The sequence below is a fragment of the Flavonifractor sp. HCP28S3_F3 genome, assembly GCF_052065355.1.
Classification (GTDB): domain Bacteria; phylum Bacillota; class Clostridia; order Oscillospirales; family Oscillospiraceae; genus Flavonifractor.
The window spans coordinates 1-106,117 of the sequence record NZ_JBQHUF010000011.1; the positions used below are offsets into that span (position 1 = coordinate 1).

The following is a 106,117-nucleotide window of genomic DNA, read 5'->3' on the forward strand; positions in this document are numbered from 1 at the left end:
CCCCCCCACGCCCCGTCCCCTGCGCGTCCTGCGGGCCGCGCGCGCCGGGTGCGGGGCCTTGGTGGGGTGGGTCGGCCTTGGGCTGCTCCGTGCTCCCTGCGGTCGCCCTGCGCGGCTCTGCGGCCTCCCCGTCCCCCCTTTGGCCCCTCGCGGGTCCCCCCTGCGCTCCACCCCCTGCGGGGGCCGCCCTCCGGGCGTCCGGGCTCCTCCCGCCGGGCGGGGCTGGCCGGGCGCTGCGCGCCCGGCTTTCCGCCTCCGCCCCGCCCGGCGTTGGGAGAGTGCCACCGTCAGGCCAGCCCGGCAAGGGTCAAGCCCGGCGGCCAGAGGCCGCCCTTGCCTGGCCGTCCTGCCTGCGGCATGTGGGCGCTAAGCCCCCAAAAGGGGGCTTGACAAGCTCGAACACTTGTGCTACTATGATGGGGCAGGGGCGTCCCGCTCTCTACCGTCAGCCTTTTGGCTGTCCTTTGGCCGTGGTAGAGGGCGGGCGCTTTTTTCGCCTCCCCCTCCCGTCCCCCTCCGTCCGGAGGGGGAGCGCAGGGGCATGGGGATGCTGCGCATCCCCCGCCATCCGCCACGGGCGGGGACGAGGGGACGAAAAGAGGGGTGCGGCCCTAGTGTCCCCACCCCTCTGGCGTGTCCTGGTCTCCCGTTCGCACTCAACAAAACGGCAGGTTATTTTGTTGAGTTGGTTCTCCAAATTCATAGCCGCTCCCCTGCGGGGTCGGCTCATATGGTTTTGGAGCCGCGGGCTTTACTAAAATCCCAGTAAAGCCCGCGGTATCCATTTGTTCTTATTCTTATTATTGTACGCCAGTCAGTGCACGCATGACTGTGTAAGTCTGCTGATCCAAACCCTTATGCATTTGCAGAGCCTCAGTGATATCGTAATCCACGTAGGACTCACCATCCATAGCCACCACACGGCAGCTCTTGCCCTCAGCCAGCAGCCGGACAGCTTCATAGCCCATGTATGTAGCAGCAATCCGATCGCGCACCGTAGGTGCGCCGCCGCGCTGCACGTGCCCGAGGATCGTCACTCGAGTATCCAGCGCCGTGGCCTCCTTGATTTGCTTGGCCACCTCATAGGCACCACCCTCTACGCCTTCAGCCACAATGATCATGAAATGGGTGCGGCCTGCCAGGCGGGATCTGCGAATGGGCTCCATCAGGTCTTCTTCATAATTGACCTTCTGCTCCGGCACCAGCACAGCCGTAGCGCCGCAAGCCACGCCTACGTTCAACGCCACATGGCCGGCATGACGCCCCATTACCTCTACCACTGAGCAGCGTTCATGGGACTGCATGGTATCTCTCAGCTTATCGATAGAATCCAGTGCGGTGTTGCACGCAGTATCGTAACCGATGGTATAAGTAGAACACGCGATGTCATTGTCGATGGTGCCCGGAATGCCGATCACGCTCAGGCCCTGCTGGGCCAGAGTCAGCAGGCCCCGGAAGGTGCCGTCACCGCCGATACCAACCAGAGCATCCAGACCCAACAGCTTGCAGGTAGCGACAGCCCGCTCCCGTCCCAGCTGAGACTTAAAATCCTCGCTGCGGGCGGAATACAGCATGGTGCCGCCCTTTCTGGACAGACCGCTGACGCTTTCAAAGGTCAGGGGCACAAAATCACCGTTGATCAGGCCGTGGTAACCACGACGGATGCCGATGCACTCGATCCCCATATGCAGAGCTGTGCGGACAACGGACCGAATGGCCGCATTCATGCCGGGGGCATCTCCCCCGCTGGTAAACACACCGATACGGCGAACAGTTTTTTCCATTATGAGACACTCCTCTCTCAAACCTTCAACTCGACGTCCTGCTTTTGCAGAGCCTCAGAGCAGCGCGCCAAAACGGGATACACATCATGCTCCAAAAAGGCCTCCACCTGCTCCGGACAGCGCCCGATATAGCGAGACGGCGTCATATGAGCAGTGAGCTCCTCCCGGGTCATCCCAAACATGGGGTCTTCAGCAATCAGGTCAATGAGGTTGTTGGCCTCTCCCCTGTCCTTCACATTGGCGCCAGCCTGCTGAGAGAGAACCCGAATACGCTCGTGGAGCTGCTGCCGGTCTCCCCCCTTCTTGACGGCATCCATCATGATGTTCTCACTGGCCATAAAGGGCAGCTCCTCCATCACGTGCTTTTCAATGACCTTCTCATGGACCACCAGCCCATTGGCCACGTTTGCGTAAATATTCAGGATGGCATCCACCGCCAAAAACGCCTCGGGAACGGACAGGCGCTTATTGGCGGAATCATCCAGCGTCCGCTCAAACCACTGTGTGGCAGCAGTGACTGCGGGGTTGAGCGCGTCTGCCATCACATATCTCGCCAAAGAGCAGATCCGCTCACAGCGCATGGGATTGCGCTTATAGGGCATGGCAGAAGACCCGATCTGATGGGCCTCAAAGGGCTCCTCCACTTCCTTCAGATTGCACAGCAGACGCATATCAGTGGCAAACTTGCTGGCAGACTGAGCGATTCCAGACAGTGTGGAAAGCACCATATAGTCTGTCTTTCTGGAGTAGGTCTGTCCGGACACCGGAACGGTAGCATCAAAGCCCATCTCGGCAGCAATTTTCCGATCCAGCTCTACACACTTATCGTGGTCGCCGTCGAACAGTTCCAGGAAGCTGGCCTGGGTACCGGTGGTACCCTTGCAGCCCAATAGCTTCAGCGTGGAGATCCGATACTCCACCTCGTGAAGATCCAGCAGCAGATCATTCATCCAAAGGGTGGCACGCTTCCCCACCGTCACCAGCTGAGCAGGCTGAAAATGGGTAAAGCCCAAGGTGGGCAGTGCCTTATAGCGTTCGGCAAATTTCGCCAAATGGCCCAGGACCCGCACCAGCTCGTCCCGCACTAAGCACAGGGCTTCGCGCATCAAAATAACGTCCGTATTGTCGCCTACATAGCAGCTGGTAGCACCCAGGTGGATGATCGGCATGGCCTTGGGACACTGAAGTCCGTAGGCATGGATGTGAGCCATAACATCATGCCGCAATTCCCGCTCAAACTGAGCAGCTTTTTCATAGTCGATATCGTCAATATGGGCCTCCAGCTCCGACACCTGCTCCTGAGTCACCGGCAGGCCCAGCTCCATTTCTGCCCGAGCCAGAGCGATCCACAGCCGCCGCCAGGTAGAAAACTTCTTATCAGGAGAGAAAATATACTGCATCTCATTGCTGGCATAGCGGGAGCAAAGCGGAGATTCGTACTTATTTCTATTCATGAGCACCCTTCTTTTAAGCATAAAATGGCAGTTCATTACTGCGGGTAGTATATCACAAAAGCCCATCTGTCACAAGAGCAAACTTTTTCATAGCCATAACGCCGTATGGCCCGCGGCAGCTGCAGAAATACGGCTGCCGCGGGCCACACTGCACCGCGAAGCAAAATCAATCCGCCAGGAATTTCTCCAAACGGTTCAGTCCCTCCTTGATGTTGTCCAGAGAGGTTGCATAGGACCAGCGGACAAAGTTCGGCGCACCGAAACCGGAACCGGGCACCACGGCTACCAGGCCGTATTTCAGGAAAGCATCGGCAAAGACATCATCATTGGTGATCTCCACGCCGTGGATGGTCTTTCCGATGAGCTGCTCCAGGTTCATCATCACATAGAAAGCGCCTTCCGGCTTAATGCAGCTCACACAGGGAATGGAATTCATCCGCTCCACAATGTAATTGCGGCGCTCCTCAAAGGACTTGCGCATGGCCTCTACCTCGTCCTGGGGGGCATTGAGGGCTACTACAGACGCCTTCTGAGAAATGGCCACAGGCGAGCCGGTAGAGTGGCTGACATAATTGGCCATGATCTTGGCGATCTTGTCGTTGGCGCAGGCGTAGCCGATACGCCAGCCGGTCATGGCATAGGACTTGGACACGCCGTTGATGAGTACTGTCAGTTCCTTAACCTCGGGGCTCAGGGCAGCAAAGCTGGTAAACTCCAGGCCGTCATACACCAGGCCGTAATAAATCTCGTCGGAGATCACATAGATCTCGTTCTTGAGGCATACGTCAGCAATTGCCTGCAGCTCTTCCCTGCTGTACATCATGCCGGTGGGGTTAGAGGGGTTATTGAGAATGATCGCCTTCGTCTTGGGGGTAACGGCAGCCGCCAGCTTCTCAGCGGTAAGCTTAAAGTGCTCAGCCTCAGTGGCAGTGACCACCACCGGCACGCCGCCCACCATGCGGATCAGCTCGATATAGCTCACCCAGTAGGGCGCGGGCAGAATGATCTCGTCGCCCGGGTTCACCATGGCCCGAAGGGCAAGATACACCAGGTGCTTGGCACCGCTGCTGATGACCACCTGGCTGGGCTTGTAGTCCAGACCGCAGTCAGCCTTCATCCGGTCACACACAGCCTGACGCAGCTCCACCGTGCCGGCGGCGGGAGTATAGCGGGTAAAGTTGTTCTGAATGGCCTCAATACCGGCCTGCTTGATAGCGTCAGGGGTGTTGAAATCGGGTTCTCCGGCACCGAAACCAATAACGTCAATGCCGTCGGCCTTCATCTGCTTGAACATGGCGTCAATGGCCATAGTGGTGGATGCCTGAACAGCCTCCGCGATTCTGGACAGCTCTTTCAATGGAATCTCTCCCTTGTACTCAAAGTTCTTGACATATTATATGCGCCGACTTGCAAAAAAGCAAGTGTTTATTTCCAAAACTTCTCGTTTTTTGAATGACGGCGAAATAATTGATGCAAAAACAAGGCGTCCGCCATATTGACGGACGCCTTGAACGTCATTTATGCGTGTTTTCTTGCAGATACCACCCGAACGATTACAGTGCTGAGCACCAGATTAACGGCTAGCTCCACCAGGAAGTTGATGCCGGTAAGGACAAAGATGATGTAGTAAACCACTTCCGTGCCGCCCGCCCATGCGATCAGGATATCATGGAACAGTAGGGTCAGGCAGATGCAGAACAGACCGGTATTCACCACCGGGCTGACAATGCCGGCAACGATAGAACCCAGGAGCGGCTTTCGGGACAGAGCGCGATACACTGCGCCGGCACACAGGCCGGCCAAAATGCCCTTGCCCAAGCAGATGACAGCGGTAAGGAATGGGTTGGCATTCCACAGAACGCTTCCGCCCGGGTCCCAGCCCATGATACAGGCCAGCAGCACCACAAAGCCGAACACACCGCCCAGGTAGGCGCCCGCCTTCGGGCCGAACAGGGCGGCTCCGATAATAATAGGTGCCAATGCCAGCGTAATGGGGAACGGGCCGAACTTGATGAAGGTGGCGACTACCTGCAGGACCGCGACGATAGCCGTCAGCAGAGCCAGCCCCGTCAGGCGTCTGGTTTTCTCGCTTGCTCTCATATGAATGTTACCTCCTGCTGCCGCTCCTCTCCAAGAGGATGCAGCGCATTTTATTTACTCACGGCTTTCGCCATTGAGTACCTTGTTATGTCCGTCTGGGTTTCCGGGTGTTCTTCTGATACAGCAGATAGAGCCCCTTCATGACCAGATCGGCATCATACTGGATCTCGTGCCTGCAATAGCATAAGATCCTGGGTGCGTTTCCACCCGTTGCCACCACTGTCAGCTTCTGACCAATACGCTCCTCGATGCGGTCCAGCATACCGTCCACCATGCTAGCGTGTCCGAACAGAACACCGGAGCGCATGGCCTCCTCGGTGGTACGGCCCAACAGTTCCACCTGGGCGTGTCCCTCGATGGAGATGGGCGGCAGAGCGGCGGCCCGCTCGGACATGGCCTCCAGAGCCAGGGTCAGACCAGGCATGATGATGCAGCCCTCATAGACACTGCCCCGAATCAAGGAGAGCGAAGTGGCTGTTCCCATGTCAATAGCCGCGATGGGGCTCTCATAATCAGCCATCGCCGCCACGGAATAGGCCACGATATCGCTGCCCAGCTGGTCGTGGATCTCGGCCTTGATGTTCAGACCGGTCTTGATTCCAGGCCCCACCACAAGGGGCGGCCGACCTGTCAGACGGCCGATGGTATCCGCAAAAACAGCAGTCAGCGGCGGCACCACGCTGGACAGGATCGCACCTGTCACCTCCCGGACTTCTGCATCATACAGGCGGAATACACCCAGCAGGTCGATGGCGCATTGGTCCCGGGTCTTGCTTCTGGACGTCTCCAAGGTAGAGCGGAACATCAGTTTACCCGCTAAGTCAAACAGGCCTACTGTCGTATTGGAATTTCCAACATCCACCGCAAGGATCATGGCTCCGCTCCCTTTCATTGTCATTATCCTCCGGTATTGTATCAGCTATTCCTTGTACCGTCAAGCGCAGCGGGACAGCCCGGAGGCTGTCCCGCTGTCATTTGATTCAGATCTTGCTGCAGATCAATTCACCCATCTTTTTGGTGCCAATGGGAGTGACACCGGGCTCTGCGATATCAGCGGTACGCCAGCCTTCAGCCAGCACTGCATCCACCGCAGCCTCTACGGCGTCGGCCTCGGCGGCCAGGTGGAAGGAATAGCGGAACATCATGGCTACCGACAGAATCGTAGCGATGGGGTTTGCCTTATCCTGTCCCGCAATATCAGGTGCGGAGCCATGGATCGGCTCATACAGGCCAGGGGCGGTATCGCCGATGGAGGCGGAGGGCAACAGGCCGATAGAGCCAGTAACCATGGAGGCTTCGTCGGACAGGATATCACCGAACATATTTTCGGTAACTACCACGTCGAACTGGCTGGGGTCCCGGACCAGCTGCATGGCACAGTTGTCTACCAGTACATCCTCATACTGAACGTCGGGATACTCTTCCGCCAGACGATGCATGACCGTACGCCACAGGCGGGAGGTCTCCAGTACGTTGGCCTTATCCACGGAGGATACCTTCTTCCGGCGGAGTCTGGCCAGTTCAAAGGCACGGCGGCCGATGCGCTCGATCTCCTTCTCAGAATAGGCCATCCGGTCAGCACATTCCATGCCCCGGTCCTCCGTCTGATACTTCTCACGCTGGCCGAAATAGATGCCGCCGGTAAGCTCCCGTACCATCATCAGGTCAATGCCCTTCTCCGCTGTCTCCTTTTTCAGAGGGCAGGCATCTGCCATGGCCGGCCGAAGCGTGGCGGGGCGCAGGTTGGCATACAGGCCAAGATCCTTGCGAATAGCCAGCAGGGCTGTTTCGGGCCGCTGCTCGGCAGGCTTGTCGGAGCCCCACTTGGGTCCGCCCACGGCACCCAGCAGTACCGCGTCACAGGCCTTGCACTTCTCAGCGGTACCATCGGGGTAGCTCTTCCCCACCGCGTCGGTGGCACAGCCGCCCAGCAGAACATCCTCATAAATAAAGGTATGTCCGAACTTCTTTCCAACGGTATCCAGGACCTTCACGGCCTCCCCCACTACCTCAGGGCCAATGCCGTCGCCCCGGATGAGGGCGATCTTATAATTCATTTCGCCACACCTCGCGCCTTCAGAGAATTGAGCAGGCCGCCAGCCTCAATGATCCGGTCCACAAACTCCGGGAACGGAGCCGCCTGCCAGGACTTGCCCTGGGTCTCGTCCGTGATGACGCCGGAAGCAAAGTCCACGCTCACGGTATCCCCCGCCTGGATGGCGGCAGCGGCCTCAGCGCTTTCCATAATGGGCAGGCCGATGTTGATAGAGTTGCGGTAGAAAATACGGGCAAAGGACGGCGCGATCACACACTTCACACCGCAGGCCTTGATGGCAAGAGGCGCGTGCTCACGGGAGGAGCCGCAGCCGAAATTGCTGCCCGCCACAATGATGTCGCCCTGCTCCACAGTGGAGGCAAAGTCAGCGTCAATATCCTCCATGCAGTGGGAGGCCAGAGATTTCTCGTCGGGGGCATTGAGATACCGGGCGGGGATGATCACGTCGGTATCCACGTTGTCGCCGTATTTATAAACTTTCATGCCTAAAACCTCCCTTACAGCTTCCGGGGATCGGCCACGCAGCCTGCCACAGCGGAGGCAGCGGCAACGGCGGGATTGGCCAGGATGATCTCGGAGGACACGGGGCCCATGCGGCCCACGAAATTGCGGTTGGTGGTAGAAATGGCCCGCTCGTTATCGGAGAGCACGCCCATATGGCCGCCCAGGCAGGGGCCACAGGTGGGGGTGGACACGGCGCAGCCCGCCTCGATGAAGATCTGGATCAAGCCCTCTGCCATGGCGTCCAGCGTAATCTGCTGGGTGGCAGGAATGACGATGCACCGTACATTGTCGGCTACCTTCCGGCCCTTCAGGATAGCCGCGGCCTGCCGCAGGTCCTCCAGACGTCCGTTGGTGCAGGAGCCGATGACCACCTGGTCAATATGGGTACCCTCTACCTGGTCGATGGTACGGGTATTGGAAGGCAGATGGGGCAGGGCCACCGTGGGCTGGAGGGTGTTCAGGTCGATGACCACCTCGCTGTCATACTCTGCGTCGGGATCGGCCTCCACAGCCTCCCAGGGGCGGTTCACCCGGCCATCCAGATAGGCACGGGTCTTGTCATCCACCGGGAAGATGCCATTCTTAGCACCCGCCTCGATGGCCATGTTGGCGATGGTGAAGCGGTCATCCATGGACAGCTCCCCCACCCCTTCCCCGGCAAACTCCAGGGATTTGTACAGAGCACCGTCCACGCCGATTTGACCGATCAGATGGAGGATCACGTCCTTGCCGGACACGCAGGGCTGGAGCTTGCCGGTAAGGGTAACCTTGATGGCAGCAGGCACCTTGAACCAGGCAAGGCCGGTGGCCATACCGGCGGCCATATCGGTAGAACCCACGCCGGTGGAGAACATGCCCACTGCGCCGTAAGTACAGGTATGGGAGTCTGCGCCGATCATGCACTCGCCAGGAGCAGTCAGGCCCTTTTCCGGCAGCAGAGCGTGCTCCACGCCCATGCAGCCTACATCATAGAAGTGGGTGATGCTGAAGCGCTTGGCAAACTCTCTGGCCTGAGCGCACAGCTGAGCGGATTTGATATCCTTGCAGGGCGTGGAGTGATCCAGCACCAGGGCGATCTTATCCTTATCAAATACCTGGGTCAGCCCAGCCTTGTTAAATTCCGTAATTGCCACCGGAGCGGTAATATCGTTGCCCAACACCAGATCCAGCTTGGCCTCCACCAGTTGGCCGGGTACAACGTGGTCCAGGCCGGCGTGCTTGGCCAGGATCTTCTGCGTCATGGTCATTCCCATGGTTGGGTGCCTCCTTCTTTTTTAGTTGAGAGCATGATATCACAGGGGGTTGTCAAAAGAATGTAAACCATGCTACAATTATTGTGGGAGGCGAAGGCCATGCTGCGCAATATCTGGACCCCGCTGGCGGATGGCCAGCCGATCCAGCACAAGGAGCCCGGACAGCTGATCTACTTACAGGACACCCGGGCGGAATGCTTTTACTACATTGTATCAGGTACAGTAAAATGCTTTATCAGTTCGCCCGAAGGAGACGAGCGAATCCTCACCCTACCTCACGCAGGAGAACTGATTGGCGAGGCTGCATTTTTTGACCAGCAGCCCCGGGTCTCTTCCGCCATGGCAGTGACGAGGTGCGAACTGGTGGCGGTAGACCGTCAGCGGTTGGAGCAAGTATTCGCGGCTCACCCTGGTTTGGCTATCGCTATGCTGGAAGATCTGGCTCGCCGGGTACGCATGCTCTCGGAGCATGTGGACGGTGAATTTCTTCAGGCGGACAAGCGGATCGCCAGGCATCTGCTGTCCCTGATCCCGGAAGCCGACGGACGGCTGCGCTGTACCCACGAGGAGATCGGTGCCTCCGTGGGAGTAAGCCGTGTCACAGTTAGCCGGGTTCTGAGTGACTTTGATCGAAAAGGGTGGGTAAAAACCGGCTATAAGAGCCTGCACCTGTTGGATCGTCTTGCGCTGGAAGCGTTTCTGGATGAACGATTTTAATCTGTACTTTTTTCCAGAAAGCAGATATAATATTTCCGCTAAAAAAGAAGAATACCCGCGCATTGTGGGGGAGGTTCGAAAAATTTGTATACCATAAAGAGCTATGTGTTCCCAGAATCCCTGGAAGAAGCTAATGAGCTGCTCCAGCGGGATTGCCGCAACAGTGCCGTACTGGGCGGCTGCTGCTGGCTGAAAATGGGCCGCCGTCGTATCCGCTGGGCCATCGACCTGACCCGGCTTGGGCTGGATCAGATCGAGGTAAAGGATGGCTGGTTGGAGCTGGGGGCGTCGGTCACCCTCCATCAGCTGGAAACCCACCCCGCCGTCACGTCCCGCTTTGACGGCATTCTGGGAAAAAGCGTCTCCCACATCGTGGGCGTTCCCTTCCGTAACTGTGCCACTGTGGGCGGCTCGGTCTTTTCCCGGTTCGGCTTTTCCGACCTGACCTGCGCTCTGCTGGCTCTTGACGCCACCGTAGTACTCTACCGGGGCGGTGAGATGCCTCTGGCCCAGTTCATGGACGCACCCATCTCTTTTGATGACATTCTGCTGAAGGTACGCATCAAAGATGACGGCCGCCGTGCCGCCTACCAGAGCGTCCGCCGCTCCTCCACCGACTTCCCCACCCTGGCTGCTGCCGTAAGCTGCCTGGATGGTCAGTGGACTGTGTCGGTGGGAGCCCGCCCTGCCCGTGCCGTGCGCTCGGAGGAAGCCGCCCGTTGTCTGAACGATGGGCTGGGCGCTGCCGCCGCCGGACAGGCTGCCGCCGAGGAGTTGACCTACGGCACCGACCTGCGGGCGGGCGCCGACTACCGCAGGAAGCTGGCCGCCGTTCTGGTACGCCGGGCGGCTGAGCAGTGCATGGAGGAGAACAAGGGATGAAAGTCAAGATCACTGTCAACGGGATGCTGTACAACAAGCATATCCCCAACGATATGATGCTGCTGGAGTTTCTGCGCAAGTACGGCTATGTCAGCGTGAAGCGGGGCTGCGACACCAGCAACTGCGGCTTGTGTACCGTATGGGTGGAGGGCAAGCCGGTACTGTCCTGCTCCTACCCGGCAGCCCGGGCCGACGGCAAAAATGTTACCACCTTGGAGGGCGTAAAGGACGAGGCCGCTTCCTTTGGCCGCTATATGACCGCTCAGGGCGCTGAGCAGTGCGGCTACTGCAGCCCCGGTTTTATCATGGCTGTGCTGGCCATGCGGCGGGAGCTCACTGACCCCACCGAGGAGGAAATCTCCAACTATCTGGCAGGTAACCTGTGCCGCTGCTCCGGCTACGCCGGACAGACCCGCGCCCTGCGGGCCTGGCTCCATGATAAGCCCTGGGAAAAGGAGGGGCAGGTATGAATCTGAAATTTGTCAATCAGCCCATTCCCAAACTGGACGGTGCCGCTCTCACCGGCGGAAAGGGCGTATATACAGAGGACATGGTGCCCCGCGACTGCCTGGTGGTGCAGGTGCTGCGCAGTCCCCACGCCTTTGCCCGCATCAGGTCAATCCGCAAGGATGCTGCCAGCCGGGTACCCGGCATCGCCTGCATCCTGACCTGGGAGGATGTACCCCAGATCCGCTATACCCTGGCTGGCCAGTCCTACCCGGAGCCCTCTCCCTACGACCGCTATATCCTGGAGCGTACCGTCCGCTATGTGGGTGACCCTGTTGCCATCGTAGCCGGCCGTGACAAGGATTGCGTGGCCAAGGCCATGCGGATGATCCAGGTAAAGTACGACCTGCTGGAGCCGGTGCTGGACTTTGAGCAGGCTCTGGACAACCCAACGGTGATCCACCCGGAGGAGGACTACTTCCACCACTTCGACATCGGCGGCGATCCCAAACGCAATCTGGTGTCCAGCGGCTGTGACGCCTGCGGCGACGTGGAGGCCGCGATGGCTGCCTGCGATGTAGTGGTGGAGGGCATCTACTACACCAAGGCCAACGCCCAGGCTATGATGGAGACCTTCCGCACCTATACTTACCTGGACCATAACCGGAGGCTCAACGTGGTTTCCTCCACCCAGGTACCCTTCCATTGTCGCCGTACCATCGCCCACGCTCTGGGCCTGCCTAAGAGCATGGTGCGTGTTGTGAAGCCTCGGATCGGCGGCGGCTTTGGCGCCAAGCAGACCCTGGTCAGCGAACTCTTCCCCGCTCTGGTCACCCTGCGCACTGGCAAGCCCGCCAAAATTGTGTACACCCGGAAGGAATCCTTCCAGGCCTCCAACAGCCGCCACCAGATGCGGGTTCATGTCAAGGTGGGTGCTATGAAGGACGGTACCATCAAGGCGGTGGACATGCATGCCTTGTCCAACGCCGGCGCCTACGGTGAGCACGCCTCCACCACCATCGGTCTGGTGGGTCACAAGAGCATCCCGCTCTATGCCCGGCAGGCTGATTTCCGTTTCTCCTGGGAAGTGGTGTATACCAACACCATGGCCGCCGGCGCCTTCCGCGGCTACGGCGCCACTCAGGGCTGCTTTGCCATGGAATCCGCCATCAACGAGCTGTCGGAGAAGCTGAATATGGATCCGGCCCAACTGCGGCTTATGAACCTGCCCCACGTGGGAGAGAAAATGCCCGCCTATTATGATGAGCCCCTCACCAGCTGTTCCCTGCCCCAGTGCATCGCACGCGGCATGGAGATGATCGGCTGGAAGGAGAAATACCCCTGTGTCAAGGTGGATGACCACCGGGTACGGGGGCTGGGTATGGCGGTGACCATGCAGGGCTCCGGTATCTCTGCTGTCGACACCGCCTCAGTGACCATCAAGCTCAACGATGACGGCTACTACACCCTGATGATCGGCGCCACCGACATGGGTACCGGCTGCGATACCATTCTGGCCCAGATGGCCGCTGAGATCCTCAACTGCCCCATGGAACGCATCACCGTGGACGGGGTGGATACCGACCACTCCCCCTTTGATACCGGCTCCTACGCCTCCAGTACCACCTATGTTACAGGAACGGCAGTGGTAAAGGCCTGCACCGAGCTGAGCGAAAAAATTGCCGCCGAAGGAGCACGCCGCTTGAACATCCACCCCGAGCGGGCGGAGTTTGACGGCGACAAGGTGTATGACCGCACAAACCCCGAAACCTCTATCACCCTGAACCAGTTGGCCCAGGCTTTGGTGGTGGGCGAAGGCACGCAGTGGCTCACCGCCACCGCCAGCCACTGCAGCCCCACCTCTCCTCCCCCCTTCATGGTCGGCTTTGCCGAGGTAGAGGTGGATCTGGAGACCGGCGAAAGCAAGGTGGTGGACTACGTTGGCGTAGTGGACTGCGGAACCGTAGTCAACAAGAATCTGGCCCGGGTACAGGCCGAGGGCGGTATTGCTCAGGGCATCGGCATGGCTTTGCTGGAGGACGTCAACTACGATCCCAAAGGTCAGATGGTCAACTCCACCTTCATGACCTACAAGATCCCCTGCCGCACTGATCTGCCCGAGATCCGGGTGGACTTTGAGGAGAGCTATGAGCCCAACGGTCCCTTCGGCGCCAAGTCTATCGGTGAGGTAGTCATCAACACGCCCTCCCCTGCTATTGCCCACGCCATATACAATGCCACCGGCGTGCGGGTGCGTTCCCTTCCTATTACAGCGGAGAAAATCCTGATGGGGCGGGAAGTGTGACCCTTCCCACTATTTAAGTAAAAAATGGACGCTGCTCAAGCAGCGTCCATTTCTTTTTTTACAGGATAATACAGATCAGGCCGCCGGAACCCTCGTTGATGATGCGCTGTAAGGTCTCCTGCAATTTTGCACGCGCGTCGTCCGGCATCCGCTTGAGCTTGCCGTTCAGATCCTCACTGACCAGTTCGTGGAAGGACTTTCCGAAAATGTTGGACTGCCAGATAGCCTTGGTATCCCCCTCAAACTCCTGGAGCAGGAAATTGACCATCTCCTCGCTCTGCTTTTCATTGCCCACAATGGGAGATACCTCGGTCTCGATGTCCGCCCGGATCATGTGGATGGAGGGCGCCGAAGCCTTCAGACGCACGCCGTAGCGTCCTCCCTGCTTGACGATCTCCGGCTCTTCCAACACCAGTTCATCGGTGCTGGGCACCACAATGCCGTAACCGGTGGCCTTGACCTCCTCCAACGCGCCGGCCACCTTGTCATACTCCGACTTCACGTGGGAGAGCTGGCTCAGCAGCTCCAACAGGTCCCCATCGTCATGTACCGTAAACCCAGACTGTTGAGACAGGGTATCATAAAACAGTTCCCGGGGCAGATCCAGGCGGGCGGCGGACAATCCGGTCCCCAGACTGATGGAGGTGATAACGGCGCTGCTTACACAATCACAGCTGCCGATGGTCTCCACGGTCTTCTCCACGTCCCGGATCCGGCGCATGCCAGCCGCTCCCTCACGGATAGCGGTGTACAGACCGTTCTTAATGGGATGGTCATAGGGCAGGGCATCCACCCAAGGGGGCAGGAACAGGTCCAGCTCCTTCACCGGGAACTCATAAAGAACCCCCTTGATGATCTGGGTCACCGCTTCCTCGTCCAGCTGGAGACAGTCGGCGCACACCACTGTCACATCGTATCGGGAAGCCAGGTCGGCCCGGATGGCCTTGGCCCGGTCAGAGTCCGGATAGGCGGAGTTGAGCACCACCAGGAAGGGCTTTCCCAGCTCCTTCAGCTCCTGAATCACCCGCTCCTCCGCCTCCAGGTAGTCCTCCCGGGGGATGTCAGTGATGGTACCGTCAGTGGTGACCACGATGCCGATGGTGGAGTGCTCGGCGATCACCTTCCGGGTACCGATCTCAGCAGCCTCCGTCATGGGGATCTCGTAGTCGAACCAGGGGGTAGTGACCATGCGGGGCGCGTCGTCCTCCATAGCGCCTACGGCGCCCGGTACCAGGTAGCCTACACAGTCGATGAGCCGAACGGAAAAGGAGGCTCCGTTCTCCATGTCGATCCGGACTGCTTCCTCCGGGACGAACTTGGGCTCCGCAGTCATCACGGTACGGCCGGAGCCGCTTTGAGGCAGTTCGTCTCTGGCCCGCTCCTTCCGGTACACATTATCGATGCTGGGGATGACCATGGTCTCCATGAATCGTTTGATAAATGTGGATTTTCCCGTCCGCACCGGCCCCACCACGCCGATATAGATATCCCCCTCGGTACGCAGGGCGATATCCTCATAGAGCTTGCGTTGTTCCACTGGCAATTCCTCCTTCGGCCCCGTAAGCCGGTCGTTTTCTCTACATAGGTATGGGGATAAGCCATAAAATATGCGTCCGCATGGTCAAAAGTCAAAAGGGACCTCCGGGCAAATGCCCGGAGGTCCCTTTGTGATCTCAGCGCTTCCGCGGAATGAGCAGCAGTCTGCCCCCCACCGGCATATCCTCTTCCAAACCGTTGGCCTGAACGATATCCCCCGCTGTGGTGCCGTAGGACTTGGCGATATCCCACAGCCGTTCTCCCGGCCCCACCATGCGCAGCACAATGGATGGGCGCTGGCTGTGGTCCAGGGGCTCCGTCTCCTCCATGGTGATGCCGCAGATCCCCGGCACGGTGCGGGACGCCACAGCCATGTAGCGGAAGCTCACCGGGAAGCGCACCTCCAGCCCACCGGCGGCTGCCGCCGCAAATACCGGAGCTGTGCAGGAACAGTCACAGCTGCACCGGGCATATTCAGGCAGTTCCAAAGTACAGGACACCGGAAGAGTCCGGGTGACCGATCCCATATCTCCCTCATCCGTCTGGTAAAGGGCAGTGACATTGATCTGCGCGGTAACGGTCACCCGCTCTCCATCCCTGCTCTGGGTGAGGGCACCGACACTGGCATAAGCATCGGCAGCATCTTTCAGCAGCGCCCCCGTCTCCAACACCTCCCGAACGGTGATCTCTTTCTCTCCCTTGTCCATCAGGCGGTCCAGGGTGTAATCCCTGTGCTCGGCGGTCATGGGATACAGGGTGGAGTATGCATCGGTCAGCATATGCACAGTCCGGCCTTCCCGAATCACCGCCTGGGCCAACAATCCCAGAGAGACGCTGAACATCCGCCCATCTCCCCCGTCCATGGTGCAGTCCAGGTCGGTCAGGATCACCCGCACGTCACAGCTGGCATCCTCTCCTGCTCCGCTGACCTCCATGATCTGGGAGAACGGCAGTTCAAATTCTGCGGTGAACAAACCACCGTCCCCGCCCCGGCAGAGCAGCTGAAGCTGGGTGTCTCCCTTAAAAATCAACTTATTTCCGATTACCTTGGCCTCGCTGCAGTGGACATAAGCCCGGCTCTTCAGCAGTTCCTCCGCCTCCGGCTTCCCGCTGGAAAGAGTCAGATCATCTGAGAATGTAAAGCTTTTTTCCTGCACACAGACTGTGGCATAAGCATCATACTGTTCAGACAGTTGCTCCACACCGAAGCGCTCCCGGTCTGGCACACCGCTGCACACGGACATGCTGACAGGGCAGAACACCTGAATATCCGCCGCCAGGCTGACTCGCACCAGCACCTTTCTTGGGTTCAGCAGCCTGGCATCTGCGGACTGCACCCTGGGCAGGGCAGTCACCAGACAGGCAGGCGTGATGGATGGCGCGTCGGCGGTACAGGTAAACGGCAGAGATACCTCCATACGCCGCAGACCCTCCCCACCGTCAGGGCAGTAAAGCAAGACCGCCCGCACCGTGCCGGACAGCTCCACCCGCCCCTCCTGGGGCTCCTTCCCCGCCAGGCACACCGTTCCCTCTACGTCACAGATCCGCAGAATGTCCGGGCAGGCGTCCGGCACGATGGCCTCTAAAGTCTCTTCACGGCAAACCGTGGTCTCCAGTATGGTGTCACAGCCGTTCAGCTCGGTTCGTTCCAGTTCCAGTTCCAGTTCCAGCTCCATATTGTTCCACTCCTTGTATGGTCTGATACAGTCTTGCTACCAGACTATATGTCCAAGAAGGGTCCGGTATGCCTCACCCGCGGATGCCGAAAATGGTCTTCAGAATCCCTCGCAGGGCTTTTGGAGATTTTACCACCACGATCTTCATCCCATTGCCTCCCTATCACGCAAAATTCGTTCGAGCCAGTCCTTGCCCCGGTAGCCCGCCCAGGCGCCTGCGCCGAAGGCGGCCAGGCAGAGCGGATGGAACAGCAGGATCGCTCCCGCTGCGCAGACCGCCGTTGCGCTTAGTCTCTTTCTGCCTTTTGACGTCATAAAAGCCGCCCCCCTTTCACTGGTTCTGACCCAGTATACGCAGGGAGCGGCTTTTGTGTTCAATATCAGATTTTTTCTTCCCGCTGGCTCCGGATTAACAGCGCCCGGCCATGAGAAATGGTGATCTCCATCATCTGATGTCCGGGCTCATTGCTGACCGACAGGGTATCGCCCCGGACCAACTCCGCCTGCTGAAGCGGGTATTTCATTCCCTTCAGTGTAACGCCGGATACCCTTCGATCCAGCGGCACCAGAGAGAGATAGTGGTAATGGGGCTCATCCTCGATCTGGAACGTGCCAGGAGATAGCAGGCGCACCTCATTGTCCTCGTCCACGATCATGCCGTCCCCGCCGCGGTCCGCCAGCCACTCCAGCAAAAGCAGGTTGGAGGCTGTGTGATCCAGCCGCCCGCCGGTACAACCGCAAAGCAGCAGCCGGGAGATCCCCATGGACAAGGCCTGGTCCATAGCCGCCTGAAGGTCCGTCATATCCTTCTCCACCGGCAAAGTTACGCAGGGCACATCCAGCTCCGGGCGGTCGCCGGAATCCCAATCTCCGATCAGAAAATCCGGTTCCAGACCGGCAGCACATGCGTTGGCATAGCCACCATCGGCGCAGAACACAGTCCAGTGTCCTTTCTCCAGGTAAGGCTTCAGGAAGGCGCCGTTCTTCCACGGCGCCGCCCCTATAATCAGTCCCTGTTTCATTTCCGCTGCCATTCCGGCACTTCCTTTGCCTGTTCATACAGCCGCACATAGCTGGCGTGACGGCTCTTGGGAATCAGGCCGGCCTTAACCGCTTCAAGAACTGCACAGCCTTTTTCCTTTACATGGGCGCATCCGGTAAACCGACACTTACCCAGATAGGGCTCAAACTCACGAAAGGTGTGCTCCAGTTCTTCCGGCCGACGCAGCTCCATCTCCTCGGTATCGAAGGAGGAGAATCCGGGCGTATCCGCCACAATGGCACCATTGTCCAGCCGGAAAAGCTCCACATGTCGAGTGGTATGCCTGCCACGCCCCAGTTTATCCGATACCTCTCCCACCTGGATACGGAAATCCGGCTGGAGAGCATTCAGAATGCTGGATTTCCCAACGCCAGAATTCCCCGTAAAGGCTGACACCTTTCCAGCTATCAGGCGGCTCAGTTCCGCGATGCCTTCTCCCGTCTCCGCGCTCACCCGCAGAGTGGTAAAACCTGCCTGTACGTAGGTCTGATACAATTCCTCCGCCACGTCCAGGTCACACTTGTTCAGGACGATAATACTGTCGCAGTCCCGTCCTTCGGCGATGGAGACCACCCGGTCAATGAGAAACGGATCAGTCACTGGGATGGCCCCGGAGGCAACCACCACCAGTTGGTCGATGTTGGCTACCGCGGGGCGCTGAAATTGATTCTTTCTGGGGAGGATCGCATCCAGAATGCCGCTCTCTCCCTCCAGAGGCGTAAAGGACACCCGGTCTCCTACCAGCGGAGTCAGCTTCTGGTGGCGGAACTTGCCCCGGCCCCGGCAGGCGACCAAGTGTCCGTCTCCGCTGTCTACATAGTAGAAGCCGCTAAGGGCTTTTAAAATGACGCCTTCCATATCAGTTGAAATTTACGGCCCTGCTCCAGGCCTCGGCCCCGTCAAAATACACGGTGACATTCTGGGTCCCGCTGCCTTTCAGCTGAACCATCACCATCTGCATTTGAGTCTCTACTACGTCGTCGTACTGTACCTCTCCGTCTACAGCGACTACCACCTGTACAGACTCCCGACTATCCCGAGGGAGATCCACGCGGACAGAAATGGTGTTTTCTGTTGCTGTACCGCCGCCCGGAGTGGGTGCAGGAGTGCTGCTGGTCTCGGGAGTGGGTGTGGTTGTGGGCTCTGTGGTTGCGTTGGGATCAGGTCCCTTGCTCACCCGGAAACTGATGGAAGAACCCTTCTCCACTGAAACGCCGTTGTCGATACTTTGCCAGGTAATGATGCCGGGTTCCTTATCACTGTACTCCTCAGTGACGCTGGACACCACCAGCTCCAGATTTTCCTCGGCCTTCTGCCGCGCCTCTTCCTCGGTCATACCAACGAAGGTGATTACAGTGACCATTTCGGTCTTCTTTCCATCGCTGACCACCAGTTCCACACTCTCCACCTCGTCCAGAGGCGTCTTAGGCGCAGGATCCTGAGAGATCACATAGTCCTTGTTTACATCATCGTCATTTTCCCGCCGGATAGTCAGGTTCCCGGCAGCTTCGGAGAAGCCCAGCTTTGCCAGACGGCTTACCGCGATGCGGTAGTCCAGGTTCTCCACGTCCGGCATCTCTTCCCCTTCCTCATCAGCCAGGCTGCCGTCGCTGATATCTACCGTAATAGTGGCGCCGGCAGAGGCGTTGAGCCCGTTCTTCGGTGTCTGGTTGACGATATACCCCTCAGGCAGGTCGCTGGCCACCGTGTTGCCCTGTACGATCTGGAACTGGGCCTCTATCACTTCATTCATGGCCTGTGCCTCTTCAATGGTCTTATTATAGAGGTTGGGCACGCTGTAGGTCGTATCACCGGTAACACCGAGGCCGCTGAAGAAAGAGACAAACAGGAATACGCCGATACCTACCAAAAAGATGGCAACAGCCGCAATGGCCAGGATAATGGGCAGTTTGCTGCCATGGTCGGAGTAATCGTCGTAGTCATCGTCCCGCTCCGGCCTGCTCTGCCGCTTGCGCGGACGGGGCTCCGCCTCCTCGGAGACATATTTGGCGGTATGCGCCGGCTGAGGACGTACACTGTGGGGAGTATTGGCGCCCAGCACCTGAGTGGGCTCGTCCCCATCCGTCACCAGTAAGTCCGCTGAAGTATAGTCAAAATTGATGCTGGGGTTCTTACGGAATTCTTCCAGGTCAGCCAGCATGGCGTCGGCGGAGATATAACGCTGATTCACGTCGGAAGCCATGGCCTTCATAGTGATGGCCTCCAGAGCTTCCGGAATCTCCGGGTCGATCTCCCGGGGTGAGAGCGGGATGGAATTGATGTGCTGGATAGCTACAGCCACAGGGGAATCGCCCTCGTAAGGCAGCCGCCCGGTAATCATTTCGTAGAGCACTACACCGGCGGAATAGATGTCGCTGCGGGCATCAATATGGCTGCCTCGTGCCTGCTCGGGCGAAATATAGTGAACGGAGCCTAAAGCCTCCTGGGTCAAAGTAGCCTGGGCAGCAGAGGTAAGCCGGGCGATGCCGAAATCAGCCACCTTCAGACTGCCATCCCGCAGAACCATCACATTATGGGGCTTAATGTCCCGGTGAATGATTCCACGGCTGTGCGCATGGGACAGAGCCTTCATGATCTGGGTAATGAAATGGAGCGCCTCCCGCCAGGCCAGCTTGCCGCCCTTCTTCTGCATGTACTGCTTCAGGGTAATGCCGTCCAGCAGTTCCATTACAATATAATCCAGCTCCGGCGTGTGGGACACGTCGTACACGGCCATGATATTGGGATGGGAGAGCATAGCCACAGCCTGGGACTCATCGTGGAACCGGCGGCGGAACTCCGCATCCTGAGCTAGCTCCTCTTTCAGGATCTTGATAGCTACCAGGCGGTTGAGCCGGTGATCTCTGCCTTTGAATACCACCGCCATACCACCGATGCCGATGCGCTCCAGGATTTCATATCGGTTGTCGAGTAATTTCCCTATGTACTGATCCATAGTTCATTACCCCCTTTTAAACGATCTGGAAGAGGACGGCCGTAACATTGTCCGGCGCGCCTCTGGACAGCGTGATATCCAGCAGCCGCTGGCAGCATTCCGCCGCCTCTCCGCCGTGGATGACCTCATACAGGATCTCCTGATCGGTCACAATATTGCTCAGTCCGTCGGAACAGAGCAGGAGATAGTCGCCGGGTACCAGCTGCTTCTCATACAGATCCGCCCGGATCTGCTCCTCCGCACCCAGCGCACGGGTAATCAGATTCTTCCGTGGATGGGTCCGTGCCTCCTCCGGCGTGATATCACCCCGAGCCACCATATCCTCTACCACAGAGTGGTCGCGGGTCAAGCGAGTAATGCCGCCCTCATTGATATGGTACGCCCGGCTGTCGCCGATATTCAGCAGATATGCCACGTTCTCTACAATAAGCACCGCCACCATGGTGGTACCCATGCCCCGGCAATCGGGGTCTGTACAAGCCCGATGGAACACGGCGGAGTTTGCTGTTGCCGCCGCCTGACTCAGTACCGCCGGCGGACCAGCCTCGTCTTCCGGTCCCATATTCTGCAGGGTGTCCACAAAGGTCTCTACCGCGATCAGGCTGGCAATATTGCCAGCCTTTGCACCGCCCATACCATCGCACACCACACCTACGGCCAGATGCTCTGAAGGCACGTCTAAGTAATATCCGTCCTGATTTTGCGTGCGGATCGCACCTTTATCGGTCACGCCCCATGCATGTATCATTGTGAATCAGCCTCTTTCCCGTACGAAAATTGCATAGCCGCTTCCCCGTCCCGCACGGCCGGACAGGGAGCCCCGTCAGTCTGAATCAACATTCTGCTCCTGCATGCGTTTGCGGCGGAGCTGTCCGCAGGAGGCGTCGATATCTCCGCCCAGCTTTCTGCGCACAGTGGCGGTAATTCCCTGCTGCTCCAGCCGCTTCTGAAAAGCCGCTACCCGGCGGCTGGGCTTCAGCGGGCTTTCCGCCACATCGTTCAAAGGAATCAAATTGACATGCCCCGGTGTCCCCTTCAAATGGCGGGCCAACAGATCAGCCTGCCAGTCCGCATCATTGACACCGTCGATCATGGCATACTCATAGGAGATCCGCCGGCCTGTCTTTTCAAAATAGCGCCGACATGTCTCAAACAGGTTCTCCACACCCACAGAGCGATTCACCGGCATGATTTTGCTGCGGGTCTCATCGTCGGGGGCATGAAGCGACACGGATAATGTTAATTGTAACTGATGTTCCGCCAGTTTGTCAATTTTTTCAGTGAGGCCACAGGTGGACAGGGAGATATGGCGCATGCCGATGTTCAGTCCCTCCGGGCTGTTGACCAACTCCAGGAACCGCAGCACCGTATCAAAATTGTCCAGCGGTTCTCCAATGCCCATAAGCACAATATTGCTGATAGGCAGCCCGGAATCCAGCTGGGTAAAAAGGACCTGGTCCAGCATCTCTGCCGGAGTCAAATCCCGCACCTTACCGCTCAACGTGGAGGCGCAGAAGGCACAGCCCATACGGCAGCCCACCTGGGAGGATATGCATACAGTATTCCCATGATGATACTGCATCAAAACAGTTTCGATGCAGTTTCCGTCACCCAGCCGCCACAGATACTTTATTGTACCGTCCAGGGCAGAGACCTGCTTCCGCTCTACCTCCGGCGGGCAGAGAATACAGCTGTCCTTCAGCTTTTCCCGCAGGGCTTTGGACAGGTTGGTCATCTCATCAAAAGAGCGTGCCCCCCTGTGAAGCCACTGAAAGACCTGCTTAGCCCGAAACGCCGGCTCCCCCAGCTCTTTAAAAAAAGCGGTCATCTCCGCCAGGTTCATGGATTTCAGATCAGTCATGGGAGCCTCCTCAGCTTCGCAAAAAAGAACCCGTCAGTATTATGGCGATGGGGCCAACAGGTCACCATGCCCGTATCCGCACCCTCAAAGTCGCCGGGAACTTCCGCTCTCTCTAATGTAAAGTCTTTTCGCTTGCCTAAAAACGTTCTAACGACATCCTCGTTTTCCCGTTCCAACAAGGTACATGTGGCATACAGCAGCGCTCCGCCAGGTCTCACATAGCGGGCTACGTTATCCAGAATGGCACTCTGCACGCGCGGCAGCCCCTCCAACGGCTTGGGATCTTTATAGCGGATATCCGGCTTTTTACGGATGATACCCAGACCGGAGCAGGGAACATCCGCAATCACCAAGTCAAACCCGTCAAGGAGTTCACCCTTACAGTCCTTGCCGTCCAGCAGCTCTGCTGAAATACAGTCAAGACCCAAGCGTTTGGCACCGGCCCGGATCAACTCAATTTTATGTGGGTGGATGTCACAGGAGAGCACACTCCCCTGTCCGCCCATGGCAATAGCAGCAGCAAAGGATTTCCCACCTGGCGCAGCACAAGCATCCAGCACCTTTATGCCGGGACGGGGTGCGGCGGCCAGTACCGCCAGCCGGGCGGCGGCATCCTGGATGTAAAACAGCCCCTTTTGAAAAGCAGTTAATTCCTCCAGGCTGCCAGTGTGGGACAAAAGCAGGCAGTCCGGCAGCCAGGGGTGGAGTGTAACCTCCACGCCCTCCGCCTGCAGCGCAGCTGCCACATCTTCTGTGGTAGCTCTGATGGTATTCACCTGAGCGCAGGTGGGAGGTTCCCCATTGTCGGCGGCCATGAGCAGTTCCGCCTCCTCCCTGCCCAGCCTGGAGCGAAAGGCTTCCCCCAGCCACTGGGGATGGCTGTACCGAATCGCCGGGTCCTTGGGGGACTCCAAGCTGTCCTTCTGTCGCACCAAAGACCGGAGCACACCGTTGACCAATCCAGCGGATCGGGGATTCCTGGAGTTCTCCCGCGCCAGATCTACCGCCTCACTGACGGCAGCATGGTCAGGAACTCTGTCAAGGAAAAGCACTTGATAAGCACCAAGACGCAAGGAATTACGGACAGCTGGCTCCATTTTCTCCAACTTTACCGTAGACAATCTACCCAGGTGGTGGTCCAGCAGCAGCCGGTTCTGGAGCACACCAAAGCACAGCCGGGTCGCCAGGGCAGCGTCTCGGCCGTCCAGCCCGGCGGACCGAAGAGATTTCTTCAAAAATCCGTCCGACCAGGCGCCCTGTTTTTCACAGGCCGTCAGGACCCGCAGAGCTACTCCCCGGGCTGAGATCCGCTCACCCATATCAATCCCTCCGACGACCGCCGAAGGCCAGCAGGAAGCGAAGCAGCTGGGCCAGAGACACCAACAGGGCGGCCACATAGGTCATGGCTGCGGCACCCAACACCTTTTTCGCGCCTCGCAGCTCCTCTTCATCCAACAGATGGGTCTCCCGCAGGCTGACAATGGCCCGGCGGGAGGCATTGAACTCCACCGGCAGAGTCACGATCTGGCCTACTACTGCCAGGGAGAACAGGATAACACCCAGTCCAAAAAGAGGCTGGGAGTAAAGAAACAGGCCCAGGATGATCAGAATAATGGACAGCTGGGAACCGATGTTGCACACCGGAATGATAGCTGTCCGCAGCTTGATGGGGCCGTAGCCCTGAGCGTACTGGACCGCATGGCCAGCCTCATGGGCGGCCACGCCCACCGAAGCAATGCTGGTGGAGTTATAGACCGCATCGGACAGACGGATCACATTGCTGCGGGGGTCATAGTGATCACTGAGCCTGCCCGCCACACGCTCGATCCGCACGTCGTACACGCCGTGGGCGCGAAGCACCGCCTCTGCCGCTTGGGCCCCGGTAAATCCACGGGTGCTGCCCACCCGGGAATAGCGGTTAAAGGTGGAGGATACGTTGATCTGAGCCAGCAGAGCGATCAGCATAGCCGGAACCAGGATCATCCAATAGTAGGGGTCGTAATAGTAGAAAAAGGGCATAGCAGCCTCCATTCACATAATCTGTCCGCCTGTCAGGTACCCATACAGCGTAATGACAAAGCCGATGGACATCCCCACAGCGGCCAGGATGGTGAGCCAGCGGCGCTTCTCCGTCAGCGCCGCCATGAACAGGAAAAAGGGCAGTGCGCAGGACAGATAGCGCCCGGCGCTGAGCAGCCAGGAAAGGGAGTAGCTCAGCACCAGATAGACATAGCCGTACAGCACATACATGCTGCGCATCCGCTTTCTGGCGTATACAGCCAGAGCAAAAAAGACGGGGAACAACAGGATTGTGGGGATCCAGAGCTGATATCGCACCACCTCTGTCGGATAAGACAAGGCGTTTTGCAGTACATACCACAGGGTGTCGGAGATCCAGCAAAATCCCTGGCTCCAATGCTCCTGCATAACAGTGAAGGTAAAGGGATCGCCCCCCACCTGCCAGTTGAGCAGCAGATAAATCAGGGTACCCAGCACCGGCAGCAGCAGCGCGGGCAGACGCTGGAAGATCTCCTTCCAGTCAAAGTACCCCCTGTCCTCCACCAGTTCGGCGGCAGCAGCTCCAATGAGCAGGATCCCATGCATCCGGGTCATGGCGGCCAGTATGCCGATCACTCCTGCCAGCCACCAGCGGTGCCGCCGGATGTGCCACAGACCTGCGGCAGTGGTGAGAAAAAACAAGCTTTCCGTCATGATCCCGCCGAAGAAAAACGCATAGGGAAAGATCGACAGGAACAGCACCGCCCGCCGGGCGGCTCCCACGCCCAGCTCCCAGGCCGCCAGCTTATAGAGGTAGACGCAGCCTCCGGCATAGGAGAGGAATGAAATCAGCAATCCTGCCGCCATAGTATTTCCGGTCAGGAGCGAAACCAACCGCATCAACCAGGGGTAGAGCGGAAAAAAGGCCAGAAAGAGATGCTTCCCATCCTCAATATATCCGGAGTAGCCCAGCTCAGCCAGATTCACATAATGTAATGCGTCCCAGCGCTCCCAGGTCCACAGGGCTGCACCTGGTCCGGAGCCCGGATAGAGCACCAGACAGGTAAAAAGTCCCACTGCCGCAAAGATCACCAGCCGGAACAGCAGCGCCAAAAGGAAAACCTTCAGCGCCTCCTCCCTGCTCACCAGGCGGCAGACGGACCCCGGCGCCCGCGCATACAACGGAATCGGCAGACCTGCGGCACCCAGCCAACGCAAAACCAGGTATATTCCCAGGGCGATTACCGCACCGGATACCAGCACAGTCCACAGCAGCTCCATACGGTCTCCTCTTACACGGTGATGGGATGCCCCCGCAGATAATCGGCAGCCTTCATCCGCTTACCGCCGTCAGGCTGGAGCTCATCGATCCGCAGAACGGTTCCCTCTCCGCAGGCCACATTGATACCCGCTTTATCCGCCCGCAAAATGGTTCCGGGCTCGGCGTCAGTCCGCTCCGCCAGGATGGTAGTGGAAAACACTTTACACCGGTTGCCGCTCAAGGTGGTAACTGCGGCGGGCCACGGAATCAGGCCACGGACCTGGTCATGAAGCTGACCGGCAGTTCGTGTCCAGTCCATGGGAGACAGCTCCTTGGACAGCATGGGGGCCAGAGTGGCTTTTTCGTGTTCCTGAGGAACCCGAGCGGCGGTCCCGGCAGCCAGATCGTCCACCACATGCAGCAGCAGCTCTGCCCCAAGCTGAGCCAGCCGGCCATAAAGCTCAGGCGCTGTCTCGTCTGGACCGATAGGTGTGGCAGTCTGGGCAATGATATCGCCGGCGTCCAGGTCGTGGGCCATGTGCATAATAGTCACGCCGGTCTCCTGGTCACCGTTCAGGATGGCCCAGTTAATGGGCGCGGCTCCCCGGTAGGCCGGGAGAAGGGACGAGTGGACATTGATACAGCCCAGGGGCGGTGCCGCCAGGATATCATCCGGCAGGATACGGCCATAGGCCGCCACCACAATCAGCTCCGGCGCCAGTTGCCGGATCAGCTCCAGGGCGGTGCCGTCCCGCAGCTTGGTGGGCTGGTACACCGGGATATCATGGCTCTGGGCACATACCTTTACTGGCGGCGGCAGCAGCTTCATGCCCCGGTTCTTGGGCTTATCCGGCTGGGTAAACACGCCGCACACCGTGTGGCCCGCCTGGACCAGAGCCTCCAGAGAAGGCACGGCGAAATCAGGTGTACCCATGAACAGGATCCTCATTCCGCTTCCTCCTCCTGGGCCTGGAGCATCTCGTCCAGTTCCTCATTGGTGTAGAGCCGATCGGCATGCTCGGTAAACAGGTGACCGTCCAGATGCTCCAACTCATGGCAGAAGCAGCGGGCCACAATGTCCTCCCCCTCAACTTCAAAGAAGTTTCCGTTCCGGTCCTGTGCCCGCACTTTGGCCTTCTGAGGCCGCTTGACGATACCCCAGCGGCCGGGGACAGACAGACAGCCCTCAAAGCCCTCCTGCTCCCCTTCCTGAGCGATGAGTTCCGGATTCACCAGCTCCAGCATATTCTCCTCGTTGTCCACCACGATGACTACCCGGCGGAGAATGCCCACCTGAGGCGCGGCCAGGCCGGCACCGTTGGCCTCAGCCAAGGTCTCCTTCAGGTCGTCGATCAGGTCGTGAAGGCGACCGTCAAAATTGGTGACCGGCCGGCAGACCTTGTGCAGGGCGGGATCGTTATCAGTCAAAATGGTACGCAGTGCCATAATACTTCCTCCTAGTCCAGGGGATTGACATCCGCGAATACGGATACCCCTTTATTTTCTTTGTCAGCTTGGGCGCACCGAAGCAGTTCAGCCACCAGAGTGCGCACTTGCTTGCTATTGGTACAGGATAAAGTCAGCCGGTATCGATAGCGGTCGTTGACCTTGGCGATACTGGCCGGCGCGGGACCCAGGATATGCAGCTCCAGCCGGTCCAGGGGCGGTCTGCGCAGCCAGGCCTCCAAGGCCTGACGCAGCCGCATACAGGCACGCAGGGCAGCAGCCTCTGATTTGGCAGAGGCGGTGAGCACAAATAGATCCTGAAAGGGCGGACAGCCCCGTAGCCGCCGCAGTTCGATCTCATGGGCATAAAAGGCGTCATAGTCCTGCTGGGCAGCGGTGCGGATCACGTCGTTTTCCGGCGTAAAGGTCTGGATCAGTGCCTTGCCGCCCTTGGATCCCCGTCCGGCTCTGCCAACCACTTGTGTCAGCAGAGAAAAGGTCCGTTCCCCCGCCCGGTAGTCGTCTACATACAGAGAGAGGTCAGCAGAGATCACACCTACCAGAGTGACGTTCTCAAAGTCCAGGCCCTTGGCCACCATTTGGGTGCCCACCAGAATGGGAATCTTCTCTTTTTCAAACCGGCTAAGCAGCTTTTCGTGGGTCTGGGTGGCGGAGACGGTATCGGTGTCCATCCGCAGGACCTCTCGGTCCGGAAAAGCCTGTTTCAGCTCCTCCTCCACCTTTTGTGTACCGGTGCCGATGAAGTTCAACGTGCCGCCGCAGGACGGGCAAAAATCAGGCAGAGGCTCCGAGTGGCCGCAGTAGTGACACATGAGCCGGCCATTGGCGGAGTGATAGGTCAATCGGACTGAACAGCGGGGACAGGATGGCACCTCCCCGCACTCCCCACAGGACACCATACGGCTGGCGCCCCGGCGATTGAGAAACAGGATGCTCTGCTCTCCCCTGTCCATAGCTTCCGCCAGACTCGCTTTTAGCTGGCTGCTGAGATCGGTACCGTTACCAGCACGAAGCTCCTTCTTCATGTCCACGATCTCTACCGGAGGCAATGGTCGGGTATTATAGCGCTGCCGCAGGGTGAACAGGTGGTACGCGCCGATCTGCGCCCGGTACATGCTCTCCACCGAAGGAGTGGCGGAGCCCAGCAGCAGCAGGGCGTTGTGCTGGACACATCGGTATTTTGCCACGTCTCGTGCGTGATATTTCGGAACATTTTCCGATTGATAGGAAGGTTCCTGCTCTTCATCCAAAATGATGAGCCGCAGGTCCTTTAAAGGAGCAAACACAGCCGAGCGGGTCCCAATCACTACCTTTGCCTTTCCCGCACGAACACGCTTCCACTCATCATACCGCTCCCCTGCCCGGAGGGAGGAGTGGAGCACGGCGATCTGGTCTCCAAAGTGGGCGGAAAACAGCCGCAGCAGCTGAGGGGTCAGGGCAATTTCCGGCACCAGCACCAAAGCTGAACCACCTCGTTCCAACACCCGGTGAATCAATTTCAGATAAACCTGGGTCTTTCCGCTGCCGGTGACACCGTAGAGCAGGGCGGCAGCAGCCTGCCCGGAACGTGCCAAAGCATCCAGTCCCTCATAGGCCTGCTGCTGCTCCTGATTCAGTTGGGGCTCCTCCGTCGGCTCCACGCCCTCCGGAACTGCCACCCGGCGGAAGATCTCCCGCTCCTCCAGAGTAAGGATCCCCCGTTTAGCCAGGGAACGCAGTGTTGCATTGGAAGCTCCGGTAAAATAGCACAGCTCCTTGGCAGATGCACTGCCCAAGCCGCACAAGAGTTCCACTACAGCGTACTGGAGTGGGGCAGAACGCCGTTTCCCGGCGATCTGGGCCATGGCCTCTTCCGGCGGAATAGCCAGGGCAGCCACTTTTTCCGTTTTGTCGCCCACGCCCCGGGAAGCGCTGGTCTCCAGCGTCAGGATCCCCTTGTCCCGCAGCAGCCGGAGGGCGGGATTGGGATCCTTGAGGCCAAAAGCCTCTTTGATCTGTCCCACATCCGCCTGACCGCCCCAAGCAAAGAGCAGCTCCACCAGCCGTCTGGCATGCTCCGACCGGCCGGCAGCGGCCATGGCCGTCTCCTCGTCCATGTCGGGGACCAGGCTCCAGCGGTCCTGAAGAGAAAAATACAAGCCGGCGGGCAGCATGGCCCGGGCAGCGTCATACACCGTACAAAACCAGCGCTCCCGCATCCAGAGGGCCAGCCGGAGTGCTTTTCCGTCCAGCACCGGCTCCTCATCCAGGACAGTGAGGATGGACTTGCGTTTCGGATTGGGGCCGCAACCGGATTCCAGGGCCAAAACGATGCCCTCTGTCCGCCGGTTTCCTGCACCAAAAGGTACAATGACCCGCATGCCAGGATTAAGGCTGCCCCGCACCTCCTCCGGCACGGTATAGTCATAGGGCTTGTCGATGGCGTAGGTAGCGGCACTCAACGCGATCTTGGCCACTGTCATACCGTCCATCCACATCCCTCCCAGCGACGCTTTTTTCTTTAAGCACAGGCGGAGGCAAGCGGCAGAATAAAAAACCTCTGCCGCTTGCCTCCCACACACACATCTTAGGCTTCTTCGTTCCCCAGATCCAGCTTGCCGTCTGCAACTTCACGAATGGCGATGGTCACAGGCTTATCATCCAGAGACAGGCCGGCATCCTCCGCCTCGCTGGCTACCTGGCGAGCCCGCTGGGCCACCACATTGACCAGCATGTAGCGGCTGGGCACCTGCTCAAGCAGTTTGTTCATAGGGGGTTCGAGCATCATATCGGATCAGACTCCTTCTACAAAATTCATACGATTCTTGGTACGGCAGCCCTCGGCGGTCAGGATGGCGATAATCTCGCCCGCCGCCTCGGACACCTTGTCATTGACTACGAGATAATCATAGTGGCAAATCTGCTGGTATTCCTCCCTGGCCTTACGCAGACGGCCCTGGATGACCTCTTCCTGGTCAGTTGCCCGACCGTGAAGGCGGCGGGACAGCTCCTCAAAGGAGGGCGGAACAATGAAAATGAGTACTGCGTCCGGGCATTTGGACCGCACCTTGGCCGCACCCTGTACTTCAATATCCAGCAGTACATCTACACCGGCATCCAGCTTTTCCCGGATCACCTTCAGTGATGTGCCATAATAATTATGGACATATTCTGCATATTCCAACAGCTCTTCGTTGGCAATCATCTGCTCAAAGGTTTCCCGACTCACAAAATTGTAGTTTACCCCGTCCGCCTCGCCTACCCGTGGCTGCCGGGTCGTAAAGGAAACGGAAAAATAGATATCTTTCCGCTCACTCAAAAGCTCAGAGATCACGGTGCTCTTTCCCACACCAGAGGGGCCGGAAACTACGATCAACTGTCCGCGGGTTTTCTTCTTCACGCTTATGCCTCCTCACTTTCCTCCGCCGCCGGTTCGGTTTCCTTGCCGGTCAGGCGTCCGGCCACCGTCTCCGGCTGGAGGGCGGAGAGCACGATATGGTCACTGTCCATAATCAGCACCGCCCGGGTCCGCCGTCCATAAGTAGCGTCAATGAGCACGCCCCGGTCACGGGCCTCCTGGATCATGCGCTTGATAGGGGCAGACTCAGGACTGACGATAGCGATGAGCCGCCCGGCAGAGACCATATTGCCAAAGCCGATATTGATGAGTTTCATCTGTACGCACCGCCTTATTCCATGTTCTGGATCTGTTCCCGGATCTTTTCGATCTCGGCCTTAATGTCCACTACATAGCCGGCGGTCTCGATATCATTGCATTTGGAACCAATGGTATTGGCTTCCCGGTTGAACTCCTGAATCAGGAAGTCCAGCTTCCGGCCCACAGGCCCATCCTGAGCCAGCAGGTGGCGCAACTGGGACAGATGACTGCGCAGGCGAACCGTCTCCTCATCTACCGCCACCTTGTCGGCGTATATGGCAGCTTCGGTGAGGATGCGGCTCTCGTCCAGCTGGGTATTCTGCAGCACCTCCGCCATTTTGGCGGCCAGCCTGGCTCGGTAGTCGGCCACGATGCCCGGAGAACGGGTCTCCACCTTAGTCACCAGAACTTCGATGGTCTCCGCCCGGCCCAGAACATCCTGACTCAGCTTTTCACCCTCCCGCAGGCGCATGGCGTCAAAATCCTGCAATGCCAGCTCCAGCACAGAGCAAATATCCGCTGATACTGCCTCCAGATCCTCCTGGGTCTTCTCCACCAGGAACACATCCTGGAAGCGGGAGAGCATGGAAACGGAGATGTCATCCTTCAGCCCATAAGCATCCCGCAGTGCGCACAGAGCCGCATAATAGCCATCTGCCATAGGGCGGTTTACCGAAATGGTCACATCGCCGCTTTCAGAAGGCCCGATGGTGACAAACACATCCACCTTGCCCCGGGAAATATGGGATTGTACCGCCGCTTTGATCGCGTCTTCTGCAAAGACATAGATCCGAGGCAGCTTTACCGTACAGTCCAGATATCGGTTATTGACGGAACGAACCTCTACGGTAATGGGACGGCCGTGGAGCACAGCCTCTCCTCTTCCGTAGCCTGTCATACTTTTTATCAAAGCCAGTTCCCCCTGTTCCTGGTTATGTCTGTTGGATCAGTTCCGCAGCGGGTAAAAAAGTCTTCTGAAAAGTATATCAGATCAGGACCCCTTTCGCAAGACCCTGTCCACCCGCACCTCATAGAAGGCAATCAATTTGGAAAAGCCAACGTCGTAAATCACAAAGGCAATGCTGCCGGCGACAAATACCATCCACGCCTGCTCCAGCACCGGAGGCAAAAAGGGCAGCAGCAGTTCCCGCAATCCGAACCAGAAGATCATCAGGATTCCATTAAAAGCGGCTAGCTTACACACCCACTCCAATACACGGCTGGTCAGCCGCTCAAAGAGGCTTTTCAGCATAGGCCACAGGCCCAGAAAGAGCAGGTAAAGCACTACATTTCCCTTGTCCGGTACCAGCAATAAGCCCAGAAGCCCAGTGGCTCCATAGCAGAAAAATCCAGCGCCCAACCCTGAAGAGACGACCGCTCCCGCAGGAAAAAGTCCGGCAATTGCTGTCAGGCCCAAGCGTGCCGCAGGAGCTACAGCGGAAAGATAGAGTGTGACCACTGAAAGAGCTGTAAGCAAACCTACCAGCGCCACCAGATAGGCGCTTCTCTTGCCACGATTTCCGCGCATCGCTCAGTACCCGCCACAGCCGCCGCAAAGGCAGTTCATGCACAAGCAGGCGGAGCACAGGTCGCAGGTATCAATTCCGCCGCCGTAGCCATAGGGGCGGTACGCATGCCCCCCCTGCCGCATCATCATCAGCGCCTGACGGTACTCGCCATTAGACGGATCCATATTACAGGCCATTTGGAAATGCTGTGTGGCCTCGTCCAGCCAGCCCTTCCGATAAGCAATGGAGCCGGAAAGAAAATGCCACTCCGCATCCTGAGCAGGCGCACTGCGCAGCAGCTGTTCGGCCCTGCTGATGTCGCCCATATTGATGGCCTGCCGGACCTGGGAGTACAGGCTGCCGGAGGCACCTGAATACTGCTGTTGCTGCTGATAGCCGCCCCGATATGCGCCCTGGCTCTGATAGCCTCCAGCATTCCCGCTGCCGCTGCGCATACGGGTGATGGTGTCATAGGCCTCGTTGATCTCCTTCATCTTCTCTTCCGCCAGATCAGCCAGGGGATTGTTTTGATAGTTGTCGGGATGGTACTTCCGAGCCAGTTCACGATAGGCGCGCTTGATCTCCTCGTCGCTGGCATCCGGCTTGACACCCAATACGCTATACGGATCGCTCATGTACTCTGTCTCCTGTTTCTGTGATTGACGGCCTTCCAACGGCCGGTAAAGACCAATTCTTCCACTGCAGGAAGGCCTAGATACAATACATTCTCCACGGTTCCCTGCCAATACCCCAGTTCCAGAAGCGCTCCTGCGGAGCGGGCTAGATTCAGGGAATGCCGCAGAGTGGTGCGCAGATACTCCATTTTTTCTTTTTCCTGTCCCGGAAAACGGGCTGAAATGGGGTTATATCCGCCCCGCCGCCGGTCTTCCTCCAAATCGTCCCAGGCATCTACCAGGTAGATCCAGCGTCCCACATGATAGAGCAGCTGTTCCAGCGCCCGGTCTCTGCCGGGATTATCCGAACGGGGAGCAGCAGCAGACAGTATCTTTGCAAAGGTGTCTGCCGTCCGGTCCAGCGAGGTGCATCCCTCTTGCTCCAGCCTTTGAAGCTGTTCCAGGTTTTCCCGTACAGCCCGGTCAAAGTCTGGCCGCTTGGCCGCTGCCCGGCGATAACTTTTCCGGAACAGCCAGCAAAGAATCCTGGCTCCCATCCGCTTCCAAAACGTACCGTCCACCACAGTATCCCGCAGCTTCCAGTAGGCCAGGATCGTACCGGCATCTGCCGCTGCATCTACGCCGCTGCCGCAGGCACAGGCTTTTTTTCGGCACCAGAGGCGGGCGGGACAGGCATGACGTTCTGCCACAGGCTTGTCCCCGTCCAGCAGCATAGCCAGAAACGTAAAATCATAGTTCAGGAACATACGTGCCAGGAATCCGTGCCGCCGGCCCAGCGACAAGCACAGACCGCAATACAACGTTTCATAGTCACGCTGTTCCCGCACCTTCAGTTCATCCCGGTAAGGACGCACATACCCGAACATCAGTCCTGAGGATTGATGGCCGTGATACAGAAGGTAATGGAGCGGTCCCGGCGGACCTGTCGATCCAGTAAAACCGCCAGCAATACACCTACCGCAAATCCAATGCCGCCAACAGCGGCGCTGACGCCGCCGCCCAAATGAGCAGCTGCGCAGATGAAATATCCGAGGAAGAACAGGATAAAGGGCACCAGATAGACCACTACCGCCGCCTTCAGCACACCACCGGTAGAGGACTCCACCCGCACCATGTCGCCAGGCATGGCCCGCACCGGATTGGCCGCCACGACTGCCACCGTGGAGCTGACCATCAGCTCACTGCATCCGCCGCCGCACTTGGAACAGTCGTGGCCACAGGCAGACTGCCGCTTGACCGCTACCTCGGCGGTACCATTGTCCAGTACCCGTGTCACTTTTGCCGTTTGAATCATCATATCACCTTTTACTTATTCTCTTGTGATGGAGACCACAATATTATAGTCTCCCACCACGCCCACATCGCTGCTGCCGTCCAGGTAAACCTTTACGGGGATCGTTTGATTACCGGTAGACAGCTCTACCGCAGACAGATCCGCCACAATCCTCAGCTGAGAGGCTGTCACAGCCGCCACAGCCTCTTCCGTACCACGAATCTGTACGCTGCAAGACTGGGTCACTACGTCCGCCTGATAGCCGGCCGGCTTATTGATAAAGCTGATGTTGCTCACCTGGAGGACCTTGGTAGTCAGTCCCTTGACTGTTACGGTCACCTTAGCCTCCGTAATACCGCTGACATTGGTAAGCACGCTGTCCAGCTGGATGGGCATGGATTGGGTCAGACTTCCAAACACATCCGCCAGGTCGATTTCGCCCAGGCTGATGCTGTCCAGATTTTCCAGATCCTCATCGCTGCCGGACACCATGATGGTTTTGGGTTCAATGTCGATCTCCACATCATCCGCTGTGGCGCCGCCGCCGGGAATGATGTCTACCGTCAGCTCTACTTCCTTCAGCTTCTCCACCGGCAGAGTGACCAGCACCGTCTCCGGTTCGGTCTCCAGCTCGTCGGCAAAAATCGGGTTTCCATCATAATCTATAAGCGTATAGCCGGTATCCTGACTGTAAGTGGCATTCATATCGGTCTGAGTGACAGTCACTCTGGCATAATCGACCTGCTCCACCAGTTCCTGAGGACCGCTGACGGTGACCTTTTCCGGAGCCATGGAGAACTCGCCCCGCTGATAGCCATCCGCAATACTGCCCTCAAAGACGCCTCGCACATCCACATCCTTGCTGGCCCACTTGGAGACAGTAAATGTCACTGCCCCGGGGCTGGTATACTGCAGTTCAATAGAATCGGTGGCTGTGATCGAGCGCGGATAGCTGATGTTCCGGGAGGTAATCGTCACGTTCTGCTCTCCCGGCTCTGTAATACCCGACACATCAATGGTCACTGTGGTCTCGCCCTGATTCAAGCGAGCCCACACATCACTCCGGGCACGGATCCGAAGGGCAACGGTCTGATCTGCTCCTTCCGAAATCATCAGGCCCCGCTCCTCCAGTTTTTCCAGGCCACTATATACCACTTGTACATTGCTCAATGTACTGGTCTTGATGGGATTTGCTTCTTTTCCCACATAAATCCAAAGGATAAAGGCGAGCAGAAGAGAGATAACAATATAAAACCATCTGCTGTCAGTGATCTTTTTCCCCATTCTGCTTCTCCCCCTTTCCTGTCCGGAACAGGTTGGCCAACTTAAATTTAGGCGCGTTCTCCGCCTCTTCCTGCTCCGGCAACAGTTCATTCCGCAGCAGACGCTCCAGGGTTTCCGGAGCAAGATGGCGCTTGAGCATGCCGCCCACCGCCACTGAAATGGAACCGGTCTCCTCCGAAACGATGGCCACTACCGCGTCGGTGTGCTCACTGGCACCAATACCTGCACGATGACGCATACCCAGCTCCCGGGACAGATTCACATTGCCCGACATGGGAAGCATACAGCCAGCGCCTACGATCCGTCCGCCCCGGACAATGACCGCGCCGTCATGAAGGGGCGCTTTGTTCCAAAAAATATTTTTGAGCAATTCTGCACTCACCGAGCAGTCCAGCGCTGTGCCTGTCTTGATAGCATCCTCCAACATGTTCTTCCGCTCAAACACCATCAGAGCACCAGTCTTAGACTTAGACAGAGATGTGTAAGCCTCCACTGTCTGGGTAATCGCACTGTCCAGCTCATCTCGCTCTTCCGCCCGGGAAAAGACCTCACCCAGATTGGCACGGCCCATCTGCTCCAGAAACCGGCGGATTTCCGGCTGAAACAGGATGACCAGTGCAAGAGCGCCATACTCCACGATCTTGCCCATCAGGAAATTCACCGTATTGAGTTGAAGCGCGCTGGTAACCAAAACGGCCGCCAGCAGAAGCAGGATACCCTTGGCCACCGCGCCGCTGCTGGTGCGCCGGATGAACATGATGACCTTATAAATGATAAAAGCCATGATGAGGATGTCAATGAGATCAAAGACGCTGAACGGCGTCACCATCCCCTTGAGCTGCTGCAACAAATATAAAATCCCTTCCATTTCCTCATCTCCCGCGTCCGGCTCCGTATGGGCCGTCACTTCCCTTTAACTAAGTTATTATACTGTATTCCCAGTCGCTTTACAAGTATTACGGGAAAGGTGAAAATCAATTTTCTGTAAACAAACAAAGCAGCAGCGGCCGACAGCAGAACTAGGTTCTGCCGCTGGCCGCTGTATTTAGCTGCGGACTGCTCCGGATACCACCCGCACTAACTGAGCAATCTCCGCGGGGGTATTGAAGTCAGAAACGCTGACTCTGACCGTACCGCTCTCCAGCGTTCCGGCGGACTGGTGGGCGGCCGGTGCGCAGTGGAGCCCCGCTCGGACCGCAATTCCCCGGCGGCCCAGGTATTCCCCTACCTCCTCGCAGTCTTTTCCGTCTACCTGGAAAGAGAGAACGCCCGCCTGGTCCACCGGGTCGTCTGCCGCAAAGACCCGGACACCGGGAAGTCCGGACAGGCCGTGGGCAGCGCTGCGGATCAGGCTCCGTTCCCGGCGGAGAATTGTCTCCGTGCCTCTAGAGCGAACATAGCGCAGACCTGCTAGCAGGCCTGCAATACCCAGCATATTGTGAGTACCCGCCTCCAAACGGTCGGGCAGAAAATCCGGCATGCTCTGGAGCACAGATGCGCTTCCTGTTCCTCCCTCCAGCAGCGGCACCGGCTCGCTGCCGCAGATCAACAGGCCGATACCCTGAGGGCCATAGAGTCCTTTGTGGCCTGGCATAGCAATAAAAGCCGCTTCCAGTTGGTCCTGCCGTACCGGAAGGCAGCCTGCTGACTGGGAGGCATCCAAAATAAAGGGAATGCCCCGCTCCCGGCACAGAGCCGCAATCTCCTCTACCGGCAGGATAAAGCCAAAAACATTGGAAACATGATTGCAGATCACCGCCGCAGCGCCGCCTTCCAGCGCCTGCGCAAATGCAGCAACCTGGCCCGCCCGGTCAAACAGAGGCGCTCTGGCTGCCACGATCTCCGCACCGATTCCGTGGAGAGGCCGGGTAACGGCGTTATGCTCCCAGCCAGAGATCACCACGCGATCCCCAGCCTTGATCAGGGAGCGGATAGCAATATTCAGGCTGTGGGTGGCATTGCTGGTAAAAACCACCCGTTCCGGCTCTGCCACCCCAAACAGCTCTGCCGCCTCCTGACGGCAGGCAAAAGCAGTCTCCGCCGCTTTTCTGGCGGGCAGATGCCCGCCCCGGCCTGGAGACGCCATATGTCCCACAGCATAGGCAGCAGCTCTGGCCACCGCAGGCGGCTTCTGCATGGTGGTAGCCGCACTGTCCAAATAGATCAAAGCAGCACCTCCTTATAGCTGCCATCTCCCGCTATAAGATAAACCCGCTTAGGCTGCAGCCCCGCTCGGTTTAAGATGAGCAGTGCATTTGCCAGGTTCCGCTCCGATACCTTTACACTGTGGCTGCACCCTTCCCGGTCAATGGTTCTGGGTGAGCGGAGAATATGGGCCGTGATCCCCGCCCGCTCCAGCATGGCGGCCGTCCGCTGGGCATAGGTCAGGGAGCGGCAGACGATAAGATAATAGACCATAATGAAAACGCTCCTCTCGCAACAGTGTATGTGCATGAGGAGCGTTTTGCGCCTTATTCTTCTTCCAGTAAACAGACAGCATGGGCTGCCATGCCCTCTCCGCTGCCGGTAAAGCCCAGCTTTTCCTCCGTGGTGGCCTTCACGTTCACCCGGTCGGGGGTTACACCCATCCGCTGGGCCAGATTCTCCCGCATCTGGTCGATGTGGGGCGCCAGCTTAGGCCGCTGGGCCAAAATCGTGGCATCCACGTTGCCTACCCGGTATCCCGCCTGGGCCAGCATCTCCATTACGGAATCCAGCAGCTTCAGACTGTCCGCTCCTGCGTAAGCCGGGTCGGTATCAGGAAATGCCTTTCCGATGTCTCCCAGCCCCGCTGCGCCCAGCAGCGCGTCCATAACAGCGTGGGTCAGCACATCTGCATCAGAGTGGCCCAGCAGTCCCTTTTCAAAAGGAATATCCACCCCGCCCAGAATGAGCTTTCGCCCCTCTGTCAGCCGGTGTACATCATAGCCATGTCCGATTCTCATGTCTCGTCCTCCCATTCCAGCAGTGCCTCTGCCATCGCCATATCCTCCGGCGTCGTCACCTTCAAATTGCGGTAATCTCCCTGAGTCAGGGCCACCCCAATACCTAACCGCTCCACCGCGCCGCAGTCGTCGGTAAGCTCAGCCCCTTCTTCCATCGCCCGGGCCAGAGCAGTGCGGATCAGATCGGCCTGGAATACCTGAGGCGTTTGGACCGCGAAAAGCTCCGAACGGTCCAGCGTGGCTGATACCACCCCATCCTTGGCCCGCTTGATGGTATCCTTTACCGGCACGGCGGGAGCAGCGGCACCGCACTGGGATGCACGGGCAATGACCGCGTCCAACAGGCTCTGGGTAACCAGAGGACGGGCACCGTCATGGATCGCAATGAGTTCTGCGTCTTTGCTGACCTCAGATACGCCGTTAAGTACAGACTGGGTTCGGGTCTCCCCGCCGGGAATCACCTTGGTCACTTTCTGGAAGCCGCAGTCACGGCACAGCTGGCCAATGGGGACGATCAGATCCCGGCGGGTCACCACCACAATTTCCGTGATATGGGGGCACAGCTCCAGCGCTCTGAGTGTATGGACCAGTACCGGCTGGTCTCCCAGCGGAAGCAGGATCTTGTCCCGCCCCGCCATGCGGGTGGAACTGCCTGCCGCCGGTACCACCGCAGCACACCGGATAGAGGGCGCCCCTTTTTTCCCAAACAGGCGTGATAACAATCCAGCCATTGTTTTCCCCTTTCCTCAAAAAAGGAGCCCGGCGGCTCCTCTGCAAATGCTGAAGTAAGAATCAGGGCGGCCGCGGCGGGCCGCCCACACGATAAGCTTATTACGCCAGCGCAGTATTGATGCGGGCTTCCACATCCTCATAACTGGCATTTTGGGACAGGACAATCTCTGAGATCAGGATCTGCTTGGCGGAGTGGAGCATTTTCCGCTCCCCAGTGGACAGCCCCCGCTCCTCTTCCCGGAGCATCAGCCCCTTTACGACCCGGGCCACCTCCAGCAAGTCACCGCTTTTCAGCCGGAGCATGTTCTCCCGGTACCGCCGGTTCCAGTTTGGGGTCATATCCACCTCAATGCTCGGTATGGCGGCAATGACCCGGTCTGCCTCCTCCTGCTTGACCACAGGGCGCACGCCGATCTCCTCGCAGTGCTCTGTGGGGATCATGACCAGCATACCGCCCACAGGAAGCTTGAGGATATAGTACTCCCGAACCACACCATTTACCTTTTTCTGTACAATGCTGTCTATCACACCAGCACCATGCATCGGGTGAACGATTTTGTCCCCTACCTGAAACACGATCCCACCTCCTGGTCCTATCAACTCCAATTTGTATAACAGAATTTCGCTTGTGTGTTTATTATAGACACTTTTCAGCCTTATTGCAAGTAAATTTCTGTTTTGTTCCTGTAAAAGAGCAAAAAACCGCGCCGTTTCCTACAGGCAACCCCGCGGCAGGGATCGCAAAAGCGATTACTCCTCGTTTTCACCCTCGGCCTCGTCAGCCTCGTCGGCACCCTGGCCCTCCAGCAGAGCACGGATGGACAGGGAGACCTTCTCCTTGTCGTAGTCGATGTCGATGATCTTCACATCCACCATCTGACCCTCGCTGAGCACATCGCCGGGCTTGTCGATGCGGTGATCGGCAATCTGGGAGATGTGGATCAGGCCGTCCACACCGGGAACGATCTCGGCAAAGGCGCCGAAGGTCATCAGCTTTACCACGCGGACATTGGCCACGTCACCGGGCTGATACTTGCCGGTGAACACCTCCCAGGGGTTCTGGGAGCGGTCCTTCATGCCCAGGGAGATCTTCTTCTTCTCCTTGTCGAAGGAGATGACATACACCTCAACGGTGTCGCCCACGGAGACGACCTCGGAGGGGTGCTTGATGCGGGACCAGGACAGCTCGGAGATGTGGACCATGCCGTCCACGCCGCCGATGTCCACAAAGGCGCCGTAAGAGGTCAGGCTCTTTACGGTGCCGGTGTAGCGCTTGCCTTCCTCGATGTTCTCCCACACCTCGGCAGCCTTAGCGGCGCGCTCCTCGGCCTCAACGGCGCGGATGGAGCCCACCACGCGCTTGCGGGCGCGGTTGACCTCGGTGATGCGCAGGCGCACCTTCTGCTTAACCAGCTGGCTCATGGGAGTATCCCGGGGCAGACCGGTCTGAGAAGCGGGCACGAAAACGCGCACGCCCTTGATGGACACGACCACGCCGCCCTTGTTCTCCTCGGTGACCACGCCCTCGACAGTGGTGTGATCCTCCTTGGCCTGCTCCACGTCTTCCCAGCTCTTGACAGTGTCAAGGCGCTTCTTGGAAAGGGTGACAACACCCTCCTGGTCGTTCACGCGCATGACATAAGTCTCGATCTCATCGCCCACTTTTACCAGATCCTCGACCTTAACCGTAGGGTCGTCGGTCAGTTCGGACACCGGTATGTAACCGGCGTGCTTGGTGCCGAGATCCACATAGATCTCAGTAGGCGTAATTCCAGTGACAACGCCCGTAACCTTCTCCCCTGTATTTAAAGTCTTGATCGATTTCTCCAGCATTTCAGCGAAGGATTCCTCGATCTCAATGTTTTCGTCGCTCATTTTGTCATAGACCTCCTTTATAATCCACTCAGGCGTGGACGCGCCCGCAGTGATTCCAATAGAAGCCTTCCGACACAGGGTGGAAGGTTCCAGCTCTGCCGCCCGTTCGATCCAAACGACCTTGGGACAGAGTGCCGCGCACAATTCCGCCAGACGTTTGGTGTTGGAACTTTCCCGCCCTCCAATGACGACCATAACATCGGAACGGGAGGCAAGTGCCTGCGCCTCAGACTGCCGTTTATACGTAGCATTACATATTGTATCAAAAATTTTTAAGTTTGTACACTCTTTTTTTGCTTTTTCTACGCACTTATCCCAAATTGCCCGTGTGGAGGTGGTTTGGGACACCATAGTAACCGGCTGAGAGCGGTGTGTTTCGTCCTCGTCCAGCCATTCAGACAGAGCGTCCGCCCCTTCAAATACCAGGGGCTTGGCACACCAGCCGGCAATGGCCGCCACCTCCGGATGGGTCGGCATGCCGATGATGACCACCTGCCTGCCGTCCGCTTCCGCCTGGGAAACGATCTGATGGATCCTGGAAACATTAGGACAGGTCGTATCCACCAGCTGGCAGCCCCGCTTTTCCAGGGCATCGTAGGCCGCCTTTCCCTCTCCATGGGATCGTATGATAACAGTGGCACCGGGCTGCGCCTCTTCCGGGGTCTGGATCAGGCCGATTTCCCGTTCCCTCAGATAGTCAATCACACTGCTGTTATGGATGATAGGGCCCAGCATGACACAAGGGCCGCCCTCGCCCGCCGCCTGCTCCGCCATATGGACCGCCCGACGGACTCCATAACAGAAGCCGGCCGATTTGGCAAGTTCCAGCTTCATCGGCCTGCCTGAGGCTGCAAAGCCTCAATCCGTGTCATTACCTCGTCTGCGATAGCCCGGTATTCCTCGGGCGTAGCCCGCTTCCCTGCCACCACCGGGTGATAGGGTTCGCCTATGACTACCTGATTCCAGCGGAACCAGCGCTTTTCAGCCGGAAGATAAATGGGTACAATGGGCACACCGGTACGTACCGCCAGCATAGCTGCACCGGTCTTGGCATCTCCCATGTCCCCATCCTGATGGCGGGTACCTTCCGGGAAGATCAGGAGCAGTTCCCCATTCTTCAGATACTTCATGGCGGTCTTAATGGCACCGATATCCGCCTGGCCCCGCTTAACGCCAAAAATACCGCCGTATTTCAGGATCAAGCCGATAACGGGCCAGTGCATGACCTCCTCCTTGGCCATCACATGGATCTGATGCCGCAGGCCCAGCGCATAGGCTATAAAGAGGGGATCACTCATTCGGGTATGATTGGCGCACAGCAAAGCGCCGCCCTCGGGAAAGTTTTTCTTATTGATACATTTAGTAGGCTTGAAAATGCGAAATACCGGCCAAAGGACCAGGTACGCCAGGAAATAAATGATATTCATGCTTGCAGATGCTCCTTCACGATATGCATCAGGAGCTCCAGACTCTGCTCCAGATCCTTTTCCGTTGTATCGGCCAGCACCGCGTCCTCCGCTTGGCGCAGCGGAGCTGCCGCGCGGCTGGTATCCCGCTCATCCCGCTCCAGCACATCATGGAGCACGGTTTCAAACGCGGTCTCCTGGCCCCGTTCCTTCAGCTCCAGCCAGCGGCGGCGAGCCCGTGCTTCCGGTGCAGCGGTGAGAAAGATCTTCACATCCGCGTCAGGCAGAACCACAGTGCCGATATCCCGGCCATCCATAACCACATCGTGCTCCTCCGCCAGACCGCGCTGCTGCTCCAGCAGGAAGGCCCGAACCTCCGGGATAGCCGAAACACCAGAGGCGTATGCAGAAATCTCGTGGCGCCGAATCTCTGCCGTCACGTCCTCACCGTTGAGGTACATGTGCTGCAGGCCGTCCTCCCCATAGGCCAGACGAATCTGGATATCCTGCAGCAGCGGAATCACCGCCGCCGGGTCTGACGGATCCGCCCCGGTCCGGAAGGCTTGCAGACCTACCGTACGGTAAATGGCGCCCGTATCTACATATAAATAACCCAATGCCTCCGCCAGACGTTTGGCCAGGGTAGACTTGCCAGCCCCGGACGGCCCGTCGATGGCAACGCTTCTGTGCTGCTTCATGACAGCTCCACTCCTTCTTCTTCCAACACCAGTTCCGCCGCGCCATGTCCTGCCGCCCGGCCGGTGGACCAGGCAATCTGCAGGTTGAAGCCTCCGGTATAGGCATCCACGTCCAGCACCTCGCCGGCAAAGAAAACACCCCGGACCTTCTTGGATTCCATGGTGGTTGGATTGATCTCTGAGACCTTGACGCCGCCGGAGGTGACGATGGCCTCCTCCACCGGTCTGGGACCGGCGATATCGATCCGGATACATTTCAGCGTCTCCAGCAGCCTGCGCCGCTGAGGACGTGTAACGGAATTTGCCTTCACATCTCCCGGGATGCCGGTCAGGTCCAGCAAAACAGGTACCATCAGCCGGGGGACCAGGCCCTCCAGCACATGCTGAAAGTTCCGATTGGCGTTCTCCTCCAGATCCCGCAGAAGCCGTTTGTCCAGCTTTTCCTCGTCCAGTGCCGGTTTCAGGTCCAGCAGGATGGAATAGTGCTCCTTCTCATAGTCCCGCATATGGGCGGAGGCTGTGAGGATCAGAGGCCCGGACAAGCCGAAATGGGTGAACAGCAGTTCACCCTGTTCGGCAAAAATCGTCTTCTTTTTTTCCGTCCGTACCCGGATCGCTACATTTTTCAGGCTCAGGCCCTGCATCTGGGCGCAAAAAGGCTGCTCCGCCACCAACGGCACTAGAGAAGCCTTCGGAGGAAGCACCGTATGTCCCAGCGTCCGAGCCAGCGTATAGCCATCACCAGTGGAGCCGGTCAGCGGGTAGGACACGCCGCCGGTAGCCACCACCGCGGCACGGCAGGGATAAAAGCCGTGCTCGCCCTCCACCCCCTGCATCGTCTCTCCATCCAGACGCAGAGCACTGGCCCGGTCCTGCACAATGGACACCCGTGCCCGGCGAAGCGCCAGCAGCAGTGCATCGATGATATCCGCCGCATGATCGGACTGAGGAAACACCCGGTTTCCCCGCTCGGTCTTCAGCGGTACGCCCCGCTCCTCAAAAAAGCGCTTCACCTGCTCCGGCGGGAATCGGGTCACCGCGCTGGTGAGAAAGCGGCTGTTGTGGGGCACGTTCTGCAAAACTTCCGCCGCCGTACAGTCGTTGGTCACGTTGCAGCGCCCTTTACCCGTGATGTACAGCTTGCGCCCCAGCTTCGGGTTACGCTCCAGAAGGGTCACGGACGCACCCTTTTCCGCAGCAGCCAGCGCGGCCATACATCCAGCCGCACCGCCGCCGATCACGATCACATCACTCAACGGCTCGCTTCCACCTTTTCATAGACGTCATATTCATCCCAGATCCGCTCCAGGTCCGCAAAGGTCTTGGACAGATCCTCATTCTTCTTACGGCCGATGGAGACGATCAGCGCGTTGATCAGGCTGAGGGGCGCCACCAGGGAGTCCACGAAAGAAGCCATATCGCTTTTTGCCAGCAGCCGGTGGGTGGAGTACTGCACCAGCGGCGAAGTCTCGCTGTCGGTCAGTGCAATGGCGGTGGCCCCACGATCATGGGCAAACTGCATGGCAGACACCGTCCGCCGGGAATACCGGGGGAAGCTGATGCCGATGACCACGTCGCCCGGCCCGATACGCAGCAGCTGCTCAAACACCTCGCTGATGGAGGTAGTATGGACAATGGTGACATGGTCGAAGATCAGGTTAAAATAAAAGCCCAGAAAGCTGGCCAATGCGGCAGCCGAACGGACGCCCAGAATATAGATGCGCTTGGCGTTGACGATGGCATCCACCGCCTGGGCAAACTCCTCCCTGTCCGTCTCTTCCATAGTCATATGGATCTTTTCGATATCCGACTGCATTACCATGGACAGGATATCGTGGTCTCCGATTCGGTCGTTGGAGACCTCAATACGCTGAATGGAAGTGAGCTTACTGCGAATCATCTCCTGCAGAGCCTTCTGCATGGCGGGGTATCCGTCATACCCCAGTTCAGCGGCAAAGCGGACCACAGTGGATTCGCTGACCTTAACGGTCTTTCCCAATTTGCTGGCCGTCATAAAGGCAGCCTTATCATAGGACTCCAGAATAAAGTTTGCAATGAGCTTTTGTCCCTTGGAAAAGGTGCCCATATTACTCTGGATCACTGACAAAATATCCTTGGACATGACACAACCTCCCGGGCCCCGGTCTCTCTTCTCCGGCGGGCATTTTCCTATAAACGCATCCTGACAGATGCGAAACTTTCAGCTTGTATTATGATACCGGGAATCCGGCAGAAAAGCAATCCTTTTTTGCAAGTAAATATGATTTTCCTGCAAATCACAATTCCGTTTTTGACGGATCTTCCAGCAGCTGGGAGAGTTCCGCCTTAGTCAGATGCCGCCAGCATCCCACCTTCAGATCGCCCAGTGTCAGGCAGCCCTCTCTCACCCGCCGCAGCCGGCGCACCTTCAAGCCAGCCGCTGCGCACATCCGCCGCACCTGGCGGTTACGCCCCTCATGAATAGTCACCGAGAGCGTATCTGCTCCCAGCACCTCCACCTTGGCGGGGTGGAGTGGAACACCGTCCAGAGAAAGCGGTCCCCGAAGGATGGGCAGAGCATGCTCCACGTCGCCTTCCACCCAGACGTGATACTCCTTCTCCACCTCATGGCTGGGATGAAGCAGGTTTTGCGTCAGAGCGCCGTCATCCGTCAGAATGAGCAGCCCCTCTGAATCCAGGTCCAGCCGTCCTACCGGCCACACCCGGGCACCGCAGCCCGACACCAGCTGAGCTACCGTTCTGCGCCCCTTCTCATCGGAGAGGGTGGTCACATATCCCCTGGGTTTATTCAGCATCAGATAAGTACGCCGGTCCAGTCCGGGCAGCGGCTTGCCATCCACCCGGATGTCGTCTCGCTCCGGGTCGGCCCGGTCCCCCACTCTGGCAGGACGCCCATTGACCGTGATTCGCCCGGCTTCCAGATAGGTCTCCGCGGCCCGCCGGGAGGCTACGCCCCGGGCAGACAGGATCTTTTGCAGACGTTCTTCCATCTTTTCCCTCTCCCGCAGGAAAGGTCTGCCGCACCCCGCGGCAGACCTTTGCTACCTTAGATTTATTTCTTATGGGACCCGATCCCGAAGAGCCGGCTCAGCCAGCCCTCCGGCGCCCGGTCATCCGAGGCTCCGGTCTGATAGTACAGCGGCACCCGCAGCACGACTTCCGTACCCAGGCTGATTACCAGCTCGCCCGCCTCCCCGCCGGCGGCCACCGGGGCTTCCGTCCTCTCCGGCAGAGAGACCTCCACAGACAGGCTCTCACCCTCCGCCAGCGGATAAAACACGTCCGTTCCTGTTCCGACGGAAACGAACCGGCCCAGGCTGCCTTCACAGGGAATGAGCCAGCGCTGGTCCCCGCCTACCGCCAACGTTCTGGGATAGGCGGAAAAGCCATAGTCAAACAGGGCAGCGTGATCCGCCCAGTCGTTGGGATCGTTCAGCGTCACGGCGATCAGCTCCTGCCCGTCCCGCTGGGCACTGGACACCAAGGTGCGGCCTGCCTCGTCGGTATAGCCGGTCTTCAGGCCGGTACAGCCCTCGTACCGCCACAGCAGCTTATTGTGGTTGGCCAGATAGCGTTCAGCGATGGTGATGGTCCTGGTACCCGCGATTCGCCGTAGAGTCTCCTGCTCCAGTACGGCCCGGGCCAGCAGCGCCATATCCCGGGCGGTAGAGTAATGCTCGGGATCGTCCAGGCCGTTGGGGTTGGCGAAGTGGGTGTTGGTCATGCCCAGCTTGGCCGCCGTCTCGTTCATCCGGGCTACGAAGTCCTCTACCGTCTCACAGCAGCTGCCCGCAATGGCCAGCGCTGCGTCGTTTCCAGAGGAGAGCAGCAAGCCGTACAACAGCGCCTCCATGGTCAACTTCTCCCCCGGTTTCAGGTACATGGAGGAGCCCTCTGCGCCGGTCCACTCCTGCCGCACTGTCACTTCAGTTGACAGATCCGGGCACAGCTCCACCGCCACCAGCGCCGTCATCAGCTTGGTAATGCTGGCAATGGGACGCTGTTGGTCTGCGTTATGGGCATAGAGCACCCGTCCGCTCTCACTGTCCATCAGAATGGCGGCGGAAGCAGAGGTACTCACTGTCTCCACCGCCATAGCGGGGACAGTCAGAAGGATCATAGTCAGAAAAAGGGCGGTCACACGTCTCAAGCAGCATCACCTCATATCAATGCTGCCAGTATGCCCCTTAAAAAGCGGTGTTATCCCCCGCCTTTTTCTCCTGCTGCTTCTCTACGAAGCCTGTGACCTTATCAATGACTTCTGGCACCATCTCCACCACACGGTCCACCGTGTTGCAGGGAGGCGCCGCCACAGGCATCAGCTTGACCGTGTCACCCTTGATGATGAGGAACGCCACAGGGGACAGGTTCATGCCCGCGCCGCTGCCGCCGCCGAAAGAGTTGTCGCCCTCCGGCTTCTGGTTTTTGGATACGAAGTCACTGCCGCCGGAGGCAAAGCCAACCGTCAGCTTGGAGATGGGGATGATGGTGACCTCGCCAGCGTTGATAGGCTGACCAATGATGGTGTTCACGTCCGCGATCTCCCGGATTTTCTGCATGGTAGTAGTCATCAGATCTCCGATAGGATGCTGCTTTTCCATATTCAAACCGCCTCTTTCTGTACTGTATCTGTCTGCTTTTTCCGTTCCGTTCCCAGCGCCTGGGGCAACCTGGGAGCCAGCCATATGGCCAAAACCACCGTCTGTCCGATGGTAAGGGTGGCCGCCGCGTCCAGGCTGGCGGTGGGCCGAGTGGCTTCAAAATCCACCCGGGTGCGGATCCGTCTGTCCCGCACATTAAAATTCTGCTCCACCAGCGGCCAAATCATACCTACAGCCGCATTGACTCCGCCAAACGCCAGCGCTGCACTGGCAGGGTCAGAGGCTGCGGCGGTCACATTCAGATAGATCCGATCCAAACGTACCTTCCGCTTCAGTCTGCCCGCAGCCTCCGCGATCAGAGGCAGTCCACGGCGGATCTGCCCCAGCACATCACGTTTGCCCTCTTCCGCAGCGGCGGTCTTTGGTTCCTTCTTTTTTTTCGACTGCTTTTTCTCCTTACGGGGCAGCAGTGTCATCCGGACCGGCCCCAGCTTCAGCCGGAGCGTCAGACCGGACGGCACATAGATCACCTGGATGCCGATCCGGATCAGGCTGATCAGTACCAGCACCACTGCGATCAGCGCCAGGATAAGCAGCACCTTCATGGCTGAGAGCCTCCCTCCGTCCGGGCCATCTCCCGGGCGGCCTCTTCGATCTCTTCCTCCGTCACCTCTGCACCCTCCTGCTCCGCCTGGAGCCGGGCCACTGCCGCCTGCATTTCCAGGGTCAGCTGGCCGTCCTCCGGCGCGGCGTTGGGCAACTCCGGCAACTCGTCCAGGCTGGATAGCCCAAATGAGCGGAGAAAGTTCTGCGTGGTGCGGTACTGGATGGGCCGGCCAGGTACAGCCAGGCGGCCACATTCCTCAATCAGTTCACGCTCCAGCAGCAAGCTCACCGTATAGGAGCTGTCTACCCCACGGATCTGGTCCACGTAGGCCCGAGTGGCGGGCTGATAGTAGGCGATGATGGCCAGCACCTCCAGCGCCGGCTGGCTCAGCTTGGCCGGGCGGCGGCTCTCAAAGGCCCGCCGGATATTATGGGCAAACTCCGGGGCGGAACACAGCTGATAGCTGCTGTCCAGCCGCAGCAGGCGGATACCCCGGCGCTCATAACTGTAGTAGTCTGCCAGCCGCTGGCACACAGCATCTGCTGTGCTCCGGTCAATATCCAGAGCCAGACACAGACGCTCCACGCCCACCGGCTCGCCGGCCGCAAACAGGATGCCCTCAATGGCGGATTCAATTTCCTTCAATTCCATGATTATCCCCCATCTGCCGGTTCATATGCATCGGTAGAAAATTCCACCGTTTCCTGCCCGTCGGCCTCGGTACAGGTCACGGTGCAGTCCGTCTCTGTGCCAGCCAGACGCAGGCGGCGGGCTTTGCACAGTTCCAGCACCGCGATAAAAGTGGCCACGATTTCCGAGCGGCTACGGTTGCCTTTAAACAGCGCCCGGAAGCGGGTCACTCCAAACCGGGTCAGCCGGTCCAGAATCTCGTCGGCCTTGTCGGCCACCGGATAGGGCTCCCGGCCCACAATGCCCTCAAAGGCCGCCATAGGCGGCGGCAGCCGGTGGTCCACCCGGGCCAGCACGCTCTGCATAGCCCGCAGCAGGTCCCCCGGCTGATGAACGTACCGGTAGGTCTTACTTACCGGCAGCACCTCAGGCGTTTTGGTCAGGTAATCCCGGCCCACAGCGTAGCGGTCGGACAGCTGAGGAATCACCGCCTTGATACGGGCAAAATTCTCATGCCGCTGGTGCTCCTCCAGAGATGCCATCAGCTGTTCCAATTCAGACAGCGCCTCTTCATCGTGGATGGACAGCAGCATTCTTGTTTTGATAAAAACCAGCTGGGCGGCCATGGTTACAAACTCGCTGGCCACCTCCAGGTCCAGTTTCTTACGCTGGTCCATCCAGGCCAGATACTGCTCGAGGATCAGGGAGATCTGAATGTCCTTGATCTCCATTTTGTTTTTGGACAGCAGGTGGAGGATCAGGTCCAGCGGGCCATTGAAATCCTCCATATCCTCCCTGGTTTTCACCACTTTTTCCAGATGGTAAATGGGCGTTTCGATGGTACTCACCTCAAAACAGTTTCAGGATGGCGGACACGTCCTGACAGATCCAAAGCACATCCGCCGGCATACCGGTCACCGCGCACATTCCCTGGATGACATGTATGATCAGAAAACTCAGCGGTCCGCTGAACACGCCCAGCAGCACCAGCACAAAAAGCGCAATTCCGATGTACCGCTCATAGCGCAGAATCTTGTAATAGGCCTTGCTGGGCAGCAGGGCAAACAGGATCTTGGAGCCGTCCAGCGGCGAGATGGGAATCAGGTTGAACAGGCCCATACCCACCCCCAACAGTGCAATATTGGACAGAAAGCACAGGGCCAGCAACGTGATATGGCTCACATACCCGAAATGCCAGATCAGGGAGGCCACCGCCACAGCCGCTATAGCGGTGAGAAAGTTGGCTGCAGGACCTGCCAGCGCAGTCAGAGCCATTCCCTGCTTGGGATGTTTGAAATAACGCATGTCCACCGGCACCGGTTTGGCCCATCCCACTTTGGCAATGAGCATCATGAGCAGGCCAACGGGATCCAAATGCTTGACGGGGTTCAGCGTCAGGCGGCCCGCCTGCTTTGCCGTGGGATCACCCAGCCGCCAGGCCACAAAGCCGTGAGACAGCTCATGAAGCGTAATGCACAGCAGAGCGGAAACCGCGCTGATCAGCAGCGTGATTAGTCCCCACCAGTCCATATGCTGCGCAAAATCCGAAAAAGATGTCAATCTGTTCTTCCTCCGCTAGCCGCTTTCAGCGGTCTGTTTATGTTCGACATTATACCAAAATGGGCCGTAAAAGACAAGTGAGACTGCCATTCACAGTCTCACCCGTCCGACTATACATAATCTTGCGCGTGACTCAGGATAAGGTCAAGCAGTTCCTGCTTTCCGGTCCCCTTCTCAGCCGAAAAGGGAATTACCTTCACACCATCATCCAGTCCAAGGGTTTCCCGGATGCGGGCCAGATTAGGCTCGATATCACTTTTGCGCAGCTTATCCAGCTTATTGGCCACCACAGCAAAAGGCTTTCCGCTGTTCTTGAACCACTCCGCCATGGTGCAGTCGTCTGCCGTAGGTTTATGGCGGGCGTCCACGATCATCAGCCCCAGGCTCATAAGAGCCGGATCAGCAAACCACTCCTCCATCAACCGGCCCCAGCGCTGCTTTTCCGCCATGGATACCTTGGCATAGCCGTAGCCCGGCAAATCCACCAGGTAAAAGGCACCGTCAATGAGGAAATAATTAATATGGGTAGTCTTGCCGGGAGCGGCACCTACCCGGGCAAAATTCTTCCGGTTCAGCAGGCGGTTGATGACCGAGGACTTGCCTACGTTGGAGCGGCCGGCAAAAGCCACCTGGGGCAGACGGTCCCGGGGAAAATCCCCGGCTTTGGCCGCCGACCGGACAAATTCCGCTTTTTGCAGATTGACCTGCATAGCAACCTCCTGTACTTGAAATTTACTTTACAGCCATTATGTACCCTATTGTTTGAGGCAGGGCCGCTCACCCTGGTGGGCCGTATCCCGCAGCATCTGCACCTGTTCCCCGCTGCCGCAGGCCAGGTCCAGGGCCAGCGCTTCAGCCAGCACCTCATCCACCTGCTCCACGGGAACAAAGCGCAGGCCGGCCCGCACTGTCTGGTCGATCTCTTCCAGATCCTTTTCGTTGTCGGCGGGAACGATCACAGTGGTGATGCCGTTCCGGTACGCTGCCACGGTCTTTTCCTTCAGGCCGCCGATGGGCAGTACTCTTCCACGTAAAGTAACTTCGCCTGTCATAGCCAGTTCCCGCTTGACTGGCGTGCCAGTCAGGGCAGACACCATGGCTGTGGTGATGGCGATGCCTGCCGACGGGCCGTCTTTAGGTACTGCCCCCTCCGGGAAATGGATATGGATGTCTTTTGTTTTATAGAAATCAGCCTCAATACCCAGCTGCGGGGCTCGACTGCGGATATAGGTCAGGGCTGCATGGGCAGACTCTTTCATCACGTCTCCCAGGTTGCCTGTCAGCTCAATCTTACCGCTGCCGGGGACTACGCCCACCTCTACCTCCAGAATCTCGCCGCCCACACTGGTCCAGGCCAGGCCATTGACCACGCCCACCTGCTCCGTCTGGGGCAAACGATCCGGATGATAGCGAGGGATCCCCAGATAACTCTCCAGGTTCTTTTCTGTAACGCTTATAGACTTTACACCATCTGATACGACACGCATTGCAGCTTTCCGGCACAGAGCGCCCAGCTCCCGTTCCAGAACACGGACGCCGGATTCCCGGGTATAGCCCCGAATCAAGGCGCGGATAGCATCGTCTGTGAGCTTGAGCTGCGCCTTGGTCAGTCCGTGACGCTTCAACTCCTTGGGCAGAAGATGCCGCTTGGCGATCTGTACCTTCTCCTCGTCTGTATAGCTGTTCAGCTCAATGACCTCCATCCGGTCCAGCAGAGGCCGGGGGATGGTATCCAGCGTATTGGCAGTGGTGATAAAGAGCACATCGGACAGATCGAAGGGCACCTCCAGGAAATGATCCCGGAAGGTCCCGTTTTGCTCCCCGTCCAGTACCTCCAGCAGTGCGGAAGCGGGATCGCCCCGCTGGTCGTTGCCCAGCTTGTCGATCTCGTCCAGCAGCAGCAGCGGGTTACAGCTGCCGGCCTGCTGAATGGCGGCGATCACACGGCCGGGCATGGCGCCAACATAGGTCTTGCGGTGACCCCGGATTTCCGCTTCGTCGTGGACGCCACCCAGGGAGATGCGAGCCATGTTCCGGTGGATGGCCTTGGCCACACTGGAGGCAATGGAGGTCTTGCCTACCCCCGGAGGTCCTACCAGGCAGAGGATTTGCCCCTTCAGCTGGGGCGCCAGCTGTTTGACGGCCAGAAATTCCAGTATCCGTTCCTTAACCTTGTCCAGGCCGTAGTGATCGGCGTCTAGCACCTTCCGGGCCGCCTCCACATTGACCCGCTCCTTTGTCTTTTTGCCCCAGGGCAGCTCCAGCACCGTGTCCAAATAGTTGCGGATCACAGTAGCCTCCGCTGAACCGAAGGGCTGCTTCTCCAAGCGGCGCAGCTCCTTCTCCAGCTTCTCCCGCACCTCTTCCGGCAGCTTGGCCTTGGCGATCTGGCGGCGGTAATCGCTGAATTCCTGGTCTCCGCTCCCCTGCTGGTCTTCGCCCAGCTCCTGCTGGAGGACCTTCAGCTGCTCCCGCAGGACGTAGTCACGCTGGCTGCGGGTCAGCTGATCCCGAACCTTGGTCTGCATCTCCTGTTCCAACTCCAGGATCTCTACCTCCCGGCGGAGATTTTGACTCAGCTTCTCCAAGCGGCGGACCGGACGCAGCTCCTCCAGGATGATCTGCTTGTCCCCCGTCCGCATGGGAAGATTCTGAGCGATGTAGTCGGCGATATAGCCGGGGTCCTCGCTGGAAAGCACGGAGAGTAGGATGTCCGGCGTCATCTTGGGCGCAAGCTCAATATAGCTTTCAAACAGCTCATAGGTTTGCCGGATCAGAGCCTCTGTACGGGCCGAACGCTTTACAGGTTGCTCCGCCGGAATCTCCTCCACCTGGGCCGTCAGGTAGGGCGTGGACTCCACCACCTGGCACAAACGGCCTCGGCTGACGCCCTCCACCATGACCCGAACGTTGTCGCCCGGCAGCCGGAGGATCTGGCGCACATTGCTGATGGTACCGATGCTATAGAGATCCCCTTCCTGGGGGTTTTCAATGGCCAGGTCCCGCTGGGCCACCAGAAAGATGGTCTGTCCGCTGGTCATGGCCTCGTCCAGGGCTTTGATGGAGCTCTCCCGTCCCACATCGAAGTGGAGCAGCATATTAGGAAAAATCGTCAGGCCCCGCAGGGCCAGTGCAGGCATGATAACCGGGGTATTTGCTTGCATATGGATACCTCCCTCATACAAAGACAGAAGCCAGGAACTGGAGGCTGCGGCTTACTCAGCAAGACCCGTTGCTCCGAATTCCCGACTTCTGTACTCCGCGTTCAGGCTTTGATCTGTTAAGACACGTTCCCCTTGGGGGCGGAACCGCCCTTTTCTGCACGCAGGGACGCGCCGCCGAGGCGGGGCCGCTGGGTGCGTTCAGGGTCGTATTCAATGGCGGGAGGCTGGTGATCCCTGACGCTCTCCGCCGTAATGGTCACTTTTGCGATGGTGGGATCGGAAGGCACGTCATACATGATCTGGGTCATGACGTCTTCCAGCACCGCACGCAGGCCACGGGCACCGATGCCCCGCTCAATGGCCTTTTCAGCAGCTTCCTCCAGAGCCTGGGGCTCAAACTCCAGATCCACCATATCATATTCCAGCAGCTTCTGGTACTGCTTCACCAGAGCGTTCTTGGGCTCAGTGAGGATGCGCACCAGCTGCTCCTTATCCAGCGCATTCAAGGTGGTGATGACCGGCAGACGGCCCACCAGTTCAGGAATGATGCCGAACTTCAACAGGTCGTGAGGCTGGATCTCCTTGAAGATGGCGGTATTGCTCTTCTCCTTCTTCCCCTGGATATCCGCGCCAAAGCCGATAGTCTTCTTATCCAGACGCTGCTCGATGATCTTCTCCATCCCGTCAAAGGCGCCGCCGCAGATGAACAGGATGTTCTTGGTGTCGATCTGGATGAACTCCTGGTGGGGATGCTTCCGTCCGCCCTGGGGCGGCACATTGGCCACGGTACCCTCCAGGATCTTCAGCAGTGCCTGCTGCACACCTTCGCCGGACACATCCCGAGTAATGGAGGTGTTCTCGCTCTTGCGGGCGATCTTGTCGATCTCATCCACGTAGATGATGCCGCGCTCCGCCAACTCGATATCGTAGTCGGCAGCCTGCACCAGACGCAGCAGGATGTTCTCCACGTCGTCGCCCACATAGCCCGCCTCGGTCAGCGTGGTGGCGTCGGCAATGGCAAAGGGCACCTTCAGGATCCGGGCCAGGGTCTGGGCAAACAGGGTCTTGCCGCAGCCAGTGGGACCCATGAGCAGAATATTGCTCTTCTGGAGCTCCACATCGTCCCCGCCGCCGAAGTAGATCCGCTTGTAGTGGTTGTACACCGCCACAGACAGAGCCACCTTGGCGTCCTCCTGGCCGATGATATACTGATCCAGCACATCCCGGATCTCCCGGGGAGTGGGGATCACGTCCGGAATATCAGGGCTGATAGGCTCCTCCGGATCGTAGTTGTCGTCCAGAATGCTCATGCACAGGTGGACGCACTCGTTGCAGATATAGGCGCCGGGCCCGGCAATGATCCTGGCCACCTGCTCCTGGTGCTTACCGCAGAAGGAGCATCTTACGCTTTTGCGTTCGTCATTTTTCGGCATGTTCCATACCTCAATGCTAGAAAATTCAGTCGTCCCCGGGGGACTTCCGTATACGACACGGAGGGAGCAGGGCGTCTTCCCCGCTCCCCCCCTGTTGGATTTTACCGCGAATAGATCACCTTGTCAATCAGACCAAACTCCTTGGCCTCCTCGGCGGACATGAAGTTGTCCCGCTCACAGGCGGCGGTGACTTCCTCCACGTTCTTACCGGTGTTGTCTGCCAGGATCTGGTTCATCCGTTTTTTGATGATCTCCAACCGCTTCAGGTGGATCGCCATATCGGTGATCTGGCCCTGGGTACCGGCAGAAGGCTGATGAATCATAATCTCAGCATTAGGCAGCGCCAGACGCTTGCCCTTGGCGCCGGAGGAGAGCAGGAAAGCTCCCATGCTAGCGGCCATACCGATGCAGATGGTAGACACATCGCACTTGATGTACTGCATGGTATCATAGATGGCCATACCGTCGGTCACGGAGCCGCCAGGGCTGTTGATATAGAACTGAATGTCCTTGTCAGGATCCTGGGCCTCCAGATACAGAAGCTGGGCAACTACCAGACTGGCAGTGGTTGCGTTCACTTCCTCACCCAGGAAAATGATGCGGTCGTTGAGCAGCCGGGAGAAAATATCGTAGGAACGCTCGCCCCGGTTGGTCTGCTCTACAACATAAGGAACTAAGCTCATGGTTCAGGTTCTCCTTTATTTTGATGTCAGGGCGTTTTCGGCGCCCGGCCATCCCCCGATGGCGGGCAGTCACACACAAGAGTATGCCCGCTTATCGGCACCTTATTCCTCGGTCTTTTCCTCGCCCTCGGCGGCATCCTCAGCCTTCTTCTTGGTGGTGCGGCGCTTCTTGGGCTTCTCCTCACCCTCAGCGGCCTCACCCTCGGCATCCTCAGCCTTCTTCTTGGTGGTCTTCTTCTTGGCGGGAGCCTTGCCCACCTTGGCGGAATCATAGATCACCTGCTCGGCCTTCTTCATGGACAGCTCCTTGCGGATGTCGTCGGCGGCCACAGCCTCCTTCACCTTGTCCAGCTCCATGTGGTACTGCTCGGACAAGCGCTTGTACTCCTCCTCCAGCTCCTCGTCGGAGATCTGGATGTCCTCAGCAGCGATCACGGCGTTCAGAGCCAGGTCGCGGCGCACCCGCTCCAGGGCGGCGGCCTTAGCCTGCTCACGCATCATATCCATGTTCATGCCGGTCATGGCCAGGTACTGCTCAAAGGGAATGCCCTGAGCCTGGATCCGCTGAGCCATGTCGTTCACCAGGTTGTCGGCCTCGAACTCCACCATGGCGTCGGGGATCTCCACTTCCATGTTGCTCATGACCTGCTCCAGGACAGCAGCCTCAAAGGCCTGCTTGGCCTGGTTCTCGCGGCGCTCGGTCAGCTTGTCGGCCAGGTCCTTCTTGAAGTCAGCCAGAGTGTCGAACTCAGACACGTCCTTGGCAAACTCGTCGTCCACGGTGGGCAGCTGCTTCTCCTTCACCTCGTGGACCTTCACCTTGAACACGACAGCCTTGCCGGCCAGGTCGGCGTGATAGTCCTCGGGGAAGGTGATGTCCAGGTCCTTCTCGTCGCCGGCCTTGGTGCCAACCAGCTGCTCCTCGAAGCCGGGCACAAAAGAGCCGGAGCCCAGCTCCAGGCTGTGGCCCTCGCCCTTGCCGCCGTCAAAGGGCTTACCGTCCAGGAAGCCCTCAAAGTCGATGACCACGGTGTCACCGTTCTGAGCCTCACGCTCCACGGTCACCATACGGGTGGCGCGGTTGATGTAGGGCTTCAGCTCGTTGTCGATGTCCTCGTCAGTGATCTTGACCTCTTCCTTCTCAGCGGTCAGGCCCTTGTACTCGCCCAGCTTCACCTCGGGACGGACAGTGACCAGAGCCTTGAAGGTCAGGCCCTCCTTGCCCACGCTGACGATATCCACCTTGGGCCAAGCCACGGCGTCCAGCTTCTCCTGCTCCACCGCGTCGGCGTAGGCCTGGGGATAAATCTCGTTGATGGCGTCTTCATAGAACACACCGGAACCGTACATGCCCTCGATGACCTTCCGGGGAGCCTTGCCCTTACGGAAGCCGGGGACCATGATCTTGCCGCGCTGCTTCAGATAAGCCTTCTGAACGGCAGCCTCAAACTCCTCCGCCCCGATCTCGATGACCAGCTCGACGGTGCTCTTCTCCTGTTTCTCGACGCTCTTGACATTCATGTTGTTTACTTCCTCCTGTCAGCCTCAGCTGCCGCCAAATCGGTCAGCGGAGGCCATCTTTCGCGTTATCCGCTATATAGTATCAGATACTGCGGAAAATTTCCATACTTTTTTTTGAATTATTCGCAGATTTTTTGCGGACGGAACCCAGTGTAGTCCGCTGACACCAGGTGATATTCCACTTTTCCCTGAAGTCCTTCCACCGCCAAACGGTGGCTGCCGCCGTGGAGGTGGCCGTAATAACACCGTTCCACGCCGTACTGCTCCAGCAGGGCAATAATCTCAGGACACCGGTACCCCTGATAGAGGGGCGGATAGTGAAGAAAACACAGTTTTTTCTTCTCCCCCGCCGCTTTCAGGGAGGCTTCCAGCCGGATCAGCTCCCGCTTGAACACCTTCTGGTCTCCTTTTTCCTCATAAAACCACCCCCGGGTGCCGCACAAAGCGTAGTCCCCGTATTCATAGCAGTTGTTATGCAGGATGTGCAGGGTATCCAGACCATGCTCAGCAAAAAAGCGGTTCATCTTGGACGCCGTGTTCCACCAGTAGTCGTGGTTGCCCTTGAGCATCAGCTTCCGTCTGCCGGGCAGGGCATTCAGAAAGGCAAAGTCGGCCTCTGCCTCCTCCAAACCCATACCCCAGGACAGGTCGCCGCAGAGCACCACAGTATCCTCCGGACCAACCTGCTCAAAACCGGCACGCAGCTTATCCACGTACCCCTCCCAGCCGCCGCCGAACACATCCATCGGCTTGTTGGAGCCCAGGGAGAGGTGTGTATCTCCGATCGCGTACAGTGCCATTCAGCGCAGCATCTCCAGCACCTGGTCCACCATGTGGTCCTTGGTGACGTTCTGAGTAAAGCGCACAGTCTTGTCCTTCAGCGCAGCCAGGGGGGCCGGCGCAGGAATACCGGTGAGCTCAGAAAGCTGATCCAGCACGTCGGTACCCTCTGCCAGCTGGGTCACGCCCAGGGCACCCAGTACGTTGTCGCAGAACTTGAAGGGGCTGGCAGTAGACACCACGATGGCGGGAGTCTCGTCCCCACTCTCCTTCCGGTACTGATCCAGCACGTCGAAGGCCACAGCAGTGTGGGGATCGATAAGATAGTGGTGCTCCTTCCACATGGCACCGATCACCTTCTGGGTCTGTGTATCGTCACAGTAACCGGCAGAAAACAGCTTGTCCATCTTATCCTTGATGGTCTTGCTCACCTCATACCGGCCGCTCTGACCCAGCTCGGCCATATACTCCCGCACCTGATCGTCATCATGTCCCGACAGCGCGAAGAGCAGACGCTCCAGATTGGAGGAGATCAGGATGTCCATAGAGGGGGACATCGTATTATAGAAGGTACGATTGCGGTCATAGATGCCGGTTTTCAGGAAGTCGGTCAGCACGTTGTTGGAGTTGGACGCGCAAATCAGCCGCTTAATGGGTACACCCATCTCACGGGCATAATAGGCTGCCAGGATATTGCCGAAGTTTCCGGTAGGCACGCAGACATTGACGGGATCGCCCTTCTGCAGCTTTCCATCCCGAAGCAGGTCGCAGTAAGCGGAGATATAGTAGACGATCTGAGGCAGAACCCGGCCCCAATTGATGGAGTTTGCGGAGGACAGGAAGAAGCCCCTGTTTGCCAGCTGTTCCCGCAGGTTTTCGTCGGAAAACAGCTTCTTTACGCCAGTCTGGGCGTCGTCAAAATTGCCCACCACGGAACAGACGCCCACGTTCTCCCCTTCCTGGGTGTTCATCTGCAGCTCCTGGATCGCGGAAACACCGTCCTTGGGGTAGAACACCAGGATCCGGGTCTTGTCCACGTCCCGGAAGCCCTCCAGGGCGGCCTTGCCGGTATCGCCGGAGGTGGCAACCAGGATGCATACCGTCTTGTTCTCCTGGTTCTTTTTCAGCGAGGCAGTGAGCAGGTGGGGCAGCATCTGCAGAGCCATATCCTTAAACGCACAAGTAGGACCATGCCACAGCTCCAGGCAATAGGTATTGCCGTCTACCTGACGGACAGGCGCCACTTCCTTCACATCAAACTTATTCCCGCCGTATGCCTTGGCTGCGAAACCCGCCAGCTCAGAGGAAGTAAAGTCGTCCAGGTAGGCGTTCATCACATAGACAGCACGCTGCTGGTAGGACATCTCCTTCATGGTATCCAGCGCATTGTGGGACAGCTTGGGCAGCACCTCGGGAGTCATCAGGCCGCCGTCCAGGGCCAGTCCTTTTTCAATGGCCTCAGCCGCAGTCCGCCGGTCTGCCTTGTTTCTTGTACTCACATAATACATACTTCGCTCACAACCCTCATCAGATTATTGAAAAACAGATCTTGTATCAGCGTATCCGGGTAATTGCGCTGCAATAATCGTTCATACAGGCAAGCCCAACTCTCCACACCAGTGAAGCCCGCCGGCAGGCAGCTGCATCCATCCAGGTCACCGCCCAGGGACACATTGCGGGCACCCCCCAGCTCCAGCCAGTGCTCCAGGTGCGCAATCACCGTATCCACATCCGGCTTTTCTCCCAGGAACAGTGCGTAGAGATTCAGGCCTGCCACACCATTATGGTCTATTATGGCAGTAAATTCCTCGTCGGTCAAGTTCCGGGGATGAGAAAATACCCCTCTGGCGTTGGAATGACTGGCCCAAAAGGGACCGGAAAGGGTCTCTGCCACATCCCAAAACCCTGGGTCAGACAGATGCGATACATCCACCAGCACGCCCAGCTTCTCCGCCTTCCGCACAAAGGCCCGCCCCTGATCCGTCAGCCCCCGGTCAGTCTCTTCCAGATTGGTACCAGAGAGGGCGTTCACATGGTTCCAGGTCAGATTCACCGAACGGACACCCAAAGTATGGGCCTCCTCCAGCCGCTCTACGGAACAATCCAGCAGCTCCGCTCCCTCTACGGACAGGAACGCTGCCATCTTCCCAGCGGCAAAGGCGCGCTCGGCCTCCTTCGCCGTGCGGCAGTGGGTAATGACCTCGGTATTGGACTCCATCTCCCGGCAAAACAGGTCGTACTCCGCCTGAAAGATTTCCTGAAAAGTCATACCTCGCAGGTCCTTCCCCGGGAAATCCTCAGGCTGACCAAAGAGGGCAAAGAACTGAGCATACTGGCGGTACTTCCCAGCCCGCTCCAGATCCACGTGGTAGCCATTGCGGCCAAAGCTGCCGCCAAACTGATGGCACATGAGCACCGTATCACAGTGCCCGTCAAACACATTGATATCCGTTCTCCGTCCCCCCTAAAAAGCGTTTTCCCAATAGTGAAACTCCGGCGATCTGGTGGCCATACCCTGAGGTGCGTAGATCTCCGCCACATCGAATCGGGGCTGCAGGGTCTGCTCCGGATGCTCCGCCAGATACCACTGAGCCGTAGTCCGCAGCTTTTCCTGTTTCTTCCGGTCCACCGCCGCCCGTCCCGGGGCGAAAGAATCGTCCTTCCGCAGTTTCACTTCTATAAAGCATAAGTACTTGTCAGTTATTGCAATCAGGTCGATCTCGCCAAAACGGCAGTGGTATCCGGCGGCGATCACCTTGTAACCCATATCCCGCAGCTTCTCTGCCGCCAGAGCCTCGCCCCAGCGACCCAGCAGCCGCCGCTCTCCCCCGCTCACAGCTTTTTTAAAAAGCTCCGACGGTGGATGGGACAGGGCCCATACTGCCGCAACAGCTCATAGTGCAGCTTCGTGGGATAGCCCTTGTGCTTCTCAAAGGCATATTGGGGGTACTCCACTGCCATCTCCTCCATATACCGATCCCGGCTTACCTTCGCCAGAATGGAGGCCGCTGCGATAGATGCCGACAGGGAATCTCCCTTTATAAGCATGACATGGGGTGTTGTAACGGCACCAGCTTTACCATGATCCCGGTTTCCATCCAGCAATGCCAGATCGGGCGGAAACTGCAGCTTATCAATGGCCCGCTGCATGGCGTTCATCCTGGCACTGAGGATGTCGGTAGCGTCAATTTCTTCCGGCCCAACCCAGGCTACCGCCCAGGCCTCTGCCTGAGCGATGATCTGATCATACAGCTGATCCCGCTTTTTGGGGGTCAGCTTTTTGGAATCGTTCAGGCCGGGAATGACCAGATTCCGGGACAAAATAACAGCGGCGGCGTATACCGGCCCGGCCAGAGGTCCGGCCCCTGCTTCGTCACAGCCGCAGATCGTCTCGTAGCCCTTCGCCCAATATTCCCGCTCATAGGTCCACAGATCCGGTGCGCTCATGGCTGGAGGTCCTCCGGCGCCTCAAGTGTAAAGTTTCCAAGCTTTCCGCTTCGATACTCTTCCAGCAAAACCCGAGCCATACGTTCGGTGTCCACCTCGCCGCCGGAAATCAGAAAACCGCGTTTCCGGCCGCACAACTCCAGCAGCTCCCATCCAGCCAATCCCGGCTCCGGCTCCACTTTGTAGCGGGCGGTCAAAGCCTGAGGATACCGCTGCCCCAGGATCTCCATCAGGTGGCAGGCCAGTGTCTCCAAATCCATGATCTCGTCCTTGACCGCACCTGTAAAGGCCAAATGCATGCCAGTTGTTTCATCCTCAAATTTGGGCCACAAGATACCCGGGGTATCCAGCAGATCCAGACCGGGATCCACGTTCACCCACTGCTTGCCCCGGGTTACGCCAGGCTTGTTCCCTGCCTTGGCCGACTTCTTTTTGGCTACCTGGTTGATAAAGGTGGACTTGCCCACATTGGGTACCCCCACCACCATGGCACGTACAGGGCGGCCTACCAGGCCCTTCGCCTTCCACTGCTCGATTTTGTCCTTCAGGGCGGACTTGATGGCACCAGAAAACTGGTTGACACCCTTTCCGTCCCGAGCGTTGGTCTCCAGCACCCAGCTGCCGCGGCTGCGGAACCAGTCGCCCCACACCTTGTTCATGGCGGGATCCGCCTGATCGGCCCGGTTGAGGATAATCAGCCGAGGCTTATCGCCCACAATCTCGTCAATATCCGGATTACGGCTGGAGATAGGGATGCGGGCGTCGATGATCTCTACCACCAGATCCACCAGCTTCATGTCCGCCTGGATCTGACGGCGGGTCTTTGTCATATGGCCGGGATACCACTGAATATCCATATCCCCGCCTCCTTTCCATGGTTACGTTTTAATAGCATCCATTATACTCAATATCTTGTGGATTGAAAAGAGAATACCACAAATTTTTAAACAAAAAAGGAGAGGCATCGCCTCTCCTTTTTGTCGCTGGCAGAATCAGATGCGCTCCTTGACCTTGGCGCTCTTGCCCACGCGGTCGCGCAGGTAATAGAGCTTAGCCCGGCGGACCTTACCCTTGCGGACGATCTCGATCTTATCCACAGCGGGAGCATGGATGGGGAACACCTTCTCCACGCCTACACCGTAGGACACGCGGCGCACAGTGATGGTCTCCTCGATGCCGCCGTGCTTCTTGGCGATAACGGTGCCCTCAAAGACCTGGATACGCTCGCGGTTGCCTTCCTTGATGTGCACGTGCACACGGACGGTGTCGCCCACCTCAGCCTTGGGGGGCTCGGACTTCTGGTACTTGGCGCTGAAAGCCTGCATGAGATCCATTTTACTTCCTCCTGTTTATAGGCGTTCGTGCCGGCTGTAAGCGCCGCCCTCTTCTCTGGAGCGGCAGCCGCAGAGGACCACCCTTTTATTGAGTCCATGGTATTTTATCACAGCCTATCATTGAATGCAAGCCTTTTTTCCTTGAAAATTTCCCGTCAGCAGCCAGCCGCTCAGCAGCGGCAGAGTCAGGTTGAGGCTGCCCTGCCAGGCCAGGATCGCGGTACCAGCCAGCAGCCCTGCCGCCAACGCCCAGGCCAGGACCTTTAGGAACCGCAGCGCCCCCTCCTCTCCCAGCAGCGGAGTCAGCAGGAAACCCAAGGCCCGCCCGCCGTCCAGGCAGCCGGCAGGCAGCAGGTTAAAGGCCCCCAAAGCAAAATTGATTCCCGCAAAGCACCAGCCCGTCTCCCCCCAGATCCGCAGGGCCGCAAAGCCCAGCCCCAGATTCACCAGGGGACCTGACAGGGCTGCCAGCACCTGGCCGAACCAGTTCAGAGGCCTGCGGCTGGAGAGCCGCATCTCCGCACCCACACAGGTGATACGCAGCCCTGTCACCTCTCCGCCCAGAGCAAGGATCGCCAGATAATGGCCCAGCTCATGGGCGATGCAGGCCAGCATGGAAAGAAGGAACAGGCCCTGATCATCCAGATAAAAGAGCACAGCTCCCAGCAGCAGCGCGCCGCCGCTTATCTCCACCCGTTTCCAACGCAGCACAGTCACTGGGTCTCGATATAATACAGCGGGTTGAGGCGGACCCCGTTGAGCTTCATCTCAAAGTGCAGGTGCGGCCCGGTAACGTTGCCGGTGGCTCCCGACTCCGCCACCTTCTCCCCTACCGCCACGCTCTGTCCCTGTTGGACACAGAGCTTGCTGCAGTGGCAGTAAAAAGTTGTGAGTCCTCCTGTATGGCTGATCTGAAGATATAGCCCGTACTCCGGGCTGTCGCCGATATAGTCCACCGTCCCCTCCGCAAAAGCCAGCACATCCGTGCCGCTATTGACTGCAAGATCTACTCCGTTATGGAATTTCTCCTCTCCATCCACCGGATGCTCCCGCCAGCCAAAGGGCGAAGAAACCCAGCCTAAAGCCGGAGTCACGGTCTCTTCCACTCCGATGGCGCTTAAACTGTATTTGTCCATGGTGGTATTGTCCGGCAGGGTCGGACCATTGTACTCCACATGCTCTACGGCAGGCTCCGGCTCAGGCGTCGGCGTAGGGGCGGGAGTCGTCTCCGGCTCAGGTGTAGAAGAAGGCTGTACCGGCTGAGGCGTTCCGGCCACCAGCGCCATAGCGTCTGTCCAAAGTCCCTCCGGGCCTTCCTCCACCTTCCGAAAGCCTGTCAGGAGCGCGGCCTGGGTCTGATAAAGGGACCCACCGGCCGCCTCCTCATCGTCAGTCTGAGCTCCCCATAACACACCCAGCGCCTCTGTGACCGGTTCTCCTTCTGACACCGCCTGCCCCAGGGCGGAAAATGCCGCTTTGAAGTCTGTATCCTGTTGGATCACCGACAAGATCTGCTCCCGTACTTGAGCCATGCCGGCAGGAAAAATCCCCTTACCGATAAAAACAACCAAAAACAGCACCAGGCAGGTCACCAGTTGGAGCAGCCTGCGCCGCTCCGCGGGCCCAAGGGCTGTTTTTGCCCCATGGTACCGGCTGCTTGCTCCAGTCCGACGTCCCGTGCCTCCACTCCGCCGTGTCCGCTCCTGTCCCTGTGTTCGTCTGACCGTCCCCATAGCGGCGTCCTTCCCTTCTGTAAGGCGTTTCGGACTATCTATATGCGGACGGGCTCCCGGCTATTCCACGGCCGGACATAAATCAGAGCCGGCCTTTTAGCGGCCGGCCCTGACACACGATCAGTTCTGCTTTCCTTTGATCTCCTCCCAGTAGCGCTTGGCTGCCTGTTCGGTCTTGTTTTCTCCGTATTGATAATAGTGGGTACCAGCCAGAATATCCGGCAAGTATTGTTGCTTTACCCAATGATTGGGGAAGTCATGGGGATAGAGATACCCCTGCTCCCGCTCCATACCTGCCGAATCGGCGTGGACGTTCTGCAGGTGCCGGGGGTAGTCTCCAGTTTTGCCCGCCCGGACGTCCGCCTGGGCGGCGGCAATACCCTTGTAAACCGAATTGGACTTAGGCGCAGTAGCCAGGAGGACGGCCGCCTGGGCCAGCGGCAGGCGGGCCTCCGGCAATCCCAGTTGGAGGGCGTTGTCCACGCACGCCTTGACGATGAGGGCGGCCTGGGGATACGCCATGCCCACATCTTCGCTGGCGGAGCACAGCAGACGCCGGATAGCGGTAATCAGGTCCCCCGCCTCCAGCAGCCGGGCCAGATAGTGGAGGGCGGCGTCAGGGTCTGAGCCCCGGAGGGACTTCATCAGCGCGGAAGCAATGTCAAAGTGGTCGTCACCCTCCCGGTCGTACCGCATGGCAGAGCGCTGGGCCACCGTCTGGGCGTCATCCAGAGTGACAAGCAGTTTCCCTTGCTCCCTCTTGGCAGAGTTGAGCAGCAGCTCAACGGCGTTCATGGCCTTGCGCACATCCCCGCCGCAGGCGGAGGCGATATGCTCCTTCACGCCGTCCTCGCACACCACCTCGCCCTCCAAACGCTCTCCCATCAGCCGGATACCCCGCTCCACGGCGGGCAGCACGTCGGCGGCAGACAGAGGTTTGAACTCAAATACCGTGGACCGGCTGAGCACCGCGTTATAGACATAAAAGTAGGGGTTCTCCGTGGTGGAGGCAATGAGGGTGATCTTTCCGTTCTCCATGAATTCCAGCAGAGACTGCTGCTGCTTCTTATTAAAATACTGGATCTCGTCCAGGTATAGCAGCACCCCATCGGGAGCAAGCATAGTGCCAATCTCCCCGATAATATCCTTGATATCGGAGATGGACGCAGTAGTGGCATTGAGTCGATGGAGGGGGCGATTGGTACGCTTGGCGATCAGATTGGCCACAGTGGTCTTGCCGGTGCCCGAAGGGCCGTAAAACACCAGATTGGGGATGTTGCCCCCCTCGATGATGCGGCGGAGCAGGCCGCCCTCCCCCAGGATATGTTTCTGCCCCACCACCTCGTCCAGAGTCTGGGGCCGGATCTCATCAGCCAGCGGCCGGTATGTCATGGGAAAGACCTCCCTTATCAAACAGAATGGAGCGGAATTTCTTCCGCTCCATTCTAACACATGTTCGATTATCCGTAAAGAGATTCCGCCTTTAGTTGGCGTGCTTTTCCACTACTTGCCGGACAATCTGATCCACTTCCTCCTGGGAGAATTCATTCAGCCAGGCACCGGCGCCGATCTCAATGGCCTCAGTCTCAACCTCCAGCCAGTTGATCTTAGATGCGCCCCAACCGTAATCTGCGTTGTCCTCCGCATAATGGATCAGATCATAGTAGGTTTTTCCTGTGGTCAGGTCAAACAGGAATACATAGGTATCCGTGGTCATACCACCCAGGGAGTTCATGGCTTTCAGCATGATGCTCACTGCATAATACTCGTCCCTGTTGCTGAGGATCGCGTCAGACTTGCCAGTGCGGTCATAGTAGCCGTGGCGGATATACAGCACCTCCATACTGGAGGGCACTTTCAGGCGGCTATAGACATAGTCCAGGCCAATCTCGGCCAGGCCCATGGGATCCACATGGGTGGGCTCCGGCTCTATGAAGCTGGGCTTACCCACTGTGGGGACTAACATTTGGTACATTCGCAGCATAGTGATGATGCTCTGCTCCCGGCTATAGGGATCCTTGGGCTTGAACTGGTTGTTGCCCACGCCGGTCATGATGCCGCTGGTCTCCATCTTGGCTACGGCGTCGGCGGCCCAGGAGGAGACGCTGGAGGCGTCGGAAAAACCACTGGTGCCGCCCCCCTGAAGGTAGCCCATGGAGGCCCGGTAAGCCCGCTCCAGCATGGTGGCAGCCTGCTCCCGGGTCAGGGGACCATCGGGGTTGAACATGCCGTTGCCCACGCCCTGGACAATGCCCAGGGTAGCCGCTTTCCGCACATTGATGTCGTCGGTATCGCTGAAGGTCTCCTCAGCGGGAAGCGTGATCTCCAGATATTTCTCCAGCAGAGTCACGACCAGGGCACAGAAGTCTGCCCGGGTGGCGGTGTTGGTGTAGCGGGACTGGAGGGACTGGGGCACGATGCCCGCGTCAATGGCCAGGCCAACCTGATTCTGGGCCCAGGAGGAAGGCTTCTCCCCGCTGAAGGTATGGGTAGTGGTGGGCTCCGGCAGTTCACTCTTAAAGTGGACCACGTAAACAACACCGCTCTCGTTTCTCACCTTCTGGGCCTTCTGCTGAGAAAGAATGACAAAATGGTCGTTCCCCTTGGAGTACATGGCCTCCTCCTGGCCGTACTCGTCGGTGTACACCCGCTTTGCATAGCCGGAAGTGGCGAGATAGTACCGGAAAGGCATGGTCAGATAATCAAATACCAGCTGCAGATCATCAGAGTCACCCACCAGATTGGCCCTGGCATCCAAATACTGCTCCAGCATCCAGTAGTAATCCGCATACACCTCCGTGGCCCCTCTCGGGATATCTACCCCGGTGTCATAGGGGTCCTTCAGGGTGCCGTGCAGGAAAACGCTGTCATAGAAACTGCAATAGAGCATGTAGTCCCATCCGCCGTCCTGGAAGTATTTCCGACCCTCATCACTGACCAGGAGATTCCAGTTCTCCATGTCCTGGTAGATAGGCCATGTGACAGCCTCTCCAGTGTCCTCGGCAAACTTTTCGGTCATGCCGGACAAGTCAACATCTTCCGCCAGAGCAGCTCCGGGCAGCAGCGTCAGGCACAGGCTGAAAGCCAGCACCAGGGACAGCAGCCGTTTTTTGCATCTTCGCATACTCGCATTCCTCCCAATCTTTTAAGGTTCCTTAAATGTACCTTATTCGGGAGATAAATACAATGAGCTGGCTGCATAGTGTCAAAAAGAACGGCGCCCGGTATTCCGGGCGCCGAAAAAATTTACTCGTACAGGGGATATTTCGCAGTAAGCTGAGCCACCTGAGCCCGCAGGTCATCCTGCTTGCCCTCGAAGTCCACAGCGGTCTTCCACATGATCTTGGCAATGGCCTCCATGTCCTCTTCCTTGAAGCCACGGGTGGTGGCAGCGGGGGTACCCACCCGGATGCCGGAGGTGACGAAGGGCTTCTCCGGATCATTGGGAATGGCATTCTTGTTGACGGTGATATTCACCTCATCCAGGCGCTTCTCCATCTCCTTGCCGGTGAGCTTGGCGGGGCGCAGATCCACCAGCATCAGGTGGTTGTCCGTGCCGCCGCTGACCAGATCGAAGCCTTCCGCCATCAGAGCCTTGGCCAGAGCGGCGGCGTTGTTGACGATCTGCTGCTGATAAGCCTTGAACTCCGGCTTCATGGCCTCGCCCAAAGCCACTGCCTTAGCGGCGATGATATGCTCCAGAGGACCGCCCTGGCTGCCGGGGAAGATGGCGGAGTCGATCTTCTTGGCCAGCTCTTCCTTACACAGGATCATGCCGCCGCGAGGACCCCGGAGGGTCTTGTGGGTGGTGGTGGACACCACGTCGGCATAAGGTACCGGGGAGGGATGGAGCCCCGCTGCCACCAGACCGGCGATGTGAGCCATATCCACGAACAGATAGGCTCCTACCTCATGGGCGATCTCCGCAAAGGTCTTGAAGTCGATGACACGGGGATAGGCGGAAGCGCCGGCCAGAATCATCTTGGGCTTGTGCTTCTTGGCCAGGTCCCTCACCTGATCATAGTCAATATACCCCTGGTCGTTGACACCATAAGCCACGATATTATAATTCTTACCGGAGAAGTTCACCGGAGAACCGTGGGTCAGGTGGCCGCCGTTGGCCAAGTCCATGCCCAGCACAGTATCTCCCACATTGCACAGGGCCTGATACACCGCATAGTTGGCGTTGGCGCCGCAGTGAGGCTGCACATTGGCATGGTCGGCGCCGAAGAGCTGGCAGGCACGCTGGCGGGCGATATCCTCCACCACATCCACGCACTGGCAGCCGCCATAATAGCGCTTGCCGGGATAGCCCTCGGCGTATTTATTGGTGAGCACCGTGGCCGCCGCCGCCAGCACCGCTTCACTGACAAAGTTCTCTGAGGCAATCAGCTCAATATTCCGGCGCTGCCGGTCATACTCCGCCTGGACTGCGGCCCCTACCTCCGGATCCTGCTCCGCCAGAAATGCCATGATATCCTTGACCAAATTCTGTCGCCACCTTTCCCGTTTTTCCGCGTCCGGCTCCGCCGTCCGCGGGCCGTTTTAGCGATTTAGTTTATTATACCTGTTCCTCCATGAAAAAACAATTGTCACCTGTAGAAAAACGCCCTCGTATTTTATCAGATTCTGTGTTATATTGTCTAACGAGGTGATTGTATGAAAACCCAAGAGGAAGTCTGGTCCATTGTGGAGGAACTAAAACGGCTCTATCCCGAGGGGCTTTGCTCCCTCCCCTATCCCAAGCCCTATGAATTGCTGTTTGCCGTCCGTCTGGCTGCCCAGTGCACCGACGAGCGGGTCAATATGGTCACACCCGCCCTGTTCGCCCGGTTCCCCACTCTGGAATCTCTGGCGGAGGCCGATGTCAGCGAGGTGGAGACCTACATCCATTCCACCGGCTTTTTCCGGGCCAAGGCGCGGGACATCGTGGCCGCCTCCCGCATGATGCTGGAGCAGTACGGCGGCCAGGTGCCCGACACCATGGAGAATCTGCTGAAGCTGCCCGGCGTGGGCCGGAAGACTGCCAACCTGATCCTGGGAGACGTATACCACAAGCCCGGCGTGGTGGTGGCCGACACCCACTGCATCCGTATCACCGGGCGGCTGGGCCTCACCGACGGCACCAAGGACCCGGTAAAGGTAGAGCAGCAGCTGCGTCAGGTGCTGCCGCCGGAGGAGTCCAACGACTTCTGCCACCGGATGGTACTCCACGGCCGGGCAGTATGCATGGCCCGCAAGCCGGACTGCGCCAACTGTACCCTGCGGCCCTGGTGCTCCTTTTTCACCAACAACCAGGAAAGCTGATCACGAAAAAGCGCCCTGAGCAGGCACTCCGCCTGCTCAGGGCGTTTTTTATGCTGTCCGAGCCTGTGCGGCCAGCTGCTTCCGAAAAAGCGTCCGGAAGATCAGCCGGGCCAGCGGACCGCAGAACAGCAGCTGCCAGATCAGCGCCATGGGCATATTGCAGCCGAAGGTCTGGACCCAGGTGCCCAAGCTGGGCTCCTTGAACAGCAGCGTGGCAATCAGGCTCATGGTGGGACACATGATGCACACGATCATGGTAGAGATGGCATAGGTGATGATCTGGGGCCGGTCAGTAGGCCGGACCACGGTAAAGGCCAGACGGGTGGCCAGCTTCTCCACCACAAAGAACTCCAGGATAAACGCGATGGGCACCATGATGGGCATCTCATGCAGCGCCATTCCGAAGGTGGCGTTGGTGACGCCGCCGGTGTTCAGCGCCACGTTATAGACGATCATTCCGTAGACCATGATCGCAGCCATGATAATGGTAAAAACGACATTCTGGAATTTTGTTTTGGGCATTTCTTTCCTCTCCTTTATGCTTGAATCGGCGCACAAAAAAATAGCAGCGAAACTTTCGTCTCGCTACTATCCTTCACTGCGACTACCATTCATTGCTACGAGTATAGCACGGCTTCCAGCCTTCATGTAAGTCTTTTTTTCTCTGCAGAACTGCCAAAAATTCACTCCGCCTGCTGGTATTCTTTAGGCAGAGCACTGTCATGACCCATCCTCAGCTGACGGCAGCTCCAATAGGAAGCGGCTCCCGCCTCCATCGTTGTCCTCCACACGAACTGTTCCGCCGTGAGACTCCGCAATAGCACGTACCAGGGCAAGTCCCAGACCGGTGCCACCCTGCCGCCGGGAGCGGGAGTCATCTGCCCGAAAGAAGGGCTCAAAAATCCGCCGGCGGTATGCCTCTGGAATGCCGGGCCCCTGATCAGCGATCTCAAAACGGACCACTCCATCTCTACATTGAGCGCTGACCTTCACCTCTCCGCCCGCAGGACTGTATTTGACGGCGTTCTCTACCAGATTGACCAGCGCACGGCGCAGCATCTGCCGCTCCCCCATCACTGCACCGGAAGAGGGCATCGTTATGATCGACACCTGCCGCACTTCAGCCTGAGACGAGATCTCTTCCGCAATCTCCTGAAGCAGGGTCTCCGCAGAAATCTGCTCACGCCGGGAGGACTGTTCCAAATTGGTCAGCTCCAGCAGACTGTTCACCATGTCGGACAGCCGATCCACCTCTCCCTCTATAATCCGAAGCAACTCAGCTCCATCCGGCGGCAGTTCTCCCGCCTTCTTTCGGAAAAGGCCGATCCTGGTTTTCATAATGGTCAGAGGCGTGCGGAATTCATGGGCCGCGTTGTGAGAGAAGTTTTTCTGCATCACAAACACCTGGTTTAGCCTCTGTGACATCTGGTTGAAGGAGCAGGCAAGCTCAGACACCTCGTCCCCGCTGTCCGGGACAGCCACCGGCCGCTCCAGATCCTCTGCGGTCCGGGTTCGGATCTGCCGGGTCAGCTCATGCAGCGGCGCCAAAGCCTTTCCAACAAAATAGTAGATCAAGAGAATGCCTGCCGTCAGGATCCCCGCCATCGCCAAGATGCTCTGGACATGGAAGCTCCGCCTTGCCTGGACCATTGGTTCGCTGATCTCTAGGTCCGTCATGGGCAGCGCAGCGGCACCGTCCTCTCCTGTACTCTGGGCCGGAAGGACCTGGACCGCCTGGATGGAATCAGCCATCTGCATGGCAGACAGGTTGTTGGTAAAAGTGAGCAGCAGACAGCACAGCGCCATCAGAAGCGCACACACCAGCGTGACCCGCAGGCGCAGGGACATCGCTTTTTTCATGGTCTCTCCTCCCCTGTCAGGCGATAGCCGCGGCCCACTTTGGTCTGGATGGGATCATCATCCAGACATGCCCGCAGCTTTCTGCGCAGGGACGAGACATGGGTACGTATGGAATTGCTGAAGGGATTAGCATCTGTATCCCACACATGCTCTACCAGCTCCTCCTGACTGATCCATCGCCCCTGGTTAAGCATCAGATGCTCCAGAATAGCAAATTCCTTGGGCGTCAGGGGCAGCGCCGACCCGCAGGCGGTGATCTCCCGGGCTGTAGTATCCAGAGTGAGGGCTCCCACCTGTACCTGTGGCTCCCGTTGGATGAACGTTCTGCGCAACAGGGTGCGCACTCGCGCCTCCAGCTCCTCCAGGGCAAAGGGTTTGGCCAGATAGTCATCTGCTCCCAAATCTAAACCGATCACTTTGTCTGAAAGCTGAGCACGGGCGGAGAGGATCAGCACCCGCAGCTCCGGCCGCTCCTTCCGAATCCGCTTCAGCAGCTCCAGCCCATCCATGCCCGGCAGGTTCAGGTCCAGGATGACCAGGTCGTAGGGCTCAACAAACAGCCTTTCATAAGCCTCTTCCCCATCGTAACACCGATCCACAGCATATTTTTCCAGTTCCAGGTCTTCCGCAATACCATCACACAGCAGCCGCTCATCCTCCACTACCAGGATCCGCACCGGTCCCACCGCCTTTCCGTTTCCGACATTATACCACAGCAAAATAAATTTTCCATCAAGACGCCCTTAACATAGATTTGACATTGCATGTGCTATGATGCCTCCTGTCCAAAATCTGCCGCGTCTGCGGCAAGGAGGTTTTTCTATGAAATACAAGAACAAACGCCGGCTGGTCATCCTGGGTCTGGCCGCCGCGGCGATGCTTACTCTGGCCGCCTGCGGGGAAAAGCAGCCCAGCCAGGAAGAAGTGGAGCGAGCCCTGGAGGAAGGCACCCTCACTCTGGAGGACGCACTGAACAACGGCTGGGTAGACCAGGCATGGGCGGACGCCTATGTAGAAGAAAACAGTGTCCCGGCCGTCAGTAAAGCAGAGGCCGGTGCGGTGAGTGATTTTACCGTCAATACGCTGTCCGGCGAAGAATTTACCAAGGAGCAAATGAGTCCCGTCACTTTCTTTGCCTTCGTAGATCCGAAGGACGAAGACGCCGATACCTTTGTCCAAGCCCTGAAAGACGCCTATGAAGGAGTGAAGGAAGCCGGCGCCGACATCCTGCTGTGCGCCAAAAGCGAGGGTGGGACTGAATTGTTTGATGACATGCCGTTCCCGGTGGTGATTTACAACGACTCTCTCAAGGAGGCGGTAGGAAACGGCAGCAGCATGATCGAGGAGATTCCCAACACCGCCTGCTGGTATGTCAACGGCTCCTTCCTTTCCGCCTGGCTCAGCACCGTGGACGCAGAGGAGCTGATCGAGGACGCCGGCAGTTTTGTGCAGATGGGTGCGGATATGGGGGATACCTCTTCCGACAGCAGCGCCGCAGTGGTACCTATGGGCTGATATGAGAAAGGCAACGATATTCTGTCTGGCTGCCGCTCTGCTGATGACCCTATTCGGTGTCTGGAGAGGCGAGGCGGCCGTGGTCATGAGCAAGGGGATCAATCTGTGTTTGGAGTGTGTGGGCATTGGCTGAACATAAACATCGCTGGAAGATCCAGCTGGGGGCCACTCTTGCCTCCAATCCCTTTCTCCTGAACTTTTTTCAGGGAAAGATTTTTCGTGGAAAGCTGAAAACCGCCTGTGTCCCTGGGCTAAATTGCTATTCCTGTCCCGCTGCGGCGGCCTCCTGCCCTATCGGAGCACTCCAGGCGGTAATTGGTTCCTCTAAATTTCACCTGGCCTATTACGTTGTAGGCGTACTGCTTTTGTTCGGCGTCCTGCTGGGACGGGTAGTCTGCGGCTTTCTCTGCCCCTTCGGCTGGTTTCAGGAGCTGCTCCACAAGATCCCCAGCAGAAAATTCAGCACCAAACCCCTACATATGCTGACCTACCTCAAATACGGCATCCTGCTCCTCTTCGTTATTATCCTGCCCATGACGGCAGTGAATGAGGTGGGAATGGGAGATCCGTTCTTCTGCAAGTACATCTGTCCGGCCGGTATTCTAGAGGGCGGCATCCCGCTGGCGATAGCCAATCCGGGCATACGTGCCAGCCTGGGGTGGCTGTTTACCTGGAAAAGCTGTATCCTGCTGGGGATCGTGCTGCTCTCAGTGTTCTTCTACCGGCCTTTCTGCAAGTGGCTGTGTCCGCTCGGCGCGCTTTACGGCCTCTGCAATCAGATATCTGTTTATCAGCTTCGGGTAGACCGGGAGCTTTGTACCGCCTGCGGCGCGTGCGGCAGAGCCTGCAAAATGGATGTGGAGTTATATCGCACACCCAGTCACCCGGAGTGCATACGCTGCGGGGACTGTATCTCCTCCTGTCCCCATCACGCCATCACCAGAAGCTTTTCCCTGAACACCGCCAAACGAAAGAAGGAAACCTCTGTATGAACAAGAAACTCTCCCTCCTGCTGGCTGCGGCACTGGCCGTCTCTCTGGCTGGCTGTGGCTCCGGCTCGGAAGATCAGTTGATCTCCAAAACACCCTTTCCCACCTTTACAGAAGTTGATATCATGGATGGAAATACTGTTTCCAACGATATTTTCGCGGAGTATGACGCCACCATCGTCAATTTCTGGAACAATGGCTGTGGAACCTGTATTGAAGAAATGCCCGAGCTGGAAGAACTCTACCAAGATCTTCAGGAACGGAACATCAATCTCATCGGTGTAGGCACGGACTCCGGCGAGGGCGAAGAACAGCTTGCCACAGCCCGGGAGATTTTGAAGGAAAAAGGTGTGACCTACATTAATCTCTCCCCCAACCCGGATGAATCCTTTTATCAGGAGTTCACCTCAGATCTCTCTACCTTCCCCACCACCTATGTCGTGGACAGCGAAGGAAATATGATCGGCGCCCCAATCGTCGGAAACGTCAAAAAGCAGCTGGACACCTTGGAGGCGCGTCTGGACCTCATTCTGGAGTCCAACAACTGAACTGCATGGTGAAAAAGGGCGGCGGAATGATTCCGCCGCCCTTTTTCGCTTGATTTATCCATTCCATAGGATCCGATTGTCTGATATACTGGAGCTGTGAGAAGAAGCCACCATAATGGTATTGGGAGGTCGTTATGAAAAAAGCTGTGTTTCACCTGTTGCCTCTGCTGGTCTGCCTGGGGCTGTTTACCGGCTGCACCCTCCAGCCTCAGGCCAGCAAGCAGGACGCCATTCCCTTCGCAGACGGGCAATATTACGCCGCAGCCTATCTGGGCTATCAGCAGATCGACGATCTGGACTATTACACGGAACAGTATCTGGACAGTGACCAGCTTCCTATCCACTATCTGTCCAGCGGTGACTACTATCTGGTGATTCCCAGATACTCCGGTATGGAGCTGACTCTTTGCCGCCGGGATATTGAGACGTCTGAAGCGTTTGTTATCTATGAAGATCCCGACTGCCGTCCTTTTATCATCCAATGCAATGCCAGCGATATTTTTGCAGACGCCGTCATTCGCCTAAGCTGTGAAGGAGAAACAGTGGAATTCTCCCCCTTCATCTCCCTAAAAGACGGTTCGGTGGAAATCGGAGACCAGGGCCTGGATCTTACCAAATCCGCGTAAAGTTCCGACTTCTTACAGGCTGGCCCGGATATTATCCTGGATCTTTCCGCTAAGCTCCTCATATCGGGCCAATTCTTCCTGGGAGAAGCCCTGGAAAACAGTTTGACGGTAATCCAGCACCGACGCGGCCAAATCGGCCAGCACCGGGGCCGCCTCCGGCTGGAACACCACCTGAAGCCTTCTGGCACCTCGCTTGGTGCTGCTCTCTGCCTCCTCCAGCCGCACCAGGCCCCGGCTCACCAGCTTTTGTATCTGCATATTAAAGGCACTAAGCGTCAGGTTGGCAAAGTCGGCCAGCTCCCGTCGGGTAGCAGGCACGTCCACATGCCGCAGATGGAGCAGCAGCCTGGCCTGCGGCAGAGTAACTCCATGCTTGATCGCCGCAGTCTCCAGAAACCGGTCCAGCATTTTACGCTGGCGAAAAGCATCGTACAGCAATCCCTCTCCTGCCAGGATATCGGCGCTGACCTGAAAGCGCTCCGTCCCCAGCCGGGCCGAGCCGGGCAGAATGGCAGGCAGTACTACGCCGTCTCCCGCCACGTCCACCAGGAACCGGTACACCTTCAGGCGGCAGCGCTCATACTCCTTTTCATCCAGGACCGCTTTGAAAAAGCGGTTGTAGTACTCAAAGACCAGACGTTTCATCCGCACCGTCTTGGTCAGACTCATACCCTGGGAGGCAAGGGAGCCTTTGGTCTTCACGTAGTAGTAAATAGGTACCTGCAAAGCAATGATCCGCTGGGCAAAACGAAGATATTCCAGATTAAACATGAAATCCTCGCACCAGTTCAGCTGCGGGTCCATCCGCAGCTTCTGCTCCCGCACCAGGTCGGCCCGATACAGTTTGTTCCACAACACTCCGTAATAAAAATCAGCGGGATCCTCCATCATATAGGCGGCAAACTCCTCGCGGTCCATTACGCCGGTCTCATCGATGTCCCCTTTGTGGGATACCCGCTCTCCCACCACGCGGTAGAAATCGGAAATAACCAGGTCACAGTCATGCTCCTTCGCCGCTTGTACCAACGACCGGGTAGCATCCGAGGTGATCCAGTCATCGCAATCTACAAATTGCAGATAGGTCCCCCGAGCCTGGTCAAGGGCCAAGTTCCGGGAAGCAGATACTCCGGCATTCTCCTGGTGAAAGACCCGCACCCGCGAATCAGCAGCCCCATACCGGTCACACAGCGCCGCCGTCCCATCCCGGCTGCCGTCATCGATCAGCAGCAGTTCAAAATCCCGGTAGGTCTGGTTCAGGATGCTCTCTACACACCGTTCCAGGGTCTTTTCCCCGTTGTACACGGGTACGATAATGCTTACCGTGGGTTCCATGGCTCTCGCTCCCTCTTTTTCCGATACACCCATCTATTTTGAACGGGCTCAGCGAAGAATATGGTAGCATGTTTCCCCATTTCGTGCAAGCACCATCCCAAATCCGGCAAAAAATCGGGTAAGAGAGAAGTCTTTCTCCCTTACCCGATCTCACATATATGGCTCTCTGTTGGAACACCCTATTTCTTTGCAAAGCGATTCAGGAAGAAATCAGTAAACTCTGCCAATTCCTTCTCTTGGGATACATAGACATACAGAGACTCATCCTCCAGCCAGTCGTAGGCGTTGATGGCGATGTATCCTTTTTTGTCCGGATAGATCACAAAGGCATCAGTGGGATACTTATTGCGATAGGCTTTCAGAATTTCGGAACGACGGTACCAAACGGGGTCCCCGCAAGCAGACAGATCAGGCACGGTGGGCACTACCACAATGGTCTGGCTGTCTTCATTCCAGCCCACGATCAGGTTGCCGATCTTGGTCTTACTGCCGTGGACAAAGCCATAGTTGAAGCGGCTCACGTCTTCGGTGTATCCGAAGATCAGGCGGTAGTCCTTTCCGCCTTCCACCATCTGATCAAAGATCTGGCGCATTTTTTGAGCATTGGCATCGCTTTTAGCCTGGTCGATCTCCGGCCCCTTAAAAAGTTTGCTGAAAAGTCCCATAGTTGTGTTCCTCCTAATATTGATGGATTTTTATAGTCGCGTCTGTTTGTTTTCCCGTTTCAAATAAAGACCTTTTCTTAACTTTGTATTTATTTTCTTTAAAAATGGATCCGTCTGAATACCGTGCGGCACAGGCTTCAGACGGATCTCGTCTCATGCTCGGGCTCCAGCATATTCTCCAGGCAGTCCACGGTTGCCTTGATCTGTACGTCCACCGCAGCATCGGCAGCCTCTGGGACAAGCATAGGCAGCGTATCGGGAATGGCCCTGCGGATGACCATCACAGCCAAACTCAGGTTCGTAAACAGCGCCACCCGTTCCCGATCCGCGCGGATTCCAAAGCGCTCCAAAATGCCGCCAAACAGACATGCCTGTTTCTCCCGAAATGTTCGGTAGCTCTCCGGTGACAACCGTCGGAACAACATCTGTTGTTCTTCGACTGTCATAACGGCAATACCACGCTGTTCACCATAGCAGCAGTCGTGAAGAAAGCGGGTCACTCCCTGCCTCCAGGTCAGGTTTGAATCCTCCATCAAGCTGCTGGCATACGCCAGGATCCTGGGCTGCTGAAAATAGAAAGTCTCAACGATCAGATCCTCTTTCGTGGGAAAAAAAGAGTAAAAAAACGTGCGGGAGATACCAACCGCCTGGTAGATCTGCTCCACGGTGGTGTGCTGGATTCCCTGCCGGGCCATCATGGTCAGCGCCGTAGTAATCAGCCGCTCCCGGATCTGCTCCCGCTCTTCATCTGAATAAGCTACTCTGGGCATTTCATCCCCCAATAAAAACTCTTTCTGTTCTTTGTTTTTATTTTACCATAATCTGAATCGACACACAAGTAAAAATTATCTTAAGAGATCGTGCAGAATGTTCCTCTCGTTTGGATAGAAAAAGACTCCAAAAGCATCTGCCTTTGGAGTCTTTGGCGCAGCGGGAGGGATTCGAACCCTCGTGCGATTGCTCGCAAACTGATTTCGAGTCGTTGGAAGGCAGTGTCCTCCCGTGTATTTTAAGATCCTCTGTGAGCATTTCAGAACGCCGCAAGCTCTTGCAATTCCTGGGCTTTCGGCGTTTTTCTCTGCCAAATCAGGGACTTTGGGATTTGGCCCTTCATAGCAGGTTTTCGGGAAAACTGTGAGCATGGTGTGAGCGCCGGGCCGTATCTTTCTCCCCCCTACGAGAACTACGATGTTATCATCGGGTATCGCGCCGACGATTCCTACTTCTCCTTTGCCTCTGCATTTCTGAACAACACCACCTCCCTGGCACAACTTGAGCGGGCCATGTTTCTGGGAAAGCTGGGAGAGCAGGTAGTTCTCAAATCAGAGCAGGCTTTTTCCAGCATGCGCTTTGAAGAGAGCATCCCTGCGGAGCGAACCATTTACTATCCAAAGAAAGCAACCAGGGACAGTGAGGCACGGGCTGCCTTTCGTGAGGAGCGCAAAGCAGCTCCAGTACGGGAAACCGTATACATGATCGACATTCTCAGAGAGGAGTGGAAGAACGATGACGCCCGCTTACGAGGAAATGTACCTGAATGACGCCATGTGTGCCATGGGAGAGATGCTGGACTACGCAGTCCACGGCTGCAGGTGCGATGGAGATTTGTTTTTCACACAGTTTTTCTCATCCGGTGTAGCGGAACAGTTTGAGTGGGGCAACCCGAAGTTTGTGGGCGGCATGTCTGGTGTGGAACTTGCCCTTGAGGTGTTTCATCGTACCACCGGACAAATCCCCGATGTGGATGCAAGCGCATCTGAGGAGAAGTCGCCGGAGTACTGGGCCGGTTGGAGTCTCGCCTACTACCAGCGGAAGACCGGAATGCCCTTTCGAGAAATCGACTCCCACGTACTGACCGTGAGCAGAGTCTGCTCCATGTATCTGCTGCACGAAGCGGACATCAGTAAGTTCACAGAGGCCGCGGACAAGGTGATTCAGGAAAATCTCGGTGAGTGCGAGACGAACCTAAAGCGCATCCGCAGAGCAAATGGCTTTTACCAAAAGCAGCTTGCAGAAGTCTCCGGTGTTGCACTGCGGATGATCCAGCTGCATGAGCAGAGACAAAACGACATCAACAAGGCACAGGCATCCACTTTAAGCACACTGGCCAAGTCTTTGAATTGTCGGTTGGGAGATTTGATGGAGCCGCAGATTGCAATCAGCAACTGAGCAGTACCTCATGGAGGTGATTCTACTCATGGGTAAGCGGATAAAAGCGAACCTCTATACAGAAACCAAAATTATCTGGAATGGCTATGAGCACCTTGCTGTGCGGAATGATGATGGTACCTTGTTTTCACAGGGACACTATAAAACGCATATCCTTCCTGCAGACCTACCGGAGTGGTATGTGTATGGACGATACTACAGAAACTTTGGCTACCTCTCTGCCAAAGGTGTAAGGCACTTACATTACCACCCGAATTTTTTCACGAATCATTTTCTGAAAGATGACTTCCTCTTTATCTCATATAGTGAGAAAATTATTCTGAACGAGGATGTGCTAAAAATAGCGGGATATGATGAGCGCATATGTGGCTCTGAAATTATTGCGTTCGTAATCGCTGCCGAGAAATATTCTGAGTACGATGTCTCAGAAATCAAGGAGGCAATCAAAAATAAGAGTCAGTGGCTGAAGGAACATTTCCCGGACGACTACGAACGGGAAGTCGGATGTCAGCCTCTGTTTCAGGAGTCTGTATAAGTGTATTTTAACAGCGTCTGCGAGAAATCGCAGGCGCTGTTTTCGTCTCTGCAATAATCCCCGTCCTTCGTCCCCCGTCCGCCCGCAGGCGCGTTTTTGCCGCCCAGGAGGGGTACACCCCTACCCCTAGTAAAGGGCGGCAAAAGTGGCGGCAAAGGGGCGCAGGCTGCGGGCCAGTCAAGGCCCGTTACCGGCGCAGCCGAAGCCGCAAAACGGGGTCCCGGGGTGTCCCCGGGCGCACGCCTTGCTGCCCCCACGGGGCGGCAAGGTATAGTGCGTTATACCGCCCTGACAACCGCACGCGAAAATGCCCGGCCCTCCTTATAGGGGCCGGGCATTTCTCGTGGGCGGGGAAACCGCCGCCGCCCAGGCTGCCGGATGACAGCAACGCCTCCCCTGCGGCGGGTTCCGCATGGCAGGGCGGTATGTGAAAAAGCCATCGTTCACCGCACGCCCACCATTTTAACGAAAGGAGTTTTGTGTAATGCCTTACGCGATTATGCGCTTCGAGAAACGAAAAGGCGGACCGGCCTCCGCCATCGAGAAACACCACGAACGGAAAAAGGAGCAATACACCAGCAACCCAGACGTGGACACTGACCGCTCCCCTCTCAACTATCATCTCATCCAGCCCCAGCACAAGTACTATGCAGAGATCCAGTTCCGCATTGAGCGCGCGCAGCAAGAGAACCCCAAGTGTAAGGCGCGGAAGGACAGCGTGAAGTTCATCGATACCATCGTTACCGCCACGCCAGAGTATCTGGAGCATCTGTCACCGGAGCAGGTGCGCCGCTACTTTGAGCGGGCGCTGGACTTTTTCAAGGCAGAGGTTGGAGAAGCAAACATCTTCTCCGCCGTGGTTCATATGGACGAGCGCAACCCACACATGCATCTGTGCTTTGTACCATTGACTCAGGACAACCGGCTCTCTGCCAAGGAGGTAATCGGAGGACGGGACAAGTTGGTGGAGTGGCAGGACAAATTCCACGACCACATGGCTGCGGAGTTTCCAGAGTTGGAGCGCGGTCAGTCTGCCGCTGTCACCCGCAGGAAGCACATTCCCACCTGGCTCTACAAGCAGTCCCACCGGCTCACCAACGAAATGATGCAGATCCGCACTGAGCTGGAGCAGACCAACCCGCTGAACGCCAAACGGCAGAGAGAAAAAATACTCAAGCTGCTGGAGCAATGGTATCCCCAGGTCAACGCCTTTGAAGCAAAACTGAAACCCTATGACGACCAGATTAAAATTCTGCGTCAGAATGAGCAGATCTACCGTCTGGAGACCGAGGAGGCCAAACGGGCAAAGGCCTGGGAGCAGCAGGAGAAGCTATCTCTCATTTATGAGCTGCGGGAGTGCCAGAAGTTCATTGACTCCATTCCATCTGATCTTCTGGATCAGCTGCAAGAGAACTACGAAAATCAGTTGGAGCATGGTCAGAACTTCAGATCTTGAGGAGCCGGAGTATGAACCCTCCCCTGCTGAGTGGCTGGCTGTTGAAGGCCTTACGCAAGAGTGTCCGGGCCGGAATCATTTTCCGGCACCGGACGCTCTTTCATGTAGTGATTCAGTTCGTTTGCCATCCCCCACGCCAGGCGGAAACCACAGATGAAACTATCTACGGAGCGTTCCGCAGCAATGTGGTCTTTGGCATCGATGATCCGCAGCACAAGTCTCCGCTCCTGCTTGTCCAGCCGCTCGATGAGCTGCCGGTGGCACTCCTCCACTTCCTGCTTATCCTCCGTCATGGGCAGCGGCGTGTATACCCGGTCGTACAGCCATTTCAGTGTGCCACTCATGTGCCTCGCCTCCTTGTAGCAAGACACAATAGCATAAACTTTAGACAATAGCCACTACAATATTTTACTCCATGACTTCCAATCTACACTCCCTATACAGAGATCAATACTTTTGAGTAACACCATTATTGTCTTTAATATATTTCGATATATACTTTCTATGTAGGGAGTGATTGTCCAGCATATCCATATAGACCTAAACTGCCAACTTCAACCCATTCTTCTCGTGTGGGAAGCGACGTCATAATCGTAGACCCACGTTTCACTCCAAAACGTATTTCAATCCACGCTCCCCGTGTGGGGAGCGACATCTACAACTTGGTCCGTTACGGTTCTGCTACTGATTTCAATCCATGCTCCCCGTATGGGGAGCGACTGAGCCGCCGGTCGGCGTGAGACTCGGCGAAAGCATTTCAATCCACGCTCCCCATGTGGAGAGCGACTCTGGACCTCGGGCAGCTTTTCGGCGTCGGCTCTATTTCAATCCACGCTCCCCATGTGGGGAGCGACGGGCGGGAGTGCCGCGCTGACACTTAACCTGGATGATTTCAATCCACGCTCCCCATGTGGGGAGCGACTCTACGCCGTTAGACAGGTTAATATTGGATTCAGATTTCAATCCACGCTCCCCATGTGGGGAGCGACTCAGCAGGCTGCTGATCTTAGAGATTGGCAGGTCATTTCAATCCACGCTCCCCATGTGGGGAGCGACGGGGTGATATATGAGGTGACTTTGTGATTTCTTCCTATTTCAATCCACGCTCCCCATGTGGGGAGCGACTTCCATCGTTGGTTGGCTACGGCTGGTACCCCGATTTCAATCCACGCTCCCCATGTGGGGAGCGACCAGCAGCCCCCAGGCATTTGAGACGGTTTTGGGAGATTTCAATCCACGCTCCCCATGTGGGGAGCGACCTTAACTCCGTCCCATGTCCAGACTTGATAAACGGATTTCAATCCACGCTCCCCATGTGGGGAGCGACGTCCCCAGTCTCGCCCCCGCGCTCTTCGGTATCATTTCAATCCACGCTCCCCATGTGGGGAGCGACGTTTTGAACAAGGAGATTTATGCTCAAGGCAATGAATTTCAATCCACGCTCCCCATGTGGGGAGCGACTATGATTTTATAAATTTGTCTACTCCTGATGGTGGAAAATTTCAATCCACGCTCCCCATGTGGGGAGCGACCTTACTCTTTCTAAGCGTGATTGGCAGCTCTTCATATTTCAATCCACGCTCCCCATGTGGGGAGCGACAGGTGTCAAGATAATTGCCGTGTTTTCATCCGTTATTTCAATCCACGCTCCCCATGTGGGGAGCGACTTGCTAATATTGGTGAGCAGGCTGTACTTAACAAGATTTCAATCCACGCTCCCCATGTGGGGAGCGACAGCAAGTATGCACAAAAAGGCACTTGCAAATTTGTAAAATCAAATAAAGTTTAGCCTATTTCGCAGGTATTTCTAAATTACACCTTTTTAATCCTGCAAAAAAGGGATCTTGTTCCGGTGCGAACGTCCCGGGCAATGTGTGGCTGCTGCACCTTCGCACAACTATAGGATCAACGGCTCTTCCGGAAGATAGGAGGACTTACAGCCGAAGTGCTCGATCTTGTTTTCATATCGTTTCCCCAGATAGTAAAAGCGTAGACTATCCTGCTCCTGATTCATAATGGACAGTAGCTTAGCCTGGAGCAGCTTACACTGAGCTGTGTCCAGTAAACACTCAAACACCGAGCACTGCACTCGCTGACCGTAATTGACACATTGCTTGGCTATCTGCCGTAGCCGCCTGCGTCCGGCGGCATCCTCCGTGTTGACATCATATGTAATCAGTACCAGCACAGTATCCTCACTTCCACAAAAAGGGCGGATATGCCTCCAAATCGCCCCGTAGATACCTGGTCAGAAGCAGTGCCTGTAAATAGGGTACCAAGCCCCAGGGCATTTTCTCTCCTAAAAACGGATGGGTCAGGCTATCCTTCTTGCGTTCCTGCCACCGCTGTAGAAAGGTACGCCTTCCACTTTCGCTGAGCAGCACACCTCCATTTTCCCGATAGACAAAATCAGATTTTTGGAAGATCCGGTTATTGATACAGGTCAGCACAAACCGGTCTGCCACGCAGGGGCGGAATTCCTCCATCAGATCCAATGCCAGAGAGCTGCGTCCAGGCCGATCCCGGTGGAGAAAGCCCACATAGGAGTCCAGGCCTACGCTCTCTAAAGCCCAGGCGCAGTCATGGGACAGCAGGCTGTAAGCAAAAGAGAGCAGAGCATTCACCGGATCCATGGGCGGTCGGCGGTTGCGCGTCTCAAAATGGAACAGGAGCCGGTCTCCCAGGATCAGCTGATCGAACACGCCGAAATAGGCGGTGGCCCCGGCCCCCTCCAACCCCCGGAGGCTGTCCATATTCGTCTCCTGCAAAAGCAGGGGCAGCAGGGCCTTCAGCTGGCCGGACACCTCCCCCAGCCGCTGGTCATCCACCCGAAGGCCGTGATCCCGGCGGGTGCGCTCGATGCTCCAGCGGGCGTTATGGACTTTCCCGAACACCATGGCCCGGGCAATGGCACAGCTTTGGGCCGGGTCATCCGCCGCCCGGTACTGGGTGCGGCGGAGCAGCACATTCCCGTTGGCCTCCCCGATGACCCGGGCCAGAAATTTCCCCCGGGGCGTGCAGAAGGACAGGGCGATGCCCCGCTGGGCACAGGCCCCCATTAGGGCGGGAGAGGCGCCGGAATAGGCGAAGGTGATGATAGCGGACAGGGTGTGGAGGGGATAGCGGGCCACGGCCGCTTTTTCCCGGCTGGCCACCACATTTTCTCCATCCAGGGAGAGATAGATGTCCTCCGAGGTCACGAACAGAGTGTTGAGCAGATGTCTCACGATTCCACCTCCATGGCCTGACGCAGATAGGCGTCCACGTCCCGCTCCTTCATCAGGGCGGGCAGGCAGAGCTCCTGGAGGGAGCAGGCGCTGCAGGATTTGGAGCGCCGGACTTTTGGCGTATACCCCCGGCGGTAAAGCTGGTGCATCTCTTCCAGCATCCCCCGCACCGTCTCCCGCAGCTCTTTCGAGAAAGGCACCAGTGTCCGCCGACGGGTCTCGCCATAGAAGAGGGCCCCCTCCGGGATACGGCAGCAGAGCATCTCTTCCAGACACATAGCCTGAGCACACAGCTGCAATTCGTCGGCCTGGTGGGCCTTGGGTGCGCCCCGCTTGTATTCGATGGGAAAGGGCAACCACAGCCCCTCCTCTCCCCGGATGGGCACCCCGCCGGGATCAGCACGGAACTCCACCACATCACATTTCCCGGAGATTCCCAGGGTGAGCGAGACCACGGATAACCCCCGGAGAATCAGGACGTCCCCCCGGCGCTCCCGGGCTTGCTCGTCGTGGGCCCGACGGTGGAAAAGGTCCCCCTCCACCGTCCGCAGGTTTTCCCGCCACTGCTGCTCAATGTGGATGAGGGCCCACTGGCGGCGGCAGAATGCAAAGTGCTGCAGGCCGGACAGCTGGAGGAAGTCCTCCTCGGCATAGGTCACCCCATGCGCTGGCAGGTGACCCCGGCGGGCAGGGCGGCCTCGTCCACGGAGACGATATAGTCCTGATAAGAGCGGGCAGGTGCCGCATTATCCGGATCTTTCCGGCTGACTGTCACGGAGTCAAAGAGCTTCCAGGCGGGAGCACAACCCAGCTCGCTGTCGTGTTTAAAAATGATCAACTCCCGCACCGCCATTTTGCCCCGGGCGGCGGAGTGGTCATGCTCAAACATATTGAGGATGGCCTCCCACAGCAAGGACAGATCCTCCTCGGAGAAACCAGTAGTCTTGCGGGCCAGATTGGCAGAGATATAACCCTCGCAGCGGTAAAGGCCGTAAGGGACGATGTACTTCCGCCCCATTTCGATACCCTTCTTTTCGGCGTCGGCCTCTGTGGTAATGGCTACCCGGGTAATGGTGACCTCCTGGGGTACTACCGGTTCGACACTGCGGGCAAAGCCCAGCTGCACAGGGCCACGCACTTGGCCGCAGTTGAGGGCTGCTTTAACGAAGGTGGTCATCACCGCGCCGAAGGTGCGGATGTCATAGAAATTCCTGCACATCCAGTCCCGGATTTTCCGATCCAGATCGGGGTCGGATTTCTTCTTCTCCTTCACGTTCTTTTCGGTAACTTCCAACTCCGCATAGGCCTCGGCATCGCTGCGGTTCAGCGGCACTCCGTCCTTCACATAGATACGGTAGCCCGTAGCGTCCTCCTTCGCTGTCTCCACATAGTTGCGGATCTTCCGCTTGAGGCACACGTCAGTCACGATGCCCAAACCGGTCTCCGGATCCACTCGGGGCATATTACCGGCGTCGGGGTCGCCGTTGGGGTTGCCGTTTTCCACGTCGAAGAGAATCACAAATTCATAGCGGTTCTTAATGGGCTCAGACATCTTATTTTTCCTCCTTTTTCTCAAAACGGCTCTGGGTCTGGTGGTAGTAGCCCAACTGGAAACAGCCTTGTTGGGACAGGTTCATGCGCGGGGGATAGCTCTCACCCAGTTTGGAAAGCAAGGCGGTGATCTGCTTATCATAGTGGGTGCGCAGACCGCCATCCAGCTTTTTCAGGTGCTTTTGGGCCAGATTTACCAGCACCGGAAACACGATGGCGGGAGTGGCGGAGGCTGAGTTGAAATACTTGTCCTTAATGGTAGCGTTGATCCCGGGGTTGGCGGCAGACTGGATGGCCTCCAACAGGGAGAAGAGCCGCCCCAAGTTGTAGGGAACGTTGGTGCTGTCTGGGTTGAGAGACACGGTCAAAACCTCCTTTGGTACGTCGGGATGTAAGTTTTTCAGATAATAGGCCTTGAGAACGGCTGCCTGGCCACGGGTCATACTGTGTTCCGCCCGGATGCGCAGAGCCACGCCGTTCAGCAGTGTAGCCGGGTAGCGGGTATCAGTGAGGACAGCCCGCACCACCTCACCGGCCATATTAGGTGTTGGGGTCTTGTCCCGGCTGTTCTGATTGACAGTCTCATCCAGCAGTTTCCACATGGGGATGGCATCAAACTTATCATAGGCGGGCTTGATAATCTCCAGCCGCTGCTGGTGGGCCAGGGCATTGCGTAGGAAGGCCCCAAAACTGTTGTGCAGGAAAAAGCGCACCGAGAGCCGGGCGGCATTGGGGGAGAGCCCCAGGATGTAGAAGTCCATGTTGGGATCCAGCCGTTCCTCATCCAAGTCCACCGCCATGCCATTGCAGAGATTGTTCAGCGTTCCCTGCAGATCATTCAGCGTATAGGCCGCGGCTTGTCCCAAAAACGCCGCCCCGAATATATTCTGATAGGCATCTCCGCCGCTTCTGGCCCAGCAGACCACAGTGGCATCCCCCATCCGGTAGACGTGTTCCCGGTCGGCCAGTAGGTGGTTGAGGGCGGTGGTGTAAGCGAAGGCGGCATATTTGCTGGTGGGGGCATTGTAATTCTGCTCCTTGCCGTAAGAACAGAAAGCAGGGGCATTAAAGGATACCAGTGCTGCACCGCTGGACTGAGCCCCCTGTACATTTTTAATAGAGGGATGAACACTCTCCACAGTCCCGTGTTCCCCCGTGACTAGGCAAACCATCTGCGGACCGTCCTCTACTTTTTGATAGTGGTTGTCCCAGGTCTGCCGAACCGGCGCATCCTGATGAACAAAGGCACCATCATACCGGAATACAAGGTTGCCGCCAGCCATGAGTTCCTCCCAGCAAGCAATCAGCACCGGGTGGCTGGCGGCCTGTTCCGGTTGCCATGTCCGAAAAAAGGCCAGCACAGCTTGGGCTGCGGGGCTGTCCACTCCTTCCAATAGCTCCTCGTGAAGGGACTTGCACGCCTGGAAGCACTCCAATGTCCGTTGGGGTTTCCCCTTGTTGTCTACTCCGAGCAGGTAGCCCGCGTTGTCACAGAGAAAATTGGCGGCTACCCCACTGGAACGTTTTACCGGTGCCGGCAACCGCATCAGCTGGGGTGCTAGCACCGTCTTCTTCCCCTTGGTTTGTTCCGTCTGAACGGAGACCACCCGCTCCAGCGTCCCGTCCGCTCCGATGCACAAGGCATAGGAAACCTTGACATCTCCCCAGCCGGGCGGGGAGATTTTCCCACTGTCTGCCAGCGTCTCATAGTATTCGGTCAGTGCCTGTAAGATCATCGCCGCACCTCCTCACTGTCCCAGGGCGGGACCTCCAGCACTCCATCTCGCAGCACCCCTCGGAAAAAGAGGGGGGTGCTGTTTTCCAGGTCGGTATAGTCCATGTCGTAGAGCATCCAGCCCAGGTCCCGCTCGCCTCTCAGCTCCTCCGGACAGGGTGGAACACCCTCACACAGACGGAACTGGGCGGGAAACTCCCGGCAACCGAAGCAGGGCTGGTGATAAAACTGCCCTCTCTGAATCCGCCGTTTTACAATGTCCTGGAACTTTCCTGGGTTGTCCCCCGGCGCGGCCTGTTTCGTCATCTCAAAATGGGCCTCAATCACATAGCGCACATCCCGCAGCAGCAGAGCTGCCCGCTGCTGAATGTCCTCCGAAGTGCTGAGGTACAGCTCCCCCTTCCCTCGCTCCATCACTGTGTTGACGGTGCGTGCAATAATTTTAGACTTGATCTCGTTGCGTCGCAGATTGGTAAAGTGGATGGGGGTGCAGACGTGGATGCGATCAATATGCCACCGCATCCCAGGATGCCAATAGATGGCCTCAATCAGTCCCCGGGCCGCCGATGGGGTCATCACGTCATAGCTCACCCGCTCCACCTTCATCTCCGGACGGGTAAAGAGGGCATAGTCTCCCCAGACCTCCAGTTTGATGGACATAGGCGTCACTCCTTTCCACTTGCACATTCAAATAAATAGACATTTTCCGCTGTCGGCCTCCAGTGAGAGACCAGTCCCCTCGGCGTACAGGGCTGGATTGCACAGGATAGCCGCACCGTTTTCCAAAACTTCCAGCTCTCCCGCTGCCTCTAGTGCGGTAAAATGCTTTTCGTAAACAGACACACCGTATTGCCCCAGCTGCCGGAACAGTGTTCGTCCTCCCTCGCCGGCACGCAGCCGAGCTACCAGCTCCGCACCATCCTCCCACGGGATGTAGACCGTCCGGGTGGGGCTGTCGATGAGATGGAACCGCTCCGCTACCGTGCGGAAGGGAAAAAACTCGGATTGAATCAGCGTCAAGATCCGCTCTTTGTCCTGAGCATCGCTTCCCTTCAGATCCAGAAGTTCAGAAAAATAGGTGTGGATAGCTTCCGGGGAGGCGATGTCGGCATAGCGGGCCATGGCCGCCTTTCCTGCGCCGATAGCGGTAGCGAAGAGGGGCGGGGCTTTTTCCTCCCCTTCAAAAATGTGGACTACACTCTCCTCAGCAGACCGCCTGCCCTCCCGGTTGCACCGTCCGGCGGCCTGCAAAATAGAGTCCAGCCCAGACTGTTCCCGGAACACGATCGGGAAATCCACGTCCACCCCCGCCTCGATAAGGGAGGTGGACACCACCCGGCAGGGCAGCCCCTCCCTCAATCGGCGGCGGATCTCCCTCAGCTGTACCTTTCGGTGGCTGGGACACATGAGGGTGGACAGATGGAAGCTACCTGCCCCGTCCAGCCGCCCATATACCGCCTGGGCCGCCTTTCTGGTGTTAACGATGCACAGAACCTGGCTATGGGTGTTGAGCTGTGCGGCCAGCTCGTCCCAGGTCAGGCCGCCTGTCTGCCGGAAAGTCACTCGGCGGAATAGATCCCACTGGCAGGTATCGGGCGGACACAGCTCCTGCACCGGAACCTGAGAGAGAAATTCTCGAAAGATCGGCTCCAGTGCAGGCTGCGTCGCTGTGCAGAGAACTGCGGAGACACCGTAATGCTCCACCAGCTGGGAAATGGCCCAGACGCAGGGCCGCAGATAAGGGACGGGCAGCATCTGGGCCTCGTCAAAAATCACCACACTACCGGCAATGTTGTGAAGCTTGCGGCACTGTGAGGAACGGCAGGCGTACAGGGACTCAAAAAACTGTACCGCCGTGGTCACCACCACCGGCATGTCCCAGTTTTCCGTGGCCTTGGCCAGATGGATGGTGCGGGGTATAGCCTCCCCTTCCAGATCATAGAGCACGTTGGAGTGGTGCTCCAGTACGTTTTCCTCGCCCAGAATCTCTCGAAATACCTCTGCCGTCTGCTCAATGATGGAGGTGTAGGGGATCACATAGATTACCCGCTCCAGGCCGTGCTTTTTGGCGTGGGCCAAGGCAAAGGCCAGGGAGGCCACGGTTTTCCCTCCGCCAGTTGGCACGGTGAGGGAAAACAGCCCCGGCGCTCGCTTTTCTCCCTCCTGCATGCACCGCTCCAGAATCCGACAGCGTTGGCGGTTCAGCCCCCCTTTGGGCGGGAACCAGCCGGATATGTAGCTCTGCAGCCTGTCCCACAGCTGTTCCATGGAAGTCTCATTGCGCACCCGGTCTCGGCCATCCATAAAAGCCTCGGTGTCCAGAAAGTCGGCATCCACCAAACAGGAGTAGAGCATTCGGGTAAAAAACACCATTTCCAACCCAGATCGTGTCCTGAGAAAGCCGGGGATGCCCGCCTGAGGCAGTGTCACATCCTGCTCCCAACATCCATAGGGCTCCAGAATCCCTCCACGTTTGATGCGACCCCACAGAGTAGCCTGGTTCGGCCCGTCCGTCTGACTGCCGCCGTCCGGCAAACCGCCGTGGTGTCCGGCTACCGCAAAGGCGGCGAAGGGCTGCCCGGCCCGCCAGCACTCCAAGGCTCCCGCTGTAGAATGATCCACCTGAATGGAGTCACCTTTCAACCGCTTCTGGAATGCCTCAGAGTACTTTCCAATATCATGAGCCAGCCCAGCCAGTTCCGCTTGAGTTTCCCCCCCAAAAGCGCGTGCAAATGCTTTGGCTAGATAAGCCGTACCTCGCAAATGACTAAGAACTGACTGCGTTTTTCCTGTGGCTGAAATGTGCGCCAAAAAAGGAGAACTCTCCATGGCAAAAGCTCCTTTCATCTTTATAAAGAGCTTATCACAAGATAAGTCCCATAGAACGGACTATTTTATCCAGTCAAAAAATACACCTACTAATTTATTTGCTTTTCGTTCTGAATACTTTCACATTATAATAATTCCTGCACTTAGTTCCGCAGAATTCGCTCTTGGCGTGGGTGTTGTAATACACCTTCCCGCAGTTTTTGCAGACCTTCAGGGAGGGCTTTTCCTGGGTCATCAGCATGGCATAGGATAGCCTGAGCACCTCATACATGCTGTGGGCCTCCCAGATCAGCTGGGGTACCAACCCGCCGGTCAGCCGATAATGCAGAGCACCGTCCAAATCCAGCAGCACAGCCGGTGCCTCAGGCGGTAGAACATCTTCCCTTGTATAGAGGAAATGATAATACAGCTTCTGGAATTCTCTGTTCAGCTCATCCACGGGCTCTCCGTATTGGCGGCTGTCCAGCGATGCCGACAGAGGCCCTCCACCGGCCAGCCCCTGCCAGATGGACGCATTTACCCCCGCCAGGCCCAAGAGCCCGTGACGGGCCGCAAAAGCGGCACACAGGCGGTTTTTATCTGGCGTTCCCATACGCAGCTGCCGCCCCAGTTCCAGAGCGTCCGCCACCAGCTGTTCAGCCTGCTCCGCGCAGTCATACGCCAGAGGGGTAGCCTTTTCTGCCGGAACCAGATACTCTACATGGTCAAACGTCGTGACCTCATAGTCCGACCACCGTGTCCACATGACATTCAGGTTTGGAAACATGGCTTTCAGTTCCATGGTAATTCCTCCGTTGTAATACTTGTAATCAATATATCATCTTTCGTTTTTGGGTGCAAGCAAGCACCCATTTTCTTTTATTAGGGTTTAAGTACAGTCAGAGATCTTCTGTTTTCCGCTGCCCAGTCACCAGGAACCGGATCTTCTCCAGCGCCTTCTGCCGCTGCTTGGTGATGTTCCGGGTGGTACATCCCATTTGTTTGGCAATATGCCTGGTGGGGATACCAAAGACGATATTCAGCCTCAAGATCTCCAACTGCCGGGGCGTCAACTCCCGCATGGCCGAGCTGATAGGGTACTCCCCCATCAGCTCAGGCAGTTCCTCCCCACGCTGGGAAAAAATAAGCTCCAGCCAGTCATTTTCCTCGTACACCTTTAGATTTTCCGGGATCTGATAATGCCCGCCCTCGCTGATCCCGCCGTTCAAAAGGCAAAAATCAAAATCATCCCTGTGCTCCCCGTGTCTGCGGTCGTTGTTGTCATCGTAATTGTCCAGCGCCTGTAGTACCCCGTCCCAGTCTCCCTGCCGGGCCAGTTCCCGCAACCGCTGCTCCAGTCGCTCCTCTTTCACGTCCCATATGGTCTTTTTCACGACTCTCACCTCCCCGGTTCCGTTTTTGTCCCCCTCACCGTCTATATAATATGCGGTGTAATCTATGTAATTATTATAATCAATTACAATTATATTTGTCAAGGGGGTGAGACCATGAACAGAGAGGAAAAAAGAGCGACCCGCTACCGGGCCATGTTCCGGCACTACCCGGACGCCCTGACACCGGTCCAGGTGCAGGAGATGCTGGGTGTCGGCAGGCGGATGACCTACGGACTGCTCCGCAGAGGAGAAATCCAGAGTGTCCGCATGGGGCGACTCTACCGGGTTCCCAAAGTCGCAGTTATTGACTATCTCTGCGGGGCGGACAACACAAAAAAGACTTGAAAAAAGCGTCCATCCAAGGTAACATCACAAGACCTCGGATGGACGCTTTTTTGAAAGGGGGAATTGAGTTGTATGGGACATCGTGAAATTACCGGAAGTCTGGCCGAGCGCAATGGCCGATACACCGCCATTTTAAATCTGTATGACGAGGACGGAAAGCGCCGTCAGAAGTCTATTGCCCTGGGAATTCCGGTGAAGGGCAATAAACGCAAGGCCCAGGCCCGCCTGGAGGAACTGAAGCGTGAGTACAGCACCAGCTCCTGCAGTCCAGCGAAGTCCAGGCAGGAATCCCCGCTGTTTGCGGATTTCCTGCACGACTGGCTGAAAACTACCGCACCCACCATCGAGCGCACTACTTATCAGAGCTATCAGGGCCTCATCGACGCCCGGCTGGATTCCTTCTTCCGAGAGCGCCGTCTGCGGCTGCAGGATTTGGAAGCCAAGCACATCCGAGAACTGCACCAGTCCATCTTTAAGGACGGCTGCAATGCCAATACCGTCATCCACTACCACGCTGTGGTACGCAAGGCTCTCCAGTATGCTGTAAAAAATGGGCTGGTAACTGAGAATGTGGCCGATAGAGTGGATCGACCTAAGAAGGGCAAATATCTGGCAGAATTCAACTCCAAGGAGGAGCTGGCCGCGCTCTTTGAGGCCACCAAAGATGACTCTATCTCGGTGGTGATCCAGCTGGCGGCCTACTATGGTCTGCGGCGCAGCGAGGTGTTGGGCATCCGCTGGAGCGCCATCGACTTTGAGCAGGGCACTCTGCCCATTAACCACAAGGTCACTGAGGGCAAGGCGGACGGCAAGCATCAGCTCTACACCGAGGACAAGCTGAAAACCAAATCCATCTTCCGCACCCTGCCCCTGATTCCAGCCGTGCGGGTGCTGCTGGAGGAACAGCGGGCCCGGCAGGAGGAATACCGAAAGCTGTTCAAGAAATCCTACTGTGCCGACTACTTGGACTATGTATGCACCGACGAGATGGGCAAGCTGTTCCGGCCCAACTACATCACCGACCATTTTAAGCTCCTGCTGGAGCAACACGGCCTACGGCATATCCGATTCCACGACCTGCGCCACAGCTGCGCCAGCCTGCTGCTTAGTCAGGGCATCCCCATGAAGCAGATTCAGGAGTGGCTGGGGCACTCCACCTTTGCCACCACCGCCGACATCTACTCCCATCTGGACTTCAATTCCAAGTTGGAATCGGCGGACGCCATCTCAGCCGCCTTTGCTAAGGAGCAGAGAGATGCCGGAATGAATCTTTCCTTGTGAGGTGCCAAAATGGACTATTGTCATCTTCGCAAAGAATTCCCGGAGACCATTTCCATGGATCAGCTCTATCGCATCTGCCACATCAGCAAGCGGAAAGCCCACTGGCTGCTGGAAAACGGGATCATTCCCTGCAGGGATTCCGGCAAGCACACCCGGCGCTTTTCCATCTCTCTGGAGGAGGTGATCCGCTTTCTGGAGCTGCGGGATGCGGGGGTGCTGGAGGAGGTCATCCCTCATGGCGCTTTCTCCGGCGGCAGCTCCCGCCCGGTCTGTCCGGCCCGGCGGGAACTGGATGAAGAGCGGCTATGTGCCTACCTGCTGGAGTGCTGGCAGGACTGGCCCGACATGCTCACCACCCGTCAGACGGCAGAACTGTGTGGGTACAGCCTAACTACCCTCAACCGCTGGTGGAGCCGTGGCCAGGTCAAAGGTGTGAAATATCGGAATGAACTGCTCTACTCCAAGGAGTCACTGGCCTGCTGGCTGGCCTCAGTCAAAGGGCAGAACATCGCCGTGCTTTCCAAGCAGCACCGGGAATGGATGAAAGGATTTCAGGCAGAGGAGCAGAATAGCGGCATGGAGCCAAACTCCATGCCGCTATTTTAGTCCCGCATACAATTTTCTATTGACATTCTCTTTTTTCATATTAGAATTCTTAATAGAATTCTAATTAAATTGGAGGCGTTATATGATGAACTATGATACCATTATATTAGAACTCCTCGGGAGAATACAGAAACTAGAAAATGATGTGAAATTATTACAGCAAACCATTAGCATCGAATCTGATTTGGACACAGCAGAAATCCCTTCAAAGGCCAAGACTACTACAAAAGATATACGAATTTATATTGAAAATCAGAAATCAATGGCCAAAGCTAATGGCCAAACTGAACTGGTTCTCAAAGCAAACGATATTCATAAAAATCTGCAATTGCGGAGTCGAATACCCATGGTGTGCAATGCAATGAGACAATGCATGGCAGATGGTGATGTTGTGCTGCATGATACAGCGAGCGGATATTCCTCTACTTTAGAAATTAAGTATTATCTTTCTAACGAATTATTATGAGCAAATTCTTTTTACAAATATGGAAATTTTGTTTATATATTCTGCAGAAAGTTGAGGGAAATATCGATATGTACGATCGAGTAGTACAGAATTTTCAAGAAAAACCGCGCGATGTCCATACCGTCCCTTTAAATACACACAAAGCTCCGCTTTGGTTTCATGTCTTTGTTAAAAACAGAACCCTATATGTCACATCTGCAAAAAGTCATTTACCCAGCAGCAATATTTCAGGCAATAGATCTCTTCCTCCCGAGCAATTTGAAACAATGTTGGATATCTATCACCGTAGGCAAAAAGGAGAAAGGGTATCACAAGAGGCAACAGAGGCGACCAGGTGCCAGGTATATTGGTATGGAGTTTTTGCAGATATGGGGTTTTGAACATATAAAGTAACAAAAGGCTCCGGAAGCAGATGCTTCCGAAGCCTTGGCGGAGATGGAGAGATTCGAACTCTCGCACCGGTTTGAGCCGGCCTACCGCATTTCGAGTGCGGACCCTTCAACCACTTGGGTACATCTCCATATTCAGTTATGCCTTGTATAACTGTGAGCATTTTGTTAGCGTTTTTCCGAAGCGCCGCTCACACCCACGTCCGGAAACCCTTGGGAGACATAGCTTTTTAGCTGTTAGCACGTCCCGCCAACGTAGCGATTTCGAGTCAGCCCCGTTATGACCACTTCGATACCGCTGCATAATAGTTCCTTCAGGTTTCTAAAACATACAGGCCACCGGAACCACTTGGATTAGAATACCCTATTTTTGTGCGGTTGTCAATATTGCACAGTGCTTTGAAATAAGATATAATTTATAAGAAAGTCTGTTTCTTACAGCAGTCGGAAAGGAGAACTATGGACGAACTAAAACGGCGCATCCTCAGCGACGCTGTCGTTGGCGAAGGCGATATCATTCATGTGGATATGTTCCTCAATCACTGTATGGACATGGATTTGATGGAACGGATGGGAAATGCACTGGCAAAGCGTTTTCGGGGCACTCACATCACCAAAGTTTTGACCGCCGAAAGCTCTGGCATTGCGCTGGCCTGCTTTACTGCAAAGGCACTTGGCGTCCCTGTTTTGTATGCTAAAAAATTCCAGACCGGCTACATCGATCCAGACGTCTATTCTGTTGATGCGCATTCCTTTTCTCTGGACAAGTCCTATACACTTCGTGTTTCCAAGCGTTATCTGGACGACTCCGATCGCGTGCTTCTGGTAGATGATATCCTGTCCAATGGCCAAACTATGCTCAGCTTGTTGGAACTGGTCTCTAAGGCCGGCGGCGAAGTCACTGGCGTAGGAGTTGCAATTGAAAAGGCCATGCGGGAAGGCGGCAAGGTCCTGCGGCGAATGGGGATCCGCGTCGAGGCACTGGCCACAGTGGAGCGCATTGAGGATGGTCATATCTTTTTAGCATAATGGGGGAAGCAACTCATGCTGGACAAGGAGTCATTTGAAGCTACTGTGCGGGCCAACGCCTTTGCTAATTACAACGGGATTAGTGTACGTCAATTGGAATTGGGAAAGGCTGAGGCCCAACTGACCGTCGGCGCTAATAACTATAACCCTCATGGCAAGCTCCATGGCGGCGCATATTATACGCTGGCTGACTGTGCCGGAGGCACTGCCTGCCGTACAGATGGGAGGAAGTATGTTACGCTGGATGGAACAATCCATTTTATCCGCGCCGCTGATAAGGGCATTGTAACAGCCTCCGCAGAGGTGATCCATCGCGGCAGAACCACTTCTCTGGTGCAAATTGAGATTACAGGTGAGGACGGCACTCTGTACGCTACAGGAGACTTTACCTTCTTCTGTATTTCAGGTTCTTAAAGCAAAACTTCAATATGTAAAAACGCCGGACGCAATCGCGTCCGGCGTTTTGTTTTTCTGCTGAAATTTGTGGTCATCCCTTCCAACCTGGTCGTTTATCCAACCATTTTGACCACAAGCTGCTCGCCCAATCTCTTTCTCAAAAAATTCTAAATTAGTTCTAAATCAATCCAAAACCCGGGCTAAAAACAGAAAATAAATAAAAAAAGAGCCCGGGGAAACGAATTTCCTCGGACTCTTTTGTGAGTCATTATTTCGGGACAATGTGCTTGTTTGCGGGGGGACAAGTACAAAATTACTTGCCCAGCTGCTTGGCAATCTCCTCGGCGAAGTTTTCCTGCTTCTTCTCGATGCCCTCGCCCTTCTCAAAGCGAACAGCGTTCTTGAAGGTGACAGTGCCGCCCAGAGCCTTGGCGGCGGAAGCGATATACTGCTCCACGCTCATGGAGTTGTCCTTCACGAACTCCTGCTGCAGCAGGCAGTTCTCCTTGTAGAACTTGCCCATCTTGCCGGCCACAATGCCCTCCTTCACCTTGTCGGGCTTGGAAGCCATCTTGGGATCGTTGGCCATCTGCACCAGCAGGATCTTCTTCTCTTCCTCCAGAGTGGCCTCGTCCACCTGGCTCTTGTCCCAGAAACGGGGATTCAGAGCGGCAATCTGCATGGCCACGTCCTTACCAACGGTCTCAACCTGCTCGGCGCTCAGGCTGGTCTCCAGGTTCACCAGCACGCCGATCTTGCCGCCAGCGTGCACGTAGGGCACGGAAATGCCATCGGTGAAGAAGGCAAAACGGCGGACCTTGATGTTCTCGCCGATAACCAGCACCATCTCCTGCTGCTCCTCCAGCACGGTACGGCCGTTGCCATAGGGCAGAGCCATCAGAGCATCCAGGTCGGCGGGCTTGTTGGCGGCCACAACAGCGGCCACACCCTTAACGAAGTCCACAAACTTCTCGTTCTTGCCCACGAAGTCGGTCTCGGCATTGACCTCGACCACAACGCCCACGCCGTCCACCACGGCAGCGTAAGCCATACCCTCGGCGGCGATACGGCCAGCCTTCTTCTGGGAAGCGGCCAGGCCCTTCTCGCGCAGGATCTCAACAGCCTTGTCCATGTTGCCCTCGGCCTCGGTGAGGGCCTTCTTGCAGTCCATCATGCCCACGCCGGTCATCTCGCGCAGGGCCTGTACGTCTTTCGCAGTGATTGCCATGATCACATTACCTCCATTTTAAAAATCAAAAAGGAGCGCCCGCCCGCGCGGGCGGGCGCTCCTAACATTCAATCCGAATTACTCGGCGTCGGCCTCGGCTTCCTTCTCAGCAGAAGCCTCAGCGGCGTCCTGACCCTGCTTGCCCTCCTGGATGGCGTTGGCCATCACACCGGAGATCAGCTTGATGGCGCGGATGGCGTCATCGTTGCCGGGGATCACATAGTCGATCTCGTCGGGGTCGCAGTTGGTGTCCACGATAGCCACGATGGGGATGTGCAGCTTGCGGGCCTCGTTGATGGCGTTACGCTCCTTGCGGGGATCGACCACGAACAGAGCACCGGGGAGCTTCTTCATCTCCACAACGCCGCCCAGGTACTTCTCCAGCTTGGCGATCTCGCCCAGGTGCTTCATGACTTCCTTCTTGGGCAGCATGTCGAAGGTGCCGTCCTCCTGCATCTTCTTCAGCTGGTTCAGGCGCTCCACGCGGCCGCGCATGGTCTTGAAGTTGGTGAGCATGCCGCCCAGCCAACGAGCGTTCACATAGTACATGCCAACGCGCTCAGCCTCTTCCTTGATGGCCTCCTGAGCCTGCTTCTTGGTGCCCACGAACAGCAGGGTCTGGCCGGACTCACCCAGAGAGCGGACGAAGTTGTAGGCCTCCTCCAGCTTCTTCACGGTCTTCTGCAGGTCGATGATATAGATGCCATTGCGCTCGGTGTAGATATAGGTGGCCATCTTGGGGTTCCAACGACGGGTCTGGTGACCGAAGTGGACGCCCGCCTCGAGAAGCTGCTTCATAGATACGACTGCCATAGTAAAATTTCCTCCTTTATTTGTTGATTCCTCCATCCGGTTCATCCGAAGCAGGCCAACTGCCGTTTCCAGCAGCACCTGGCCCTCCGTCCGCGGATGTGCGTAATCACATGCCCTGGTATAATACCACAGTCTTTCCCATATTGCAAGGTTTTTTTCGCTTCCCGCGCAAAAAAGAGCCCGGATGGATCCGGGCTCTTTTGCAACAGGTCTCAGGACTCTTTCCAAACGGTGTTGACCTGGCTCCAATAGGTGTCGTTGACAAAGGATTCCGGTTCAAAGAAGAAACCGCTGCAGTCCTCGTCCAGGACAATTTCTTTGATTTGGGACACATCAATAGGATAGGCCAGGGAGAGGCGGATATGGTCGGCGCGGCACTCGCTCCCATTAATTCCCTGTACGCTGATTGCCACCCGCTGGAACTCGGCCTCCACTTTAGTGCCGTCGGCCAATTCCACCCACGCCTCCAAGGGACTGTATGGCTCTTCCGCCGCACCATAAACCTCGCTGTCCAGGATAAGCAGATCAAAGGTCACCGAAATGGGCGACAGAGTCAAATCGTCTACCACTACAAAGGTGTTGCCGTCCAGCATCGCCGCCCCTCTGCCCCGGAAGTCGTAGTGAGTGGTAGAGATCACGGGGATCACCAGTTCAAAGTCCATTCCCTCCAGCACGGACACGCTCTCCACGCCCTGCGCCGCCAACAGGCGGCAGAATCCATCCACCCGGCAGTAAGCTCCATTCTCCGGCAGGTTGTTCAAATCGCTGATGCGAAGCACAAACTCCAGGCCTTCCGTCCAATAGGCAACGCACGGAGCACGGAATAGACGCTCCGCCGTCGGGGCCGCCGGGTCGGTACACGCCCGGTCAGTATAGAACTGCCCGAACACCCCTTCCTTTAGCCAATCCCCCGTCAGAATGGGTTTTCTCCCCTCCAGCAAAGACAGGTCGGTCCCTTCCGGTGGGATAAATTCCGCCAGAGCATAAATCTGCTCCTGATCGGCAACCACTTCCTTGATAACAATAGCAGCCCCGGAACCATTCAGATCCTCAAACCTCAGATTGACCTGCTCTGCCCCCAGTTGGTCCCGCTGGGCCCCGCTGGTAATGCCGAACCACTCCCGGAAGGCCGGAGATACCCCCGCCAGGGAAACCGCGCCTACCGCCCCGATCAGCAGGCAGGCCGCCGCCACCGCCGCAATCAGCGCCCGGTAGGGCAAGCGCATTTTTCCCTTCTTCTGCTCCCCGGGGCCCGCCGCCAGCCGGTGGACCAGGGCTTCTTTTTCCTCGGTGGTAAACCGCAGCCCTTCCAACTCCTCACGATAGCCCGCCATAGCCCTGTCCCTCCAATTCTGTCTTTAATTTCCGCCGTGCCCGGCTCATCCTGGCCCGTACCGCCTCCGCCTGGAGGCCCAGCAGATCCGCGATCTCGTTGGTATCGTAGCCCATGTAATAGTAGAGCACCAGCACTTCCCGGTACTTGGCGGGCAGCTTCTGGACTTCCTCCAGCACACCGCCCTCCTCCGGCTGAAAAGCGGCCTGCTCCGCCACCGTGTCCAGACCCACCGTCCGGGTGCGCCAGGGGCTCCGGCGGAGATTTTTGCAGGCATTCACCGTCACCCGCACCAGCCAAGCCCGCTCATGCTCCGGGCTCTCAAATTCCCCGGCATGGTCCACCCCCTTGAGCAGCACCTCCTGGCACACGTCCTGAGCGTCGTGTACAGAGTTCAAAATGGAATAGGCCACCCGCAGCAGCTGGTCGGAGTATCGCTCTACCAAATACCGGGCCAGCTCCTCTCTGCCCTGCTGTTCCATGGTCCTCCCTCCCTTGTTTTGTCTCTTCATCTAGTACACACCTCAGAATGGCCAAACGTGACAAAAAAGCCGCAGCAGGTCCCGGGATTTTCCCTGCGGATCCGCCGCGGCAGATTTGATCGCGCTGTTTTAGTTGTTCATCTGAGCGCTCATAGCCTGGTCAAAGTGCTCGTTGATCTGCTTGGTAAACTCCAGAGCAGCGTTATAGCCCATCTTCTTGTGGCGGTTGTTCATAGCGGCCACCTCGATGATGACAGCCAGATTACGGCCCGGTTTGACAGGCACAGTAAGGGAAGGAACCTTTACATCCAGAATGGTGGTGTAGAGATTCTCCAGGCCCAGCCGGTCGTACATGGCCCCGTCCTTCCACTGCTCCAGATTGATGACCATGTCGATCTCCGCCTCTTCCTTGACGGCGCTCATACCGAACAGGCGGCGCACGTCGATGACGCCGATACCCCGCAGCTCGATATAGTGCCGGATCAGCTCGGGAGCGGTACCTACCAGACCACCGGTAACGGTCTGCTTGATCTCCACCGCATCGTCGGCAATCAGGCGGTGACCACGCTTGACCAGCTCAATGGCGGTCTCACTCTTGCCTACACCGGACTCGCCCAGCAGCAGTACGCCCTCGCCGTATACCTCCACCAGCACTCCATGCCGGGTAATGCGGGGAGCCAGATAAGATTTCAGAGAGGCGATGATGGTGCTCATGAGCACACTGGTGGTGTCCTGGCTGCGGAGCACCGTCCGGTCATACTTCTCCGCCATCTCCATGCACTCCGGGTAGGGGTCGATCCCCCGAGAGATGATGAGGGCCGGGATATCCTGACTGAGCAGCTGCTCAAAGCTGGCCCGCCGCTGGTCCGCTGTCAGGCCGGAGAGATAGGTGTCCTCCACCTTGCCGATGACCTGGAGCCGGTGGGGGTCAAAATAGTCGAAAAAGCCGGTGAGCTGCAAACCAGGCCGGTTCACATCCTCGGTGCGGATGGGCTGGTCCTCGTAGCCCGCTGCACCCCGGATCACCTCCAGCTTGAACTGCTTGATCAGCTCTCCCAATTTTACGCTGTACAGACTTTCCATAGCCCATTCCTCCCTGGTAGGTTCTTTGTCGGTATTATACCATTTCTTTCCCGGAAAATGCAACCAACCATTTATTCTACAAATGTAGTTGACTCAAGCCTTCTACTATTGTAGAATAAAGACAAAGGAGGTGTTTCTATGAAAAAGGTAATCCGTCGTCTGCCGGACGCAGAGCTGGAGGTCATGCAGGCCCTGTGGGGGTGTGAGCCTCCCGCCGCCCGGAGCGACGTGGAGGCTCGTCTTCAGCGCCCCCTGGCACCCACTACCCTGCTGACACTGCTGGCTCGGCTGGGTGAGAAGGGCTTCCTTCAGACCGACAAGGATGGCCGCCGGAGCCTGTATACACCTCTTATCTCACAGGCTGACTATCTGGCGGCCCAGAGCCGCACCTTTGTACAGAAGGTGTGCGGCGGCAGTCTGCACGCCTTTGCTGCCGCTCTGTGCGACAGCGGTCTGACCCGGGAGGAGCTGGAACAGCTGCGGGATCTGCTGGAGAGGGGTGCGCTATGAGTTCGGAGATGACGTACCGTCTGATGCTGGCCCTGGTGGTTGGATTCCTCCTGACCGGGATCCTCTACTGGAAACGCACCGATCCCGTTTCCTTCTTTTCAGGGAAAGAGAAACCACGATATACACCTTATTTCGCCTACTGGCTTCTGCCTGGCTTTCTTCTCCTGGTCTTCTGCTTGCTGCCCCTGATGCTGCCCCGGGGTGGAGGAAACAGTTTGCTGGGGCTCCTGTTTCAGGCCTTTCTCCACCTGGCCCTGTACAACAGCCTGCTGCTCCTATTCCACCCTCTGCTCCGGCGATTCCTTCAGCCCCAGACCTGTGTGGTACTGTGGCTGCTGCCCAACTGGCTCTATCTCTGCATAAGCACGGGAAATTATCGGCTTGACCGTCCCCTGCTGATCCTCCACCTGCCTGTCCAGGCCATCCGTGTCGGCTGCTGGGTGTGGGCGGCCGGTTTTGCGGCGGTACTGGGATGGAAGATCTTCTCCCACCTGCGGTTTCGCCGCCGCATCCTGCGAGAAGCCCAGGTAGCTACCGACCCCTCCACTTCCAGGCTGTGGCAGGAGCTGAGACAGTGGGCGGGATACACCGACAAGCGCCTGCCCCTGCTGGTCTCCCCTGCTGTGGCCACCCCCCTGTCCATCGGTCTGTTTCCCTCCACGCTCCGGGTGGTACTCCCCCAGCGGGACTATACACAAAAGGAGCTGGACCTGATCCTCCGCCATGAGCTGATCCACATCGGCCGCGGTGACAGTACGGCCAAGTTTTTTCTCACCTTCTGCACCGCCCTGTGCTGGTTCAACCCACTGATGTGGGCCGCCATGCGGCAGGGTGCGGAGGACCTGGAGCTGAGCTGTGACCAGGAGGTATTGGCTAAAAGTGACGAGGAGGAGCGGCAGGAGTACGCCCGACTGCTGCTGCGCACCGCCGGAGAGCAGGCCGGCTTTACCACCTGTCTATCCGCCTCCGCCTCCTCCCTGCGCCGCCGACTCCAACGCACCCTCCACCCTACCCGCCGTTTTATCTGCGGTATCGCGGCAGGGCTGGCCGCCTTCGCACTGGTCATGACCTTCGGCTGGGCCGCCCTGTCCTATGACGTCACCGGGCAGGAGGTCTTTTTCCCCGGAGGCACCAGGGAAGACTGGAGCTTCTCCAACATCTACCTGTCAGAAATGGGAGCCTGTCAGGCCTCCGACCCGGAGGCCCTGGCGGACTATCTGTCTGGACTGGAACTGGAGTGTCTGGCCGGACAATACAGCTTCCAACCGCAGGGACGGAAACTGTCGATGTACCTCTACGGCCCCGAAGGCTCACGTTTCTTGTCTCTCCGGGACAACGTTGCCCAGTCTTTCCCTTTAGCCACCTCCTCTTACGAGAGCAATAACAGCTATCTGATAACCAATGGGGTGGATTGGGAGTACCTGGAGAGCCTGCTGACACCCGAGAAAGACGCCGCCTGACCATCCGCGAAAATTCTCTCCGTTTTTTGAAAAAAATACTTGCATTTTTCGGCGAGCTCTGCTATCATATCTTTCGATGCTTTATGAAAAGCGTATCCTGACGAGCGAGGAGGTATAAGCGAATGGCCAAATGTGAATTTTGCGACAAGGGCGTTGTGTTCGGCATCCAGGTTTCCCACTCTCACCGCCGCTCCAATCGTCCTTGGAAGCCCAATGTGAAGCGCGTCAAGGCGATTGTCAACGGCACGCCCAAGCACGTCTATGTGTGCACCAGATGCCTCCGTTCGGGTAAGGTCACCCGCGCTGTGTAATAGCATAGATCAAAAAAAGGTCAGCCTTTCGGCTGACCTTTTTTATATGCTCATTCAGGAAAAGCTGACTTGGCTGTTGGTGGGCACAACGCACACATAAGTGCGCCCTACCCCAAAAGTGATCGGGTTGCCGTCCAGATCCTTATAATGCAGCTGGCCATCCGGATAGCTCTTGCTCCAGGTCAGGTCAATGACCTTGCCCCCACAGGCAAAGTAGCCGGTACCGCCGCTGGACAGATCCACCGTAATGTGGCCCAGGCTGTCACCGGTGTTCCGGCAGGCGGTCTTGATGACCACCACATTGGTAACTCCCACCTGTTCCCCGGTGTTGCCGTCTATGTAGGCCTTGCCATACTCCTCCGCCAGATAAAGACCGCTGTCAGCATCATAGGTGAAGAGGCCTGTCTTATAATTGGAGAAGGGCACCTCAATCTGTGCCGCAGGAGAGCCGTTGACCGGAGTACCGTCCTCTGTAAAGGCCATATCGTAGACATAGCCTTCCTTATGCTCCTGACGCAGGTTGGTATACCCGGCAAAGCGCTCTATAATGGCATCACCTGTGGTGACTACCGTATGCTCCAGGCTGTAGCTCTTCCGCCGCTCCGGATCCCGCCACATCAGGTTTCCGTTTTCTGTGTTGCTCATATAGGGGCCCCGCACCCCGTCCAGAGCAGCTACTCCCCACTGGGCAATTTTGGAATAGGCGTCCTCACTGCCGCCAGCGTGGATGAATATGGCGTCATGACCCAGGGCAAGCTCCAGATAATAAGGTCGTGCGGACCGGATGGAGCCGATCTTGCCCACACCGTCCAGGGATTGATACACACCCAGCATCCGGGTGATGCCTCCCTCGGCAGGCACCTCATAGATGATATCCGCCTGGGACTGGCCCATCTGAGGCAGAGCTTCCTTCAAATTATTCAGCATGATGGCCACCGGGCGACGGTTCACCCACTTCTCCCCGATAGGCAGGCCGCTGAGGGGGCTCACCGGACCGTCATAGGGCGTGGGACTGGGCTCTGCCGTCACCTCTGCCACAGGGGTGGGTGAAACAGCGGGCAGCGTCTCCTCCGCAGGTGGGTCCTCCTTCCCGCTGCAGGCGGACAGGAGCAGAAGCAGGGCAAGGAACAGGGTCAGCAGCTTTGCACGCATGGCGGATCCTCCCATCATTCTGTTTTTTCTATGATACCCCACGGCCGCTCCCCCCGTCAAGGCCGGGAAAAATCCCTTGTGATTTCACTCCATTTTCGGTATAATATTTTCAGACCGAGGGAACCGCCGCCTGGCTCTCCACATCTCACCCCCTCGGAAAGGAGATCCTCTATGCCCCGTTATGGTTTCATCCACGACAAACTGGAGATCAAATTTCTGATCCTCTACCTCATGGCCAGGGTAGCCGCCCCCATCGACTTTCCCACCCTCACTGACCTGACCATGTGCGACGACGGGATCGACTACTTTGAATTTGCCGAAGCGGCGGCGGAGCTTGTGGAGTCCGGCCATCTGACCCTGGAGGACGGCCTCTACTCCATCACCGACAAAGGCCGGGAAAACGGTGCCGCCTGCGAGAGCAGCCTGCCCTATACGGTAAAGCGCAAATGCTCCGCCAACCTCTCCAAGGTCAACGGCGTCCTTCGCCGCAACGCTCAGGTGCGGGCCGAGGTCCTGCCCCGGCCGGAGGGAGGACTTACCCTGAAGCTGGTGCTGGATGACGACGCAGGCAACCTGTTTACCCTGGAACTGCTGTGCGGCTCCCAGGAGCAGGCCGACCGGCTGGCCGCCCACTTTAAGGAGCGCCCGGATCACATCTATAATCAGGTACTGGAGGCTCTGTTGGAGGAGCCGGAATAACATAAAAAAGTGGCGCCGCCCTTTCAAAAGGG

General features: G+C 57.3%; 112 protein-coding genes, 1 tRNA gene and 1 CRISPR repeat array. Of the genes, 25 read left to right on the forward strand and 88 right to left on the reverse strand.

Features of this window, described 5'->3' with window-relative positions:
• Nucleotides 1–800: 800 nt before the first annotated feature.
• The 8 genes from pfkA to leuC all read right to left on the reverse strand — a co-directional run bounded on the left by pfkA (nt 801) and on the right by leuC (nt 9,151).
• Nucleotides 801–1,784: a 6-phosphofructokinase gene (pfkA, locus tag ACTNB1_RS10325; RefSeq protein WP_441169262.1), complete on the reverse strand. Its 984-nt coding sequence runs from the start codon at nt 1,782–1,784 to the stop codon at nt 801–803.
• A gap of 17 nt (nt 1,785–1,801) precedes the next feature.
• The gene (gene purB / locus ACTNB1_RS10330) at nt 1,802–3,238 is read right to left on the reverse strand and encodes an adenylosuccinate lyase (RefSeq protein WP_441169264.1); all 1,437 of its coding nucleotides are present in this window, start codon (nt 3,236–3,238) and stop codon (nt 1,802–1,804) included.
• 166 nt (nt 3,239–3,404) lie between these two features.
• Nucleotides 3,405–4,595: a pyridoxal phosphate-dependent aminotransferase gene (locus ACTNB1_RS10335; RefSeq protein ID WP_441169266.1), complete on the reverse strand. Its 1,191-nt coding sequence runs from the start codon at nt 4,593–4,595 to the stop codon at nt 3,405–3,407.
• Between the two features lie 161 nt (nt 4,596–4,756).
• A complete protein-coding gene (locus tag ACTNB1_RS10340; RefSeq protein ID WP_441169268.1) occupies nt 4,757–5,338 on the reverse strand; it encodes an ECF transporter S component in 582 nt (193 codons plus the stop codon).
• Nucleotides 5,339–5,423: 85 nt separating this feature from the next.
• A complete protein-coding gene (locus tag ACTNB1_RS10345; RefSeq protein ID WP_441169270.1) occupies nt 5,424–6,230 on the reverse strand; it encodes a type III pantothenate kinase in 807 nt (268 codons plus the stop codon).
• 88 nt (nt 6,231–6,318) lie between these two features.
• On the reverse strand, nt 6,319–7,395 hold the full coding sequence (gene leuB / locus ACTNB1_RS10350; RefSeq protein WP_441169272.1) for a 3-isopropylmalate dehydrogenase: 1,077 nt from the start codon (nt 7,393–7,395) through the stop codon (nt 6,319–6,321).
• Nucleotides 7,392–7,877, reverse strand: a complete 486-nt coding sequence (locus ACTNB1_RS10355) for a 3-isopropylmalate dehydratase small subunit (RefSeq protein ID WP_441169274.1) — start codon at nt 7,875–7,877, stop codon at nt 7,392–7,394. Before ACTNB1_RS10355 ends, leuB begins: the two co-directional genes overlap by 4 nt.
• Nucleotides 7,878–7,891: 14 nt before the next feature.
• On the reverse strand, nt 7,892–9,151 hold the full coding sequence (gene leuC, locus ACTNB1_RS10360; RefSeq protein ID WP_441169276.1) for a 3-isopropylmalate dehydratase large subunit: 1,260 nt from the start codon (nt 9,149–9,151) through the stop codon (nt 7,892–7,894).
• A 99-nt stretch (nt 9,152–9,250) separates the two neighbouring features.
• On the opposite strand from leuC, the gene ACTNB1_RS10365 reads away from it, so the two are divergent.
• The 4 genes from ACTNB1_RS10365 to ACTNB1_RS10380 all read left to right on the forward strand — a co-directional run bounded on the left by ACTNB1_RS10365 (nt 9,251) and on the right by ACTNB1_RS10380 (nt 13,502).
• Entirely contained in the window at nt 9,251–9,868 is a 618-nt protein-coding gene (locus ACTNB1_RS10365; protein WP_441169278.1) for a Crp/Fnr family transcriptional regulator, read from the forward strand.
• Nucleotides 9,869–9,952: 84 nt separating this feature from the next.
• Nucleotides 9,953–10,750 carry an FAD binding domain-containing protein gene (locus ACTNB1_RS10370; RefSeq protein ID WP_441169280.1) on the forward strand — a complete coding sequence of 266 codons (798 nt, stop codon included), beginning with the start codon at nt 9,953–9,955 and terminating at the stop codon, nt 10,748–10,750.
• Entirely contained in the window at nt 10,747–11,220 is a 474-nt protein-coding gene (locus tag ACTNB1_RS10375; protein ID WP_441169282.1) for a (2Fe-2S)-binding protein, read from the forward strand. Before ACTNB1_RS10370 ends, ACTNB1_RS10375 begins: the two co-directional genes overlap by 4 nt.
• Before the next feature lie 2 nt (nt 11,221–11,222).
• Entirely contained in the window at nt 11,223–13,502 is a 2,280-nt protein-coding gene (locus tag ACTNB1_RS10380; protein WP_441169441.1) for a xanthine dehydrogenase family protein molybdopterin-binding subunit, read from the forward strand.
• Nucleotides 13,503–13,560: 58 nt separating this feature from the next.
• Here the strand turns inward: ACTNB1_RS10380 and spoIVA are convergent, their stop codons facing one another.
• The 57 genes from spoIVA to glyA form a co-directional block, all read right to left on the reverse strand.
• Nucleotides 13,561–15,039: a stage IV sporulation protein A gene (gene spoIVA, locus ACTNB1_RS10385; RefSeq protein WP_441169283.1), complete on the reverse strand. Its 1,479-nt coding sequence runs from the start codon at nt 15,037–15,039 to the stop codon at nt 13,561–13,563.
• A 136-nt stretch (nt 15,040–15,175) separates the two neighbouring features.
• A complete protein-coding gene (locus tag ACTNB1_RS10390; protein WP_441169285.1) occupies nt 15,176–16,714 on the reverse strand; it encodes a DUF3794 and LysM peptidoglycan-binding domain-containing protein in 1,539 nt (512 codons plus the stop codon).
• A gap of 380 nt (nt 16,715–17,094) precedes the next feature.
• Nucleotides 17,095–17,748, reverse strand: a complete 654-nt coding sequence (locus ACTNB1_RS10395) for a thiamine diphosphokinase (RefSeq protein ID WP_441169287.1) — start codon at nt 17,746–17,748, stop codon at nt 17,095–17,097.
• Nucleotides 17,733–18,614: a ribosome small subunit-dependent GTPase A gene (gene rsgA, locus ACTNB1_RS10400; protein ID WP_441169289.1), complete on the reverse strand. Its 882-nt coding sequence runs from the start codon at nt 18,612–18,614 to the stop codon at nt 17,733–17,735. The genes ACTNB1_RS10395 and rsgA overlap by 16 nt, the downstream gene beginning before the upstream one ends.
• A 1-nt stretch (nt 18,615) precedes the next feature.
• On the reverse strand, nt 18,616–20,712 hold the full coding sequence (gene pknB, locus ACTNB1_RS10405; RefSeq protein WP_441169291.1) for a Stk1 family PASTA domain-containing Ser/Thr kinase: 2,097 nt from the start codon (nt 20,710–20,712) through the stop codon (nt 18,616–18,618).
• 16 nt (nt 20,713–20,728) lie between these two features.
• Nucleotides 20,729–21,460, reverse strand: a complete 732-nt coding sequence (locus ACTNB1_RS10410) for a Stp1/IreP family PP2C-type Ser/Thr phosphatase (RefSeq protein ID WP_441169293.1) — start codon at nt 21,458–21,460, stop codon at nt 20,729–20,731.
• 75 nt (nt 21,461–21,535) lie between these two features.
• Entirely contained in the window at nt 21,536–22,573 is a 1,038-nt protein-coding gene (rlmN, locus tag ACTNB1_RS10415; RefSeq protein ID WP_441169295.1) for a 23S rRNA (adenine(2503)-C(2))-methyltransferase RlmN, read from the reverse strand.
• The gene (rsmB, locus tag ACTNB1_RS10420) at nt 22,570–23,892 is read right to left on the reverse strand and encodes a 16S rRNA (cytosine(967)-C(5))-methyltransferase RsmB (protein ID WP_441169297.1); all 1,323 of its coding nucleotides are present in this window, start codon (nt 23,890–23,892) and stop codon (nt 22,570–22,572) included. The genes rlmN and rsmB overlap by 4 nt, the downstream gene beginning before the upstream one ends.
• A 1-nt stretch (nt 23,893) precedes the next feature.
• Nucleotides 23,894–24,592, reverse strand: coding sequence for a zinc metallopeptidase (locus ACTNB1_RS10425; protein WP_441169299.1), 699 nt, complete (start codon nt 24,590–24,592; stop codon nt 23,894–23,896).
• Between the two features lie 12 nt (nt 24,593–24,604).
• Entirely contained in the window at nt 24,605–25,852 is a 1,248-nt protein-coding gene (locus ACTNB1_RS10430; protein WP_441169301.1) for a glycosyltransferase family 39 protein, read from the reverse strand.
• Nucleotides 25,853–25,863: 11 nt separating this feature from the next.
• Complete coding sequence (gene fmt / locus ACTNB1_RS10435) at nt 25,864–26,781, reverse strand: methionyl-tRNA formyltransferase (protein WP_441169302.1); 918 nt, start codon at nt 26,779–26,781, stop codon at nt 25,864–25,866.
• Nucleotides 26,778–27,278 (reverse strand): peptide deformylase, encoded by a 501-nt coding sequence (gene def / locus ACTNB1_RS10440; RefSeq protein WP_441169303.1) that lies wholly within the window; start codon nt 27,276–27,278, stop codon nt 26,778–26,780. The genes fmt and def overlap by 4 nt, the downstream gene beginning before the upstream one ends.
• Before the next feature lie 11 nt (nt 27,279–27,289).
• The gene (gene priA / locus ACTNB1_RS10445) at nt 27,290–29,770 is read right to left on the reverse strand and encodes a primosomal protein N' (protein ID WP_441169305.1); all 2,481 of its coding nucleotides are present in this window, start codon (nt 29,768–29,770) and stop codon (nt 27,290–27,292) included.
• 95 nt (nt 29,771–29,865) lie between these two features.
• The gene (gene rpoZ, locus ACTNB1_RS10450; protein WP_441169306.1) at nt 29,866–30,066 is read right to left on the reverse strand and encodes a DNA-directed RNA polymerase subunit omega; all 201 of its coding nucleotides are present in this window, start codon (nt 30,064–30,066) and stop codon (nt 29,866–29,868) included.
• A 6-nt stretch (nt 30,067–30,072) separates the two neighbouring features.
• Nucleotides 30,073–30,684 (reverse strand): guanylate kinase, encoded by a 612-nt coding sequence (gmk, locus tag ACTNB1_RS10455; RefSeq protein WP_441169442.1) that lies wholly within the window; start codon nt 30,682–30,684, stop codon nt 30,073–30,075.
• Nucleotides 30,681–30,953: an extracellular matrix/biofilm regulator RemA gene (gene remA / locus ACTNB1_RS10460; RefSeq protein ID WP_441169308.1), complete on the reverse strand. Its 273-nt coding sequence runs from the start codon at nt 30,951–30,953 to the stop codon at nt 30,681–30,683. The genes gmk and remA overlap by 4 nt, the downstream gene beginning before the upstream one ends.
• A 14-nt stretch (nt 30,954–30,967) precedes the next feature.
• On the reverse strand, nt 30,968–31,846 hold the full coding sequence (locus ACTNB1_RS10465; protein WP_441169310.1) for a YicC/YloC family endoribonuclease: 879 nt from the start codon (nt 31,844–31,846) through the stop codon (nt 30,968–30,970).
• Between the two features lie 81 nt (nt 31,847–31,927).
• Nucleotides 31,928–32,464 (reverse strand): hypothetical protein, encoded by a 537-nt coding sequence (locus ACTNB1_RS10470; protein WP_441169312.1) that lies wholly within the window; start codon nt 32,462–32,464, stop codon nt 31,928–31,930.
• A gap of 3 nt (nt 32,465–32,467) precedes the next feature.
• Entirely contained in the window at nt 32,468–33,079 is a 612-nt protein-coding gene (locus ACTNB1_RS10475) for a J domain-containing protein (RefSeq protein WP_441169314.1), read from the reverse strand.
• Nucleotides 33,076–33,945 carry a DUF5685 family protein gene (locus ACTNB1_RS10480; RefSeq protein ID WP_441169316.1) on the reverse strand — a complete coding sequence of 290 codons (870 nt, stop codon included), beginning with the start codon at nt 33,943–33,945 and terminating at the stop codon, nt 33,076–33,078. Before ACTNB1_RS10480 ends, ACTNB1_RS10475 begins: the two co-directional genes overlap by 4 nt.
• On the reverse strand, nt 33,945–34,373 hold the full coding sequence (locus ACTNB1_RS10485) for a SoxR reducing system RseC family protein (RefSeq protein WP_441169317.1): 429 nt from the start codon (nt 34,371–34,373) through the stop codon (nt 33,945–33,947). The genes ACTNB1_RS10480 and ACTNB1_RS10485 overlap by 1 nt, the downstream gene beginning before the upstream one ends.
• 15 nt (nt 34,374–34,388) lie before the next feature.
• Complete coding sequence (locus ACTNB1_RS10490; protein WP_441169319.1) at nt 34,389–35,465, reverse strand: CdaR family protein; 1,077 nt, start codon at nt 35,463–35,465, stop codon at nt 34,389–34,391.
• 151 nt (nt 35,466–35,616) lie between these two features.
• Entirely contained in the window at nt 35,617–36,504 is an 888-nt protein-coding gene (gene cdaA / locus ACTNB1_RS10495; protein WP_441169321.1) for a diadenylate cyclase CdaA, read from the reverse strand.
• A gap of 177 nt (nt 36,505–36,681) precedes the next feature.
• Entirely contained in the window at nt 36,682–37,803 is a 1,122-nt protein-coding gene (locus ACTNB1_RS10500) for an aminotransferase class V-fold PLP-dependent enzyme (protein ID WP_441169322.1), read from the reverse strand.
• Nucleotides 37,800–38,054, reverse strand: a complete 255-nt coding sequence (locus tag ACTNB1_RS10505; RefSeq protein ID WP_441169323.1) for a DUF3343 domain-containing protein — start codon at nt 38,052–38,054, stop codon at nt 37,800–37,802. The genes ACTNB1_RS10500 and ACTNB1_RS10505 overlap by 4 nt, the downstream gene beginning before the upstream one ends.
• Nucleotides 38,055–38,107: 53 nt before the next feature.
• Nucleotides 38,108–38,581 carry a 2-C-methyl-D-erythritol 2,4-cyclodiphosphate synthase gene (gene ispF, locus ACTNB1_RS10510; RefSeq protein ID WP_441169324.1) on the reverse strand — a complete coding sequence of 158 codons (474 nt, stop codon included), beginning with the start codon at nt 38,579–38,581 and terminating at the stop codon, nt 38,108–38,110.
• Nucleotides 38,578–39,312 carry a 2-C-methyl-D-erythritol 4-phosphate cytidylyltransferase gene (ispD, locus tag ACTNB1_RS10515; RefSeq protein WP_441169325.1) on the reverse strand — a complete coding sequence of 245 codons (735 nt, stop codon included), beginning with the start codon at nt 39,310–39,312 and terminating at the stop codon, nt 38,578–38,580. The genes ispF and ispD overlap by 4 nt, the downstream gene beginning before the upstream one ends.
• 100 nt (nt 39,313–39,412) lie before the next feature.
• Nucleotides 39,413–39,889 (reverse strand): CarD family transcriptional regulator, encoded by a 477-nt coding sequence (locus ACTNB1_RS10520; protein ID WP_441169327.1) that lies wholly within the window; start codon nt 39,887–39,889, stop codon nt 39,413–39,415.
• A 174-nt stretch (nt 39,890–40,063) separates the two neighbouring features.
• Complete coding sequence (locus ACTNB1_RS10525; RefSeq protein ID WP_441169328.1) at nt 40,064–42,022, reverse strand: bifunctional 4-hydroxy-3-methylbut-2-enyl diphosphate reductase/30S ribosomal protein S1; 1,959 nt, start codon at nt 42,020–42,022, stop codon at nt 40,064–40,066.
• Nucleotides 42,019–42,615 (reverse strand): lysophospholipid acyltransferase family protein, encoded by a 597-nt coding sequence (locus ACTNB1_RS10530; protein WP_441169329.1) that lies wholly within the window; start codon nt 42,613–42,615, stop codon nt 42,019–42,021. The genes ACTNB1_RS10525 and ACTNB1_RS10530 overlap by 4 nt, the downstream gene beginning before the upstream one ends.
• Nucleotides 42,612–43,292: a (d)CMP kinase gene (gene cmk / locus ACTNB1_RS10535; protein ID WP_441169331.1), complete on the reverse strand. Its 681-nt coding sequence runs from the start codon at nt 43,290–43,292 to the stop codon at nt 42,612–42,614. The genes ACTNB1_RS10530 and cmk overlap by 4 nt, the downstream gene beginning before the upstream one ends.
• Entirely contained in the window at nt 43,289–44,548 is a 1,260-nt protein-coding gene (locus tag ACTNB1_RS10540; RefSeq protein ID WP_441169332.1) for an NAD(P)/FAD-dependent oxidoreductase, read from the reverse strand. Before ACTNB1_RS10540 ends, cmk begins: the two co-directional genes overlap by 4 nt.
• Nucleotides 44,545–45,414: a MurR/RpiR family transcriptional regulator gene (locus ACTNB1_RS10545; protein WP_441169334.1), complete on the reverse strand. Its 870-nt coding sequence runs from the start codon at nt 45,412–45,414 to the stop codon at nt 44,545–44,547. Before ACTNB1_RS10545 ends, ACTNB1_RS10540 begins: the two co-directional genes overlap by 4 nt.
• A gap of 154 nt (nt 45,415–45,568) precedes the next feature.
• Entirely contained in the window at nt 45,569–46,282 is a 714-nt protein-coding gene (locus tag ACTNB1_RS10550; RefSeq protein ID WP_441169335.1) for a pseudouridine synthase, read from the reverse strand.
• A 62-nt stretch (nt 46,283–46,344) separates the two neighbouring features.
• The gene (locus ACTNB1_RS10555; RefSeq protein ID WP_441169444.1) at nt 46,345–47,433 is read right to left on the reverse strand and encodes a D-alanyl-D-alanine carboxypeptidase family protein; all 1,089 of its coding nucleotides are present in this window, start codon (nt 47,431–47,433) and stop codon (nt 46,345–46,347) included.
• 46 nt (nt 47,434–47,479) lie between these two features.
• Nucleotides 47,480–47,893 (reverse strand): GerW family sporulation protein, encoded by a 414-nt coding sequence (ytfJ, locus tag ACTNB1_RS10560; protein WP_441169337.1) that lies wholly within the window; start codon nt 47,891–47,893, stop codon nt 47,480–47,482.
• 2 nt (nt 47,894–47,895) lie between these two features.
• Nucleotides 47,896–48,498 (reverse strand): DUF2953 domain-containing protein, encoded by a 603-nt coding sequence (locus ACTNB1_RS10565; protein ID WP_441169339.1) that lies wholly within the window; start codon nt 48,496–48,498, stop codon nt 47,896–47,898.
• Nucleotides 48,495–49,151, reverse strand: a complete 657-nt coding sequence (gene scpB / locus ACTNB1_RS10570) for an SMC-Scp complex subunit ScpB (protein ID WP_441169341.1) — start codon at nt 49,149–49,151, stop codon at nt 48,495–48,497. The genes ACTNB1_RS10565 and scpB overlap by 4 nt, the downstream gene beginning before the upstream one ends.
• Before the next feature lie 2 nt (nt 49,152–49,153).
• Nucleotides 49,154–49,978, reverse strand: coding sequence for a segregation and condensation protein A (locus ACTNB1_RS10575; RefSeq protein ID WP_441169342.1), 825 nt, complete (start codon nt 49,976–49,978; stop codon nt 49,154–49,156).
• Nucleotide 49,979: 1 nt separating this feature from the next.
• Nucleotides 49,980–50,690 carry a site-2 protease family protein gene (locus ACTNB1_RS10580; protein WP_441169344.1) on the reverse strand — a complete coding sequence of 237 codons (711 nt, stop codon included), beginning with the start codon at nt 50,688–50,690 and terminating at the stop codon, nt 49,980–49,982.
• 110 nt (nt 50,691–50,800) lie between these two features.
• On the reverse strand, nt 50,801–51,400 hold the full coding sequence (yihA, locus tag ACTNB1_RS10585; RefSeq protein WP_441169346.1) for a ribosome biogenesis GTP-binding protein YihA/YsxC: 600 nt from the start codon (nt 51,398–51,400) through the stop codon (nt 50,801–50,803).
• A gap of 45 nt (nt 51,401–51,445) precedes the next feature.
• Nucleotides 51,446–53,854 carry an endopeptidase La gene (gene lon, locus ACTNB1_RS10590; protein WP_441169348.1) on the reverse strand — a complete coding sequence of 803 codons (2,409 nt, stop codon included), beginning with the start codon at nt 53,852–53,854 and terminating at the stop codon, nt 51,446–51,448.
• Between the two features lie 116 nt (nt 53,855–53,970).
• The gene (gene clpX, locus ACTNB1_RS10595; RefSeq protein ID WP_441169349.1) at nt 53,971–55,287 is read right to left on the reverse strand and encodes an ATP-dependent Clp protease ATP-binding subunit ClpX; all 1,317 of its coding nucleotides are present in this window, start codon (nt 55,285–55,287) and stop codon (nt 53,971–53,973) included.
• A gap of 101 nt (nt 55,288–55,388) precedes the next feature.
• The gene (gene clpP, locus ACTNB1_RS10600) at nt 55,389–55,970 is read right to left on the reverse strand and encodes an ATP-dependent Clp endopeptidase proteolytic subunit ClpP (RefSeq protein WP_441169351.1); all 582 of its coding nucleotides are present in this window, start codon (nt 55,968–55,970) and stop codon (nt 55,389–55,391) included.
• Between the two features lie 102 nt (nt 55,971–56,072).
• Nucleotides 56,073–57,491, reverse strand: coding sequence for a trigger factor (gene tig, locus ACTNB1_RS10605; RefSeq protein ID WP_441169353.1), 1,419 nt, complete (start codon nt 57,489–57,491; stop codon nt 56,073–56,075).
• A 119-nt stretch (nt 57,492–57,610) separates the two neighbouring features.
• Nucleotides 57,611–58,291, reverse strand: coding sequence for a metallophosphoesterase (locus ACTNB1_RS10610; protein ID WP_441169354.1), 681 nt, complete (start codon nt 58,289–58,291; stop codon nt 57,611–57,613).
• The gene (gene thrC, locus ACTNB1_RS10615) at nt 58,292–59,779 is read right to left on the reverse strand and encodes a threonine synthase (protein WP_441169356.1); all 1,488 of its coding nucleotides are present in this window, start codon (nt 59,777–59,779) and stop codon (nt 58,292–58,294) included.
• A complete protein-coding gene (locus ACTNB1_RS10620) occupies nt 59,767–60,711 on the reverse strand; it encodes a dipeptidase (protein ID WP_441169357.1) in 945 nt (314 codons plus the stop codon). Before ACTNB1_RS10620 ends, thrC begins: the two co-directional genes overlap by 13 nt.
• A 24-nt stretch (nt 60,712–60,735) precedes the next feature.
• On the reverse strand, nt 60,736–61,107 hold the full coding sequence (locus ACTNB1_RS10625; RefSeq protein WP_441169359.1) for a YraN family protein: 372 nt from the start codon (nt 61,105–61,107) through the stop codon (nt 60,736–60,738).
• Nucleotides 61,104–61,718, reverse strand: a complete 615-nt coding sequence (locus ACTNB1_RS10630; RefSeq protein ID WP_441169361.1) for a ribonuclease HII — start codon at nt 61,716–61,718, stop codon at nt 61,104–61,106. The genes ACTNB1_RS10625 and ACTNB1_RS10630 overlap by 4 nt, the downstream gene beginning before the upstream one ends.
• Entirely contained in the window at nt 61,715–62,575 is an 861-nt protein-coding gene (gene ylqF, locus ACTNB1_RS10635; protein WP_441169362.1) for a ribosome biogenesis GTPase YlqF, read from the reverse strand. Before ylqF ends, ACTNB1_RS10630 begins: the two co-directional genes overlap by 4 nt.
• A gap of 135 nt (nt 62,576–62,710) precedes the next feature.
• Nucleotides 62,711–63,052: a 50S ribosomal protein L19 gene (gene rplS / locus ACTNB1_RS10640; protein ID WP_441169364.1), complete on the reverse strand. Its 342-nt coding sequence runs from the start codon at nt 63,050–63,052 to the stop codon at nt 62,711–62,713.
• A 117-nt stretch (nt 63,053–63,169) separates the two neighbouring features.
• Entirely contained in the window at nt 63,170–63,763 is a 594-nt protein-coding gene (locus tag ACTNB1_RS10645; RefSeq protein WP_441169366.1) for a site-2 protease family protein, read from the reverse strand.
• Between the two features lie 2 nt (nt 63,764–63,765).
• Nucleotides 63,766–64,584 carry a M23 family metallopeptidase gene (locus ACTNB1_RS10650; RefSeq protein ID WP_441169368.1) on the reverse strand — a complete coding sequence of 273 codons (819 nt, stop codon included), beginning with the start codon at nt 64,582–64,584 and terminating at the stop codon, nt 63,766–63,768.
• 321 nt (nt 64,585–64,905) lie between these two features.
• On the reverse strand, nt 64,906–66,177 hold the full coding sequence (locus tag ACTNB1_RS10655) for a replication-associated recombination protein A (RefSeq protein WP_441169370.1): 1,272 nt from the start codon (nt 66,175–66,177) through the stop codon (nt 64,906–64,908).
• 91 nt (nt 66,178–66,268) lie between these two features.
• Nucleotides 66,269–67,909, reverse strand: coding sequence for an S-layer homology domain-containing protein (locus tag ACTNB1_RS10660; protein WP_441169372.1), 1,641 nt, complete (start codon nt 67,907–67,909; stop codon nt 66,269–66,271).
• Between the two features lie 122 nt (nt 67,910–68,031).
• Nucleotides 68,032–69,273: a serine hydroxymethyltransferase gene (gene glyA, locus ACTNB1_RS10665; protein WP_441169374.1), complete on the reverse strand. Its 1,242-nt coding sequence runs from the start codon at nt 69,271–69,273 to the stop codon at nt 68,032–68,034.
• A gap of 171 nt (nt 69,274–69,444) precedes the next feature.
• Here glyA and nth point away from each other — a divergent pair, with 171 nt between their 5' ends.
• On the forward strand, nt 69,445–70,092 hold the full coding sequence (gene nth, locus ACTNB1_RS10670; RefSeq protein ID WP_441169376.1) for an endonuclease III: 648 nt from the start codon (nt 69,445–69,447) through the stop codon (nt 70,090–70,092).
• Between the two features lie 48 nt (nt 70,093–70,140).
• Here the strand turns inward: nth and ACTNB1_RS10675 are convergent, their stop codons facing one another.
• From ACTNB1_RS10675 to ACTNB1_RS10685, 3 genes are all read right to left on the reverse strand, one after another.
• Nucleotides 70,141–70,614, reverse strand: a complete 474-nt coding sequence (locus tag ACTNB1_RS10675) for a DUF2798 domain-containing protein (RefSeq protein ID WP_441169378.1) — start codon at nt 70,612–70,614, stop codon at nt 70,141–70,143.
• A gap of 198 nt (nt 70,615–70,812) precedes the next feature.
• Nucleotides 70,813–71,952 (reverse strand): sensor histidine kinase, encoded by a 1,140-nt coding sequence (locus ACTNB1_RS10680; RefSeq protein WP_441169380.1) that lies wholly within the window; start codon nt 71,950–71,952, stop codon nt 70,813–70,815.
• The gene (locus ACTNB1_RS10685) at nt 71,949–72,629 is read right to left on the reverse strand and encodes a response regulator transcription factor (RefSeq protein ID WP_441169445.1); all 681 of its coding nucleotides are present in this window, start codon (nt 72,627–72,629) and stop codon (nt 71,949–71,951) included. The genes ACTNB1_RS10680 and ACTNB1_RS10685 overlap by 4 nt, the downstream gene beginning before the upstream one ends.
• Nucleotides 72,630–72,774: 145 nt before the next feature.
• Between ACTNB1_RS10685 and ACTNB1_RS10690 the strand changes: the two genes are divergently transcribed.
• The 5 genes from ACTNB1_RS10690 (at nt 72,775) to ACTNB1_RS10710 (ending at nt 75,630) form a co-directional block, all read left to right on the forward strand.
• On the forward strand, nt 72,775–73,467 hold the full coding sequence (locus tag ACTNB1_RS10690) for a hypothetical protein (RefSeq protein WP_441169382.1): 693 nt from the start codon (nt 72,775–72,777) through the stop codon (nt 73,465–73,467).
• A gap of 1 nt (nt 73,468) precedes the next feature.
• The gene (locus ACTNB1_RS10695) at nt 73,469–73,600 is read left to right on the forward strand and encodes a CD1871A family CXXC motif-containing protein (RefSeq protein ID WP_441169383.1); all 132 of its coding nucleotides are present in this window, start codon (nt 73,469–73,471) and stop codon (nt 73,598–73,600) included.
• Complete coding sequence (locus ACTNB1_RS10700) at nt 73,593–74,459, forward strand: 4Fe-4S binding protein (protein WP_441169385.1); 867 nt, start codon at nt 73,593–73,595, stop codon at nt 74,457–74,459. The genes ACTNB1_RS10695 and ACTNB1_RS10700 overlap by 8 nt, the downstream gene beginning before the upstream one ends.
• Nucleotides 74,456–75,004: a TlpA family protein disulfide reductase gene (locus ACTNB1_RS10705; protein ID WP_441169387.1), complete on the forward strand. Its 549-nt coding sequence runs from the start codon at nt 74,456–74,458 to the stop codon at nt 75,002–75,004. Before ACTNB1_RS10700 ends, ACTNB1_RS10705 begins: the two co-directional genes overlap by 4 nt.
• A 134-nt stretch (nt 75,005–75,138) precedes the next feature.
• Nucleotides 75,139–75,630: a hypothetical protein gene (locus ACTNB1_RS10710; protein ID WP_441169389.1), complete on the forward strand. Its 492-nt coding sequence runs from the start codon at nt 75,139–75,141 to the stop codon at nt 75,628–75,630.
• Between the two features lie 12 nt (nt 75,631–75,642).
• On the opposite strand, the gene ACTNB1_RS10715 is transcribed toward ACTNB1_RS10710, so the two are convergent.
• From ACTNB1_RS10715 to ACTNB1_RS10725, 3 genes are all read right to left on the reverse strand, one after another.
• Complete coding sequence (locus ACTNB1_RS10715) at nt 75,643–76,962, reverse strand: glycosyltransferase (RefSeq protein WP_441169391.1); 1,320 nt, start codon at nt 76,960–76,962, stop codon at nt 75,643–75,645.
• Between the two features lie 179 nt (nt 76,963–77,141).
• Nucleotides 77,142–77,627 carry a hypothetical protein gene (locus ACTNB1_RS10720; RefSeq protein ID WP_441169392.1) on the reverse strand — a complete coding sequence of 162 codons (486 nt, stop codon included), beginning with the start codon at nt 77,625–77,627 and terminating at the stop codon, nt 77,142–77,144.
• Nucleotides 77,628–77,764: 137 nt separating this feature from the next.
• Nucleotides 77,765–78,397 carry a TetR/AcrR family transcriptional regulator gene (locus ACTNB1_RS10725; RefSeq protein ID WP_441169394.1) on the reverse strand — a complete coding sequence of 211 codons (633 nt, stop codon included), beginning with the start codon at nt 78,395–78,397 and terminating at the stop codon, nt 77,765–77,767.
• A 342-nt stretch (nt 78,398–78,739) separates the two neighbouring features.
• Here ACTNB1_RS10725 and ACTNB1_RS10730 point away from each other — a divergent pair, with 342 nt between their 5' ends.
• From ACTNB1_RS10730 to mobV, 4 genes are all read left to right on the forward strand, one after another.
• Entirely contained in the window at nt 78,740–79,168 is a 429-nt protein-coding gene (locus ACTNB1_RS10730) for a DUF3990 domain-containing protein (protein ID WP_441169446.1), read from the forward strand.
• Nucleotides 79,134–79,796, forward strand: coding sequence for a helix-turn-helix domain-containing protein (locus ACTNB1_RS10735; RefSeq protein ID WP_441169396.1), 663 nt, complete (start codon nt 79,134–79,136; stop codon nt 79,794–79,796). The genes ACTNB1_RS10730 and ACTNB1_RS10735 overlap by 35 nt, the downstream gene beginning before the upstream one ends.
• A 28-nt stretch (nt 79,797–79,824) precedes the next feature.
• The gene (locus ACTNB1_RS10740) at nt 79,825–80,331 is read left to right on the forward strand and encodes a hypothetical protein (RefSeq protein ID WP_441169397.1); all 507 of its coding nucleotides are present in this window, start codon (nt 79,825–79,827) and stop codon (nt 80,329–80,331) included.
• 484 nt (nt 80,332–80,815) lie between these two features.
• Complete coding sequence (mobV, locus tag ACTNB1_RS10745) at nt 80,816–81,787, forward strand: MobV family relaxase (protein ID WP_441169399.1); 972 nt, start codon at nt 80,816–80,818, stop codon at nt 81,785–81,787.
• A gap of 50 nt (nt 81,788–81,837) precedes the next feature.
• Here the strand turns inward: mobV and ACTNB1_RS10750 are convergent, their stop codons facing one another.
• The 10 genes from ACTNB1_RS10750 to ACTNB1_RS10795 form a co-directional block, all read right to left on the reverse strand.
• Nucleotides 81,838–82,131, reverse strand: coding sequence for a DUF6809 family protein (locus tag ACTNB1_RS10750; protein ID WP_441169400.1), 294 nt, complete (start codon nt 82,129–82,131; stop codon nt 81,838–81,840).
• Nucleotides 82,132–82,407: 276 nt separating this feature from the next.
• Nucleotides 82,408–83,522: direct repeats of the CRISPR family, unit length 33 nt; unit sequence ATTTCAATCCACGCTCCCCATGTGGGGAGCGAC.
• A gap of 162 nt (nt 83,523–83,684) precedes the next feature.
• Nucleotides 83,685–83,975, reverse strand: a complete 291-nt coding sequence (cas2, locus tag ACTNB1_RS10755; protein WP_441169402.1) for a CRISPR-associated endonuclease Cas2 — start codon at nt 83,973–83,975, stop codon at nt 83,685–83,687.
• 7 nt (nt 83,976–83,982) lie between these two features.
• Entirely contained in the window at nt 83,983–85,014 is a 1,032-nt protein-coding gene (gene cas1c / locus ACTNB1_RS10760; RefSeq protein WP_441169404.1) for a type I-C CRISPR-associated endonuclease Cas1c, read from the reverse strand.
• Nucleotides 85,011–85,673 (reverse strand): CRISPR-associated protein Cas4, encoded by a 663-nt coding sequence (gene cas4, locus ACTNB1_RS10765; protein WP_441169406.1) that lies wholly within the window; start codon nt 85,671–85,673, stop codon nt 85,011–85,013. Before cas4 ends, cas1c begins: the two co-directional genes overlap by 4 nt.
• The gene (cas7c, locus tag ACTNB1_RS10770) at nt 85,670–86,566 is read right to left on the reverse strand and encodes a type I-C CRISPR-associated protein Cas7/Csd2 (RefSeq protein WP_441169407.1); all 897 of its coding nucleotides are present in this window, start codon (nt 86,564–86,566) and stop codon (nt 85,670–85,672) included. The genes cas4 and cas7c overlap by 4 nt, the downstream gene beginning before the upstream one ends.
• A 1-nt stretch (nt 86,567) precedes the next feature.
• Nucleotides 86,568–88,301 (reverse strand): type I-C CRISPR-associated protein Cas8c/Csd1, encoded by a 1,734-nt coding sequence (gene cas8c / locus ACTNB1_RS10775; protein WP_441169409.1) that lies wholly within the window; start codon nt 88,299–88,301, stop codon nt 86,568–86,570.
• On the reverse strand, nt 88,298–88,960 hold the full coding sequence (cas5c, locus tag ACTNB1_RS10780; protein ID WP_441169411.1) for a type I-C CRISPR-associated protein Cas5c: 663 nt from the start codon (nt 88,958–88,960) through the stop codon (nt 88,298–88,300). Before cas5c ends, cas8c begins: the two co-directional genes overlap by 4 nt.
• 27 nt (nt 88,961–88,987) lie before the next feature.
• Nucleotides 88,988–91,147 (reverse strand): CRISPR-associated helicase Cas3', encoded by a 2,160-nt coding sequence (gene cas3 / locus ACTNB1_RS10785; RefSeq protein ID WP_441169412.1) that lies wholly within the window; start codon nt 91,145–91,147, stop codon nt 88,988–88,990.
• Nucleotides 91,148–91,223: 76 nt separating this feature from the next.
• Nucleotides 91,224–91,910 carry a hypothetical protein gene (locus ACTNB1_RS10790; protein ID WP_441169414.1) on the reverse strand — a complete coding sequence of 229 codons (687 nt, stop codon included), beginning with the start codon at nt 91,908–91,910 and terminating at the stop codon, nt 91,224–91,226.
• Nucleotides 91,911–92,007: 97 nt separating this feature from the next.
• A complete protein-coding gene (locus ACTNB1_RS10795; protein WP_441169416.1) occupies nt 92,008–92,502 on the reverse strand; it encodes a sigma factor-like helix-turn-helix DNA-binding protein in 495 nt (164 codons plus the stop codon).
• A 114-nt stretch (nt 92,503–92,616) separates the two neighbouring features.
• On the opposite strand from ACTNB1_RS10795, the gene ACTNB1_RS10800 reads away from it, so the two are divergent.
• The 5 genes from ACTNB1_RS10800 (at nt 92,617) to ACTNB1_RS10820 (ending at nt 95,580) form a co-directional block, all read left to right on the forward strand.
• A complete protein-coding gene (locus ACTNB1_RS10800) occupies nt 92,617–92,847 on the forward strand; it encodes a helix-turn-helix domain-containing protein (RefSeq protein WP_441169418.1) in 231 nt (76 codons plus the stop codon).
• A 72-nt stretch (nt 92,848–92,919) separates the two neighbouring features.
• On the forward strand, nt 92,920–94,128 hold the full coding sequence (locus ACTNB1_RS10805; RefSeq protein ID WP_441169420.1) for a tyrosine-type recombinase/integrase: 1,209 nt from the start codon (nt 92,920–92,922) through the stop codon (nt 94,126–94,128).
• A gap of 9 nt (nt 94,129–94,137) precedes the next feature.
• Nucleotides 94,138–94,734, forward strand: coding sequence for a helix-turn-helix domain-containing protein (locus ACTNB1_RS10810; protein ID WP_441169422.1), 597 nt, complete (start codon nt 94,138–94,140; stop codon nt 94,732–94,734).
• Nucleotides 94,735–94,819: 85 nt separating this feature from the next.
• Nucleotides 94,820–95,200: a hypothetical protein gene (locus ACTNB1_RS10815; protein ID WP_441169423.1), complete on the forward strand. Its 381-nt coding sequence runs from the start codon at nt 94,820–94,822 to the stop codon at nt 95,198–95,200.
• Between the two features lie 68 nt (nt 95,201–95,268).
• Nucleotides 95,269–95,580, forward strand: a complete 312-nt coding sequence (locus ACTNB1_RS10820; protein ID WP_441169424.1) for a hypothetical protein — start codon at nt 95,269–95,271, stop codon at nt 95,578–95,580.
• 47 nt (nt 95,581–95,627) lie between these two features.
• Here the strand turns inward: ACTNB1_RS10820 and ACTNB1_RS10825 are convergent.
• Nucleotides 95,628–95,720 (reverse strand) — tRNA-Ser (locus tag ACTNB1_RS10825).
• A 328-nt stretch (nt 95,721–96,048) separates the two neighbouring features.
• On the opposite strand from ACTNB1_RS10825, the gene ACTNB1_RS10830 reads away from it, so the two are divergent.
• Nucleotides 96,049–96,618 carry a xanthine phosphoribosyltransferase gene (locus tag ACTNB1_RS10830; RefSeq protein WP_441169426.1) on the forward strand — a complete coding sequence of 190 codons (570 nt, stop codon included), beginning with the start codon at nt 96,049–96,051 and terminating at the stop codon, nt 96,616–96,618.
• A 15-nt stretch (nt 96,619–96,633) separates the two neighbouring features.
• Entirely contained in the window at nt 96,634–97,032 is a 399-nt protein-coding gene (locus ACTNB1_RS10835; protein WP_441169428.1) for a PaaI family thioesterase, read from the forward strand.
• Nucleotides 97,033–97,327: 295 nt separating this feature from the next.
• Here the strand turns inward: ACTNB1_RS10835 and tsf are convergent, their stop codons facing one another.
• The 5 genes from tsf to hprK form a co-directional block, all read right to left on the reverse strand.
• Nucleotides 97,328–98,242 (reverse strand): translation elongation factor Ts, encoded by a 915-nt coding sequence (tsf, locus tag ACTNB1_RS10840; protein WP_441169429.1) that lies wholly within the window; start codon nt 98,240–98,242, stop codon nt 97,328–97,330.
• A 78-nt stretch (nt 98,243–98,320) separates the two neighbouring features.
• Nucleotides 98,321–99,055, reverse strand: a complete 735-nt coding sequence (rpsB, locus tag ACTNB1_RS10845) for a 30S ribosomal protein S2 (RefSeq protein WP_441169431.1) — start codon at nt 99,053–99,055, stop codon at nt 98,321–98,323.
• 212 nt (nt 99,056–99,267) lie between these two features.
• The gene (locus tag ACTNB1_RS10850; protein WP_441169432.1) at nt 99,268–100,389 is read right to left on the reverse strand and encodes a DUF4179 domain-containing protein; all 1,122 of its coding nucleotides are present in this window, start codon (nt 100,387–100,389) and stop codon (nt 99,268–99,270) included.
• A complete protein-coding gene (locus tag ACTNB1_RS10855; RefSeq protein WP_441169434.1) occupies nt 100,373–100,870 on the reverse strand; it encodes an RNA polymerase sigma factor in 498 nt (165 codons plus the stop codon). The genes ACTNB1_RS10850 and ACTNB1_RS10855 overlap by 17 nt, the downstream gene beginning before the upstream one ends.
• A 129-nt stretch (nt 100,871–100,999) precedes the next feature.
• On the reverse strand, nt 101,000–101,953 hold the full coding sequence (hprK, locus tag ACTNB1_RS10860) for an HPr(Ser) kinase/phosphatase (protein WP_441169435.1): 954 nt from the start codon (nt 101,951–101,953) through the stop codon (nt 101,000–101,002).
• A gap of 138 nt (nt 101,954–102,091) precedes the next feature.
• Here hprK and ACTNB1_RS10865 point away from each other — a divergent pair, with 138 nt between their 5' ends.
• The 3 genes from ACTNB1_RS10865 to rpmB all read left to right on the forward strand — a co-directional run bounded on the left by ACTNB1_RS10865 (nt 102,092) and on the right by rpmB (nt 104,234).
• On the forward strand, nt 102,092–102,463 hold the full coding sequence (locus ACTNB1_RS10865) for a BlaI/MecI/CopY family transcriptional regulator (protein ID WP_441169436.1): 372 nt from the start codon (nt 102,092–102,094) through the stop codon (nt 102,461–102,463).
• Nucleotides 102,460–103,923 (forward strand): M56 family metallopeptidase, encoded by a 1,464-nt coding sequence (locus ACTNB1_RS10870; RefSeq protein WP_441169438.1) that lies wholly within the window; start codon nt 102,460–102,462, stop codon nt 103,921–103,923. The genes ACTNB1_RS10865 and ACTNB1_RS10870 overlap by 4 nt, the downstream gene beginning before the upstream one ends.
• Nucleotides 103,924–104,045: 122 nt before the next feature.
• Nucleotides 104,046–104,234, forward strand: coding sequence for a 50S ribosomal protein L28 (gene rpmB, locus ACTNB1_RS10875; RefSeq protein ID WP_033116638.1), 189 nt, complete (start codon nt 104,046–104,048; stop codon nt 104,232–104,234).
• Between the two features lie 54 nt (nt 104,235–104,288).
• Here rpmB and ACTNB1_RS10880 read toward each other — a convergent pair whose 3' ends face one another.
• Nucleotides 104,289–105,386 (reverse strand): DUF3048 domain-containing protein, encoded by a 1,098-nt coding sequence (locus tag ACTNB1_RS10880; protein ID WP_441169439.1) that lies wholly within the window; start codon nt 105,384–105,386, stop codon nt 104,289–104,291.
• A gap of 171 nt (nt 105,387–105,557) precedes the next feature.
• Between ACTNB1_RS10880 and ACTNB1_RS10885 the strand changes: the two genes are divergently transcribed.
• Entirely contained in the window at nt 105,558–106,085 is a 528-nt protein-coding gene (locus ACTNB1_RS10885; RefSeq protein ID WP_441169440.1) for a DUF4364 family protein, read from the forward strand.
• The last annotated feature ends 32 nt before the right edge of the window (nt 106,086–106,117 follow it).

Excerpts from the sequence above, each read along its gene's own strand:
- pfkA (WP_441169262.1), bottom strand. The coding sequence starts at position 1,784 with ATGGAAAAAACTGTTCGCCGTATCGGTGTGTTTACCAGCGGGGGAGAT.
- ACTNB1_RS10815 (WP_441169423.1), top strand. The coding sequence starts at position 94,820 with ATGAACTATGATACCATTATATTAGAACTCCTCGGGAGAATACAGAAA.
- ACTNB1_RS10750 (WP_441169400.1), bottom strand. The coding sequence starts at position 82,131 with ATGAGTGGCACACTGAAATGGCTGTACGACCGGGTATACACGCCGCTG.
- ACTNB1_RS10365 (WP_441169278.1), top strand. The coding sequence starts at position 9,251 with ATGCTGCGCAATATCTGGACCCCGCTGGCGGATGGCCAGCCGATCCAG.
- ACTNB1_RS10490 (WP_441169319.1), bottom strand. The coding sequence starts at position 35,465 with ATGATTTCGGAAGGAGCAGATCAGACCGTTGCCCTTCGGATCCGTGCC.
- ACTNB1_RS10690 (WP_441169382.1), top strand. The coding sequence starts at position 72,775 with ATGAAATACAAGAACAAACGCCGGCTGGTCATCCTGGGTCTGGCCGCC.
- ACTNB1_RS10655 (WP_441169370.1), bottom strand. The coding sequence starts at position 66,177 with ATGACATACCGGCCGCTGGCTGATGAGATCCGGCCCCAGACTCTGGAC.
- ACTNB1_RS10480 (WP_441169316.1), bottom strand. The coding sequence starts at position 33,945 with ATGTTCGGGTATGTGCGTCCTTACCGGGATGAACTGAAGGTGCGGGAA.
- ACTNB1_RS10430 (WP_441169301.1), bottom strand. The coding sequence starts at position 25,852 with ATGGAGCTGCTGTGGACTGTGCTGGTATCCGGTGCGGTAATCGCCCTG.
- ACTNB1_RS10470 (WP_441169312.1), bottom strand. The coding sequence starts at position 32,464 with ATGCGCGGAAATCGTGGCAAGAGAAGCGCCTATCTGGTGGCGCTGGTA.
- leuB (WP_441169272.1), bottom strand. The coding sequence starts at position 7,395 with ATGAATTATAAGATCGCCCTCATCCGGGGCGACGGCATTGGCCCTGAG.
- ACTNB1_RS10550 (WP_441169335.1), bottom strand. The coding sequence starts at position 46,282 with ATGGAAGAACGTCTGCAAAAGATCCTGTCTGCCCGGGGCGTAGCCTCC.
- ACTNB1_RS10565 (WP_441169339.1), bottom strand. The coding sequence starts at position 48,498 with ATGAAGGTGCTGCTTATCCTGGCGCTGATCGCAGTGGTGCTGGTACTG.
- fmt (WP_441169302.1), bottom strand. The coding sequence starts at position 26,781 with ATGAGGATCCTGTTCATGGGTACACCTGATTTCGCCGTGCCTTCTCTG.
- ACTNB1_RS10525 (WP_441169328.1), bottom strand. The coding sequence starts at position 42,022 with ATGAAGCTGGAACTTGCCAAATCGGCCGGCTTCTGTTATGGAGTCCGT.
- ACTNB1_RS10630 (WP_441169361.1), bottom strand. The coding sequence starts at position 61,718 with ATGAGCGCACCGGATCTGTGGACCTATGAGCGGGAATATTGGGCGAAG.
- ACTNB1_RS10865 (WP_441169436.1), top strand. The coding sequence starts at position 102,092 with ATGAAAAAGGTAATCCGTCGTCTGCCGGACGCAGAGCTGGAGGTCATG.
- rplS (WP_441169364.1), bottom strand. The coding sequence starts at position 63,052 with ATGGATCTCATGCAGGCTTTCAGCGCCAAGTACCAGAAGTCCGAGCCC.
- ACTNB1_RS10610 (WP_441169354.1), bottom strand. The coding sequence starts at position 58,291 with ATGGCACTGTACGCGATCGGAGATACACACCTCTCCCTGGGCTCCAAC.
- ispD (WP_441169325.1), bottom strand. The coding sequence starts at position 39,312 with ATGGCTGGATTGTTATCACGCCTGTTTGGGAAAAAAGGGGCGCCCTCT.
- hprK (WP_441169435.1), bottom strand. The coding sequence starts at position 101,953 with ATGGAAAGTCTGTACAGCGTAAAATTGGGAGAGCTGATCAAGCAGTTC.
- rsgA (WP_441169289.1), bottom strand. The coding sequence starts at position 18,614 with ATGGAAGGCGTCATTTTAAAAGCCCTTAGCGGCTTCTACTATGTAGAC.
- ACTNB1_RS10805 (WP_441169420.1), top strand. The coding sequence starts at position 92,920 with ATGGGACATCGTGAAATTACCGGAAGTCTGGCCGAGCGCAATGGCCGA.
- ispF (WP_441169324.1), bottom strand. The coding sequence starts at position 38,581 with ATGAGAATCGGACATGGCTATGATGTACACCGGCTGACAGAGGGGCGA.
- ACTNB1_RS10650 (WP_441169368.1), bottom strand. The coding sequence starts at position 64,584 with ATGGCTCAAGTACGGGAGCAGATCTTGTCGGTGATCCAACAGGATACA.
- ACTNB1_RS10880 (WP_441169439.1), bottom strand. The coding sequence starts at position 105,386 with ATGCGTGCAAAGCTGCTGACCCTGTTCCTTGCCCTGCTTCTGCTCCTG.
- ACTNB1_RS10530 (WP_441169329.1), bottom strand. The coding sequence starts at position 42,615 with ATGAATATCATTTATTTCCTGGCGTACCTGGTCCTTTGGCCGGTATTT.
- cmk (WP_441169331.1), bottom strand. The coding sequence starts at position 43,292 with ATGAAGCAGCACAGAAGCGTTGCCATCGACGGGCCGTCCGGGGCTGGC.
- ACTNB1_RS10850 (WP_441169432.1), bottom strand. The coding sequence starts at position 100,389 with ATGGCGGGCTATCGTGAGGAGTTGGAAGGGCTGCGGTTTACCACCGAG.
- ACTNB1_RS10345 (WP_441169270.1), bottom strand. The coding sequence starts at position 6,230 with ATGAAAGGGAGCGGAGCCATGATCCTTGCGGTGGATGTTGGAAATTCC.
- ACTNB1_RS10790 (WP_441169414.1), bottom strand. The coding sequence starts at position 91,910 with ATGGAACTGAAAGCCATGTTTCCAAACCTGAATGTCATGTGGACACGG.
- ACTNB1_RS10475 (WP_441169314.1), bottom strand. The coding sequence starts at position 33,079 with ATGAGCGATCCGTATAGCGTATTGGGTGTCAAGCCGGATGCCAGCGAC.
- clpX (WP_441169349.1), bottom strand. The coding sequence starts at position 55,287 with ATGCCGAAAAATGACGAACGCAAAAGCGTAAGATGCTCCTTCTGCGGT.
- ACTNB1_RS10680 (WP_441169380.1), bottom strand. The coding sequence starts at position 71,952 with ATGAAAAAAGCGATGTCCCTGCGCCTGCGGGTCACGCTGGTGTGTGCG.
- ACTNB1_RS10485 (WP_441169317.1), bottom strand. The coding sequence starts at position 34,373 with ATGATTCAAACGGCAAAAGTGACACGGGTACTGGACAATGGTACCGCC.
- thrC (WP_441169356.1), bottom strand. The coding sequence starts at position 59,779 with ATGTATTATGTGAGTACAAGAAACAAGGCAGACCGGCGGACTGCGGCT.
- purB (WP_441169264.1), bottom strand. The coding sequence starts at position 3,238 with ATGAATAGAAATAAGTACGAATCTCCGCTTTGCTCCCGCTATGCCAGC.
- cdaA (WP_441169321.1), bottom strand. The coding sequence starts at position 36,504 with ATGGAAGGGATTTTATATTTGTTGCAGCAGCTCAAGGGGATGGTGACG.
- clpP (WP_441169351.1), bottom strand. The coding sequence starts at position 55,970 with ATGAGCTTAGTTCCTTATGTTGTAGAGCAGACCAACCGGGGCGAGCGT.
- rsmB (WP_441169297.1), bottom strand. The coding sequence starts at position 23,892 with ATGGGTGAGCGGATCTCAGCCCGGGGAGTAGCTCTGCGGGTCCTGACG.
- ACTNB1_RS10810 (WP_441169422.1), top strand. The coding sequence starts at position 94,138 with ATGGACTATTGTCATCTTCGCAAAGAATTCCCGGAGACCATTTCCATG.
- ytfJ (WP_441169337.1), bottom strand. The coding sequence starts at position 47,893 with ATGGAAAAGCAGCATCCTATCGGAGATCTGATGACTACTACCATGCAG.
- cas8c (WP_441169409.1), bottom strand. The coding sequence starts at position 88,301 with ATGATCTTACAGGCACTGACCGAATACTATGAGACGCTGGCAGACAGT.
- leuC (WP_441169276.1), bottom strand. The coding sequence starts at position 9,151 with ATGGGAATGACCATGACGCAGAAGATCCTGGCCAAGCACGCCGGCCTG.
- nth (WP_441169376.1), top strand. The coding sequence starts at position 69,445 with ATGAAAACCCAAGAGGAAGTCTGGTCCATTGTGGAGGAACTAAAACGG.
- ACTNB1_RS10800 (WP_441169418.1), top strand. The coding sequence starts at position 92,617 with ATGAACAGAGAGGAAAAAAGAGCGACCCGCTACCGGGCCATGTTCCGG.
- ACTNB1_RS10855 (WP_441169434.1), bottom strand. The coding sequence starts at position 100,870 with ATGGAACAGCAGGGCAGAGAGGAGCTGGCCCGGTATTTGGTAGAGCGA.
- rlmN (WP_441169295.1), bottom strand. The coding sequence starts at position 22,573 with ATGACTGATCTGAAATCCATGAACCTGGCGGAGATGACCGCTTTTTTT.
- ACTNB1_RS10390 (WP_441169285.1), bottom strand. The coding sequence starts at position 16,714 with ATGGAGCTGGAACTGGAACTGGAACTGGAACGAACCGAGCTGAACGGC.
- ACTNB1_RS10425 (WP_441169299.1), bottom strand. The coding sequence starts at position 24,592 with ATGCCCTTTTTCTACTATTACGACCCCTACTATTGGATGATCCTGGTT.
- cas7c (WP_441169407.1), bottom strand. The coding sequence starts at position 86,566 with ATGTCTGAGCCCATTAAGAACCGCTATGAATTTGTGATTCTCTTCGAC.
- rpoZ (WP_441169306.1), bottom strand. The coding sequence starts at position 30,066 with ATGATGCTCGAACCCCCTATGAACAAACTGCTTGAGCAGGTGCCCAGC.
- ACTNB1_RS10545 (WP_441169334.1), bottom strand. The coding sequence starts at position 45,414 with ATGTCCAAGGATATTTTGTCAGTGATCCAGAGTAATATGGGCACCTTT.
- cas5c (WP_441169411.1), bottom strand. The coding sequence starts at position 88,960 with ATGTCCATCAAACTGGAGGTCTGGGGAGACTATGCCCTCTTTACCCGT.
- ACTNB1_RS10835 (WP_441169428.1), top strand. The coding sequence starts at position 96,634 with ATGCTGGACAAGGAGTCATTTGAAGCTACTGTGCGGGCCAACGCCTTT.
- ACTNB1_RS10675 (WP_441169378.1), bottom strand. The coding sequence starts at position 70,614 with ATGCCCAAAACAAAATTCCAGAATGTCGTTTTTACCATTATCATGGCT.
- rpsB (WP_441169431.1), bottom strand. The coding sequence starts at position 99,055 with ATGGCAGTCGTATCTATGAAGCAGCTTCTCGAGGCGGGCGTCCACTTC.
- scpB (WP_441169341.1), bottom strand. The coding sequence starts at position 49,151 with ATGGAATTGAAGGAAATTGAATCCGCCATTGAGGGCATCCTGTTTGCG.
- pknB (WP_441169291.1), bottom strand. The coding sequence starts at position 20,712 with ATGGATCAGTACATAGGGAAATTACTCGACAACCGATATGAAATCCTG.
- ACTNB1_RS10720 (WP_441169392.1), bottom strand. The coding sequence starts at position 77,627 with ATGGGACTTTTCAGCAAACTTTTTAAGGGGCCGGAGATCGACCAGGCT.
- yihA (WP_441169346.1), bottom strand. The coding sequence starts at position 51,400 with ATGCAGGTCAATCTGCAAAAAGCGGAATTTGTCCGGTCGGCGGCCAAA.
- ACTNB1_RS10505 (WP_441169323.1), bottom strand. The coding sequence starts at position 38,054 with ATGGTCTATTATCTTATCGTCTGCCGCTCCCTGACCTATGCCCAGCGG.
- lon (WP_441169348.1), bottom strand. The coding sequence starts at position 53,854 with ATGCAAGCAAATACCCCGGTTATCATGCCTGCACTGGCCCTGCGGGGC.
- ACTNB1_RS10830 (WP_441169426.1), top strand. The coding sequence starts at position 96,049 with ATGGACGAACTAAAACGGCGCATCCTCAGCGACGCTGTCGTTGGCGAA.
- cas3 (WP_441169412.1), bottom strand. The coding sequence starts at position 91,147 with ATGAAAGGAGCTTTTGCCATGGAGAGTTCTCCTTTTTTGGCGCACATT.
- ACTNB1_RS10725 (WP_441169394.1), bottom strand. The coding sequence starts at position 78,397 with ATGCCCAGAGTAGCTTATTCAGATGAAGAGCGGGAGCAGATCCGGGAG.
- ACTNB1_RS10660 (WP_441169372.1), bottom strand. The coding sequence starts at position 67,909 with ATGCGAAGATGCAAAAAACGGCTGCTGTCCCTGGTGCTGGCTTTCAGC.
- ACTNB1_RS10740 (WP_441169397.1), top strand. The coding sequence starts at position 79,825 with ATGGGTAAGCGGATAAAAGCGAACCTCTATACAGAAACCAAAATTATC.
- priA (WP_441169305.1), bottom strand. The coding sequence starts at position 29,770 with ATGGACGGTATGACAGTGGCCAAGATCGCGTTGAGTGCCGCTACCTAC.
- rpmB (WP_033116638.1), top strand. The coding sequence starts at position 104,046 with ATGGCCAAATGTGAATTTTGCGACAAGGGCGTTGTGTTCGGCATCCAG.
- tsf (WP_441169429.1), bottom strand. The coding sequence starts at position 98,242 with ATGGCAATCACTGCGAAAGACGTACAGGCCCTGCGCGAGATGACCGGC.
- ACTNB1_RS10710 (WP_441169389.1), top strand. The coding sequence starts at position 75,139 with ATGAAAAAAGCTGTGTTTCACCTGTTGCCTCTGCTGGTCTGCCTGGGG.
- ACTNB1_RS10820 (WP_441169424.1), top strand. The coding sequence starts at position 95,269 with ATGTACGATCGAGTAGTACAGAATTTTCAAGAAAAACCGCGCGATGTC.
- ACTNB1_RS10695 (WP_441169383.1), top strand. The coding sequence starts at position 73,469 with ATGAGAAAGGCAACGATATTCTGTCTGGCTGCCGCTCTGCTGATGACC.
- ACTNB1_RS10410 (WP_441169293.1), bottom strand. The coding sequence starts at position 21,460 with ATGATACATGCATGGGGCGTGACCGATAAAGGTGCGATCCGCACGCAA.
- remA (WP_441169308.1), bottom strand. The coding sequence starts at position 30,953 with ATGAAACTCATCAATATCGGCTTTGGCAATATGGTCTCTGCCGGGCGG.
- tig (WP_441169353.1), bottom strand. The coding sequence starts at position 57,491 with ATGAATGTCAAGAGCGTCGAGAAACAGGAGAAGAGCACCGTCGAGCTG.
- ylqF (WP_441169362.1), bottom strand. The coding sequence starts at position 62,575 with ATGGATATTCAGTGGTATCCCGGCCATATGACAAAGACCCGCCGTCAG.
- ACTNB1_RS10885 (WP_441169440.1), top strand. The coding sequence starts at position 105,558 with ATGCCCCGTTATGGTTTCATCCACGACAAACTGGAGATCAAATTTCTG.
- ACTNB1_RS10715 (WP_441169391.1), bottom strand. The coding sequence starts at position 76,962 with ATGGAACCCACGGTAAGCATTATCGTACCCGTGTACAACGGGGAAAAG.
- ACTNB1_RS10375 (WP_441169282.1), top strand. The coding sequence starts at position 10,747 with ATGAAAGTCAAGATCACTGTCAACGGGATGCTGTACAACAAGCATATC.
- ACTNB1_RS10705 (WP_441169387.1), top strand. The coding sequence starts at position 74,456 with ATGAACAAGAAACTCTCCCTCCTGCTGGCTGCGGCACTGGCCGTCTCT.
- mobV (WP_441169399.1), top strand. The coding sequence starts at position 80,816 with ATGCCTTACGCGATTATGCGCTTCGAGAAACGAAAAGGCGGACCGGCC.
- ACTNB1_RS10735 (WP_441169396.1), top strand. The coding sequence starts at position 79,134 with ATGACGCCCGCTTACGAGGAAATGTACCTGAATGACGCCATGTGTGCC.
- ACTNB1_RS10340 (WP_441169268.1), bottom strand. The coding sequence starts at position 5,338 with ATGAGAGCAAGCGAGAAAACCAGACGCCTGACGGGGCTGGCTCTGCTG.
- ACTNB1_RS10355 (WP_441169274.1), bottom strand. The coding sequence starts at position 7,877 with ATGAAAGTTTATAAATACGGCGACAACGTGGATACCGACGTGATCATC.
- ACTNB1_RS10870 (WP_441169438.1), top strand. The coding sequence starts at position 102,460 with ATGAGTTCGGAGATGACGTACCGTCTGATGCTGGCCCTGGTGGTTGGA.
- def (WP_441169303.1), bottom strand. The coding sequence starts at position 27,278 with ATGGCACTGCGTACCATTTTGACTGATAACGATCCCGCCCTGCACAAG.
- ACTNB1_RS10395 (WP_441169287.1), bottom strand. The coding sequence starts at position 17,748 with ATGGCAGCGGAAATGAAACAGGGACTGATTATAGGGGCGGCGCCGTGG.